Genomic DNA, 113,557 nt, shown 5'->3' with positions numbered 1-113,557 from the left:
CACGACCACCGCGACCAGCGGACCCACCAGCACCGGCACCCCGATGCGCAGACACCCCACGACAACGGCGGCGATCAGCAGCCACTGGACGACGTTGACCTGCCGGAAGCGACGCCGGCGGTCCGCGGGGAAGGAGCCCCCATCCGTCGCGGGAAGCAACCACCGGGCGGTGAGCAGCAGCCCCACCGGCACCAGACAACCGCCCACGATCAAGACCAGCCGCACGACACCGTCGAACGCACTGGTACCCAACACCCACCAGCCGAGGCCGAAACACGCAAGAAAACCCACCCCCGATTTGGACATGCCGGCACCCTATAGCGCACCTCCGTCACGGACGAGGGGTGCGGCGTCCAAAGGCTCCGCGAACGCCACCGCCCCGGCTACCCGGAGGGCGTCCGACGGACGGTCGAGGAGTTGGGCAGGGGGGATGCCGGGTCCGTACGTGCGGGCGAGCAGGCGCAATCGGGCGAGCCGGACGGGTCGGCGATGTCCCAGTCGATGATGCCGGTGACTTGGTGCGGTGCGGTGCGGTGCGGCCAGCGGGTAGTGGGCGGCTCGGCCCTTGAAGCGGGACCTTGGCGAAGGCACCCGTGATCCGTGATGCGTGACGCGTGACCCGTGGCGAGTCACGAGTCACGGGTCACGCGTCACGGGCCGTGAACCGACTCACCTTGCGTCGTCAGTCACCGCACCGGTCACGCCGCGGATCTCCGCGAGGATGGTGCGGGCCCAGTCGGCGGGGGATCGGGTGCCTAGGAGCGCGGCCAGGTCGGCGGTATGGGCTGCGCGTTGGGCGGCGGGCATGGTCAGCGCCCGGTACAGCGTGTCGACGAGGTCCTGGGGGGAGTGGGGGTCGGTGAGGAGGGCCGCGGAGGCGAGTTGTTCGGCGGCGCCGGTGTGACAGGACAGGACGAGGACGCCTGGCCGGCCGGTGGCGGCCCGGGCGGTGACGTATTCCTTGGCGGCGAGGTTCATGCCGTCTGCCACGGAGGTCACCCAGAACACGTCAGCCGCCAGGTACTGGTCGACCACCTGGGGGAACGGCAGCGCGTACGGGAGGTAGTCGACCGGCTCCCAACTTTCGGTGTGCCAGCGGTTGTTGACGGTGGCAACGGCCGTTTCGAGGGCGGTTCGGGTGGCGTCGTAGGCGCGGATGCCCGGTTCGGGGGGCGGGCACACCAGGCGGAAGCGCAACCGCTCCCGTAACTGCGGTTCCCGTGCCAGGAGTGCGTCGATGGCACGGACCTTGTGGACGGGTGCCTTGGCGTAATCCAGGCGCTCAACGGACAGGACCAGCAGGGGAGGCGCACCGGCGGTGCGGTCCGCCGCACGGGCGCGGGTTCGATCCCGGTCCCGGGCCAGGGCGGAGACGGTCTCGTGGTCGATGCCCAACGGGTGGACGCCGGTGCGCGGGGCGTGGCGCGGTCCCCCGAGCAGTTGTTGGAAGTTGTGGGCGAAGGCGGTGGTGTGGAAGCCCGCCCAGTCCAGTCCGGCGAGGGACCGGCGCAACTGCTCGGCGTCCGGGAGGCGTCGGAAGACGTCCGGGGACGGAAAAGGGGTGTGGTGGAACAGGCCGATGCGCAGGTCCGGCCGTTGCGCTTTGAGGATGCCGGGGACGAGCCAGAGGTTGTAGTCGTGCAGCCACACCGTCGCGCCGCGCTCGGCGTGCGCGCCGATGTGGTGGGCGAAGGCGGCATTGACCGCTTCGTAGTGGGACCAATGGGACGGCGAACGGCGGATGAGGTGGGGTTGGGACATCAGCGCCGGCCACAGCGTTTCCTTGCAGGCACCGTGGAAGTAGCCGGCCCACCGTTCGGACGTCACGGGAAGCAGGGCGAGCGGAAGTCCCGTGGTGGGCGCGGTGGGGCGGGCCGCGGGCTCTTCCTCCACGAGGGCGGCGGCCCACGTCGCGTCCAGGTCGGTGGTGTCGTCGCCGAGGACGGAGGTCAGCGTGGGCAGGATCCCGTTCGGGCTCACGGGCTGGCGCCACTGCCCCCGCGACCAGTGCACCGGCGGGCGGTGGTAGCCGATGACCACCGGTGTGGTGCGCCGCACCCAGCCCAGGCGTTCCAGGGCGTCCAGGATCGCCGCCGCGCCGTCCAGCGCGGGTCGGTGGACCAGATCGCTGTCGGGCACCTGCGCCGGGAGCGCGGGTTCGGCGTTGCCCATGATCACGCCGTGCGCGCCGAGGCGGAAGAGCGACAGGTCGTTGAGCGAGTCACCGGCCACCAGCAGACCGGAGACCGGCCACTGCACCTTGTCCGCCAGTCGCTGCACGGCCTGGCCCTTGCCGGCGTGGGGCGGCAGCACGTCGAAGTAGCGTCCGGCGGAGTACGACCAGGAGCAGCCCAACCGTTCCACCGCCCCGGTGATCTCGGCGGACAGGTGCTCGGGGGCCAGGAAGAAGGAGCAGCGGCCGTCCTGCGGCACTCCGTCCTGGTGGACGAGTTCGGGGAAGCGGCGGAGGGCCGCCCGGACGCGTTCCGCGCCGGGCCACCCGGCGCGGAGTTCCGCTTCCAGCACGTCGACGTGGGTCATTCCGGAGGCATCGATGATGCTGGCGCCGACGTCCGCGATGATCCAGCGTGGGGCGGGGAGCAGCGGGTCGCGGGCGAGGCGGGTCCGGACCGAGGGCAGGCCGCGGCCGGTGGCGAAGACGACGGTGATCTCCGGGTGCCGGTCCAGGGCCCGGCGCAGTCGCTGCCGCGCGGCCCGGTCGCCGCCGAGCAGCGTGCCGTCCAGATCGGTCACCAGGACCCGCACGTCCTGGCTGGGTGGTTGTGCCATCACCGTGTCGTCCCACGCTCGTTCGGGCATCTCGCTCCTTCGCCGCCGGTGCACTGCAACTGAGCCGTCTGACGTGCCGTCGGTTCAGGCCGGGAGGCGGGCGAGCCAGGTCCGTAGCCCGGCGGAGTCCAGCGCGGCGCTGGACCCGGGACCGGTGACCGCGGCCGCACCGCAGACCACACCCGCGGCCAGGCAGGCGTCGAGCGATCCGCCCGCCAGCCGCTCGTGCAGGAAGCCCACGTTGAAACAGTCACCGGCTCCGGTGGTGTCCACCACCGGTACCGGCAGCGCCGCCCGTTCGGCACGCCGACCGCCCTCGGCGGCGACCGCACCGTCGCCGCCCCGCTTGATGACCGCAACGGGCACCACGTCGGCCAGGACCTCCAGCGCCTCCACCACGCTGTTCGCCCCGGTGATCCGCAATGCCTCGACTTCATTGGGCGCGAACACCTGCACCTGGGAGAGCGCCTTGGCCACGTCGGGCATCCCGAGGTGGCCGGGATAGTCCTGACAGTCCATGAACACCTCGGCCCCGTGCCGGGCAGCCACATCGAGCGCAGCCGACACCTCCGGCCCGAACTGGAGGTACGGCAACATCACCACGGCGGGACGGTGGGTTTCGATCAGCTCTTCCAGCGGGCGCACGGCGATCGGGTCCTCGTACGCGATCATCGCCCGGTCCCGGGGGCCGGACAGCGCGACCGTCACATTCCGTACGGGCTGCGCATGATGCCGGAACCCGGCTTCGGCCATGCCTTCGGCGCGCGCCGCGGTGAGGACCTCACGGCTGAAGACATCGGAGCCGAAGTCGGCCGCCCACACCACGTCGCGGCCCAGTCGTCGCAGACCCATCGCCAGGGTGAACGCGCCGCCGGGCACCATGCCCAGTCCGCCGGCCCACACCTCGGAGCCGAACGCGACCGGTCCGGCCAGCTCCCGGAACACCAGGTCCACCGAATATGCCCCGACGACCAGCACCGAAGACCCAGTCCGGCGTGCAGTCAGATCACCCCGCGCGCCCCGCGGGTCCGCCAGTGGCGTGTCGTGTCGGGGCGCCTGCGGAACGCCCTGCGCGTGAGCCATGCGGGGAACTGTAAGCGGACGCCCGGTGCGGGAGTTCACCAATGCAACGGCAATGTCCGAAAGTCGTCGTCGACGACGGCAGATCCGGGTGTTTTTGCGGGTGGCACCCGGGGAGGCGATCTTCCGTCACGGAAACACTCCATGCAGGGAGGGGCAGACCCGCGACCGCCAACCAGAGGATGACCGCCAAGGTCGAGCGGGTCGAGGGCGCCGCCAGGAAGGCCCTCCACCGGTGATGTCGGCGCGCAGTCCCGCGCCCGGGAGCGGTCCCGTGCGCAGGGATCGGGGCGGTGGCCCAGATGCTCTTCCAGGCCACCGCCTCGTGCGGCCACCGCCCCGCGCAGACATCGCTCCATGCGGACGCAGCCCCGCGCGGACACCGCTCCATGCAGACACTGCCCCGTGCAGACATCACTTCGCGCAGCACGCTGGCCGATCCGAGGCGGTGGCCCCAGGACAGTGCCGAGGTGAGGGGAGCCCCATAGCCGTGACCCGCAACTACCGCCGGCCAACCGCGTGATGCAGGCACCGACCCACCTCTATGACGGCGAACCGGTCGGCGCCGCCGGGGCCTTGTCGGCGAGTGCGATGTGATCACGTCGCCCGGCGGCGGGCCCAGCCTCACGGCCTCTCATCGAGCCGCACGTGACGGTCACGGTGCTCCGTGCGTGACGGTCACGGTGCTCCGTGCGCGGGGGCCGAGGTGTCTGCGGGGACGGGGGCCAGTCGATAGGCATCGCCGTCGGCGATCACGCGGCCGGCGGTGGGCGGAGGGAAGTGGGTGCCCAGGAGGAGGGTTTCGCGGTCGGCGAGAGTGGAGAGCAGCGATCGGCGGGTGGCTTGGGCCTGGCCGGGGTCGATGTCGACGCAGCTGCCGAGCGCAGGGTGGGCGAGTTGGACGGGGTGGTGGAGGCAGTCGCCGGTGATCAGCGCGGTGGCGCCACGGCTGCTGACCTCGACGGCGAGGTGGCCCGGGGTGTGTCCGGGGGTCGGGACCAGCCGCAGGCCGGGGGCGATGTCGGCCCCCTGGGAGGGCACGTCCACGAGGTCGAGCAGCCCGGCGTCCTCGATCGGGTGCACCGAGTCGCGGAACATCTGCCGACGCGGCTCGTCCATGGTGTACCCGGCCCAGAACTCCCGCTCGATCCGGGAGACCGCATAACGGGCGTGAGGGAAGGTGGGGACCCAGGCGCCCTCGCGTGCCTGGGTGTTCCAGCCGACGTGGTCGGCGTGGAGGTGGGTCAGGATCACCAGGTCGACGCGGTCCGGGGCGAAGCCCGCGGCCGTGAGGCGCCGGAGGTAGTCGGTCCGTAGGTCGTGCCAGGCAGGGTTCGCCCGGGTCTTTCCGTTGCCGATCCCGGTGTCGACCAGTACGCGCAAGCCACCGACGGAGAGCGCGAAGCTCTGACTGGCGAGGCGCAGCACGCCAGCCGGGTCCGCGAAGTCGGGTCGCAGCCAGTCGTGTTGGTCGATCACGTCCGGGGTGGCGCCGGGCAGCAGCCAGGGTCCGGTCTCCGGCGGCAGGCGGACCTCGTCGATGCGGTGGACGGTGAGGTCACCCACGGTCCAGGAGGGAGTGGCGGCAGGGTCGGTTGCCTGGGTGGCTGAGGTGGACATCGGCATCGGTGATCGTTCCTTCGTCCGGCGCGGTGGTCGGGGGCGGCAGGGCTGGTGGGGGCGGGGCGCCCACCAGGACACTAAAAGCAATCTGTTTGCGTTAAGTCGACTGTAGGGGCTATCGTCGTCTAACGCAAACAATTAGCGTTTGGATGTGGATGGGGTGCCGGTGCCCCACCACCGGCACCGATCAGGAGACGACGCCCATGCCTATGCCTTTTCCCGTCACCGCACTCACTCCGCAGGAGGCGGCCCACTGGGCCGCACGCTCCGGACTCCCCCTGCCGGCCGACCGCCACGCCGCCGTGGCGGCCACCGCCCAGCACATCCAGTCCGTCGTAGCGGTCCTGCGCGAACTGGACTTCGGGGACACCCCGCCCGCCGCCGCGTACCGCGTGGGGGAGGAGAAGTCCGATGCAGCCGTATGAGCTTTCCGTGGCCGCCGCGGCCGACGAGCTGCGCGCCCGGCGACTGTCGCCCGTCGAGCTGGTGGACTCGGTGCTCGACCGCATCGCGCAGGTCGAGCCGCACCTGCGCGCCTACGTGTCGGTCACCGCGGAACGGGCCCGCCGGTCCGCCCGCGCGGCCTCTCGCGAAACCGCCGACGGTCACTTCCGCGGGCCGCTGCACGGCATCCCGATGGGCCTGAAGGACCTGATCGATGCCGCCGGCGTGGCGACCACGGCCAGTTCCCGGGTCCGCGCCGGCCACCTCGCGGACGCCGACAGCACGGTCGCCGCCCGCCTGGCGGCGGCCGGTGCGGTGCTCGTCGGCAAGACCCACACCCACGAGTTCGCCTACGGACTGACCACCCCACAGACCCGTAACGCCTGGGACGGGGGACGGGTCGCCGGCGGCTCCAGCGGCGGATCGGCCGTCGCGGTGGCCGCGGGAGCCGCCGGCTTCGCCCTGGGGACCGACACCGGTGGATCGATCCGGGTACCGGCCGCACTGAACGGAGTCGTCGGCCTGAAGCCCACGTACGGCCTCGTCCCCCGGCACGGCGTCACCTCACTGTCCTGGTCGCTGGACCACGTCGGCCCCCTCACCCGCACCGTCGAGGACGCCGCCCTGGTCCTGTCCGCCTTGGTCGGCCACGACCCGCGCGACCCCGGCTCCCTGGCCGCCCACCCCACGGACCACCGACCGCCACGCGGAACCGACCTCACGGGGCTGCGCGTCGGCGTCCCCGGCAACTACTACTTCGACCGGGTCACCCCGGACGTCGAGGCCGCGGTCCGGCACGCCATCGACCGGCTCGCGGACCTCGGCGCACGGCTCGTCGAGGTCGAGATCCCCATGACGCGCTACATCCAGGCAACGCAGTGGGGCCTGATGGTCCCCGAGGCCACCGCCTCTCACGAGCGCACCCTGCGCACGGTCCCCGACCGCTACACGGACGACGTCCGGATCCTCCTGGAAGCCGGCGAACTACTGCCCGCCGGGGACTACCTACGCGCCCAGCGTGCCCGGACGCTGATGCGCCAGGCATGGCGGCCGCTGCTCGACGAGGTGGACGTGATCGCCGCCCCGACCGTCCCCACGGTCGCCGTACCAGCCGGCGAGGAGACGATCACCTGGCCCGACGGCACGGTGGAGAGCGTCTCCGACGCCTATGTGCGCCTCTCCGCGCCCGCCAACATCACCGGAGTGCCGTCGCTGACCGTCCCGGTGGGCCACGACCGGGCAGGCATGCCGATCGGCATGCAGCTTCTCGGGCGGCCCCTCGGGGAGCCCGTGCTCCTGCGGGTGGGCCATGCCTACGAGCAGTCCGCGCCCGCCCGCGCACTCGCACCGGTGGCCTGAGGTCGAGTGCCTGCCACTCCCGGTAGAAGCAACGGCTTTGCGTTAAGGCTTTAGGATGGTGTCATGAGTCCCAGGCCGATGGCGCGTCCCGGCGGGCGCAGCGCCCGCGTCCAGGAAGCTGTGCACACCGCCGTGCGCGAGCTGGAGTCCGAGGTGGGCCGCGACGCCTTGACGGTGCCGCTGGTCGCGGCCCGCGCCGGTGTCACCCCGTCGACGATCTACCGCCGCTGGGGCGATCTGCGGGAATTGCTGTCCGATGTGGCCGTCGAGCGCCTGCGCCCGGAGGCGCCGCCGGAGAACCACGGCGATCTGACCACCGATCTGACCACCTGGGCCGAGCACTTCCTCGACGAGATGACCTCGCCCCCCGGCCGCGCGTACCTCCGTGACGCACTGCTCGGCGACCCGGACGGCACCAACGCCGGTCAGTGCTCGGCCTATGCGGCCGACCAGGTCGACGTCATCCTCGCCCGCGCCTCCGAACGCGGCGAGCGGGCACCCGACGTCGAAACCGTCATCGACCACGTCGTATCGCCCATGATGTACCGCATCCTCTTCCGGCCCAGCCCCCTCGACGCCGCCTACGCCCACGGCCTGGTGGCGGGGCTCCTCGACGGCGCACGACCGGAATCGCCCCTGGTCAACGGGCGGGACGCGGAAGAGGATCCGGCGCGAGGTGCGGGCCGACGCTGACGCGCCGGGCCCCCGAGAGGGGCGGCGGGCCGCCGGCCCGCCGTTCCGCCCCGCCTCCTCCACCGTGTCCAGCGCCAACTGGGCACAGCGGCACGGTGCGTTGGGCACGCACCGTGCCGACGGGCGTGGCGGGATCGACGGCCGTACGACCGCCTGTTCTGACGGGCAGCGGCCCGCCCCTTCAGGACTCGGGTCGGACGTGCGCCCCCAGTCGTACGAGGTCGGTGACCAGGTCCTCGTAGCCGCGCACGAGATGTTCGGTCCCGCCCACCCGAACCTGGCCGGGCACCGTGAGTGCGGCGAGCAGCAGGGCGGCGGTGGCCCGGAGGTCGTGGCCGGCCACGGACTGGTCCGGACGGTTGGGCGGGCTCCCGCCGCGTACCCGGGCCCGGGCATCGGCCACCTCGATGTCCGCCCCGAGCCGCCGGAGTTCCGGCACGTGGGTGAAGCGCCGGCGCCACACCGTTTCCCGGAGGTGCGAGACACCCGGTGCGAGCGTCGCCAGGAGCATGAAGAAGGGCTGACTGTCGCTGTAGATGCCGTGCGAGGCGACCGTGATGTCGACCGGTGCGCTCGGTGGCTCGCCGGTCAGCTCCAGTGTGTCGGCGGTGGGTTGCCAGTCCAGACCCATGTCACCGGCGACGGCGATCTCCGGTGCCAGGCCCGCCGCGAGGCGGTCCGGGGTCAGGCCGGTCAGTCGGATCGTGCTCCTGGTCAGGGCGGCGGCCGTGGCCCAGGTGACCACCGTGATCAGATCGCTGACCAGCACGTGCCCCACGGGACGGCCGTGCCCGCCGTCCGGTCGGCCCTCGATCAGCAGATCGCCCTCGGGCGTGTAGCGCGCGGGGCGGCCGGTGGCGTCGAGCAGCCGCACCAGCTCGGTGACGTCGGGTTTCGGGTAGGGGTGCCGCAGCCGGGTGGTGCCCCGCGCCGAGGCCGCGGTGAGGATCGCCATCTTGGTCGCCCCCGAATACAGCGGACCGGTGCGCAGCGCCCGGTCCGCCGTCCAGTCGCGCAGATCCAACTCGCAGGCGGTCAACCGGTCGGCGCGCACGGTCAGGGAACCGTCCTGGCCGGTGGTGACCTCCGCGCCGAACCGCTGGAGCACCTCGGCGTACTGGTGCACCGGACGCGCACCGGAGCCTTCGTCGCCGATCCGGCAGCCGCCGGCGGCCGGCAGGTGTACCCGGCCGGAGCGGGCCAGGAGGGCGGGCAGCAGGTAGACGGCACCGTGAATGCGGTCGACCAGCTGAGGGTCGAGTGACTGCCCGGTCAGGCCCGAGGAGTCGACCAGCACCGTGCGCCCGTTGCTCCGCACCTGGGCCCCGAGCGCCTGCGCCAGGGCGAGCAGCACCCGGGTCTCCTCGATGGCGGGGCAGTTGTCGATCGTCACCACCGAGCGCCCGGTGAGCGCGCCGGCCAGGACGGTGACGAACGCGTGCTTGAACCCCGGTACACGGATCTCGCCGCCGAGTTCGTGTCCGCCCTGCACCAGCAGCACGGGCGAGGAGTCGGAGGTCACCGCGTGGCCGCCTGCAACTGGTGGAAGAACTGGCTGACCGCGGTGGTGCCGTAGGAGCCGGAGCCGAGGAAGAACTTGAGCGTGCACTTCCACGCCCCCGGGACGCTTTCGTCCGCGGCGACGTCCCCGATGCGGATCTGCGTCTGCACGCCGACCGGCCGGGCCGAGGCGGACGAGGTCATCTTTCCGTCCCGCCAGCGCCAACTGTCGTAGCGCAGGCCGAGGCCGTCCTGTAGCACCGCCAGGACCCCGTCGGCCGTGGTGGGGAACAGGTACGGGATGCCGTCGCGCACCTCCTGGACCGTGGCGTCGGCGCAGCGGGCGCGCACCAGGTCGCCCACCCGACGGTTCCAGGAGGAGGAGGCGTGGGAGGAGAGGAAGAAGGCGACCCGGCGCTGGTCCAGCGAGCTGAAGAAATCGGCGGCGGGGCCGGTGAACCGCCGTGCGGCGTCCGCCTCGGGCGAGCCGGACTCGCGGACCAGGTCCAGGGCCCGGCCGTGGTCGCCGGCGAGGAGCGCCATGCCGATCAGATGGGTTTGCTTGGGGCCCGTGGGCACACCGAAGCGCTGGGTGTCGTAGTAGTTGACGAAGTACAGACTGCGTCGGCCGCGGACGTCGTTGAGCCGCTCGGCCTGTGCCTGGTCGAGATGGCGCACCACGATGTGGAAGCTGTTGCCGTCCAGCTGGCCGACCCCGAGGGGGAGCGGACCATAGCCGTGGTGCCGCAGCAACAGGAAGGGCGGGTGGCCCGGTCGGTGTTCTCCCGCGCCGTGTGCGGTGTTGAACTCCTCGATACGTTGGGATCTCAACCGGACGGTCAGAGCCAGCAGTTGGTCGGTGATCGCGTCCTCGTCCTTGAGCCCCGCGTAGCCGATGTCGCGGGCGTCCAGGCCGTAGAAGCCGGATAACGTCTCGATCGCCTCGAAGGTGGTGTAGCCGCGCTTGCGCAGCCGCACGTAGTGGTAGTGAGTGCCTTCGGCGTCGGGTGCGGTGGTGGGCAGGACCAGGCTCTCCGAGACCAGGAAGTCGGCGGGGAACTTCTTCAGTAACGTCATCGGTTCACCGCCGCCCGCAGAGCAGGGCCGGCTGGTCCGGCCTCCGCACGGGGACAGCGCCAGAACATCGCGTAGCCATTGGGGGCCTCCTCGAACCGGGCGGCGTCGAAGACCGCCCCATGGACGTGCTCGAACGTCTTGCGTGACAGGAAGCGGTCACCGGCGCGGTGCACCAGCCATGCGCCGGTCCGCAGTCGGAAGACCGCCCAGGTCCTGGCCGCGTTCCGCGGGCTGCGGGCCACTCCCACGAGCAGGCGCCGCACCTCGCGTGCGTACAGCCGGAGGCGCGAGGGCGGACGGCCCTCGCAGACGCCGTCGTGGAGCACCACCAGCCCGCCGGGAGCGACGAGGCGCCGGATGTGGGCGAGTGCGGCCGGAAGGTCGTCGAGGTGGTGCAGCGTCGATACGCTCAGGACCAGGTGGTAGACCGGGGATTCGGGTAGTTCGGCGAGGTCACCGACGCGATAGTGGATGTTGTCGCGCGGCCGGGTGGCGCTGGCGATCCGCACCATGGCGGCGGACACATCCACGGCGTCGACCCGTGCGAAGCGCTCCGCGAGGAGCGCCGCGTGGCGTCCCGTCCCGCACCCGAGGTCCAGGGCGCTGCCCCCGTGCCGGGGAAGGCGTTCGGCCAGCCACTCGCCGACCGGATCCCCGGTCAGGTCGTGCAGGCGCTCGTACTCCTCGGCGAATTCATCGAAAGACCTGGCCCGTGGCTTCACGGTCCGACCTCCTTGTTGGCGAGCATGCCGGTGGACGACTGTGCGTTGGCGTGGTCGTCCTCCGCGATGCCGGCCTTGCCCCGTACGATCCGGTCCATCCGGTGGTCGAACCAGGCGGTGAGGTCTTGGGCGTGTTGTGCCACATGGGCCTCGTCCTTGCCCGTCAGTACGGCGCGGAAGACCGCGAAGGAGACGGGTCGGCCGGTGCGCGCGCCGCGTGTCCGGCGTTCGTGTTCGGCCGTGACCACCCCGTCCCGGGAAAGGATCTCCTCGATGTCCGGGGCCTCGTCCACCACTCCGGGTGCCGCGGACAGGCGGAGGAAGCCGAACGCCTCGTCGTCGGGGTGCGCCGCCGCCGGCGGGGCCGGCAGACCGAGGAGCGCCGCCGCCCACTGCGCGTGAAGATCCACTCCGAACTTGCGCCGGACGACCTCGTCGATGCGCCCGCCGGCCACCCGGCCGGCGCACTCGCCGAACACCAGTGACCCGTCGGGCTGCTCGAACGCCTCCAGGTGGAAGACACCGTCGTCGTGCCCGAGAGCGGCCAGGGCGCGGGTGGCCAGTGACCGGCCATGCCGGTAGAGGTCGGGATCTCGTCGGGGGTCGGCGACGACGGAGCCCATCGGCGCGCCGTGGTGGGTGTCGAGCACGTTCCCGAGGTACCGGGACGCCGCGAGCGCCGTCACCACACCTCCACGCACCGCACCGTCCAGATGGATCTCGGGCCCCGGGACGAACTCCTCGACCTGCCAGGGGCCGTCGTCTCCGGGCCGGTACGTCCACGTGCGGGCGTGTGCGGGGGAGCGCAACCGCTCGGCCCCCAGGCTGCCGTGGCCGTTCAGCGCTTTGACGACGACCGGGAAGGCGAAGGGGGCCAAGGGCACTTCGACCGGCGACTCGGCCACGACGGACCGTGCGGTGGGAATGCCGGCCGTGCGGATCAGGTGCTTCTGGAGCGCTTTGTCACGCAGGGCGAGGGCGGTGGCCAGCGGCAGCGCCCTGGTGCCACCCAGTGCGCCCAGTACGGAGGCGGCGACCATCCGGAGCTCCTGGGACGGGGCCACGGCGGCATAGTCGTGCGGCCGGCGGCCCGCCCGCGCGAGTGCCGCGAGGACGGCCTCGGTGTCGGCGGAATCGGCAACGGCAACCGTCCGTTCGACCAGCCCGCTGTTCCGGGCGGCAGCCGCCTGGGACGGCTCCGTCACGCACGTCACGCGGGCGCCCAGGCCGGCCAGCGCCGCCGCGGCGCGTCCCGCGTTCCAGCCCAGGAGCAGCACCCGCCCGGCCTGCGGGTCAGCCCCGGGCGGCGCCATGCCGGGCCTCCAGTGCGGTCTCGTACCCCAGCAGCAGTTCGTCGGTGATGAAGTCCCGCACGTGGTAGTGGAAGGGGGCGCCGATACGGATCCCGTCGATCCGCAGCCGCAGCCGGTCGTCGAACCCGTGGCTGACGTAGGGACGCCACTCGCGCGCCGATTCCGGCACCCCGGGCCAGCCCTGGACGCATGCCTTCATGTGCACGAAATGCGGTGTGCCGGGGCAGGGGCCGGCGGCGATGTCTTCGAGGCCGTTGTCCCGGATGGCCAGCAGGAAGGCGGAGTCGGAGGAGAACGGCACGTGGGGGTCCCCGAAATGCCGTGCGCAGGTCCCGGCCCAGTCCTCCAGATAGCCCGACATGGTGGCGAACAACCGCTCGACCACCGGTCCGCGCCGGAAGTAGCAGAACCCGTTGTGCAGGTCGGGCAGACCGATCCGGTACAGCTCCTTGCGCAGCGGGTTGTGCGCGATCGGCTCCCCTCGGTAGGTGACCGCGGTTCCGCCGACGAGCTCCGCCGCCGCCATCACGTCCCACCAGGGGGAGACGTCGTCGAAGAAGAGGGTGTCGGCGTCCACCGTCACGGTCTCCTCGTAGGGGCTCAGGTCGTACATCCGCACGTAGTTGTCCACCCGCCAGGTCCTGGTGACGCACTCCGGGCGGACGTCCGGGATCGCGATCACGTGGTCGAAGACGTCCAGGTACCGCCTTGGCAGGTGTTGGGATTGCGGCACGATCACGCTCAGCCCGGTGACGGTGGACTGCGTCAGGCGGAGCGACAGCGCGAGGCAGTAGGCCATGCGCAGGTAGTCGGCGCCCTCGTGGTTGAAGGCATGGGTGAGATAGCCGCGCCCGGTGCGGGGTGGGGTCACGTCAGCTCCTGTCACTGTCAGGTTGGGATGGGCCGCCGTCGGCGACGGCCGTGCGGGGATCACCGAGGACGACGTGGCGGGCCCGGCGCACGGTGTCCGGCCGCAGCCCGTGGTCCATGAGGAACCGCCGGACGGAACCGTGTTCGTGCTCCAGACCGGACAGCAGCGTCCGAAGGGTGTGGCCGGGAGTGGCGGTGCGCGCGGCCAGTTCGCGCGGGGCGAGACCGCGCGCCCACGGCAGCAGCCGCGTCGCGGCCGGGTCCCTGCGGAACAGCCGGCCGGTCAGGGCGTGGTCGCGGGCCAGGTCCGCCAGACGTACGCCCACCGCACGCAGGGCGAGCGCGCACACCACGGAGGTGCGGTCCTTGCCGGCCGAGCAGCAGACCATGAGCGGCAGGTGTTCCGGCTCGGCCAGCACGCCGACCAGTTCGGCGGCGGTGGGCGCCGCCAGCCGGGCCAACTGCCGGTAATAGGCGAGGTAGTGGGAGGGTTGGGGCGTGCCACCGGCTTTGATCACCGACCGGTCCGCAACCAGCGGCCGGGACAGCACGGTGACGTCCGGGGGTGGATCCCCGCCGGCGGTCTCGCGGCCGTCCCGCAGGTCCACGACGACGCGCAGGCCGGCGTGGTCGATCAGCGGGCCGACGGCTGCCCCGGCCCCGCGGTACATCAGGCCGGGCCTGACGCACAGACCCGAACCGGCGCGCAGGCCCGCGAGGTCCCGAGTGTTCGGCGCGCCGGGGACGACCCGGGACCCCGTCGCGGGACGGGGCGGTGGACTGGACACGGTCATGCCTCCGCGTTGCCGGCGCCCGGCCGCCGGAGCCGGCGGTCGGAGGTCCGGACGGGGGTGGCGTGCGGGTTCTCCTGGCTCATCTGTGCTCCGTCTCGTGCAGTGCCCGGACCAGGTCTTCGACGTCGGGCTCGTTGATGGTGAGGTCGACGATGCGGGCCTGTTTCGTGATCTCCGCGATCAGCCGGTCCGGCGGCAGGGACCGGGTGGAGAAGGTCAGCCACTGGCGTGGTCCGTCGACCTTGCTGACCCGCGCGCCGGGTATCCGTAGTGGCGGGCGGGGGTCGGCCAGGTCGACCACGAGGGTGCGTTCGAGGCCGTGCGCCACCATCAGCCGGCTGATCGAGTCGTCGCAGATCAGCCTGCCCCGGGAGAGCAGGAGCAGCCTGGAGCACATGCGCTCCAGGTCGGCCATGTCGTGGGTGGTCAGCAGGATGGTGACCCCCTGTTCGCGGTTGAGGGTGGTGAGGAACGCGCGGATGCGCTGCTTGGCGATGACGTCGAGGCCGATGGTGGGTTCGTCGAGGAAGAGCACGTCCGGGGAGTGGAGCACGGACGCCGCCAGTTCGCCGCGGATCCGCTGGCCGAGGCTGAGCTGCCGCACCGGAACGGGCAGCAGGTCGGCGAGGCCGAGTACGTCGACGAGTTCGTCGAGGCGTGCGCGGTAGCGGGCGGCGTCGACCCGGTAGATGTAGCGGAGTTGCTCGAAGGAGTCCCGCAGCGGCAGGTCCCACCACAGCTGGATGCGCTGGGCGGACATGGTGCCCAGGCGGTGGGCGGTCTTCGACCGTTCGTCGAACGGGTCATGGCCGAGCACCCGGACCCGGCCGGCCGTCGGTGCCAGCACGCCGGTCAGCAGTTTGATCGAGGTGGACTTGCCCGCGCCGTTGGCCCCGAGGTACCCGACGAACTCCCCGGCGGCCACGGAGAAACTGAGGTCGTCCACCGCGGTCACCTCCCGCCGCGCCCTGCGGAACCGGCCGGTCTTCGTGCGCACCCTGAAGGTGCGGGTGACGCTGCGCATCTCGATGGGCTCGGTCACTCAGCCTCCCGTGCTCCGGTAGCGGCGGATGGATGTGCGCCACACGATCGCCGCGGCGCCCGCGGTCACTGCGGCGACCAGGGGCGAGGCGAGGCGGACCGCACCGGGCAGACCCGCCGCGTCCGGTTTGCCGAGCACCCAGCACACGGGCAGGTACGACACGAACCCGAGAGGGACGACGAAAAGGACGAACGACCTCAGCCAGGACGTGTAGACGTCGAGCGGGTACTGGACGAGGAAGCTCGTGCCCGCGGAGAAGACACCCACGAGACCCTCGGCGCCGTTGGCCCAGAACGAGGCGGACGCCGCCACGATCCACAGCGACCCCATGATCACGGCACCGCCCACCACCGACGCGACCAACACCAGCACCTTCCCGACGGTCCAGAGCGTCGAGGGGTAACGGGCCGTCACCACAACGAGGACGACCACCGCCTGGAGCAGGCGGCCCGCGCGGCGCAGCAGGAAATCCGCCGCCAGCAGATGGACGAAGGTCGGACCGGGCCGGAGGAGCAGGGTGTCGAACGAGCCGTCACGGACCATCGCCGGAAGCTGGTCCAGGCTTCCCAGCGTGAGCTCGCACAGCGCGTAGGACAGCGACGAGACCGCGTAGAGCAGGGCCACCTGATCGGCCGTCCAGCCGCCGAGCCGGGAGATGTCGCCGAAGAGGAGGACGATCGCGGCGAAGTCCAGTGCGGTGAAGGCGAAGTTGCCCGCCAGCGACAGGACGAAACTGGTCCGGTACTGCATCTGCGACCGCACCTGCACGCGGGCCAGCCGGAGGAGGAGTCCGAGGGCGAACACCGGTCAGCCTCCCTGGATCACGACGCGCCGGCGGGCGACGGCGAGCAGCCACCGCCCGGCCGCCAGGAGGAGTACGGCCCACAGTGCCTGGCCGGCCAGCGCCGAGACGGTTTGCGCGCCCGTGACATGTCCGGTGAAGACGTCCACGGGCACCTGGACGATCGAGGGGAAGGGGGTGGCCGCGGCCACCGTTCGCAGCCAGTGGGGGAAGAAGCCGGTCGGCAGGACGAAGCCGGACAGCAGATTGACCAGGATGACCGCGATCAGCGCCACCCCCCGGTAGTCCAGCAGCCAGAACGAGGACAGGCTGTAGAGGAAGCGGAACAGCGTGCTGACCACGACCGCGAGCCAGACGCTGGTGAGGAACGCCAGCCAGTCGAGCACGCCTGCCGGTCCGGTGAGCCCGTAGCAGACCCAGCCGACCACCATCGGCGGCACGCCGCGGAAGAGCAGGTGGTACCAGGCCCGTCCCAGGTCGGCGGCCAAGTACGCCGACTGGAGATGCACCGGCCGGACCAGGTCCGCCACGATCTGCCCGCTCCGCACACGGGTGGCCAACTCGGCGTCGCCGTAGATCCGGACCACCGTCATCAGGCCCTGCACCAGCCACACATAGGTGAGGGCCTGGGCCACGTGGTAGCCGCCGATCTGCCGGGGGCCGGCGTAGATACCGCTCATGATCGCCGAGCGGAGCACACCGAACAGCACGGTGGTGGCCAGGCCGAGCAGTGATGCCTTGGCGTAGGTGGCGTAGCGCCGGTATCCGTAGCGGGCCAGTTCGGCGTGGGCGCGCAGGCGCGCGGCAGGGCTATCCGTGCGTGCGCTCATACGCCTTGACGGTGGCCCGCCGGAAGAACTGATGGATCTCGTTCCGCGTCGCCCGGCCCGCGAGTATCGCGTCGAGTGCCTGGCCGAAGGTCCGCCTGCGCCCGTGCAGCGCCATGTCCTCGGCGGGATCGACGAGCCGCCCCGCCTGTTCGGCGAATTCCGCGTTGCCGCACAGCCAGCGCTCGATCGGCTTGTGCTCGTTGGTCGTGGGGACGCCGATCCGGTCCCGGTCGAGCCGCGGCTGCTTGCGCTCCAGGAGGCTGTCGTAGAAACGGTTGCCGACGCGCCAGGCGTTGGGCAGGTCCAGCGCGGACTCGAACACGTCGATGTCCTCGAACACCGAGTAGTGGGGGATCTTCCCGAGGGTGTGGAACAGCCCGCACTGTTTGACGGACATGCTCATGCTCTGGAAGTTGAAGCCGCGCCTGCGCTGGACGCCCGAACCGCCCAGACTGGACAGCTCCCGGGTGACGTCCGCGACGATCCGCTCGGCGGTGGCCGCGCTCGCCTCCTCCTTGGCGAGCTCGCGGAACAGGTCGGCGGCGATCCCGCGGTCGTCCTGCGGACCGTCCTCGGGCTGGTGTCCCTTGTCGCTGAAGAGGTGGTCGCCGAGCCTGCCGGACAGCAGCGCGCGGGAGCCCGCGACGAGGGCGTCCCGACCGGGCAGGTACTTGCACCACTCCAGGTCCGCCATCGGCTGGTGCCGCAACGCACCGGCGAAGTACCGGGGCAGTTCGCGGTTGCGGCCGGTGAAGTCGAGGGGGACGCCGAGGACCCGGGCGACGTGGCCGGCCGCCCGCCCCGCGGTGCTGTCCCGCTCGCCGAAGAAGTAACCGGTCAGCTCCATACCGGCGGCGACGCAGGCGGCGCCGGTCACCCGCGAGTCGTGCCCCCCGCTGATTCCCAGCAGCGCGGGCCCGCCCCGCGGTGCGCACGCCCCGATCCGCCGACCGGCCTGCCCGATCAGCTGCCAGCACCTGTCCAGGGCCTCGTCCATGTCCCGTGCCGCCGGCTCGAAGCGGTACCGCCAGCTGCGGGCCCTGCGCACCGTTCCGGCGTCGAAGGCCAGCAGCGTGCCCGGAGGTTGCCGGCGGACCCCCCGGGCGAAGGTCCGGCCGTTCACGGTGGCTCCGAGGACGCGGAAGGCGTCCGCCGCCCGCTCGTTCAGGCGTCTGGCGGAGGCGGGGATCCGGGCCAGCAGCGCGGTGAAGTCGTTGCTGACGGCGAAGCCGCGCACCGTGCGGTCCGGGCCGTCGATCCAGGAGTACAGGTCGGCGACGCCCAGGTGGTCGTTGAAGGCCAGCAACCGGGGCCCGCCCGGCCCGGCGCGCAGGTACGCCCCGGCGTACCTGCCCTTCACCGGTGCCCAGTCGGCCGCCGTGCCCGCGTCCGCGGTGCCCCGCAGCATCCGCAGGAGCCGTGCGGGCGTCATGCCACTGTCCGGGTAGAGCACTCCGTCGAAGAGCAGGAGATCGTGTCCGGTCCGGCCGAGCACCGTCACCCGGTCGTCCCGCACCACCCGCAGGCCCGGCAGGCCCTGCGCGTCGGCCGACTCGTCAGCGGCCACCAAGAACATCGCTCCCCCTGGTGTCGTCCCGGTGACCGCGGCCGCCGTGCTCTTCCCCGTGTCCGGGGCCTTCCCCGCGCACCCCGGCCAGGTACGCCGCGACCTCGGCCGGTGTGCGCAGCCGGACCACGGTGCCGTCGAACCGGGCCAGCATCCGCCTCTCCTGTTCCCGGCGGGTGCGGAAGTCGAGCAGCACCTTCATCGCCGGGGACCGGCGGCTCAGCACGCCCAGCCATGTCTCGCGGTTGCCCGCCCACAGCGTCTCGCGCGCCAGCAGCCGCCGCGCGGTACGGCGAAGTACCCGGCCCAGCACCACGCCCCGGCCCAACTCCAGCCAGATCGCGGTGTCCGCCCGCGCCCACAGCCCCGGCAGTACTTCCGGGTAGGCGGTCGAGTCGGCGACCCAGCCGTCCGTCGCGGTGAGCGCGGCGACGTCGTGCGCGAAGGACGCCCGCACGCCCCACCGCGGGCCGTGCCGCAGCGCGTCGAGTTCGATGTGGCGCAGGCCCAGCTGCCGCGCGAGCGCTTGGGCCAGGGTGGACTTGCCCGCGCCGCAGATACCCACGATCAGGATGTTCCGCATCTCACCGCTGCCCTGTGCCCGCGGCCGCGTCGGCGGGCCGGGCGAAGTGCACCAGCAGCGTCTTCCTGTCGTGCGGTCCGGCGCCGGTGACCGGTGGTACCGCGTGCCAGGCGCGCTCCGTGCGGACCATCAGCACCGAGGTCCCGGCGAGGGGGAACACCTCCTGGCTCCAGTCGTCGATGTCGGCGGAGCGCAGCACCCGCAGCGCGCCGGACCACTGCGGGTGCCACACGGAGTTGAGGTAGAACAGATGGGTCACCACCTTGTCGGGGCGGTCGACGTGGGGTTCGATCCAGCAGCTCTCCGCGTAGCGGACCAGTCGGATGTCCAGCACGGTCCCGGTGAGGTCGGCCCCCGTCGCGGCGCTGACGGCGGTGCGGTAGGCGGTCCCGGTCAGGTCGTCGAGGAGCAGCTTCCAGCGCGGGGAGAGCCGGCCGACGTTCCGCTGGTCCGGCACCCCGAATCTGACGAGTTGGTAGTTGTACGTCCGGTAGCGTTTGCGGCCCGGTTCGGCGGAGTCCCGGACGTCGTAGTGGAAGCCCTCGGTGGGGAACTCCTCGACCAGGGCGTCCTGGTGGCCGGCGAAGCTGTCGTGCAGGACGACGTGCGGGTAGGGCTCCGCCGACAGCGGTGTGGAGCCGATGGCCCTGAGGTTGAGCAAGGTCATCTCAACTCCTCGTCGGGGTCGGAAGGCCGGCCAGGACGTCCGTCACCCGGCGGACGGCGGACAGGCTCGGAGTGGCGACGCGCAGCCCTCCCGAGAAGCCGGGCACTCCGCTCAGCAGTCTGGTCCGGATACCGCCGGCGAGCAGCGCCGTATGGACCCGCGTGGCGTCGTCGTGCTCCGCGTCGAAGGCCACGAAGTTCGCCTGCGTGGAACGGGCCGACCAGCCCGGGAGCGCCCGTTGGACACCACGGGCCAGCGCCGCCCTCGCCGTCCGCACCTCAGCGCGCGCCGTGCGGAAGACCGCGGGCTCGGCCAGGGCGCGCTCCAGCAGCGCCAGACTCACGTGGGACAGCATGCCGTCGGGCGCCCATCGGGCCAGGTAGTCGATGACCGACGCCTGCGCCAGTACCGCGCCGACCCGGGCGCCGGCGAGGCCGTGGCTCTTGGAGAAGCTGTTGATCCGCAGGACGTTGTCCCACGCCTCCAGACCCCGGAGGGTGGCTTCCCTGTCGTCGGCGTAGGCCAGGTAGCAGGTGTCGATCACCACGACGCTGCCGTGGCGGTGGGCTGCCGTCACCGCCTGGGTGAGCTCCGCACGGGTGTGGAGCTGGCCGGTGATGCTGTCCGGCTGGGTGATCACCAGTACCGACGGCGGCCCGGACAACAACCGCTCGATCAGCGAGGTGACGGCCATCGGTGCCCGGTGCGGCATGTCGACGCTGTCGAGACGGAAACCCAAGCGAGCGGCGCACCGGGTCCAACTGTCGAAGTGCGGCCGGGCGATGACCAGGCGTCCGGCCGGCGCGACCAGTGCCTCGCAGACCAGGTGGATGGCGTGGTCGGAGCCCGGGGTGAGCAGGACGCGCGCCGGATCCTGTCCGAAGTGGGCGGCGACGGCGTCGCGGGACGGACCTGTCAGGGGGTACTCGACGACGGTGGCGGGCGCGAGCCGACCGAGCTGGTCGGCGTGCCACCGTGCCACCGCGGGATGCAGCAGCTCGCAGCTCTTGAGGTTGAGCTGGCCGGCCACGTGGTTCCGGCTGCGGGGTTCGAGGTCCCATACGGCGGCCGCGGTCGGGAACCAGTCCCGCAGCGAGCGTTCCGGAGTCCGCGCCGTCATGACCGGGAACTCGCCGCCGGGCCGGTGCCGCGCCGCTCCTGGACCCGCTCGTCGACGCGGGTCAGGTGGCGTTCGCGGCCGAAGACGATGTCATAGGCCCGTTGCCGCTCGGCCGGGTCGGGGAAGGCGCCGTCGGCCAGGATCTGCCGGTTGTGCAGCGAGAGGGCGTCCACCGACATCCCCGGGTGCAGCAGTTCGTGCGGGCTGTACATGGTGGGCCGCACGCGCCCGCCGAGGGCCCGGACCCGGGCGACGGCCGCCTCCGCGTCGGCGACGCTGGTGCCCGGCAGCCCGACGATGACGAAGCAGTTCAACTCGACGCCGGCGCGCGCACACCAGGCGGCGAGCGCCTCGACGGCGTCCTCGCCCTTCCGCTTCAGCCGCGGCAGGGCGGCGTGCCCGGATTCCGCCAGGGTTTCCACGCCCACGCTGATCCGCACGCACCCACTGCGGCCCATCAGGGCCACCAGTTCCTCGTCGAGGTGGTGCACCGTGGTCGCGCATTTCCACGGGTACCGGGCGCCCCGTTCCACCAGTTGCTCGCACAGCCGAGTCGTCCAGGCCCGGTTGAGGGTGAACGTCGGCGCGTAGAAGGCGACATACTCGAACGGGAGCGCGGCGAAGGACTCCTCGATGTACTCCACCACCTGCTCCACCGAGGCACGCCGGTCCGGTTTGCCGAAGACCGCGGGGACCTCGCAGTAGTCGCAGCCGACCGGACACCCCCGGGCCGCGGGGACCACCAGCTCCCGACGGCCCGGGATGCCGCAGAACTTGTTCTGGTCGTCGCGGTACAGCCAGTCGTAGGCGTGGTACGGGATCTCGGAGACGTCGGGCATCACCCAGTCCTGCGCGGAGAGCACCGCGCCGGGCGCGGCGGGCGCGCTCCATTCACCGTCCGTGCGCAGCCAGACCCCGGGCAGGGTGCCGGCCGTCAGCCGGCCCTCGCCCACGGCGTGGACGAAAGCCGCCACCCCCGGCTCGTAGTCGCCCGGGCCGACGATCGCGTCCAGGTCGAAGCGGGTGAAGATCTCCGGTCGCATACCGCTGAGCCGTCCGAACGTCACCAGCCGTGCCTGTGGCGCCAGTTGCCTGGCGTACGTGAGGAAGCGGGTCAGCCCGTCCACCCCGTCCAGGTCGTTGGTGATCGCCACCACGTCGTAGCAGCCCTGGTGCAGCCGGTCACCGACCTCCTTCCAGGTAGGGGATTCCACGGAGGCGTCGAGGGTGTCCACCCGGTCGACTTCGGGCTGGCGGCGCAGGTGGCCGGCCACGCTGTAGAGCAGGTTGTGGTGGCCGGCGTTGAAGTAGCTGAGGACCTGGGGTGGCCAGATCACGAGGACGCGCAGAGCAGGCATGGCCGTCAGTTCCTTGCTGTCGCGGTCGGTCGGTAAGGGTGGGCCGGCACGGCCCCGTCTGCTGGGCCGGCGCTTGCGGCGGCGCGTTTGCCCACGGTGCGCAGGGCCGCCCGAACGGCCCGCGCCACCGCGTCGAGGTCCTCGTCGGTGAGGCCGGGGAACAGTGGAAGGGACAGGCATTGCCGGGCCAGCGCCTCGGTTTCCGGCAGTCCCTCCGGCGCGGTCCGGAAGGCGCGGAACGGCCGCAGATCGTGCACCGCCCGCGGGTAGTGGATGCGGGTGTCGATGCCGTGCCGCGCCAACTCGGCCTGTAGCACGTCGCGTTCGGGGTGGCGGACGACGTACAGGTGGTACGCGTGGCCGGCTCCCGCGGCCACGGCCGGAAGCGTGAGGCCGGTGCCTTCGAGGAGTCGCCGGTAGCCGTCCGCGGCCCGCCGCCGCAACTCGATCCACTCGTCGAGGTGCGGCAGCTTGGCCCCGAGCACGGCGGCCTGGACGGTGTCCATCCGCCAGTTGTGACCGGCTGCCACGACCTCGCCGTCCTCCCGGCCGTGGTCGCGCAGTGCCCGGGCGCGCCGGGCGATGTCCGCGTCGTCGGTGACCAGCGCCCCCGCGTCACCGAAGGCACCGAGGTTCTTGGACGGGTAGAAGCTGAAGCAGCTCACGTCCGCGTGCACCGCGGCCGGTCCGTCGTACCAGGTGGCCCCGTGCGCGTGGGAGGCGTCGACGACGACCGGGATCCCGTGCTCCGCGCCGATCGCGGAGAGCTCCTGAGGATCGGCCGGGTGACCGTAGAGGTGGACGGGGACGATGGCCCGGGTCCGCGCCGAGATCGCCGCTCTCACCTGGTCCGGCCGGACGGTACGGGTGGCCGGGTCGATGTCCACGAACACCGGTGACGCGCCGGTGTGCACGATCGCGGCCGCGGTGGCGACGAAGGTGGCCGAAACGGTCACGACCTCGTCCTCGGGACCGCAGCCGACGGCGGCCAGCGCGCACTGGAGCGCACTGGTGCCCGAGGACGTGCCGACACAGTGGGCGGTGCCGTTGTAGGCGGCGAACTGCCGCTCGAAAGAGCCGATCGCACGGCCGTGAACGAAGTCCCCCGCGGTGACGACCTCGTCGACGGCGGCGCGGAGGGTGTCCATGAGGGCGGACCGTCCCAGGTCGTTGAAGGGGACCCGGCCGCTGGCGGGCGTGTCGGGTGTCGTCAAAGGTCGCTCCTCCGGTCGCGGGGCCTGCCGCGGGGCATTAGGGGTAGATGTAGGGGTCGGAGCGGTCGGAGCGGTCGGAGCGCCGGACGCGCGAGCGGGTGCGGTGGGACCGCACGAATCTCCCGATCCGCTCGGCGCCCTTCCTGTCGTGTCGTCTCAGCGCCCGGGCGCCTCCCAGCACGGGCAGACCGGCGGCGGTGAGCCGTGGGTGCCCGACGCTCTCGAAGCCGGCGGAGTCGATGTGAGCGGCCAGCGACGTCGCCCAGAGCCGGTGGCCGGTCTCGTTGGGATGCTGGACATGGACGGTGTTCGGCCGCCGGCGCAGGAACTCGGCCATGGTCGGTTCGGACGGATCGTGACGGACGAAGGCCGCGCCCGTGAGGGCTTCCTGCACGCACGTACCGTGCAGGTGCCGGGGAAGCCCGGGGGCCAAGATGCCGTTGAAGAACACGTGCGCGATGCCGTGCTGTTCCAGGAAGGCGTGCAGTGAGGCGACCTGCGTGGCGTAACGCTGTTCGGCCTCGTCCGGGCAGACCGCCGTCTTCCGGTACGCCGACACGAGCCGGTCCAGCGCCCTGATGTCGTACGCGTGGTGGGGGACGATCTGTCGGTAGTCGCCCGCGACGTGGAACTCGCGCCGGGCGGGGTGCGTCCACCCCACGACGACCAGCAGCGCCTGCGCCGGCAGGCCCTCCTTCAGCCAGCGTGCGACGAAGTCGATCGACGTCCGCACGATGCGGTCGTTGGATCCGCTGGGCATCGCGTCGTTGTAGCTGCCGTCGGCGTCGAGCAAGGCGTGCAGCCGCCCCGGCCAGCTGTAGCGCCAGCGGTAGTCATGGTCCTGGCACACCCTCGTGGCCGGGTGGTCGGCGAGTTCCGATCCGTAGGTCATGGAGCAGCCATTGGCGTAGACGTACACCGTCCCACCGCCCTCCCGCACACGTCAGAAAACCGGTACCTGGTATTTCCTGGCGAAGTCCTGGGCGTCCTGCCAGGTGTTGACCAGGGGCTGGCCGCGGATGTTGAGGCTCGTGTTGAGCAGCATCGGGCAGCCGGTGCGTTGGTGGAAGCGCGAAATCACGTCGTGGAGCAGGGGATTCTGGTCGCGGCGCAGGGTCTGGACGCGGCTGGTGCCGTCCACGTGGCACACCGCCGGGTACGCCTCGGGCTCCCGGCACGCCACCACGTACTGCATGTACGGGGCCTCGTCCACGGGCATCTCGAAGAGCTTGTCGGCGTACTCGGCCAGGACCACGGGTGCGAACGGCCGGTAGCGCTGCCGCTTCTTGATCGCGTTGACCCGGTCCTTGGTGGCCGGGTCCCGCGGATCCGCGAGCAGGCTGCGGTTGCCCAGGGCTCTCGGGCCGTACTCCGCACGCCCGTTGGCCAGCCCGGCGACCGATCCGCTGAGCAGGGCGTCGACGATCCGGGCCGGATCGGTCCGCCGGTGGATGTCGTGGCCGAGATAGGGCCCCTCCCACGGGAGGAACTCATGGCGGTGGGCGGCCAGCGCTCCCAGTGCCGAGCCGGCGTCCCCGGGGTTGGGCGGGATCCAGATGTCGTCGAACAGCCGCATGCCCGCGAGTTGTCCGTTGAAGAGGCAGTTCAGCGCGACGCCGCCCGTGTAGACGAGGTTCCGGGACGGAACGGTCCGCGCGACCCAGCGGAACAGGCCGGTGAGGAAGTCCTCCAGTACGGTCTGGGCGCTGCTCGCCAGGTCGGGTGCTCGGGTGAGTTCTGGATGCCATCGCGGGCCGAGCCCCCGGTGCAGGCTCTGCTTCAGTGCGAAATCCGGCGGTTTCCGGTCGGCCAGCAGCTCGCTTTCGAGGAGCGCACGGTGGCGGGGAGTTCCGTAGCCCGCCATGCCCATGAGGATGTACTCCTCCTCATTCGGCTTGAGCCCGGCCCGCTGGGTGACGGCCGAGTAGAACAGTCCGAGGCTGTGCGGGTAGCGAACCGAATGCACTTTCCGCAGGCGGCGGTTCCGTGCGTGCCAGACGGTCAGTGTGTCCCATTCCCCGATGGCATCGACCACGACCACCGCGGCATCGGTGAACGGGGAGGTGAAATACGCGCCCGCGGCGTGCGACTTATGGTGGGAGACGAAATGAACCGGCTTTCCGCGTAACGCTGGAAAGCGCTCGATATAACGCTTGGGGCTCACCGACAAGGCCGCGGACCAGTTCCGTGCCCATACCTGGCGCAGCCGTTTCGCTAAAGGGTGTTCGTAGTAGACGATGCCCTCGATCTCGTCGGCATAGCGCAAGGCGTCGTCCAGTAGAGCCCCGTTCAGTAGAGGGTCGTTCTTCTTTCGGCTGTACCGCTCGCTGTGCGACGCGAAGACGATCCGACCGTCCCTGAGGACGGCCAATCCCGCGTCGTGCGCGAGACAACTGATGCCGACGAGGGCCACCTGCAACTCCCCTCGGTGGAGGTTTGCCTCTGGTGCTCCTTCACCGAGCCCGTGTACTGGCCATTGAGTCATACACGGGCGTGGCTCCATCCAACGTAGGCGCTGCCAATGGATCAGCACAAGCGACTTTCAGTCATCGGACGGACCGGGGGTCGGCGGGCCACTTCGTGGGTTCTGGTGCCGGTTCGTCGGGGCTCAAAAGCGGGCCGGCGGAGGGCTTTCGGGGCGGTGCCGTCAGCCCTGACCGGCCGATCGGCGGGCCTCCGCGTGCGCTTCGGCGAGGGCGTTCTCGATGAACACGGACTTGCCCACGGTGTACGCGGACCGGTCGTCGCGGTGCCGGGCCGCCAGCTCCCACTTGAGCTCGCCATAGCGTCGCGCGCTCTCCGGATGCGCGCGCAGGAAGTCACGGAAGGCCAGGTGGCGGGCGAGCTCCGGACTGTCGGCGGCACAGACGTACAGATGGTGCGCCGGCGCCCCTTCGGGGGAGGTGAAAGCCTCCCGGCCGGCAATGCCCAAGTCCCCCTCGTGCGTGTAACCCAAAGGCCGCAAGGCCGCGATGGCCTCGGCCGGAGCCGCCCCAACGGGGATGACCGCGTCCATGTCCACAATGGGTTTGGCCGGCAGGCCGGGAACCGCGGTGCTCCCGACGTGCTCGATACGCAGGACCAACGGGCCGAGCCCATCACGAATAACGGCGGCCAGTCGTCCGAAAATCATCGGCCATCGCGGGTCGTATTCGACGATCTGCACCGGCTGGGACATGCTGACACCCTCCTCGATGGTGCCGCCGGCTCTCTCCTTAATGATTTCCGATGCCCGGCAAAAGCCTTGCGTCACCTAGCTCTTTGTAGTCTACTCCTGCGGAGTCGGACGTCATTCCGTCCCCGCCGGCCTTTTCGCGCCGGTGCCCCGGAAAGACGGCGTGCACCGTTTCCGGGGAACGCGACCGGGCAGAAATACTTTTGCCGCCGCGCAGACCGCTTCACGAAGGATGCGGAGGAGCATGGTGCAGGCAGAGCGCGTCGCGGTGGTGGGCGGAGGGATATTCGGGGCGACCACGGCGGTGGAGTTGGCCCGGACGGGATATTCCGTGGTGCTCTTCGAGCAGTCCCGCACGTTGTTGTCGTCGGCGAGCAGGGCCAACCAGCGTCGGCTGCACCGCGGCTACCACTACCCACGGGGGATGGACACCGTCGCCGCGGTGCTGCGGGCGTTCGGTGCCTTCAAGGCCGAGTACGGTGCGGCCATCCACAACGGGTCCGCCCACTACGTGGCCATCGCCAGAAGGAACAGCCTGGTGACCGCGGAGAGGTACCTCGCCTTCTGCGACCGCGTGGGGCTGCCGTATCGCGAGGAGTACCCGCCGTTCCTGCGGAGATCCTCGGTCGAACTGTCGGTGCGCATCGCGGAGGCCCATATCGACATCGACGAACTGCGCCGTCTGTGCGCGGCCAGACTGGCCGCCGCGGGCGTCGAGGTGCGGCTGCGGACCCGGGCGGACCGGCGCGCGCTGCGGGAGTTCGACCATGTGGTGCTGGCCACCTACTCCTCGATCAACGCCATGCACCCCGGGCCCGTTTCCGCCATGCCGGAGTACCAGTTCGAGGTCTGCGAGAAGCCGGTGGTCGCGCTTCCGCCCATGTACCTCGGCCACAGCCTGGTCGTCATGGACGGCCCCTTCATGTGCGTGGACCAGGTCGCCGGCACCCGCCACTTCCTGCTGGGCAACGTCGACCACGCCATCCACGCCACGACGGTCGGACCGTACCCGCTGATACCCGGCCCGCTCATGCGGTACGTGAACGCCGGGCTGGTGCGCCGGCCGCAGGTGACCCGCTTCCCCGACTTCCAGCGCTTCGCCCACCGGTTCGTGACCGGTTTCGCCGAAGCGGGGCACCTGGGCTCGTACTTCACGGTGCGGGCCGTGCTGCCCCATGTCGAGACCACCGACGACCGTCCGACGCTGGTGCGACGGCTCGACGAACGCACCGTCGCGCTGTTCGGCGGGAAGATCGCCACCTGTGTGGCCTCCGCCCGCCAAGTGGCCGGTCTGCTGCGTGAGGGCGGTTGGCAGCCGTTGGACCGGGTCCGGTGAACGGCTCGGCGTCCGCCGGCTCCAACCGGGATACATAGGGGAAAGTGGGGCGGGTGGAGTTGGGCGCCGTGGCGGTGCTGCAACGCCAGGTGAACTCCCGATCCGTTGCTTGACGTGGCGTGACGATGGACTCATCGCTTGGGGACACTCGGAGGGGAGCGAACCGATGAAGCCCCTGGTCCGCTACGCGGCGCTGAGCAACTACGTCGAGTTGTGCCGCTCGCTGGCATCGACCCACAGGCACTGATGCAGCAGGTGGGCCTGGACATCACCGGGCTCGCGGCGCAGGACCGACGGATCCCAGGCATCGCGGCGACCCGGCTGCTCGAACTCTCGGCGGCGGTGTCACACCACGAGGACTTCGGCCTGCGCCTGGCCGAGCGCCGGCGGCCTCGTCGTCACGGCGGAACAACTCGGCGGGGCGGGCGGACCTCGCGCGTCGAGGCCGTCCCTCGCCCCCGCGTCATGCCGGGGGCGGAGGACGGCCGGCCGAGGCCCTGGTCAGGCGTGGGTCTTGGCGAGCAGGTCGAGGATGTCTTCGGTGGTGCCGCTCTCGCCGATGCGGGGGAAGATCTTTTCGGTGCTGTGCCGGTGGGCGTCCGCGTCCAGGTCCGCCATGGCGTCGGTGACCAGGGTGAGGTGGTAACCGTGCTCGTACGCGGCGCGGGCGGTGGACTCCACTCCGATACTGGTGGCGACCCCCGTGAGCACGATCTGCGTGACGCCCCGGCGACGTAGGTGCAGATCGAGGTCGGTGCCGTAGAAGGCCGACCAGTTGCGCTTGGTGACGGTGATGTCCCCAGGATGGCCGGCGAGTTCGGGGACGATCTCGTCCCAGCCGACGGGCGGGGTGTGGCTGTGACGGGGCGTCTCGGTCCGTCCCGGGGCGGCGTCGGAGCCGTCGGGGGAGAAGGTGACGCGGACCAGGACGACGGGCAGTTCACGGGCGCGGAAGGCGTCGGCGAGCCGGGCGGTCCGCGTGATGACGTCATCGATGGTGTGCGGGGTGCCGGGCAGGGCCCGGAGGCCGTTCTGCAGGTCGATGACGACCAGGGCGGCTTTGGGGTCGAGGGCGGTGAGGGTCATGTTGTCCGGATCTCCTTCGTCTCGTGTGCCGCTGTTTCGTGCGGCGGGATCGAATCGGGGTCGGGGTGCGGGTGGGGGAGGGGTCCTGATGGTCTGTCGGGGTGGCGTGGGAGCGGGGCAGGCGGGCGCTCCGTGGCCCGGGTCGCGGGTCAGCGTCCGGCCTGCTGCGGCCGGGGTGTGTCCGAGGCATCGTCCTCGGTGTCACGGGCATGGCCGATGCGGTGCAGCGAGCGGTCGGCGACGCTGACCACCAGGAACGCGGCGGCGACTGCGAGCAACAGCCAGCTGAGGTGGTGCAGTCCGCCGGTGGTGGCGCCGTGCCGGAAGAACGCGGCGTTGGCGGCGGAGGCGGCGAGCGCGCCGAGGTACATGAAGGTCCGCAGCAGCCCGGCCGACGACCCCATCCGGGCCGGATCGGCCTGGGCGTACAGGGCGTTCTGGTTGGCCAGGCCGTTGAGGCCCTGGGGAATGCCGATGACGGCACCGATGGCCGCCAGCAGCCAGAGGGGACTGGCCGCGTCGGCGAACAGCAGCGCCGCACAGCCGACGAGCTGGACCAGCGATCCGACGACGAGTTTGCCCCGGACCGCGGCGCGCCGCCCGGTGATCGCGGTGACGGCCACGGCCGTCGCCGACATCGGCAGCAGCACCAGCCCGGCCGCCTCGGCGCTGAGCGAGCGGCCCTCCTCCAGCCACTGGGTGAAGCCGTAGAGGAAGGCGTAGGTCGTGGTGTAGGCGAGCAGTTGGCGGCCGTAAGTGGCCAGCAGCGGGGCATTGCCGCGCAGCACCCTGAGGTCGATGAAGGGCTCGGACGTGCGCAGTTCCCGGGTGGCGAACGCGACACCCGCGAGCAGGCCGATCAGCGGCAGGTACCAGGTGGTGGCCCGCGGGTTCATCAGGAACAGCATGAAGCTGGTCAGCGTGATGGCGAACAGTGCCATCCCGGGCACGTCCGTGCGCTGCGCGGGGCGCACACCACTGGTCTCCTTGAGGGCGGACAGCCGCGGCAGGTGCAGTGCACCCAGGACCAGACAGGCCACGGACAGCGGCACGTTGATGCCGAAGATCAGGTGCCAACCACCCGCGGAGATCAGCAGTCCGCCCAGGGTCGGGCCGATCACCGCGATGACCTGGCCGCAGACCGACAGGGCGGCCAGGATGCCGCTCGGGCTGCGCAGGCCCGTGCGGTCGGACTCGGCGCGCAGCAGGAACATCGACGCCGGATACGCCGCCGACGTCCCGAACCCCAGCATCACCCGGGAGAGGACCAGCACCCCCAGGTTCGGGGCGAGCACGCCCAACAGCCCGGCGAGACCCACCAGCGCGGTGCCCGTCAGGTACAGCAGACGCGGACCGTAGGAGTCCACCAGGCGACCGATCACCGGTTGCCCGACCGCGGTGGCCAGGTACAACGCGGAGACCAGCCAGGCGGTTTGCGAGGGCGGGGCGCCGAATGCCTGCCCGATCGGGATCAGGGCCACGGCGAGCATCGAGGAGTTGATCGGGTTGAGGATCGAACCCAGGATCATCGGCGCGACCAGCTTCCGGTCGAACCCGCCGCGGTCCGCGGTGCGGCGCGTCGCCCGTATGCGCGAGGCGAGTCCCGTCACGGCTGGGCCACCCCCGAAGCCTGCGCCGGGGTGAGGCCCCCGTCGGCGGGCCGCTCCTTCACCCGCCGTTTCAGACCGCTGAACGTGACCCGCGCATCGGCGGCCGCAGGGACCGCCGACTCGGGAAGGAGGCCATCGATGCTCTCGCTCTCGCTCATGCTCCGACGCTAAATATATTCAACCTGGACTGTCAATATCGCCTTGATCAATTGAGCTTGTTGATTGACCGAGTGTGAAAGTGAATCGGTTGCACTTTTTGAGTTGTTGCACTTATGGTGAGAGGGCGGGCGGATCGACGCGACCGACCTCAGGCGCGCTCCGGCAGTGCTTCGGAAGCGTTCCGGAAGCGCTCCCTCGAAGGTCCTCGGCATTCGAAGGCCCGCGGCATCCAAGGGAAAGGACCCCACCATGAAGACCAAACCCCGTATCGCGATCATCGGCGGCGGGCCGGCCGGTTTGCTGTGCGCGCGGATCCTGCAGGGGCACGGCATCGATCCGACCGTCTACGACGCGGACGCCGCCGTGGACTCCCGTGACTCGGGCGGTACGCTCGACCTGCACGCCGACTCCGGTCAGATCGCCCTGGAAGACGCCGGACTGATGGACGCCTTCACCGCGTTGGCCCGCGCCGAAGGCCAGGCCAAGAGCCGCCGCGACCAGCACGGCGCCGTCCTCGCAGAGTTCGTCCCGGCCGCGGAGGACGCGGCCGCCCCCGAGATCGACCGCGGCCAACTGCGCGTCATGGTCCACGACAGCCTGCGGCCGGGCACCGTCCGATGGGGACACAAGCTCCTGGGGGTGACCCCGGTCGGCGGCGGCGTGCACCGCCTCGCCTTCGCCGACGGCGCCACCGCCGAAGCGGACCTCGTCATCGGCGCCGACGGCGCATGGTCCACGGTGCGGCCCCTGCTCACCGACGCCGCGCCGCAATACCTGGGCGTCGCCTTCCTCGACGCCCGCTACGACGACGTCGACACCCGACACCCCGTCATCGCCGCGATGGTCGGCGACGGGCACCTGTTCGCCACCGACGGCGACGGCCGTGCAGTGATCGTCCAACGCAACAGCAACGGCGTGGTCCGCGGCTACGTGGCGTTCCGCGCCGAGCCCGACTGGCACGTCGGGGCCGACTTGGACCTCACGGACCGGGCCGCCGTCCGAGCCCACCTCCTGCGGGAGTTCAGCGGCTGGTCCACGGACCTGCACCCGCTGCTCACCGACAACGACGGCGACTACGTACCCCGCTCCTTCTGGGCCCTGCCGGCTCCGCTGACCTGGGACCACGTCCCCGGCGTCACCCTGATCGGCGACGCCGCCCACCTCATGGCGCCGTTCGGCGGCCACGGCGCCAACCTCGCCCTGCTCGACGGCGCGGAACTCGCGCACGCCCTCGCCGAGGAAGCCACCGTCGACGACGCGATCGCGCGCTACGAGGCGACGATGTTCCCCCGCTCCGGAGAGCTCGCCGCGGGGGCGAACGAAGGACTCAGGGGGTTCTTCGCCACCACCTCACCGGATGCGCCGCACCTCCCCCCGGACCACGCACAGGAGCACGAGAACTACCTGGCCAGGGCGGCGGAGTACCGACGCCGACGGGCCGGAGAAGAGCGGATCGAGCGCTGAGCGACCGCGGCGAAGTACCGCACGCGCGGGCAACTGCCGGACGGAACCGGCGAATTGGGTGGATCACCGCTCGGGCCGGAGCCGGCCCGGATCACTTCCCGGCGGGCTCGTCGCGGTGCGCCGACCATCCGTGTTCGAGCAGGTCGAAGGCCCGCTTGACGGCGGCGTCGGGGTCGGGGCTGCCGTGGCCGAGGTCGCGGGCCTCCAGGGCGAAGCGGGCGAGTGCCCGGCAGGTCGGGTCGTCGGCGGGCGCACCGCTCTCGTCGGCGATCGCCGCCGCCAAGTCGACCTCGTGCTGCAACCACATGCGGCGGGCGTAGTCGCGCAGCGCCGGGGTGTGGTCGACGAGCTCCAGGAACCGGGTGAAGCACGGATCGGCATCCGCCCCCTTGGGGAGCCGGGCGCGCAGGACGTGGTCGCGCAGGGCGCCCGGAATGGACTGCCCGGCCGGGCGGTGCCGCACCGCGGCGAGCAGGGCGGCCTTGATCTCGTCGCCCTCGTCGAAGACGAGCGCCTCCTTGCTCGGGAAGTGCTTGAACAGCGTGGTGGTGGACACGTCGGCGGCCTCGGCGATGTCCCGGATGCCCACCTGGTCGTAACCGTGCTCCACGAAGAGCCGAAGGGCGGCGTCGGCCAGCGCCTTCCGCGTGGCGGCCTTCTTGCGCTCACGCCGACCCAGCGGCGCGCGCTCACTCGTGGCATCGGTCATGGCGCCATCATACGGTCGGGGTGACCGACACAAAAAGTTGCACGAATGAACCCACTGGCCGGCCGTCCGGGTCACGTCATGGTCCCGGACCATGACGTGACCCGGCACCGGGACAGGCGATTCCCTCGCCGGGCTCTTCACACCCCGAGAACCAGCGGCTCACGGGGGACCCCCGAGCTGAGCAGGGCCCGCAACGGCGTGGCGAGATCACGGGGAGAGAACAGCTCGGGACCGCGATAGGCGGAGATCTCGGCCGGACGCCACCACTGCGGACCGACGATGTGCTCCGCCGCGAGTTCCGCATCGGTCAGCGCACCGCGCGGCGCGAACCAGGCGGTCCGCACGAGGAGGTAGTCGTTGACCACGCCGTCGTGGCCCACCGCGTAACCAGGGCCGCCGACTTCCTGGTGCCACACGTGCGGCGGGTCGTGCTCCACCGCGAGGCCCACTTCCTCGCGCTGTCCGCGGCGCAGGGCGGCCAGCGGCCGTTCGTGCTGCTCGATCCCTCCGCCGGGGGCCGCCCAGACCGTCGTTCCCGTCTCCGGTACCACTTGTCTGCACAGCAGGATGCGCTCGGTTTCGTCGAGCACGAGCGCGCGGACCGAGCGGCGCAGCCGCAACGGAGGCATCGGGTCGGGCCGGGCGCGGTCAGTGGCGCCCGGTGCCTCCGCCGCCACGACCGCTGCTTACGGCACAGTGGCGATATGACCACCGAAGACAACGGCCGGTTGGCCCGGGCCCGCGTGGCGACCAGGCTGCCGGCGCAGGACCTGGACCGGGCACGGCGTTTCTACTCCGAACGGCTCGGGCTGGAGCCCGTCGACGAACGACCCGGCGGGCTGTTGTACCGCTGCGGGGGTGCGGAGTTCCAACTGTTCCGGTCCGCGGGTGCCTCGTCCGGAACCTTCACCCAGATGTCGTGGCAGGTCGACGACATCGAGGTGGTCGTGGCCGAACTCAAACGGCGCGGTGTGGTGTTCGAGGACGTCGAGCTGCCCGCGGTGTACGGCGGCGGCCGGACCCGGGACGGGATCGTCGAGGTCCAAGGGCACTACGCGAGTTCGGGTGCCCGGGCGGACCGTGGTGCCTGGTTCCGCGACAGCGAGGGCAACATGCTGGCCATCGGCCAGCCGGTGTTCTGAAGCGGGGCACCGGCTGGCCGGAGCGGCCAAGGCCCCCTTCGGTACGGGGTGCCGAAGGGGGCCGGTTGCGGTGTCGACTGTCCGGGCTCGTTCGGCTAACGGTTCTGCGCCCACCACACCGCGAAGCCGATGACTGCGGTGCCGCACGCATAGGACGCGCCGCGCAAGAAGTTGGTGGCAACGAGCCGACCGTAGCGGCGCCATGGGTTCGGGAAACGGTGGGGTGTCGGCGGACGGCCCTCCATAGTTTGCATCGGGAGCCCCTCTCGTGAACGCGGAGGACAGCGGCGGTTCCACGTGGGGAGCCCGATCGGGCAGCGTCGGCCGTCGTACTGCCTGGCGCCGGGCTCCCTTGCGTTGAGTAAAAGCTTACGAGGTTGTGCGCTTGTGAACCTGTCGTTCTCTCGGCGCGTCCCGACGGGATTTGCCGAACAGGCCGCGAAACGGCCTGGATCCTGCGCACGGCGCTCGACGTGACAGACGGAGTGGGGGACCCCCGGCTGGCGCGCGCCGCATCCGCGGGCGCGCGCCGGTGCCGCGGTCACAACTGGAAGCTGGGCCAACAACTCCCCTCATTCCAGACCGACTTGATGCCGCAAGCCCGCCCCGCCGGCCGTGCTCGCCCTGGGTCTCGATCGGGCTGTGGCGTGCGATGACTGTGGGGTGAGGGAAGGGTGGCGGGGGAGGAGCGGCCCCGTCCCCGGCCTTCACGTCGGGGACGGGGTCAATCCCGCGCCTCACCGCCTGTGGGTTCTGCCTGCTCATCGGATGTCGCGGTCGCGGTCGCGTGCGCGGGAGTGGTGAGGGCGTGGATCAGATGCGGGATCAGGTCTTGGGTGTGGTGGGCGGCGCCGTGGATGAGCCGCCGGGCCGTCAACCCCTCGAACAGGGCGACCAGCAGCCGGGTCAGGTCGTCGGCGGGGACCACCGGCCGGGAGCCGGTCCGGGCGAGTGCCGCCGTCAGTACCTCGGTCAGGCCCTGGGTGAGACGTTCCTCGTGGGCCGCGAGCTGCTGGGCGACGACCGGGTTGCGCGCCGCATGCAGGGTGAACTCCATGGACACCAGGAACCATTGCCGCTCCTCCCGAGTACGACCGGCAATCCGCTCCTGGAGCTGGACGAGGGCGTGCTTGCCCGGCTCCGGGCGGGCCGTCGCGTCTTCGAGCTCCGCCAGCAGGCGGCCGGTGTGGGTGTCGTAGAGGGTGAGGAAGAGCTCTTCCTTGTCGCGGTAGTTGGAGTAGAAGGCGCCGCGGGTCAGACCTGCGCGCTCGACGATGTCGCTGATCGAGGTGGCGTGGAAGCCCCTCTCGGTGAACAGCGCCCAGGCGCTCTCGGTGAGGGCGGCGCGGGTGAGCGGGCGGCGCCTGGTCGGTGACTTGGGCACGACGGGGTCCTTCGGCGCTGCCTGGGGCGGCGATCGATCGCGGTCAGTCCTGTTCAGCGTAGTCGTCGTAGAAGCCGCGTCCGGTCTTCACGCCCAGGTGCCCGGCGTCGATGTAGCGCTTGAGCAGCTCGCGCGGTCCGGCGGGCAGTGCGGGGTTCTCCGCGGCGTAGTGGTTCTCGATGTTCAGGACGACGTCCAGGCCGACGATGTCCATCGCCCGGAAGGGCCCGGCGGGCAGGCCGGTGTTGATCCGCCACATCGCGTCGATGTCCTGGGGAGTGGACACGCCCTCGGAGACGACGCTCAGGGACTCGCGCTTGATGGCGGCCCAGACGCGGTTGAATATGAAGCCGGTGCTCTCGCGGTGGGCCTCGAAGGGGAAGACCCCGTAGTGCGGCAGTTCCGCCAGGAGCAGGTCCAGGACCGCCCGATCGGTACGGCCGCTCGACATCAGGTCGACCGCCGACTGCCGGGGCGGCATGTAGAAGTGCATGTTGAGCACGCGTTCGGGGCGGGTCACCCGGTCGATGAAGCGGCTGGTCGGGTACGACGAGGAGTTGCTGGCCAGGATCGCGTCGGCGTCCGCGGCCGCGTCCAGCTCGGCGAAGACGCGCTTCTTCAGTTCCAGGCGCTCGGGCACCGCCTCGATCACCAGCCAGGCACCGGCCAACGCCTCGACCAGGTCGGTGGTGGCGGTCGCCGTGCCGGGCTTGCCACCCTCGATGCGCGCGGCGGTGTCGGTCGCGTTCTGCTCGACGTACGCCTGGGCGGCCCGCCCCGCCGCCGGCACCGGGTCGTAGATGCGGACCGTGCCGCCGCGGGTGGTGAACATCAGGGCGATGCGCCGGCCCAGGGTGCCCGCGCCGACGATGGCGACCGGCCGGGTGTGGAGGTCGGTGGGGAGGGTGAACGTCATGGCGGTCCTCTTCCTGTTCTGTGGGGTGGGGTGGTGTCGGTCCCAGGTGGGGTTCGACCCGGAATGGAGTAATCACTCGCCAGGTGCACAATGTGTCCGATATGTGGTGTGTGCAAATTGATCAGCAGCACCCACACCACCTCGCCCGGGAGAAATTCCGTGCGCCCCGAAGACGTCCTCCGTCATGGGCGACGTCGAGGGCTTCGGCCGCTAGCTGGAGTGTGGGCAGGTCATCGCCGTCCGTCACGGCGCCGAGCTCGGCGAATACCTGCACGCCATGCATCTGGATCACTTCGGGGCCACCGCCGCCGGCCGTGAGCTGAGCGCACGATCAAGGGGCCTGGCCCGGCCCGGCTACAGCTCTTCGGCCATGCCATGGCGCCCCTGGCCGGCCTCACCGCCCTGGAGGTCGTCTCGGCGAGCCACATTTTGCTGTCGCTGTCGCTGTCGCTGTCGCTGTCGCTGTTGCTGTCGAGGTCGCCGTCGCGCTGGGCCAGGAGTGAGGGGAGAAGTCCGGGGAAGACCCGGTCGAACTCCTCCAGGCGCAGGGCGTTCATGCGGGAGGTGCCGGCGTCCCGATGAGGTGGCCCTGTGCGTCGAGGCGATCGGCTTCAATCGCGCCGAGGTGCTGTTCCGCAGCGGCCACTCATCGAAGCCGTCAAGCAGTTCCCCGCCCGGCTCGGAACGGAGGCCGCGGGCGTAGTGGAGGCCGTCGGCGCCCGCGTGACGGGGGGCGAGATCGGCCAGGCGGTCAGTGTGGCCGCCGGCGTTCTCGATGAACGACTACGGCGTGTACGGCGAACGGGTGATCGTGCCCGCGGCCGCGGTCGTGTACCGCCCCGAAGGACTCGACGCGGTCGCCGGCGCCGCGGTCTGGATGCCCTACCCGACGGCGTACGGCGCCCTGGTGGAGGTCGGCGGCATGCGTGTAGGGGACACGGTTGTGGTGACCGCGGCCTTCAGCAGCGTCTTCGAGACGGTCACCGACCCGGAACGGCTGCACCGGGCCGAGGCGTTCGTCGCCTCCGGTCTGCGGACGGGGGCGTTCAAGTCCGTCGTGGACCGGGTCTTCGGCCTGGACGAGATCGCCGAAGCGCACCGCTACATGGAGGCGGGCGCCCAGGTCGGCAAGATCGTCGTTACGGCTGACCAACTGAGGGGGACGTTGGGCGGTGCGGCCGTGCGGTGCGGCGGCCCTGGGCGTCGTGTGCGCCGCGCCGCTGGAGTGCTCGCCCGGTTGGCGGGACGGATTGTTGGGCCGGGGCCGGCCGGGGTACCTCGCCAGGGTCACCGACCGCGCACCCGACCAGCCCGGGATCGAAGGAGCCGCCGTGAAGTTCGGTGTATCGGCCTTCCTCGCCGACCGAGGCATCGCACCGACCGCCCTGGGCGCGCCGTGGAGCAGCGGGGCCTCGACTCCATGTTCATCGCCGAGCACACCCACATCCCGGTGGACCGTCGTCCGCCGTACCCGGGCGGCGGGGAACTACCCGAGATCTACCACCGCACCCTCGACCCGTTCATCCGCCCTCGGCGAAGCCTGGCTGGCCAGCAGCGTCCCGCCCGACGAACTGGGACCGCAGATCGAGCGGATGCGGAACATCGCGGGCCGGGAGGTGCCGGTCACCGTCCACGGGGTGCCGCACGACCCGGAGGTCATCGAGCGGTACGCACAGCTCGACGTGGAACGGCTGCTGTTCCCCCTGCCGACGGTGCCGGAGGCCGAGACGCTGACGTACCTCGACCGGTTCGCAGACGTCGCGGGGCGTTTCCGATGAGCCGGACGGAGGAACGGTGCCGGCGATGACGAGCGAGCGGGCCCGGCAGTGCTTCGCGGCCTCGCGGGTCGCCTGCCTCGCCACCGTCGATGCCGACGGCCACCCGCACCTGGTGCCGGTCGTGTTCGCCTTGACGGGCGACACCCTTGCCTTCGCCGTGGACCACAAACCCAAGCGGACCACTGAACTGAAGCGGCTGGCCAACATCCGGGTCCGCCCCGCGGTCTGTCTCCTCGTCGACGACTACGACGAGGACTGGGACCGGCTGTGGTGGGCACGGGCGGACGGTACGGCGACGGTGCTGCCGCCCGCGGACGGGGCCGAGGCGCCTGAGGCGTCCGCGGAGTACGTGCGGCTGTTGGCCGCGAAGTACCGCTCGCAGTACGCCGACCGCCTACCGGAAGGGCCCGTGGTGGAAGTGGCGGTGGCTCGGTGGTCCGGCTGGCACGCCACATGAGGGCCGGCCCCCGGGACGCAGACGGCCCGGGGCCAGGCACCGAGCAGGTCAGCGCCTGGCCGGACAGGCAGGCACGAAGAAAGGCGCCAAGGGCAAGAAGACCGCGGCCGCAACCACCCCCCGTACCGACCGCCGCACCCGCCGACAAGCTGACCGGATTCCTCCGGCAACCGCCCGTCCTGGACCGGCTCGACGAGGCCGAACTCCTCGGCTGGTCGGTGGAGATCGTGCGCGCGGCGCGCCGCAACGGCTACCTCGCCTCCACCGCCGACGCCATCGCGGTGTTCGAGACCTCGATCCTGCTGGCCGACCCTGATAGCCACCCTGCGAGCGGGCGGCGCCGAACTGGCCCCGCTGCTGATCCGCGAGGCCGGACGGATCTTCCCAGGCCGGCTCGCTGCGCTCGACGACTGGGTCCCCCCCGTGGCGAGCACAGCCGGAACCGCAACCCGCCCACCCGGCACCGCGTGCGGACACCGGCCGCGGCGCCACGCTCCTCGCCGCCCACCCCGCGACCTGCGACGCACTGGCGGGCCTGGTCGGCTACGACGGCACCTGGGACACCGCGGAGCCTGCCCCGCACGGCACGGCACTGACCGCACACCATCCGGACACGGCCATCGCACTGGAGGCACTGTTGGCCGACTGACGACACCGCCGCGGTGGAAGCCCGCCCCCCTCCCACCGCCTGGCGACATCCCGTTGAAGACTGTCACTCCAGCCACTGGGGAGCACTGCATCACCCCCTCTAACGTCGGGACGTACTCGCCCCACTACGAGGCGCCGTGCCTGAAGGCGACCCACCGGGGCCCCTGCCCCACTCCCGAAAGGCACCACCGATGCAGTACCTCATGCCGATCGGCATCGGCCTCCTCTACGCGCTGCTGATGTCCCTCATCCGCGAACCGCACCGGCGTCGCTTCAACGCGGTCATGGTCGCCGGTGCGGGTGCCGCCTATCTCAGCAGTGGCGCCTTGGGCGGCTGGGAGTTCGCCTTCACCGCGCTCGCCACCTACGTCGCCTACCGCGGTCTGGATTCCTGGACCTTCATCGGCATCGGCTGGCTGCTGCACACCGCATGGGACGTCGTCCACCACCTCAAGGGCAGCCCCTTGATCCCCTTCGCGCACGACTCGTCCCTGGGCTGCGCGATCTGCGACCCGGTCATCGCGCTGTGGTGCCTGCGCGGCGGACCGAGCCTGCCCGAACTGCTCCGCAGAATGCGACGACGTGCGATGGCCTGAGGCCGCACGGACCTCCTGACCCGGCAGGCGTGCCTCACCCGGCGGCGGCTTCCTGGGGGTAGTCGGCGCCGAGTGTGACCTCGCGCCAGGTGTCCATGGTGGCCCTGAGCGAGTCGAGCCGTGCCTGGACGACGTCGAGTGCGACCTTGCCCAACAGCAGTCGCAAGGGGGGCTCTTCGGCCTCGACGGCACGGATGATCGCGGCAGCCGCGCGGGTGGGGTCGCCGGGCTGGCGCCCGTACGTGGCCAGGGTGCTGGTGCGCCGTGCCCCGGCGGTCGCCGCGTAGTCGTCGATGGTGAGCGCGGACTGCCGCATGGAGGGGCCGGACCAGTTGGTGCGGAAGGCGGCGGGTTCCACGAGCGTGACCTTGATGCCCAGCGGAGCGACCTCGGCGGCGAGGGATTCGGAGAGCCCCTCCACGGCGAACTTGGTGGCGTGGTAGTAGCCGGTGGCGCCGAAGGCGGCCAGGCCGCCGAGCGAGGAGACGTTGACGATGCGGCCGGCACGGCGGGCGCGCATGCCGGGCAGTACGGCACGGGTGACATCGAGCAGGCCGAAGACGTTGGTGTCGAAGAGGGCGCGGACCTGGTCGTCCTCGCCCTCTTCGATGGCGGCGAGGTAGCCGTAGCCGGCGTTGTTGACCAGGACGTCGATGCGCCCGAGCGTCGCTTCGGCCTGGCCGACCGCCGCCCTGACCTGCTGCGGGTCGGTGACGTCGAGGGCCAGTGGAAGGGCCCGGCCCGCATGGTCCGCGACGATGTCGGCGACCTGCTCGGGGTCACGGGCGGTGACGACCGCGTGGTGGCCGTGTTCGAGGACGGCGGTTGCCAGTGCCCGGCCCAGACCGGTGGAGCAGCCGGTGATGAACCAGGCGGGGGGCTGACGGTCAGACATGGGAAAGGGACTCCTTGGTTGTGCGGACAAAGGGAACGAGAGGGTGGAGGTGAGGGTGAGGGAGCGGGGACTGCTGCCGCCATGGCCTGACGGAGGCTCACTTCTTAACCGGAAGTGGACTGTTCGGACGGCGTCGGATCCTGATGGGGCACTTCCGCGGCCAGACTTCCCAGGAGGGCGAGTGCCTGTTCCGACGGGCTGCCCGAGGCCGCCTGGTAGACGACCAGTTGCTGACCGGGGGCACTGTTGACGGTCAGTGACTCGTAGTCGAGGGTCAGCTCGCCCACCAGGGGGTGTCGGAAACGTTTGGTCTCGTGGGTCTTCTGGCGGATGTCATGGCGGGCCCACAGTCGACCGAACTCCTCGCTCTTGAGCGACAACTCGCCGACCGTACAGACGAGTTGGGGGTCATCGGTGTCGGTTCCCGCGGCCGATCGCAACCCGCCCACGGTATTGGCCGCCACCCGTTCCCAGTCCGGATAGAACGCTCGCGCATCCGGGTCGAGGAACACCAACCGCACCAGGTCATCGCTGTAGGTGTGGCCGGCGAACAGGGCCCGTCCCAGGGAGTTGTGCGCCAGTACGGTCAGGCAGTGCCCCAGGACCACGGCCGGAGTGCGGTGCCAGCCCGCCATCATCCGCAACAAGGCCGGGCTGACGTGCTCCGGATGCGCCCGGGCACGAGGCCGCGAACGACCGGTCTCCGGAACGGGTCGTGCCAGTCGGTGCAGATGATCCGCCGCGTCCCCGTCCAAGTGCAGCGCCCGGGCCAGGGCCTCGACGACCTGCACCGAGGGGTGCCGTTCACGGCCCTGCTCCAGCCGTACGTAGTAGTCGGTGCTGACCCCGGCCAGCATGGCGACTTCTTCCCGGCGCAGGCCCGTCACCCGGCGCCGACGGGAGACCGGCAGTCCCGAGTCCTCGGGCCTGACCAGTGCACGGCGGGCACGCAGATACTCCCCGAGCGGGTTCGCACTGTTCATGACCGCAACCCTAGGCACGGGGGAGCAGGTTGCGGGACCCCGGAAGGTGGCCGTGGCACTCCTACGATGACGCCTCCTGCGAGCAGCTCTGCCTGGTCACGGGAGCGCTCCCGCCGCATCGTCGAGCCATGACTGATTTCTTCCCCACCGGCAACACCAGTGGCGGCCTGCCCGCCCCGACCCTGGCCGGCCGGGTCGCGGTCGTGACCGGCGCCTCCAGTGGCATCGGCGCGGCCACCGCCCGCCGCCTGGCCACCAGCGGGGCCGCCGTCGCCCTCCTCGGCCGCCGCACGGACCGCCTGGAAGCCCTGGCCGACCAACTCCGCCGCACCACCACCGGACCCGTCCTCCCGGTGACCGCCGACCTGGCCGACCCCGAAGCCATCGACACCGCCGCCCGTACCGTGACCGCGACCCTCGGCCGCGTCGACCTTGTGGTGGCCAACGCCGGGGTGATGCTCGGCGCCCCCTTCGAGACCGCCGGAACCGACGAGTGGGACCGCATGATCGACGTCAATCTGCGCGGCCTGCTGCACACCGCCCGCGCCTTCACCGCCGATCTCCTCGCCGCCGCGGCCGAAGGCCGTCCCGCGGATCTGGTGCACGTCGGATCGGTGGCCGGCCACACCCGCTTCCCCGGCTGGTCGGTCTACTGCGCCACCAAGTCCGCGGTGGCCCACCTGACCCGGAACCTGCGCGCCGAACTGGGCCCCCGCGGCGTCCGGGTGAAGAACATCGAACCCGGCGTCACCGCCACGGAACTCGGACGCGACATGCAGGACGCCACCATGCAGACATCCCTGGCCCGCATGCGGACCGACCTGCACCCACTGACCGCTGAGGACATCGCCGATGCCCTCGCCTTCGCGGTCTCCGCGCCACCGCACGTCAACGTCGCCGAACTGGTCGTCGTCCCTGTCCAACAAGGCTGACCCCCGCCCCCGTCCCGCAGCTGACCTCGACCGGGTCGGCTGCGGGTCACCGACGGCACCGTGATGGGCCTCCTCTACAGGCCCGCTCGCCACCGGGATGGACGGATCCTTCCTGGTCACTTAGCGTTCGGCGCATGACAGAGCGACGCGCCATCCTCAGCGGCTCGACCTTCGAGGAACAGATCGGCTACGCCCGTGCCGTGGTCGACGGTGACTGGGTGCACGTGTCCGGGACGACCGGATTCGACTACGCCACCATGACCATCGCCGACGACGTGGTGGTGCAGGCCGAGCAGTGCCTGCGCAACATCGAGGCCGCGCTGAGCGAGGCGAAGTGCACCTTCGCCGACGTGGTCCGGGTGCGCTATCTGCTGCCCGACCGCGCTGACTTCGAGCCCTGCTGGCCGGTGCTGCGCCGCTACTTCGGCGAGGTGCGGCCGGCCGCCACGATGATGGTGTGCGGCCTCGCCGACCACCGTATGAAGATCGAGATCGAGGTGTACGCCCGGCGGGCCACCGTCTGACGGACCGTGAGATCGGGGCCGGCGCGACGGGGCTGCCGCACGCCGACCGCCCGAGGACTCATCACGGCCACCAGCCTGGCCCTCGGAGACGGCGCGGCCGCAGGCGGGCGGCATCCGGGGGCCTGGACGGACGGTCGACTCGGTGGTGTTCAAAGTTGGGGCAATGGACAGGCAAAGTTCTTGTCATGTCCATTCAACGCGCGTAGCGACGGGCGCGGCAAGTGCGGTTTCCTCGAAAGGAGTCTCTCCAACCCCCCACATTTCAGGAGACCTTGATGCCTCGCGCTGCCCTCGGCCTGTCCGCCGCCGCCGTGATAGTCGTCGGCCTGGCCGCCGCTCCGGCGCTCGCCGAACCGCCGGCCCCGCCGTCAACCTCGACCACCCGCACCGAACTCGCGGCCCTGACGGTGGCCACCCCGCATTCCATGGACGGCTACGCCCGCGACAAGTTCTCCATATGGGCCAAGCAGCCCGACGGCTGCACCACCCGCCAGGAGGTCCTCGCCCGCGACGGCAAGGACGTCCAGGACAAGCCGGGAAGCTGTCAGCCGGCCAGCGGTTCGTGGTATTCCGCGTACGACGACGCCACCGTCACCGAAGTCGCCCAGGCCACCATCGACCACATGGTCCCCCTCGCCGAAGCCTGGCGGTCCGGTGCCGACAGCTGGACCCCCGACCAGCGCAAGGCATTCGGGAACGACCTGAAGGACCCTCAGCTGCTCATCGCCTCGGAATCCTCCAACAGCTCCAAGAGCGACAGCGGGCCCGCCGACTGGAAGCCGACCAACCACGCCTTCTGGTGCAGCTATGCCAAGGACTACACCCACGTCAAGTCCGTCTGGAAGCTGACCACGACCGACGGCGAGAAGAAGGCACTGGCCTCGATGCTCGACAGCTGCACCAGCTGACCCGACAGTGACGCGCCTCCCACGCATGCCCTGGGGCTCGGCCTGTGTGGGAGGCGTCGCGCGGTGCAACTGCCAGGGTAAACCGCCCGGTGGGCCAACCGGCCCACCCTGTGGGGCGACGGCGGCCATGCGCCGTTCTGGGCGCGGCGCCCCTGAACGGCCGGCCTGAACGCGCTCGGCCCGCCGATCCGGGCGGCCGCGCCCGGCCCGCCAAGGTAACCGCTGATCGGCTGGTGCGCCTGCCGCCCCGCCAAGGCCGGGGTCACGGCCGGGCGCCCGGGCACCGCCCCCTCGCGCAACCAGACCCTCCGCACGCAACGGGCTCCGGTAACAGTGTTTCCGTTGCCCTACAGTGTTACCCATGAGCACGCTCTATCAAGACGCGCTACGCGCCGGCCAGGACGCCGTGCGCACCACGATCCTCGATTGCGCCATCAACCTGCTGGTGACGGACGGACCCGCCGCGTTGACCATGCGGCGGATCGCCACCGACATCGGCTCCTCGACCAAGGTCCTCTACACCATGTTCGGTGGCAAGGAAGGGCTGATCGATGCGCTGTACCAGGAGGGCTTCGCGCGACTGCGCCGGGTTCAGGAACAAGTACCGCGTACGGAAGACCCGTTGACACACCTCACCCATATCGGGGTGGCCTATCGGGAGCACGCGCTCACCGAACCGGCTTACTACCGGGTCATGTTCGAGCAGACCGTACCGGGCTTCCGACCGAGCGCGGAGGCCCTCGCCGTCGCCGAGACCGCCTTCGACGCCTCGGCCGCCGCCGTGGCCGCCTGTATGGAGGCCGGGATCTTCCAGCCGGGCGATGCCCGTGAGGTATCGAAGATCTTCTGGGCGGCATCGCACGGCGCGGTGAGTTTGGAGATCGCCGGACACTTCCCGCCGGAGGACGGCGGGCGGCGCTATGACGCTCTGATGGCGGCGGTGGCGCGGGCGTTCAGCACCCCACGCGAGTCGACGAACGAGGGACAGGCGACATGACCACCACGGTCAACCGCTACCTGTCGGGGAACTTCGCCCCGGTCGCCGAGGAAGTCACCGCCTACGACCTGCCCGTGACCGGGCGGATTCCGACCCATCTCAACGGCCGCTATCTCCGCAACGGCCCCAACCCGCTGGGCATCGAGGACGCCGCCGCACACATCTGGACCCTCGGCGCAGGCATGGTCCATGGGGTGCGTATACGGGACGGGCGCGCCGAGTGGTACCGCAACCGCTGGGTCCGTTCCGGCATCGTCGCCGACCACCTTGGCGAGCCGCGCCGCGGCACACCGGTCGACGAACAGTTGGACATCTCGCCGAACGTGCAGGTCGTGGGCTTCGCGGGCAGCACCTTCGCCCTCATCGAGGGCGGCATCCGCCCGTACGAACTCACCTACGAGTTGGAGACCGTGGGGCCCTGCGACTTAGGGGCGACCCCGGAGGGGTACAGCGCCAACGCCCACTCCCTCTTCGACCCGCGCACCCGCGAACTGCACTCGCTCGCCTTCCGCTACGGCTCCGACAACGTCCAGCACATCGTCATGGACGACTCCGGCACGGTGCGGCGGACCACCACCATCGAGGTCCCCGGAAACCCGTACATGCACGACTTCGCGCTGACCGACCACTACGTGCTGCTCTTCGACTCACCGGTGGTGTTCAGCCCCGCGCATCTGTCCACCGGGGTGCCGTTCACCTGGGACGACCGCCGCGGCGCGCGCGTGGGGGTACTGCCGCGCGAGGGCGGTGAGGTGCGCTGGTTCGCGCTCACGCCGAGCCTGGTGGGGCACACCCTCAACGCCTACGAGAGGCCGCACGGGGACCTGAGCGGGCCGGGCACGGCCGGTTGTGACATCGTCATCGACGTGATCCGGCATCCCGAAGGGTTCGACATCAGGGACGTCGGGTCCAGCCGGCCCACATTGGACCGGTGGACGCTCGACCTGACGGCGGGAACGGTCCGGGAAGAATGCCTCGACGACCGGGCCCAAGAATTCCCCCGCCTCAACTCCCGCTATACGGGCCGCCCTTACCGGTACGGCTATGCCGCAGCGGTCGAGCTCTACGCCCCGCCCGCCGGCCCGGACGACGACCGGCCGGACGAGGGGTTCAGCAGTGCGCTGCTCAAACATGATCTGAGCCGGGGCACGACGGAGGCGCATGAGTTCGGGCGGGACGAGGCCGTGGGGGAGGGGGTGTTCGTCGCGGCGGAGTCGCCGGCGGCGGAGGACGACGGGTACGTGATGGCGTACGTCTTCAACCCGGAACGGTCCGCATCCGACCTGGTGATCCTCTCGGCACAGGACTTCGGCGGCGAACCCATCGCCCGGATCCACCTGCCGGTGCGGGTGCCGTTGGGCCTGCACGGAAGCTGGGCTCCCGAGGACGAGCGGTGAACGGGTGCCGTCGTCCCGGCTGCGTGGTGCGGCGGTAGCGTCCCGGAGCCCACGAGGCGCGGACTATGGGTCGTGGGTCGTGGGCCGCGGGCTGTGGATCGCCCGGGAGCCGTTGCCGGATGAGGCCGCGCCGCCGCCCGGGGAGTCCCGTCCGGGTCGGTGGTTACAGGGCAGGATGCTTCCGGCTGGGGCCTACAGCTCGGGTCTACGGCTCGCTCGGGCCTACCGCTCCGATCCGGGCATCGTCTCGGTGATGAGGCCGGCGAGCTGGTGCAGTTGCGCCGCGAGCGCGCGGCGCTCCCGGGGGGGTGAACCGGGACAGTGCACGTGACTGGCGGGCGCGCAGTTCGGTGCGCATGGCGGCGAGTCGACGGGCGCCGTCTTCGGTGAGGTGGTTGAGGACCTGGCGTTTGTCCTGGTCGGAGCGTCGCCGGGTGACCACGCCGTTGGCTTCGAGCTGTTTGAGCATGCGGGTCGCGGTCGGGACGCTGACGTCGGCGTAGGCGGCGAGCTGGCCGACTGGCAGCCCGTCGCCCCGGACGTCGTCGGCCAGCGGGTCGAGGAGGGCCAGCTGCGCCATGGACAGTCCGGCCGACGACCGCCCGACGGTGGCCGACCGCGAGCGGCGCATGGCATAAACAGCTGGTCAGCGGCGTGCGCCAGCTCCCCGCCTGGAGCGCGAGCAACGCGATCGCGATGATGGACCAGGAGGGCATCGCCACCGGCGTGCTCTCCGTCACCTCGCCAGGCGTCCACCTCGACCGCGACGCCGACGCCCGCGCCCTCGCCGTCAACGAGTACGCGGCCGAAGTCGTCAAGGACCACCCCAACCGCTTCGGCCACTTCGCCAGCGTCCCCCTGCCCGACGTCGACGCCTCCATCGCCGAGGCCACCTACGCGCTCGACACCCTCGCCGCCGACGGAGTGGTGCTGATGTCCAACGCCCACGGCCGCTACCTGGGCGACCCCGACTTCGAGCCGCTCTGGGTCGAACTCGACCGACGCCGAGCCACCGTCTTCGTCCACCCCGCCCAGCCCCCGATGCCACTGCTGCCAGGCACCCCCGCCCCGCTGGCCGACTACGTCTTCGACGCCACCCGCACCGCCCTCAACCTGGTGCTCAACGGCGTCATGAACCGCTACCCGCACGTGCGCGTGATCCTCTTCCACGGCGGCGGCTTCCTGCCCTATGCCGCCTACCGCTTCTCCGGCCTGGCTCCCCTCGCCGTGGACCCGGACCGCAACACCGAGGACGTCCTGCGCGACCTGAAGCGCTTCTACTTCGACACCGCCTTGCCCGCCAGCCCCAGCGCCCTGCCGGCCCTGCTCGCCTTCGCCGAACCCGGCCACGTCCTCTACGGCAGCGACTGGCCCTTCGCACCCCAGGACGCCGGCAGCTACTACAACCACTACCTGGAGACCTACCCCGACTACACCCCCGGCCAGGCAGACGCCATCAACCGGACAAACGCCGAAGCGCTCTTCCCGCGCCTCGCGGACTGATCCCCACCCCGCTCGCACGGACGGCCCGCCGCGAGCCACGGCCCCCATCGGATCGCCGGGCGATCGGCACAGCCACCAGACTCCTGCGCACTCCTGCGCACTCCTGCACACTCCTGCGCACTTCTGCAGACGCCTGGAAGTCGACTCACAGCCAACCGACTTGTGGACTCTGTGCCCGCGACTGCCCCGCGAGTTTCCGGGATCCTCAAGTCATACGGGTTCGGCGTTCACCGGTCGACAGAAGCTGGTCGACCAGCACGGCACGGCACCGCGCAACCGACCGTGTAGTCGGGCGAAGGCGGCCGGGCCCGGGGAGTGTCCCGGGCCCGGCCACCGGCAGGCGACCGCGAGAGGCGTTCGTAGACGGTCTGCTGCGGCCCGCACCACTCGTGCAACGCGCCACCAGAACGATCCGGTTGGCGGTCCCGACACGAGCCTGCCTGATCGGAGACCCGTCTGATCAGAGGCCCGCCTGATCAGAGGAACTGTGACGACGCGCCTTGACCTGGCCCACGTTGCCACCACCTCGCGGGCATGTCCTAGCTCGGGTTGAACATGACGCTGGAGAAACGCGCGCCGGACGGTGCGGACTGTCCCGGGGCGAGGCGCGTCAGGTGTCCCCGGCAGCTCTTGCCGGCGTACACGGCGAGGGGCCGCTTCGTCGAGTTGCGTGCGCCGCGGGCCTCTTGGCTCATGTTGAAGCACTTCCTGTCCGGCGGGTTCTGGAGGGAGTACGACTTGCCCTTGGGCCCGACCCACCCGAACGTTCCGTTCGTGGCGACCGCCGTACCGGCGGGGAGGACGAGGCTCAGAGCAATGCTGCTGAGGCCGATGGTAATCCGGTGGAACGGACGCATCATGTGCCTTTCTTGGGCAGGAGCGACAATTGACACCCGGACCAACGGTTGAGCCGATCAGAAGAAACGGTCTGGACGGCCGACGCGGCAGCCCGGCACCATCCGGCCGGGCACGGGCCGATGCCGTGCCCGGCGACGCCACCTCTCCGGTAGCAGCGGGGACCAGGGACGTGGGTTCACCGGTGACAGTGGCCCTGACAAGGGAAGTTGACTGCCCATCAGGCATTGCCGGCTCGTCATCCTCTCTTGAGCTCCTCATGCAACGTTGGTTGCAGTCGGCGCCAGCAGATGAGCGAGCATGCGCGGGTGAGGAATGCTCGATCCTCGACCACAACTCATCGCCAGTCAGCCAGGTTTGAGGGTTCCGTTTGCTCACACCCCAGCAACGGACCAACAGACACGCCCACCCGAAGGATCTGGCTACTCACGTTGTGTTGGAAGCTCCTATCGGGCCCGTTAGGTTTCTTGCCAGGGCCAGGGCCAGGGCCAGGGCCGGCTGGATGGTGAGCCTGTTCGGCGAACGGGCTGGTCGGTCAGCGGAAGGTGAGGGTTTGGCCGGGGTGAATCAGGTGGGGGTTGCGTTCCAGGACGACCTTTTTCTGGCGGTACAGCTCCTGCCGTGACTCACCGTGGGCGCCGCCGATGCCGGCCAGGGTGTCACCGGGTTGCACGATGTAGCGGTTGCTGCTGGGGTCCGGCTGGCGGCCGGGCGGGCCAGCCGGAGTGGGCTGGTCGGGGCAGGCGTTCGGGCCGGCGGAAGAGGGCTGTACCGGCAGGGGGGTGAGGGGCATGCAGACGGGCGTGGCGAGGCCGACGAGTTCCACCAACCCCACGCCGCCAGTGGCGGGATGGTCTTCGACCAGTTGTTGGCCAGCCAGGCGTTGCCCGAGGCGTCAATCTGTACCGCGGTGAGGTCCTGGATCGCGTTGTTGCGGAAGCCCTGCGCGGGGGACAGCACGGTGCCGGTGGAGGCGCCGGGCGGGCAGGCCGCGATGCTCGTGCCGCACAGCAGCGACACCGACGCGCTGCCGAAGCCGGCGACCCACACGCGGTCCTGCCCGTCGATGGCGATCCACCAGTGTGAGCCCCCACCGACCCTTGGAACGATCTGCTATGGACGGACCTCATCGGCTTGAAGTCCCGGCCCAAGATGGTGACGCTGCCACCGACCTTGCCGAGCGAACTGCTCTGCCGCGTCCCCATCAGTTGGTCGAAGTCGATGTGGCTGTTGGTGACCCAGGTTCGGTCGTCCTGGGGTGTGACTGCCTGGCTCACCGGTTCGGAAACGCCGCCGACAACGGGGGCCGTGAGCGCCATTACCCGACGGACATGGCGGACGTAGCGGATGTGGAGTGGGCATCGGTTCGGTCGCTGCCGCCGATGCCGGGCTGGATGCGCGGCCGGGGGCCAGCCGGAGGCGTACTGCCACCGACAGATGCTGGATGCGATCCGTTCCCTGGTGGACAAACGGCATCAAGTGGCGGTCGATGACCGGGGACTTCCCGCCGTGGGACCGGGTGTACGCGTTCTTCCGCCGCTGGCGCGACAACGCCCCGGCCAAGGAGTTCCATGATCGGCTGCGCGCGACCCAACAGACCACCACTCCCACGGAACCACCGCTCCCATCCCCGACCAGCGGATACGCGTCGATCACGTCCGGAAGGACAGCAGCTTCTTACGCTGCCGCAGGTGCGAGTGATAGTCGTCGTTGACGTAGTTGGCGACATTGAAATTGGAGGCGCAACCGTCCGGCTTGGTGTCGGTGATCGTCACCGTGTCACCGTTCGCCTTCCAGTCCACCTTGCCGCCCTTGAAGCCTGACGTCCCCGGCGGCACCGCCGGCGATGCCTGTGCGGTCCCCGCCCCGGCAAGCCCGAACGCGAGCCCGGCGGCAGCCACGCCCGCCACGACCGACATCCGTGCCGTGCGCATCTTGAGGCGCTTGATGTGAAGTTCTCCCATTTCTCATACCGGTCTGCATTCCGTTTACGCGTTGCCGATCGGTAAACGTCCCTCCAAAATGCCGGAACGCGGAGGGTGGGTCGTGAGCGCTACGTGCACAACTGCGTTGGCAATGAGTCCACTCGTGGCTGTGGCGGGCCTGATGCCGGTGGTCTTCGGGCGTGGTGCCGTAGGCGGCGCGGTTGGCGCGGCTGAAGTCGGTTGCGAGGGGGACCCCCAGCGGATGGCATGGCGATGGCGATGGCGTGGATGGGGATGGCGCGGAGCGCCGGGCCGGAGAGGTTGCGACGCACAGCCATCGTCGCGCGTGCGTCGCCCTGTACGGCGGTTACCTGCTCCGCGCCGCCCTGACCCCGGCCGTCCGTGACCTCAACTGTCCGTGGCCTCAACCGTCCCCGGCCGTGCCCGCCCCGGGCCGCCCCGCCGCTGGTCGGGTCCGGCCGCCTTCGCTGCTGGTAGGTCCGGGCTGCCTCGTTCCTGGTGGATCTAGGTTGTTTTGTCGCCGGTGTGGTTGTGGGTGCGGGGAGGGTGTGGGTGTTGGTAATTGGCTGAGGGAGGTGTTTGTCGGGTGGGGATGGTGGTGTTGAGGGGTCTGGGAGAGTCCGGGGTGGAGGGGAGTGTGTTGCTTGTGTCTGTTGTTGCGTCGTCCGGTTCGGCTGTTCTGTCTTCGCGTGGTTTGTGGTTGTTGCGGTCGGCTGGTTTTGTGAGTAATTTCGATCGTTTTTGTATTACGCCGATGTTGGTGGTTATTGCTGATCAGCTTGGGGCTGATATGGCTGTGGTGGTGTTTGCGGCCAGTGTTTATTTTTTGTGTTATGGATTGATGCAGCCGGTGTGGGGGTTGGCTAGTGATCGGTTGGGTCGGGTGGCGGTGATGCGGTTGTCATTGTTGGCTGGTGCGTTGTCGTCGGTGTTGTCTACTGTGGCGCCTAATTTGACGGTGTTGATTGTGGCTCGTGCTGTGGCGGGGGCTTGTTTTGCCGCGTGTGTGCCGGCTTCGCTGAGTTATGTGGGTGATGTGGTGCCTGCTGCGGTTCGTCAGCGTCCGTTGAGTGATTTGATGACTGCGTTTTCTTTGGGGACGGCGCTGGGTACGGTCGTGGCGGGAACGCTGGCGTACTACGTCAGTTGGCGTGTGGTGTTTGTGTTGCCGGGTCTGATCGCGGCCTATCTCACTTGGGCGCTGCGGAATTTGGCTGAGCCGCAGCGCGTGCCCAGCGGTTCTCTTTTGGCGCCGTTTCGTCTTGTGTTGGGCTCGCGGTGGATGTGGTGTGTGATGGTGCTGGCTGTGGTGGAAGGTGCGGTGCTGTTGGGTTTCTTGACGTATCTGGCGCCTGCGCTTGAGGCGCGTGGTGTGCCGACGGCGGTGGCGGGGGCGGCGTCGGCGTTGTATGGCGCGGGGGCGATGGGGTGCGCACAGTTGGTCAAGAAGTTGGTGGGGCGTTGGAGCCCGGCGATGTTGATCCTGGCTGGTGGGGTGCAGGCAGCAGCGGCCTACGCGGTGGCGGCCTTGAGCCAGTCTTTGCCGGCGTTGGCGCTCACCGCGTTGTTGCTGGGGGGTAGTTGGTCGTTCATGCACACCACGTTGCAGTCGTGGGCGACGGTGGTGGTTCCGGCGGCCCGGGCCACCAGCGTGGCGATGTTCGGCGTCAGCCTCTACGGCGGGAGTGCGCTGGCCAGCGGCCTGACAGCCACCGCAGCCGCCACCCATCACTACACCCAACTCTTCCTGATTGCTGCGGTATTGGCCATCCCCCTGACCTGCGCAGCCGTAGCCGGCCGAGCCCGCTATCACTGACAGACCCATCTTCGCTGGTGGGCCCTCTACCGCTGACGGGTCCGGTCGCGCACAGATCCGCTACCGCTCACGGGCCTACTACCACCTTGCCGCTGATGGGGCCGACCCCGCAGGCGGGCCCGCAACCATTGACGGGCCCACTGCCGCTGGCGGCCCTGCAGCCACTGATGGGTTTGCCCCGTAGGCGGGCTCGCCTTCGTTGGTGGTCCCCGTTGCTACTGGCTGGCTGGTTGCTGTTGGTGGCCTCTGCTAGTGGTGGGTTGAGGTTTGTTGTTGGGCTGGGTTTGGTTGTGGTGTGTGGTTGGTTTCGGGGTGGTTGGTGGGTGTGGTTGGTGTTAGGTGGTGGTGTTGTGGGTGTTGTGGGTGTTTTGGCCGGCGGTGATGTGCCATTGGTTGTTTTGTTTGGTGAGGATCCAGGTGCCGAGGTTTTCTTGTTGGTGGTGTGGGGTGGTGATGGGTTGGCGGAGGAAGACGATGGCGATGTGGGGGCTGGGGTAGGTGATGTGTTCGATTTCGTATCGGGTTTGGATGTCTTGTGCGTGTTGTTCTAGGCGTTCGCGGTGGTAGGTGTGGAGGGCTTTCCATCCGATGAGTCGCATGCCGTTGACGGCGGTGAAGATGACGTCGTGGGTGAAGTGTTGGTCGAATTGTGTTGCGTCGTGTGCGGCGAAGGCTGTCTCTAATTGGTTGAAGAGGTTGGTGATGGCGCGTGTGTCGTCGTTGTGGGGGGTGGGGGTGTAGGGGTGGTCGGCCATGCCTGTCTCCTTCGACGGGGGGCGTGGGCGGATGGCTTCGTCCTGGTCACGCTAATTCGAGTGGTCCCGGCGTGCGCAAGTCATTCCCGGGTTCCCGTCAACTGTCAGCCACCCCCGCCCCGTTACCCCCGTAACCCCTCCCGTGAGCCTGGTTGCCCTCACCTTCTGCGCCGCCTCGGCCGCTTTTGCCGCGCCCGCTGGCGTGTCGTGGCCCGGGTCTGGCCGTGCGCGGCACCGAACCCGCGCCACCGGCCCTGCCGACTACTCCATGTGCCCTTCACCGGCCGGGTCGCATGCGGGCACTGTCTTGTTTCGTGTTAATGGAGTGGGTTTGTGTGGTGGTGGTGTTGGCGCAAGCTGATCGGTGCATCGTGCACGGTTATGGGCGTACGGTGGCTGGAATCCTTACCCGGTGTCAGAAGTGAGCCGTGTCCGGCATGGGGCGCCTTGCTATGTGAAGTGAGTGGTGTCTGGCATGGGGCGCCTTGGTATGTGAAGTGGGCGGTGTCCGGCATGGGCACGTCGGTGTGTGAAGGGATGGGTATGAAGGTTTTGGTGACTGGTGCATCGGGCAGTGTCGGCCGTGCCGTGGTCGAAGGGCTCCTTGCGGCGGGTGTTGGGGTGCGGGCGTTGACCCGTGACGTGGCTCGTGCGGATCTGCCTGCCGGTGTTGAGGTGGTTGCTGGCGATCTGACTGAACTGGCAAGTGTTGACGCCGCGTTGGAGGGTGTTGAGCGGATGTATCTCTTCCCCGTTCCTGCTACTGCCCGTCAGGTGGTTGCGGCCGCCGAGCGTGCGGGGGTGCGGCGCATCGTGACTCTGTCTTCGGGGGCGGTGAGCGCTGGCTATGACACTGTCCATCATCTGCCGGTGGAGCAGGCCGTCGAAGCTGCCGGGGTGGAGTGGACTCATGTGCGCCCGGGTGAGTTCGCGATGAACAAAGTCGCGTTGTGGGGGCCCGATATCCGCGCCGCGCGGGTGGTGCGTCATCCCGCGCCTGAGGCGGTCTGGTGCCCCGTGCATGAGCAGGACATCGCCGATGTGGCCGTGACGGCCCTGCTGGAAGGCGGCCATCACGGTGTGGCTCACACGTTGAACGGGCCGCCGATCAGCCTACGTGACCAGGCACGCGCGCTGGCTTCGGCGTTGGGTCAGGAGATCCGCTTCGAGAAGGTCACCCCCCAACAGGCCCGCCGACGCTATCGCGAGCAAGGCGGGTTCGCCGCAGCCGCCGCCGACTTCCTCCTCGGCTTTGTCGACTACGCCGGCAACCCCACCGACCCCCACGCGATGGCCCACTTCGACCTCACCGCCTTCGGCCCCCAACCCACCGTGCACGACATCACCGGCGCCACGCCCCGCACCTTCGCCCAATGGGCCCGCGACCACGCCGCCGACTTCCACTGACCCAAGAACGCGTTGCCCCAAGAACGATCGCCCCAAGAACGATCGCCCCAAGGACGTATTGTCTCAAGGGCGATTGACCTAAGAACGATTGACCCAAGGGTGATTGACGCAAGGGCACCGGCCCGCGCGGGTACCAGCATCCCGTGCCAGGTCCCCGTGCCTGTCCTCGGGGCATGGCTCCGCACCAGTACCAGCACCCCACGTCGGCATCCGCGCCCGCATCCGCGCCCGCGCCTCGCATCCGCGCCTCGCACCGGCGCCTCGCACCGGCGCCTCGTACCCGCGCCTCGCACCGGCGCCTCGCACCGGCGCCTCGTACCCGCGCCTCGTACCCGCGCCTCGCGCCGGCGCCCTGTGCTGGCGCCCGCACTCGCACTCCGTGTCAGCGCCTCGCGCCAGCCCCTTGTGCCGCAGTCCGCTCTTGTCCTGGCGTCGTCGCATCGGACCTTGATAGGGCTTGCTGAAATAATCCCCGCCTCGTGCTCACGGACTCCTTAAGACCTGCTTGCCTTGTTTCCTGACTCGGGGCAGGGCGGGTGAGGCCAGCGGTCCGGAACGGCTACCGCCTGTGGATCCCCGGCCCAGCACATGAGCCAAGGGGCCGGGGCTCTGTGTCAGAAGACGACGGTGATCTTTCCTGTCAGGCTGCCTTGGAGAAAGCGCGTGTGTGCGGCCTGGATCTCTTGGAGGCTGAAGGTGGAGTGCACGCGCAGTTGCAGGGAGCCGTCGTCGACGAGTTTGGTCAGCTTGTTCAGTCCTGGACCGTCTTCGCGTACCTGGTTGACGGTTGTACGCACGCCGCGGGAGGAGAGGTCGGGTACCGGACCGGCTTGGGTGGCGATCGACGCGTATCGGCCGCCATCGGCCACTGCCTCGGTCACGAATGCCCCGAAGGTGTCGAAGACCGCGTCATAGTGATGGTCCCGCAGAGCGTTGCGGCCAGTGGTGACAAGATCGGCACCGTGGTCACGGGCGAAGGCGACCTGCGCATCGCCGGAGACCAGTGCATCGACCTTGGCGCCGCGCGCACGGGCGATCTGCAACGCCAGCCCGCCAACTGCCCCCGCGGCACCGGCGATCAGCAGTCGCTCGCCGGCCTTGAGAGCCAGCCAGTCCAGCGTCTGCAAGGCCGTCAGCCCGGGCAGCGGCAATGTGGCGGCCTCGGCCAGACTGACTGACCGGGGCGCGACGGCGACTGCCTGTGCGGGAAGCGCGACCAGGTCGGCCCAGGTCCCTCGGCCGGCGCTGAGCTGGTGCGACATGGCGATGACGCGTTCACCGGCGCGCAGCCCGGTGGTGGTGCCGTTGACCACGATGCCGGCCACGTCCCAGCCGAGCGTCATCGGCAGTGGCGGCGTTCCTTCCCCGATGGCTCCCTCCCGCGTCTTGTCGTCGACGGGATTGATGCTGGTCGCAACGGTCCGGATCAGCACCTCTCCAGGGCCAGGTTCGGGCTCGGGGACTTCAACGATGTCGAGGACGTCAGGGGTGCCGAAGCGATCGATCTGTATGGCGCGCACGAAAAGCCCTTCACATAACGGTCTGACAGCAGGTCCCAACACCGGGGATGATCAAGGGATTCCCGACTCAGTGCAGGCACGCACGCCGAACCAGCAAGCGGCTACCTTCATTGTTGCCCACGGCAACCAAGTGTGGGCCCAAGAGCGCCCTGGCTGTTTCAAGGATCCTCATCAACCAACAGTCGTAGCCCGTGCCGGCAGCCCGTGCCGGTACCCGCACTCCATGTCAGGGCCTCGGGCCAGGACCCGGTACTGGCAGCCCGCCTTTGTCCTCGCGTCGTCGCACCCGACCATCAACCAACAGCCGCATCTCGCGCCGGTAGCTCGCGCCGGCACCCGCACCGCGTGTCAGCGCCTCGCGCCGGCAGCCCGCGCTTGTCTTTGCGTCGTCGCCCTGCACCAGTACCCCATGTCGGCACCCTGCGCCTTGCGTCGACACCTGCGCCCGTGCCCGCACCAGCACCCCGCACCAGCACCCCGCACCCGCGCCTCGCGTCGGCACCCGTACGTTGCGTCGGCATCCCGTGGCTGTCCTCGCGTCGTCGTCTTGTACCAACACCCGCGCCCCGCACTGGAATCCCGCGTCGGCACCCGCGCCCCGTGCTGGCACTCGCACTCCATGTCAGCATCTGGGGCCGGCACCCGGTGCTGGCAGCTCGTGGCTGTCTTGGCGTTGTCGCCCCGTACCTGAACCCTGCGCTAGCTGTGCCCGGCCATCATGTTGGTAGCAGTGGGCTGATCGGGGCGTGGTCTGGGAGCGCGGTGTGGTGGCGCGTGGTGTTGTAGTGCTCGATCCAGGGTGCGAGCGCGGCGGTGCGTGCGTCGTTCGTGGTGAAGACCTGGGTGATGGCCACTCGGTTTGCAGGGTGCGATTGAAGCGTTCGCCTTTGCCGTTGTGCCATGGGCAGTGCGGCTTGATGAACTTGTGCCGGATACGGTGAGTTGCGCAGAGTTGCCGGAGTGAGAACTGGTAGGCCCAGGCGTTGTCGGTGATGAGCCGCTCGATGCGGGGGATTCCTCGTTTGTCCCTCCCTCGTAGGGTGAAGACCATGACTGCAGGGGAAGTGGGGAGTCATGGCGTAGAAGCGGCGGAAGTTCGAGCCGGAGTTCGGTGAGGGAGCTGTACGGATCGTGGCGGAGACCGGCAAGCCGATCGTGGAGGTTGTGAGGGGCCTGGGTATCGACGTGACCTCCCTGGCCGGTTGGGTGTCCCGGGCCTGCCGGGCCGGGTCGGCATCTTCGGGTGATGGTGCCGAGCTGGAGCGGCTGCGGTGGGAGAACGCCCAGGTCAAGTCGGACAGCAAGGAACTGGTCATGGAGCGTGATGTGCTCAGACGCTGCATGGTCGTGTGGGTGAAGTAGCTGGAGCGACCCGGCACAAGTGGGCGGGGTGATCAGCGATTTGAGGACCGTGCACAACATTGCGCACCGTGTCTCGTGCCGTGCCGTGCCGTGCCCTGGGCGTGGGCGTGGGCGAGTGGTGGTTCTACAGCACCGTACCCGCAAGCCCACCGGGCGGCAGGTTCGCCGCCTGCGGCTGATGGAGGCGGTCCAGGAGGAGTTCACCGACTCCGGTGGCACCTACGGCTCGCCGAAGATCTGGATCACGCTGGTCCGCAAGGGCTGGCGCGTCTGGGTGAACACCATTGCGAAGATCATGGCCGAGCTCGGCCTGGCAGGCCGAGCAGTCCGCAGGCGTCGGGGGCTGACCCGGCCCGGCAAGCGGCCGGCGAGCCCGGACTTCGTGCGCCGCGACTTCACCGCGCAGGCTCCTGACCTGGTGTGGTGCAGGGACATGACGAAGATCGACACCAGCGAAGGCAAGCTGTATCTGGCCACGGTCATCGACCTGTTCTCCCGCCGCCTGCCGGGCTATGCGATGGGTGCCCGACAGACGCCGACCTGGTCGCCGCCGCCTGCACATGGCCGTCGCGACCCGCGGCGGGGACGTCCGCGGTGTGATCTTCCATAGCGACCGCGGAAGCGAATACGCGTCGCGGAAGTTCCACCGGGCCTGCCGGACGCTGGACGTCATCCAGCCCATGGGGCGGGTCGGCTCACGCTTCGACAACGCCGTCGGCGAGGCGTTCAACAGCGTGCTCAAGGTCGAGTACGTCCATCGAGGCACCTTCGCCACGCGCACCGAGGCCCGGATCCGGAGCGCGACCTGGAGCACCGACTTCGACAACGCTCGGCGGCTGCACAGCGTGTGTGGCTTCAAAAGCCCGATCGACTACGAACACGCTACTGGGCCGACCTCGGCAAGGGGCTGGCTGCAGAGGAAGGTCTCCACGATTCGAGGGGATGGACAGCTACTACTGCCAGGTCGCGGTGTCGGGGTCGATTCCGTGAGCGCGAGCGGCCTGGTCGATGATCTGCCGGAACCAGGAGGCCAGCCCGGCACGAATGCCGTCGTAGTGGGCCGCGAAGCCCGGGTCGGACTCGTACATTCGCCCCAGACACACCTGCATCTGCCGCGTGAGCGGGAAGAAGTTCGAGAAGACCTTGCGGTGGCGCTCGACGAGTACGTTCGCCTCCGGACTGCCCGGAGCGACGCCCTGGTCCAGCGCATCGCCCAGATCACGCTGGAGCGTGGACATCGCCTCGGAGAGAGACCGCCACTGCTCGCGCGTGCGGGAAGCGGAGCGTTCGGCGAACTGCGCCCACTGCGGGGAGTCTCCCCAGACAACGCGGGCCTGCCCCGATCCGCGCGGGTCCCAGCCCGGGCCGAACGTCGCCGACTGCTCTTCGTCGCTCAAAAGGATTCCGCGTTGGTGTGCCTTGGCCATCCGTTCCAGGCGTTCGTCGAGCTGTTGCAGGTCGTGGATCCGCTCGGCGAGCTGGGAGCGTTGCTCACGCAAGGTGGCGCCGATCTCGGTGGTCGCGTCGTCGAGAACCCCGCGGATCGCCTCCAATCCGAGGCCGATCTCTCGATAGGCGACGATCCGATGCAGTCGCTGCAGGTCCGCGTCGGTGTAGCGGCGGTACCCGGCCGTGGTGCGGACAGACGGCGACGCCAGGCCGATCTCGTCCCAGTGGTGCAACGCGCGGACGGTCACCCCCAGGAGCTCGGCAGCCGCACCCACCGTGAGACCGCCGTCGAGCTCGGGATCAGTCATGAACGCCATTGTCGCCTTCACCCGTTGATTTCGGGGCGACGATCCCGACCGATACGAGATCGCGCGCCTCCGAACTGCCGGGAACCAGGCGCTTCGCCGCGGTGAACACGACCCGCGCCCGCTCGGGCGTGATCACTTCAACGTCGCGAGTGTTCCACGGAGTATCACGCGGGCCGGTAACGCTGTCGGCAACGAGTCCACGACACGCCTCGACGAGCTGATCGACCTCGCTCAGGACGCACGAGAAACTCACGCTCATCGCCGGCACCTGTGTCTGCGCAGAACCACCCTCTGCAGGGACGAGCAACACGTCCTGGAACGCCCACCGGCGCAGGTGTACCACCTGGCCCGGAATGCTGAACAACTCAAAGAATCCGAGCCCTCGCACCCAGAAGTCCGTGGACGCGGCCAGATCGGACGTCGGAATCGTCACGAACGCCGGCATCCCATAGATGCCACGAAACGGCTCCGGCGCAACCGCATCCGGCCCCGGGGTGGGCACGGGACTCATCTCAAACGCGTTGAAGAAGTCACTCATGCACCGCATCGTCCACTCTCACGCAACGTGAGGGTCAACCCCAACAGCAGATGCACCAACCTCTTGGCCGGGTACAGCCAGCACCTGGCGCGGCGCCTGCGCCAGCACCCCGCACCCGCACCTTGCGTCAGAGCCTTGCATCAGCACGCCATGTCGGCACCCGCGTCCTGCGCCCGCGCCAGCACCCCGCGCCCGCGCCCGCGTCAGTACCCGCGCCAGCACCCCTACACCCGCACCCGCGCCAGCACCCTGCGCCGGCACCAGCACCAGCACCAGCACCGGCGCCGTGCGTCAGTGCCCTGTGCCCGCACCCATGTCGGCGGCTCGCATCCACGTCTCGCGTCATCGTTGGGGTGTCAACCCGGGGGTGTTCGCGGGTTGTTGATGTGGTTGTTTCTTGACGGTGCTTTGCGTGCGGTCCTATGGTCGACCTGTAACTGACCTGTCGGAAAGTAAGTTGGTGGGGTGGGTCATCCCGCCACCTGTACGCCGCCTTGCCAAGGAGAGGACGACCGTGTCACAAGGCCAGCCCGCGAGCGGAGAATTACTGCGGGGCCCCCGGCTGTACATGGTGATGGCCGCCGCGGTACTCGCCATGCTGCTCGGTTCCCTGGACAGCATGATCCTGGGGGCCGCGATGCCGCGGATCGTCGGCGAACTCGGTGGCTTGGACCGATTGTCCTGGCTGGTCACCGCCTACATGCTGACCATCGCCGTGTCCACTCCGGTGTGGGGCAAGCTCGGCGACATGTACGGCCACAAAGGCGCGTTCATCTGGGCGATCGTGCTGTTCCTGGCCGGCTCGGTGCTCTCCGGTATGGCTCAGAGCATGAGTCAACTCATTGGTTTTCGTGCGCTGCAAGGGCTGGGTGGGGGTGGGTTGATGGTCGGCGCACTGGCCATCATCGGCACTCTGGTTCCACCTCGCCAGCAAGGCAAGTACCAGGGCGTGATCTCCGCGGTCATGGGGTTGGCCATGGTCGGCGGGCCCCTGGTCGGCGGTGTGATCGCCGACCAACTGGGCTGGCGCTGGTGCTTCTACGTCAACGTTCCCGTCGGCGTAGCGGCCCTGATCATGATTGCGTGGCTTCGCCTGCCCCGCCGGCGCACCCAGGCCCGCATCGACGTCGCCGGCGTGATCTGGCTCACCATCGCCATCAGTGCCGTGGTGCTGGTCACCACCTGGGGCGGCAAGGACTATGCCTGGACGTCGCCGCCCCTGCTGGCGTTGCTCGCCCTGGCCCTGGCCGCCCTGCTGGCCTTGGTCCACGTCGAGCGGCGCGCCGCCGCACCCCTCTTGCCGTTGGCCTTGTTCAAAAACGCCAACTTTTCCCTGATCACCCTCGCCGGTCTGTTCCTGGGTTGCGTGATGACCAGTGCGGTGACCTTCCTGCCGATTTTCCAGCAGGTCGTTCAGCATGCCTCGGCCACCAATGCGGGCTTGTTGTTGTTGCCGATGTTCGCCGCGATGGTCGCTGTCAGTGCCTTCGGTGGCCAGTTCATCACCAAAAGCGGTAAGTACAAGGCGTTCGTGGTCCTGGGTGGTGCAGCGCTGGCCGTCGGTTCGTTCCTGTTGAGTTGGACCGGCCGCGGCACCAGCCCTGTGGTGTTGGGCGTGTTCATGGCCGTACTCGGCCTGGGTATGGGCCTGCTTACCCAGACCACCTTGCTGATCTCCCTGCAAAGCGCCGAACTCAAAGACCTGGGGGTGGCCTCCTCCACCGCCACCCTGGCCCGTTCCCTGGGCGGCTCCGTCGGTGTCGCGATCAGCGGTGCTCTGTTCGCCGGCTCCGTGACCGGTGCCCGCACCGCCGATGGCACACCGATAAGCGGCACCGGCGGCGCACAACCCGACCCCAACGTCCTCGCGCGCCTCCCGCACGCCCTGCGCCAGGCTTACGAAAACGCCGTTGCCGAGGGCACCAGCCGGATCTTCTTGTTCTGCGCGGTCCTGGCCGCCATCGCGCTGATAGCCGGATGCTTCGTCAAGGAAGTACCCCTGCGCACCGCGAACGTGCCCGACGCCGACGACACCACCCCCACCACCGCGTCCGACCCGGCACAGCCCGGCTCACCGGTAAACCCATAACACCCACCACCCGCCCGCCCGCGCCCACCACCGCGCCCACACTGCCGGCCACCCGCCCGCCGCGACCGCCCGCACCCCCCTGCGCTGCCGGGGCCACCCACCCGCCCACCGCGCCTGCCCGTCTGGATCCCCGCACGTCTGGCACGGCCGGCAGCGCAGGATTGCACCGCCCACCCGCCCGTACAGCCCGCCGGGCCACCACTCACCCGCACCGTTCGCACTGTCGGGGCCACCCGCACCGTTCGACCACCGGGTCCACCCGCCCGCCTAGTTCCCCGCACGTCCGGCAGTGCCCCGGTCGCACCGCCCACCACCCGCCCGCCCGCACCGTTCGCACTGCCGGGGCCACCCGCACCACCCGCCGCGCCCGCCCAGCTGCCTAGATCCCCCGAACCTCCCGCAGTACCCGGACCGCACCGCCCACCCAGCCCGGACTGCCTGCCCGCACCGCCCGCCGTGCCCGCCCACTTGCCTAGCCCCCCGCACGTCCCGCAGCGCCCGGATCACACCGCCTGCCTGCCGGATCGCATCGCCTGCCTGCCTGCACACACGTCCTGCACCGCCCGCCCGGCCTGGACTGCCAACCCGCACCGCCCGCCCGGCCTGCACCGCCCGGGCCCCACCCGCATCGCCCACCAGTCCCGCACCACCGGGACCCCCACCCACCCGCACCGCCCACCCGCACCGTCCAGCTGGCCTGGACGAGCGTCAGCCACCCCCTCCCGCCCGGTTTCGGCTAGTTGGACGCGGGAGGGGATTGGATATGTCGTGCTTGGTGTGGTGGGGGAGTTTTGGCCTGGCTATGGAGAAGTAAAGGGCTTCCCTTGTCGCAAGGGGCCGCGCCATACTGGCGCGGCGCCGTGACCGGGGCTGGGGAGAGCTCTACGGTGGCGGGCAGGCGGGTGCCGTGTATGCGGGGTGCCTGCGTAACGATGGGGTGTCACGCGGTACTTGGCCGGGCGGTGGGTGTTCCTGCTCCGGTGGCCCGGGCCGGCACACAACCTGGTGGTTTGGTGCCTGTGGTTGGGGTTGGTAGGTGCGTGGGCACGGACTTCAAGGGGGGATATGACTCGGCAACATCGGGGGATCAAGACGCGGCACCTGATCGTGCAGACGGCGGCCGAGGTCTTTTGCGAGCGGGGGTATCACGGGACGAGTACCACGGAAATCCTTACCCGTTCGCAGCTGACGCGGGGGGCGTTGTACTTCCACTTCGATTCCAAGCAGCAGCTTGCCGAGGCGGTGGCGAGTGTCCCGGCGGAGCTGTTCGCGCCTCCGGAGGGTCCGGTGGTGTTGCAGTGTCTGGTCGACTTCAGCTTGCGCCATGCCGACCGGCTTGCCACCGATGTGGTGCTGCGGGCCTCGATGCGGCTGAGCGCCGAGCACGGCACGGGGTGTGCGCGGGGCGCTGCCCCGCACGAGGCGGAGTTACGGGCCGCGGTGCTGCGGCTGCTGCAACAGGCTCGTGATGCGGGGGAGTTGATGCCGGGGGCGGATCCGTTGGAGATCACCGATGTGCTCATGGGGTTCTTCACCAACGTCCAGCCCTACTGGGCCAAGACCACAGCCGACCTCACCCACCGCCTGGCCACCTTATGGCGCTACCTTCTGCCGTCCATCGCGACGGCCGACCTGCTGCCGCGCCTGGACCTGCACCCAAGGAGTGCGCCGCAGCCCTCCCGGCCCGGCCACGGGCAGGAGACGACGGTGGCGATGAGCGGCTCGGTGAGCTGACCGGCACACCCACCGTCCCCCACCCCATCCCCATCCCGATCCCCACCCCGATCCGCATCCCGACGGTCGTACGTGCCGGGTGGGGTGGGCGGGGGAGTGGGGTGCGGGGTGTGGCGCCGTGGGGCGCGGGGCGGTGGGGTGTGGGGTGGTGGGGAGGTCGGGTGGGGGCCAACTGCCCTTGGTCACCGGTGTTTCGCCGCGGTGAACGCACGCCTTCGCCCCCTTCTCGCCCGTGGACATCTGCACAGCGGCGCGATGGCTGCCCTGGCAGATCGCACCGCTGGAAAGGATAGGTCCCCGGGCCAGGCGCGGTCATCCCTATTTGTCCTGGCCGCCTCACGCCGGCGACCACCCACCCCCGGAATCAGCACTTCCGGTTCGCTGACGGGGCAACCGCCCGACGATTCCTTACGGTTCACTCGCCAATCACCGTAAAGGGAGCCGGTGTCGGTTTAGTGCGTTTCCTGCGGGGCGGCCCCCAGGAAAGTCACGCTATTCATTGGGTGTACAGCTCCCTTTGTCGCACTCTGCGACGGGTGTATACGTGTACATGCCATCCTTGGATGATCGTTTCCTTGACAAACCGACAAGTCTGCTTGCTATTTTGCTTGCAGGGCAGGCGAGCGCCGCACAAAGAGCAGCGGTTCGGTTATGCGGTTGTTTATGTCACCGGGGACAGGGGTATATGCGTCCCTCGCGTCAGCAGGGATGGGGGCACTTGTGGACGGGGATCATACAGTGGTGTGCACTGATTCTCCCGCCGCCCCTTGGGCAATGACCACTGTCTTCGAATCCCTGGCCCATAGCGGAATTCGCGCTCGCCTCATCATTGACGTTCAGGCGCCCACGAACCGGGGGATCGATGCATGTCTTGCTGGCGGAATCAGACAGGCAATCCGGAGATATTCTGCGACAGGCCATGAGGAGACACGGCTATGAGGTCGAACTCACCGACAGCGGCGCCAACGCCCTAAAGTCCTATGAAGGATTCGACCTCATTCTCCTCGACCTCGAACTTCCCGATATCGATGGCCTGGAGGTCTGCCGCAGCATTCGCGCATCCAGCGACGTACCCATCATCGCCTTCACCGGACACGGCACCGAACTCGACCGGGTTCTCTGTCTCCAGGCCGGCTGCGACGACTGCATGGTCAAGCCCTATGGACTGCGCGAACTCCTGGCCCGCATAGAAGCCGTCATGCGCCGCGTGCGGCCACGCTCGGCAGAAGGCCGCCGCATCGCCTCTGGCCCCTTGCACATCGATCGGGACGGCCGTGAGGTCTTCCTCAACGAAGAGCCCGTCAAGCTGACCCGCAAGGAGTTCGACCTGCTCCATCTGCTCGCCTCACAACCCGCCCGGGTCTTTTCCCGCGAGCAACTCATGGACAAGGTCTGGGGCGCGCAAGGCGCCCGCGGCAACCTCGGCGCCAAGCTGACCCGCACCATCGACACCCACGTCAGTTCGTTACGCGGCAAGCTCGGATCCGCTGAATGGATCATCACCGTCCGAGGGGTCGGCTTCCGCTTCGGCGGATGACATTCCTGGCACCGTGGGGCGACGGTTCTCCGTCGCCCCACCGCCATTCCCCAAACCCCCCCTTTCCCCCGGTAACGCCCGAGGCTCCCCCCACAAGGCCCGGGGCTTCTCCCAAGGCTCCGGGGCTCCCTCACAAGGCCCGGGGCCCACAAGTCTCTGGGCTCCCTGACAAGGCCCGGGGCTTCCCACAAGGTCCGGGGCTCCCTCACCAGGCCCGGGGCCGGCCGCGCCGCTACCGGGCCGGGTGCCCCGCCAGCCGTGAGGTGAGCGTGCGCCGCACATCGGCCTCGTCGTAATACGAACGCCCACCCACCCGGCGCCGCCCCCACGCGTTCTCGCTGGCCAGCCGATACACGCTGCCCATCGACACCCGCCAGATCCGCGAGACGTCCTGCGGCGAAAGCCACTGCGTGCGCCGCCGACCCCCCGCGCCCGCCGGCGTCATCCGGCCCCGCAACTGGCCCCACTCCCACTCCGCCCACCGGTGCCCGGTATCGGCATCGCACCGGATCTCCGCCAACCCCGCCGCCGCACCGCCCGTCCGCGCCACCAACGTCCCCCCACACCCCGACTCCACACACGCCCCGACCGGCACCCGACGCGCACCCCCCGGCGACGTCACCCGATGGGCCGCGCGCACCAACCGCTGCAACTCCACCGAGAACTCCCCCCCAGCTGGATGCGCCGCCAACCACCCCACCTGCCCCACCAACCACCGCGCCAACGACGGCACCGTCCGCGCCGGCGCCGGGGTGCCGCGCTCTTGGGCCACCAACCCACTCCACGACGCCAACGTCACCACGATGTCGGAGCGGACCTCCGTTGCCGCGGTGTTGAACGGCATCCCCGGCAACGGCCCCCCACTGGTCCGCTCCCGCACCCCACCCGACCCGCTCAACAACCGCCCACATTCCTCATACAGATACGGCAGACCCCGCAACATTTCCCCCGCCAACTCCCGACACACACCACACAGCAAAAACCCATCGCCACCATCCCCCCGCACGCGTGCGTTCCCCTCCGCCCGGCACGCCACTCCCTGACACGCCGTCCCAGCGGGCACCGCACACATCGTCTCTGACACCGAAGGTCAACTCCTTTGCCGAAGTAGACACCCAGCAAAACCGACACCGCCACCACGGGGCAAGTGATCTTCGTATTCCTGGAGAAGAGTCAGCACGCAGCACGCTTAATACAGAGAAACCACAAATAACCGTGCGGCCCACGTCAGACCACAACCCCCCACCCCCACCGCACTGTGGCCGACGCCACGATCTGACACTCCTCTGACGTTCCCCTTGGCATGCGCTATGAATGCTGATCCTCTTCTGAGCAATCTTGCGAGCTTCCTGGAAAAATAGGGTTGATCTCTGAAGCCGCGACGAAGAAGCTCATTACTAGCTTCCGCCGCACTGTGTCCCGGAACCCCAAGCACCCCCATTTTTTCGGGACCCGCCAAGCGCTTAAGGACCCCTTCTAAGGGACGCGTCCACCCGCCACCGGCAGCCCTCCACACAGGGCTCCCACCCCTTCAGGCGGCCACCACCACAAGCCATTTCGCGGACCTTTTCCCATGCCCGCGAACAAGGGCGTGCAACACCTACCGCGGCACTCTCAAGTAAGCGCCGCAAGCACCCTTGTGCGGCCGGGCGCCACCTTCCGCCTTCCTTTCACACAAGGGCCACCAGCCCAAGGGAGAGACACACATGGATGCTTCCGTCATCGTCGTGGGCGCCGGCCCGGCCGGACTCATGCTCGCCGGAGAACTCCGCCTGGCAGGCGTCGACGTCATCGTCCTCGAACGCCTCGCCAAGCGCACCGGAGAATCCCGCGGCCTTGGTTTCACCGCCCGCACCATGGAGGTCTTCGACCAGCGCGGCCTCCTCCCAGCCTTCGGCCAGATCGAAACCAGCACCCTGGGCCACTTCGGCGGCCAAAGAGTCGACTTCGCCGTCCTGGACGGCGCCCACTACGGAGTCAAAGGCGTCCCGCAGTCCACCACCGAGACCGTCCTGGAACAGTGGGCCACCACCCTGGGCGCCGACATCCGCCGCGGCCACGAAGTCCTCGCCCTGACCCAGGACACCGACACCGGCACAGTCACCGTCACCGTCGCCGGCCCCCAAGGCACCCACCACCTGAGCGCCACCTACCTGGTCGGCTGCGACGGCGGCCGCAGCACCGTCCGCAAGGCCGCCGGCTTCGACTTCCCCGGCACCGCACCAACCCGGGAGATGTTCCTCGCCGACGTCCGCGGCTGCCACATCACCCCCCGCCCCATCGGCGAAACCGTCGCCGGCGGCATGGTGATGTCCGCCCCCCTGGGCGACGGCGTGGACCGCATCATCGTCTGCGAACGCGGCGCCCCACCCCGCCGCCGCACCCAGCCCCCCACCTACGAAGAAGTCGCAGCCGGCTGGCAACGCCTGACCGGCCAGGACATCTCCCACGGCACCCCCCTGTGGGTCAGCGCCTTCGGCGACCCCGCCCGCCAAGTCACCACCTACCGCCGCGGCCACATCCTCCTGGCCGGCGACTCCGCCCACGTCCACCTGCCCGCCGGCGGCCAAGGCATGAACACCAGCATCCAAGACGCCGTCAACCTCGGCTGGAAACTCGCCGCCGTCACCCAAGGCACCGCCCCCACCAGCCTGCTGGACACCTACCACAGCGAACGCCACCCCGTAGGCAGGCGCCTGCTGATGAACACCCAAGCCCAAGGCATGCTCTTCCTCTCCGGCGACGAAATGCAGCCCGTCCGCGACGTCCTGGCCGAACTCATCCGCTACGACGTCGTCAGCCGCCACCTCGCCGGCATGGTCTCCGGCCTGGAAATCCGCTACGACGTCGGCCCCGGCGACCACCCCCTCCTCGGCATGCGCATGCCCCACCAGGAACTGATCACCCCAGACGGCCACAAAACCAGCACCACCTGCCTGCTGCACCCCGCACGCGGCCTCCTGTTGGACCTGACAGACGACCAGGCCCTGCGCCACACCGCCGCACCCTGGGCCCACACCCTGACCACCCTCACCGCCACCCCCCACGCCCTACCCCCCACCAGCCCCCTGGCCGGCACCACCGCCCTCCTCCTGCGCCCCGACGGCCACATCGCATGGATCCACCCCACCACCCCCACCCCCCTCACCGACGCCCTCACCCGCTGGTTCGGCCCCGCCCGCTGACCCGGCACGAAAGCGACCACACATGCACACCACCTTGATCGTCGCCCGCATGGACCCCACCTCCGCCGCCGACGTCACCAGGCTCTTCACCGACTTCGACACCACCGACATGCCCCACCTCATGGGCACCCGCCGCCGCCAACTCTTCTCCTACCGCGGCCTGTACTTCCACCTCCAGGACTTCGACGACACCGACGGCGGCCAACGCATCGAAACCGCCAAAACCGACCCCCGCTTCATCACCATCAGCGAAGACCTCAAACCCTTCATCCAGGCATACGACCCCGCCACCTGGCGCTCCCCGGCCGACGCCATGGCCCACCGCTTCTACCACTGGCAGGCCCGCTCATGACCGCCCGCCGCGTCGTCATCACCGGCATCGGCGTCCTGGCCCCCGGCGGCATCGGCACCAAAGACTTCTGGAGCCTGCTCAGCGAAGGCCGCACCGCCACCGGGGCCATCACCCTCTTCGACCCCACCCCCTTCCGCTCCCGCGTCGCCGCCCAAGCCACCTTCGACCCCGAAGAACACGGCCTGAGCCCCCAAGAAATCCGCCGCATGGACCGCGCCGCCCAATTCGCCGTCGTCACCGCCAAAGCCGCCCTCACCGACAGCGGCCTGAACACAGAAGACCACCCCCCACACCGCATCGGCGTCACCCTCGGCAGCGCCGTCGGCGCCTCCATGACCCTGGACCAGGAATACCGCGTCGTCAGCGACGGCGGCCGCCTGGAAAACGTCAGCCACCACTACGCACCCCGCCACCTCTACAACGCCTTCATCCCCAGCTCCTTTGCCGCCGAGACCGCCTGGGCAGTAGCCGCCGAAGGCCCCACCACCGTCGTCTCCACCGGCTGCACCTCCGGCATCGACGCCGTCGGCTACGCCGTCGAACTCATCAAAGACGGCTCAGCCGACGTCATGATCGCCGGCGCCACCGACGCCCCCATCTCACCCATCACCCTGGCCTGCTTCGACGCCATCAAAGCCACCACCCCCCGCAACGACGACCCCACCCACGCCTCCCGCCCCTTCGACGGCACCCGCAACGGCTTCGTCCTGGGCGAAGGCGCCGCCCTCTTCGTCCTCGAAGAACTCCACGCAGCCCGCCGACGCGGCGCCCACATCTACGCCGAAATCGCCGGCTACGCCCAACGCTGCAACGCCTTCCACATGACCGGACTACGCCCCGACGGCGCCGAAATGGCCACCGCCATCCACGCCGCCCTCACCGAAGCCCACACCAACCCCACCGACATCGACTACGTCAGCGCCCACGGCTCCGGCACCAAACAAAACGACCGCCACGAGACCGCCGCCCTGAAAAAAAGCCTCGGCGACCACGCCTACCGCATCCCGGTCAGCTCCATCAAATCCATGATCGGCCACTCCCTGGGCGCCATCGGCTCCATCGAAATCGCCGCCTGCGCCCTGGCCATGGAAAACCACGTCGTACCCCCCACCGCCAACCTCCACACCCCCGACCCCGAATGCGACCTGGACTACGTCCCCCTCACCGCACGCGACTGGCGCACCGACACCGTCCTCACAGTCGGCAGCGGCTTCGGCGGATTCCAAAGCGCCATGGTGCTGACCCGGCCCGAAAGGAACGCCGCGTGAGCCCCTCCACCGTGATCACCGGAATCGGCATCACCGCCCCCAGCGGCCTGGGCACCACCGCCTACTGGGACGCCACCCGCACCGGCCACAACGCCATCGCCCCCGCCACCCGCTTCGACCCCACCACCTACCCCGCCCAACTCGCCGGCGAAATCACCCACTTCACCGCCGAAGACCACCTCCCGGGCCCCCTCCTCGCCCAGACCGACCGCGTCACCCGCCTGGCCCTCCTCGCCGCCGACTGGGCCCTGGCCGACGCCGGCATCACCCCCACCCACCTCGACGCCTACGACATGGGCGTCGTCACCGCCAGCTCCTCCGGCGGCTTCGAATTCGGCCAAAACGAACTACGCGCCCTATGGAGCAAAGGCAGCCGCCACGTCAGCGCCTACCAAGCCTTCGCCTGGTTCTACGCCGTCAACACCGGCCAAATCTCCATCCGCCACGGCATGAAAGGCCCCAGCGGCGTCGTCGTCAGCGACCAAGCCGGCGGCCTGGACGCCCTCGCCCAAGCCCGCCGCCACATCCGCAAAGGCACCCCCCTGATCCTCTCCGGCGGCCTGGACGCCTCCCTGTGCCCCTGGGGCTGGGTCGCCCAACTCACCAGCGAACGCCTCAGCACCTCCCACGACCCCCACCGCGCCTACCTCCCCTTCGACGCCGCCGCACACGGCCACGTACCCGGCGAAGGCGGCGCACTGCTCATCCTCGAAGACGCCCACACCGCCACCGAACGCGGCGCCCACATCTACGGCGAAATCACCGGCTACGGCGCCACCTTCGACCCCGCCCCCACCAGCGGCCGCCCACCCACCCTGCGCACCGCCATCGAAGCGGCCCTGACCGACGCCCAGATGACCCCCACAGACATCGACGTCATCTTCGCCGACGCCGCAGCCCAACCCGAACTGGACCGCATCGAAACCCAAGCCATCACCGACATCTTCGGCGCCCACACCGTCCCCGTCACCGCCCCCAAAACCATGACCGGCCGCCTGAACTCCGGCGGCGCCCCCCTCGACGTAGCCGCCGCCCTCCTGGCCCTACGCGACCAAATCATCCCCCCCACCATCAACGTCACCCCCGACCCCACCCACACCATCGACCTGGTCACCCACGCCCGCCCCGCCCACCTGCGCACCGCCTTGATCCTGGCCCGCGGCCACGGCGGCTTCAACTCCGCACTCATCGTCCACACCAACCACCCCGCCACCCCAGCCGACCCCCGAGAGGCACACACATGACCCACCCCACCTTCACCTTCGAAGACCTCAAGGACATCCTGCGCGAGGGCGCCGGCGCCGACCCCGAAACCCTCAAGCAGACCATCCTCGACGCCACCTTCACCGACCTGGGCTTCGAATCACTGGCCCTCCTGGAAACCCTCGGCCGCATCGAGCGGCAGTACGACATCGCCCTCGACGACGCCGCCTTCACCGGCGCCAGCACCCCACGAGCCCTGATCACCCTGGTCAACGAGCAGCTCAACGCCGCCGTCGCCTAAAGCCGTCGGCGCCGTGCACCGTCGATGCCCAGCACGGCGCCGACACCCCACCACCCCCCCTTTTTTGTGAAGGAGAACCATGCCCGACCAGCAGCGCGTCGCCCTCATCACCGGCGGCACCAGCGGAATCGGACTGGCCACCGCCCGCCTCCTGGCCACCACCGGCCACGCCGTCTACCTCGGCGCCCGCACCGCCGACAACGTCACCCACACCGTCAAAGAACTGCGCGCCGAAGGTCTCAACGTCGACGGCAGCAGCTGCGACGTAACCGACAGCGCACAGATCACCACCTTCGTCCAGGCCGCCGTCGACCGCTACGGAACCATCGACGTCCTGGTCAACAACGCCGGCCGCAGCGGCGGCGGCGTCACCGCCGACCTCACCGACGACCTGTGGGCCGACGTCCTGGCCACCAACCTCACCAGCGTCTTCACCATGACCCGCGAAGTCCTCAACACCGGCGGCATGCGCAACAAAAACCGCGGCCGCATCATCAACATCGCCTCCACCGCAGGCAAACAAGGCGTCGTCCTGGGCGCCCCCTACTCCGCCTCCAAACACGGCGTCGTCGGCTTCACCAAAGCCCTGGGCAACGAACTGGCCCCCACCGGCATCACCGTCAACGCCGTCTGCCCCGGCTACGTCGAAACCCCCATGGCCCAGCGCGTCCGCGCCGGCTACGCAGACGCCTACAACACCACCGAAGACGCCGTCATGAAGAAGTTCACCGCCAAAATCCCCCTCGGCCGCTACACCACCCCCCAAGAAGTCGCCGGCCTGGTCGGCTACCTCGCCTCCGACACCGCCGCCTCCATCACCTCCCAGGCACTCAACGTCTGCGGCGGCCTGGGCAACTTCTGACCACCTGCGCACCAGCTAAGGAGACCCACCATGACGCAACCGGGCCCGCGCACCGTCGAGCACGAGATCACCCTCTCCGCCCCGGCCAGCGCCGTCTACCAGCTGCTCGCCCAGGTCACCAACTGGCCAAGGATCTTCCCACCGACCCTCCACGTCGAACAGCTCCAACAAGACCAGCACAGCGAACGGATCCACATCTGGGCCACAGCCAACGGCGAACCCAAAAACTGGACCTCACGCCGCACCCTGGACCCCGAAGGACTCCGCATCGACTTCCGCCAAGAAGTCTCCGCACCACCGGTGGCCTCCATGGGCGGCGCCTGGGTCATCGAACCGCTCTGCGCCACCCGCTCCCGCATCCGACTCCTGCACCACTACCGCGCCATCGACGACGACCCCGACAAACTGCACTGGATCGACAGGGCCGTCGAGAACAACTCCCGCCAGGAACTGGCCGCACTCAAAACCAACGTCGAAGCCGACCAGGCCGCGGGGGAGTGGACCTTCTCCTTCGAAGACACCGTCCACATCGCCGGCACCCCACGCGACGCCTACGACTTCATCAACCAAGCCCACCTGTGGCCAGACCGCCTCCCACACGTCGCAGCAGTCGACCTCACCGAAACCACCCCCGGCCTCCAACACCTGACGATGCAAACCAAGGCCAAGGACGGCTCCACCCACACCACCGCCTCCTACCGCGTCTGCTTCCCCCACCGACAGATCGCCTACAAGCAGACCACCCTGCCCGCACTGATGACCCTCCACACCGGCCGGTGGACCTTCCAAGAACACGGCAGCGGCGTGCGCGCCACCTCCCAACACACCGTCGTCCTCAACCCCGCCAACATCACCGCCATCCTCGGACCGGACGCCGGCATACCCCAGGCCACCGAGTACGTCCGCACCGCCCTGAGCACCAACAGCCGCGCCACCCTCGGCCACGCCAAGGACTACGCCGAAGCCCGGCGGCCCTGACCATGAGCGCCCCCACCCTCGACACCCACGTCATCGTGGTCGGCGCCGGCCCGGTCGGACTGATGCTCGCCGGCGAACTGCGCCTGGGCGGCGCACACGTGACCGTGCTGGAGCAACGGCACACCCCCACCACCGAGTCCCGCGCCTCCACCCTGCACGCCCGCACCATGGACATCCTCCACCAACGCGGCCTGCTCGCAGCGTTGGGCACCCCACCCCAAGGCGGCCCCGGACACTTCGGCGGCATGCGCCTGGACCTGACCAGCCCCAGCCCCCACAGCGGCCAATGGAAAGTCCCCCAAGCCCGCACCGAAGCCCTCCTGGCGCAGTGGGCCACCGACCTGGGCGCCACGATCCTGCGCGGCCACCGCCTCCTGGCCCTGACCCAGACCAAGGACCACGTCCTGGCCGACATCCGCGCAGGCAACCACCGCCACACCGTCCGCGCCCGCTACCTCATCGGCTGCGACGGCCAGACCAGCACCGTCCGGGAACAGGGCGGATTCGCCTTCCCGGGCCACGACGCCACCAAAGAACTCCTCCGGGCCGACATCGCCGACATCACCATCCCCGACCGACGCTTCGAACGCCACCGGGGCGGACTGGCCATCGCCTCCCGCGGCCCAGACGGCATCACCCGCGTCATGGTCCACCGCTACGGCACCCCCGCCACCCCCCGCACCACCGGCCCCACCTTCGAGGAGGTCACCACCGCCTGGAAACACGTCACCGGCGAAGACCTCACCCACGGCCGCCCGATCTGGCTCAACGCCTTCGGCAACACCTGCCGCCAAGCCGACCGCTACCGCAACGGCCGCATCCTGCTCGCCGGAGATGCCGCCCACCACCAAATGCCCGTCGGCGGCCAAGCACTGAACCTGGGCCTGCACGACGCGGTCAACCTCGGCTGGAAACTCGCCGCCCACCTACGCGGCACCGCCCCCCACGACCTCCTCGACAGCTACCACGACGAACGCCACCCGGTCGGCACCCGCATCCTGGGCAACATCACCGCCCAAGCACTACTCCTGCTCGGCGGCCCCGAAGTAGAACCCCTACGCGCCGTCTTCGGTGAACTCCTCACCCTGCCCCCGGCCCGCACCCACCTCGCCGCCATGATCAGCGGCCTGGACCACACCTACCCACCCGGGCCCGGCCACCACCACCTGGTAGGCACCCCCGTGCCCTACCACCACCTGCACACCACCACCCAAACCACCGACACCTTCACTCCCCTCCACGCAGGCCGCGGCGTCCTGATCGACCTCACCGACACCCCGACCCTCGCCCAGCGCGCGACCCCCTGGACCGACGGCCGAGTCCAGGTCCTGCGCGCCACCGCCCAACCGGGCACCCCACCACCGCCCTTCACCACCGCACTCCTACGCCCCGACGGCCACCTCGCCTGGGTCGACGGCGACCCCACCAGCCTGGAGGCCGCCCTGCACCGCTGGTTCGGACCACCACAGGCCCCACCCCATGCCACCGGGGCCTGACCGCAACCACCAACACCCCACCCCAACACCACGGAGGACACCATGGGCAAGCTCGCAGGAAAGACCGCACTGGTCACCGGCTCCAGCCGCGGCATCGGCCGCGCCACCGCACTACGCCTGGCACGCGAAGGCGCAACCGTCGCCGTGCACTACACCGCCAACGAACAGGCCGCCACCCAGACCGTCACCGACATCGAAACCGACGGCGGGCACGCCTTCGCCGTCCGCGCGGAACTGGGCGTCCCCGGCGACGTCGAGACCCTCTTCGAAGCCCTCGAAGCCGCACTGAAGGACCGCACCGGCACCACCACACTGGACATCCTGGTCAACAACGCCGCCATCATGGGCGGCGTCGCCCCCGAAGACGTCACCCCCGAACTCTTCGACCGCCTGGTCGCCGTCAACGCCAAGGCCCCCTTCTTCCTCGTGCAGCGCGCACTACCCCTGATCCCCGACGGCGGGCGCATCATCAACCTCTCCTCCGGCCTGACCCGCTTCGCCAACCCCCAAGAAGTCGCCTACTCGATGACCAAGGGCGCCATCGAACAGCTCTCCTTGCACTTCGCCAAGCACCTGGGCCCACGCCGCATCACCGTCAACTCCGTCGCCCCCGGCATCACCAACAACGGCAGCCCCGTCTTCGACATCCCCGAAGCCGTCGAGCAGATGGCCCAGATGTCGGCCTTCGGCCGGGTCGGCGACCCCACCGACGTCGCCGACGTAGTGGCCTTCCTCGCCTCCGACGACGCCCGATGGATCACCGGCGCCTTCCTCGACGCCACCGGCGGCACCCTCCTGGGCTAACCACCCCGCCCACCCCGCCGCCCCGCGCGGCACCGGCCGCGACCCTAGAGCGTCGCGGCCGGCCACAGCCCACCCTGGCGGTGAACCATCGCGCACCCCCGCACCCCACCCACACACCCCACCGCACCCCACCACCCACCCGGCGCCCGCACCGGCTGGGCGCTGCTGCTCGTTCTGGCCGGCAACATGCTCATCGACGCCCTGGAAGTCTCCGTCGTCATCGTCGCCCTCCCCCCGATCAGCACCAGCCTGGGCCTGACCCCCCTCACCGTCCAGTGGCTCATGGGCGGCTTCGCCCTCGGCTTCGCCGCACTCCTCCTCCTGGGCACCCCCCTGGCCACCCGCTTCGGACGCCGCCCCCTCTACCTCGGCGCCCTCACCGTTTTCACCCTGGCCTCCCTGGCCGGCGGACTGACCAACGACCCCACCCTCCTGGTCATCACCCGCGTCCTCAAAGGCATCTGCGCCGCCCTGACCGCACCCACCGGCCTGGCCATCATCACCACCACCTACCGCGAAGGCCCCGAACGCCGACGCGCCATCTCCCTCTACTCCTTCTTCGGCGCCATCGGCTTCACCACCGGACTCCTCCTGTCCGGCGCCCTGACCTCCCTCAACTGGCACCTGACCTTCCTGGCCACCGCCCCCGCCGCCCTGCTCCTGCTGTGCCTGGCCGCCCGCACCATCCCCCGCGACCCCCACCACACCACCAGCCCGCCCCCCGCCCCGCCCCGCCCCCCACACCACCTCCTGACCAACGGCCCCCTGATCCGCAGCGCAACTGGCGCCGCCACCCTCAACGGCACCTACCTCTCCCTGCTTGTCCTGACCGCCTTCTACCTCCAAACCACCTGGCACTGGACCCCCTGGCACACCGCACTGGCCTTCCTGCCCGCCTGCACCCCGCTGGCCGCCGCCGCCCTCCGCACCGGCCCGATGGTCGCCCGCTTCGGCGCCCCACGCCTGATCGCCCTGGGCGCCACCGCCCCCCTGGCCGGCTACCTGCTCGCCCTCGCGGCCACCCCAGCCCACTCCTACACAGCCGACCTCCTGCCCACCATGGCCCTGGTCGGCATCGGATTCGTCCTGTCCTTCACCGCCTTGAACCTGCACGCCGGCAGCGCCCTACCCCCCACCGACCGGCCCGCCGCCACCGCCCTGTACCAAACCGCCGTACAACTGGGCGCCGTCCTCCTGCCCACAGCCACCGCCGCACTCCTGACCGCAGGACTGGCCGGACACCCACCCGGCACACCCGGTACCACAGACGCCTACCGGCCACCCCTGGTACTGATCACCACCGCCGCAACCGTCTCACTGGCCATCGCCCTATGGGGACTACACGCCTCAAAAACCGCCCACCACACGCCAGTTGAGGCACAAACCGAATAACCCACACCCCGCTGCCCCAGACCGCCGCCCCCACCCCACCCGCCCGCCACCGGCGCACCACCCCCACCACCCCCAGCGCCGCAAGCGCACAGGCACCCCACCCTTGTTCAAGGAAGGCACCCGCCCATGACGCCCCCCGCCCACACCTCCAGACTGCCCTCGCTGACCGGCATGCGCTTCCTGGCCGCAGCCCTGGTCTTCGCCGTACACGGCGCCGCCGCCGGCGCCTTCCGCGACATCGGCGCGGCCGCCGACTACTTCCGCTTCTTCGGCAACGCCGGCGCGCTCGGCGTCTCCTTCTTCTTCGTCCTCAGCGGCTTCGTCCTGACCTGGTCGGTCAGACCCACCGACACCACCACCGCTTTCTGGCGCCGACGACTGCTGAAAATCTTCCCCAACCACCTCGTCACCTTCGTCATCGCCCTGGCCCTCCTGGCCCTGACCGGCACCGCGGTCGCCACCCACCAAACAGTGATCACCCTGTTCCTGCTGCACGCCTGGATGCCCGACAGCTCCTACGTCGAAGCCGCCAACAACGTCAGCTGGTCCCTGTCGGTGGAACTGCTCTTCTACCTCTCCTTCCCCCTGCTCATCAAAGCCATCAACAAGATCCGACCCCGCCACCTGTGGTACGCCGCCGCAACCACCGCCGCCCTGGTCATCTTGGTGCCGGCCCTCGCCCAACACCTGCTCCCAGGCACCCCGCACTACTCGTTCCTGCCGGTCTCCTGGACCCAGATCTGGTTCGTCTACGTCTTCCCGGCCGTACGCCTACTGGAATTCCTGCTCGGCATGATCATGGCCCGGATCCTGCTCACCGGCCGCTGGATCAACCTCCCCATCGTCCCCGCCGCCGCCTTGACGCTCGTCGCCTACCTGGTCCCCATCTACGTCGACCACAACCCGCTGTTCAACTACGCGGCGTTCACCATCATCCCGCTGGCCCTGCTGATCACGGCCACCGCCGCAGCCGACGTCCAAGGCCGCCGCACCCTGGTCAACACCCGCCCCATGGTGTGGCTGGGGGAGATCTCCTTCGCCTTCTACCTCGTCCACTACCTGGTCCTGAAGTTCGGCCACCGCGCCTTCGGCGCACAGCCCAACATCTTCGGCCAGCCCTCCGGACCGGCCTGGAGCACCCCGGTCGCCATCGCCTTCCTCCTGGGCTGCTTCGCCCTCTCCATCGTCGCGGCCTGGGCCCTGTACGCAACCGTCGAACGCCCCGCCATGCGCCGCTGGTCCCGGCCCAAGAACAGCCGCCCACAGCGCAGCGACCCCCAACCCCACAGCGTCCCCGCCGACACCCACTGAACCGCCCCACCCCACCCCATCCACCACCCCTCCTCCTTTGGAAAGGTCTCCCATGTCCACCCAGCAGCCCCTGCGCCTGGCCGTCATCATCGGCAGCATCCGCGACGTCCGCTTCGGCCCCACCATCGCGAAGTGGTTCACCCAACTCGCCACCGCGCGCCCCGACCTGGACATCGACGTCATCGACCTGGCCGACGTCCCCCTGAGCACCACCGGCCCCACCCGCGAACCCTCACCCGAGATGACCGCGGTCCTGGCCACCACCCGCCCCCGCCTCGCCCAGGCCGACGCCTTCGTCATCGTCACCCCCGAGTACAACCACAGCTTCCCCGCCGCCCTGAAGAACGCCATCGACTGGCACCTGGTCGAATGGCAGGCCAAGCCCGTCGGCTTCGTCTCCTACGGCGGCATCGCCGGCGGCCTGCGCGCCGTCGAACAGCTCCGCCAGGTCTTCGCCGAACTGCACGCCGTCACCGTCCGCGACACCGTCAGCTTCCACGGCGGCGCCGCCACCTTCGACGACGACGGCCACCCCAAGGACCCCGAAGGCTGCGAGAGTGCCGCCAAGGCCCTACTGGACCAGCTCACCTGGTGGGCCCACGCCCTGCGCCAGGCACGCACCCAGCACCCCTACGGCGCGTGACACCACGATGCCCATGAAGTACGACATCCTGGGAAAGACCGGACTGCGCATCTCCGAACTGGCCCTGGGCGCCGGCACCTTCGGCGTCGACGACTGGGGAGCCTCCCAGGAAACCGCCGCCCAACTCATCGACACCTACGCCCAAGCCGGCGGCAACTTCCTCGACACCGGCAACGTCTACGGCGGCGGACGCTCCGAACAATGCCTGGGCGCCGTCCTGACCGGCGGCCGCCGCGACCACTTCGTCCTGGCCACCAAGTACAACGCCATGACCAAAGAGGGCGACGTCAACTCCGCCGGCAACCACCGCAAAAACCTCGTCGCCTCCCTGGAAGCCAGCCTGCGCCGCCTGCGCACCGACCGCATCGACCTGCTCTGGCTCCACGCCCGCGACGCCCTGACCCCCGTCGAAGAAGTCATGCGCGCCCTCGACGACCAGATCCGCGCCGGAAAAATCCTCTACGTCGGCGCCTCCAACTGGCCCGCCTGGGAAATCTCCCGCGCCAACATGCTCGCCGAACTCCGCGGCTGGTCCGCCTTCGCCGGCCTCCAAGCCCGCTACAACCTCCTGGACCGCACCCCCGAACGGGACCTCCTGCCCATGGCCGCGACCTGCGACGTCAGCGTCTTCGCCTGGGGCGCACTGGCCGAAGGACGCCTGACCGGCAAATACCTACGCGGCGAACGCGGACGCCTGAGCGTGGAGAACTGGGCCGGCGACAGCGACCACGACACCACCCTGGTCCGCGAAGTCGTCCGCATCGCCGACGAAGGAGGCTGGACACCCGCCCAGGTCGCCCTCGCCTGGCTCCGCACCCGCCCCCACCCCGTCCTGCCCATCCTCGGCGCCACCCGCCCCGAACAACTCCACGACACCCTCGCCAGCCTCGACGTGACCCTGGCCACCGAACACACCACACGCCTGGACACCCTCAGCACCCCCACCCTGGGCTTCCCCCGCGACCTGATGCGCCACCCCAAATACACCCGCGGCGCCTACTCGGACCGCTGGCAGGACATCGAACGACGCCGCCCCCCAGCCCGCACCGTCACCGACGTCCTCTAAACACCCCACCCACACCACCCCACCCCAGGCCACGCCACCCCAGGCCAGGCCCGAGCCACCCGCACCACACCCCCCAGCCCCGCCCGCCAAGGAGAACCACCCATGACCCCCACCCCCGCCCACCACCGCCAGCCACCACGCACCCCAGCAGGAGGCACCACCCGATGAAACTCCTGGTCACCGGCGGCGCCGGCTTCATCGGCTCGCACTTCGTCCGCATGCTCCTAGACGACCGCTTCACCGGCTGGGAAGGCGCCCACGTCACTGTCCTGGACAAACTCACCTACGCCGGCAACCGCACCAACCTGCCACCCACCCACCCCCGCCTGCACTTCGTCCAAGGCGACATCTGCGACACCAACCTGCTGCACGACCTCCTCCCCGGCCACGACGCAGTAGTCCACTTCGCCGCCGAATCCCACGTGGACCGCTCCATCACCGGCCCGGCCGACTTCTTCCGCACCAACGTCCTGGGCACCCAATCCCTGATGGAAGCCGTCCTACGATGCGGCACCGAACGCGTCGTCCACGTCTCCACCGACGAGGTCTACGGCTCCATCGAGACCGGCGCCTGGACCGAAGAATGGCCCCTGCTGCCCAACACTCCCTACGCCGCCTCCAAAGCCGGCTCCGACCTGGTCGTCCGCTCCTACTGGCGCACCCACGGCATCGACGTATCCCTCACCCGCTGCTCCAACAACTACGGCCCCTACCAACACCCCGAAAAACTCATCCCGCTCTTCGTCACCCACCTCCTCCAAGGCCAACCCGTCCCCCTCTACGGCAGCGGCCACAACGTCCGCGAATGGCTCCACGTCGAAGACCACTGCCACGCCATCGCCCTGGTCCTCAACAAAGGCGGCGCAGGCGAGATCTACAACGTCGGCGGCGGCAACGAACGCACCAACCTCGACATCACCCAGGCCCTCCTGGACCTGTGCGGCGCCGACTGGTCCCACGTACGACGGGTCCCCGACCGCAAGGGCCACGACCTGCGCTACGCCCTGGACGACCACAAGATCCGCCAGGAACTGGGCTACGCACCACGGATCGACTTCGAGGCGGGACTGGCCGACACGGTCGCCTGGTACCGGGACAACACCAACTGGTGGAACACCACCAACACCCGGGCCTCGCACTGACCTATGGAGTCGCGGTGACCAAGGAAGTGACCATCCGCGTCCGGACATCAAGGAGACCAAGTGGACACCCGCGACGCTAAGGCGCTGCTGCTGGACGACGTCCGCAAGTACCACCGACAGGCCCAGCCCGACCAGCGATTCATCCCCGGCCACACCGAAATCTGGCCCTCCGGCGCCGTCCTCGACGAAGACGACCGCGTCGCCCTCGTCGAAGCGGCACTGGACCTGCGCATCGCCGCGGGACGCAGCGCCCGCAAATTCGAATCCGCCTTCGCCCGGACCCTCAAACGCCGCAAGGCCCACCTGACCAACTCCGGCTCCTCAGCCAACCTCCTGGCCCTCTCCGCCCTGACCTCACACCTCCTGGAGGACCGTCGACTCCGGCCGGGCGACGAGGTCATCACCGTGGCCGCGGGCTTCCCCACCACCGTCAACCCCATCCTGCAAAACGGACTGGTCCCCGTCTTCGTCGACGTCGAACTGGGCACCTACAACACCACCGCCGACCGCGTCGCCCAGGCCATCGGCCCCCGGACCCGGGCCATCATCATCGCGCACGCCCTCGGCAACCCCTTCGAAGCCGCCGAAATGGCCCAACTCGCCCAAGACCACGACCTGTTCCTCATCGAGGACAACTGCGACGCGGTCGGATCCACCTACGACGGCCAACTCACCGGCACCTTCGGCGACCTGGCCACCGTCAGCTTCTACCCCGCCCACCACCTCACCATGGGCGAGGGCGGCTGCGTCCTGACCTCCAACCTCGCCCTGGCCCGCATCGTGGAATCGATGCGCGACTGGGGGAGGGACTGCTGGTGCGAGCCCGGCGAGAACGACAAGTGCCTCAAACGCTTCACATACCAGATGGGCGACCTACCGGCCGGCTACGACCACAAGTACATCTTCTCCCACGTCGGTTACAACCTCAAAGCAACCGACCTCCAAGCCGCCCTGGGCCTGACCCAACTGGCCAAACTCGAAGAATTCGGCACCGCCCGCCGCCGCAACTGGCGCCGCCTGCGCGAAGCCCTGGACGACGTACCCCACCTGCTGCTGCCCCAGGCCACCCCGCGCAGCGACCCCAGCTGGTTCGGCTTCGTGATCACCATCGACCCCGACGCCCCCTTCACCCGCGCCGAACTCGTCGACTTCCTCGAAGGCCGCAAAATCGGCACCCGCCGCCTCTTCGCCGGAAACCTCACCCGACACCCCGCCTACATCGGCCAACCCCAACGCGTCGTAGGGGAGTTGACCAACAGCGACCTCATCACCGAGCACACCTTCTGGATCGGCGTCTACCCGGCCCTGACCGACGAGATGCTCGACTACGTCATCACCTCGATCAAGGAATTCGTCAAGACCCGCACCTGATCCACCCGCCACCCCAAGGCACAACGCGCACGCCCGTCACACCCACCACCTCCCCGACCCCATACGCCCATCGGTCAGCTCCTGGCGTCACAGCGCGGCCAGAACGCTTTTCGGGGCAGGCTGCGACGCGCCGCGAACCCAAGGACGACACTCTCCCTCGGCTTTACGCCAAGGGCCCCTCTTGAGAGGTTCTGATGGACATAGTGGGAAACGGATTCCTCGCCCGGCACCTCAAACCCCTGGCCGACCGCCACCCCGACACCGTCGTACTGGCCGCCGGCGTCTCCTGGGCCAGCCACACCTCCGACGCCGACTTCGCCCGCGAAGCCACCCTCCTGCGCGAAGTCGCCGCCGACTGCCGGGCCACCGCACGCCGCCTGCTGTTCTTCTCCACCGCCTCCACCGGGATGTACGGCACCGCAAACGGCCCCGGCCACGAAGACCTCACCATCACCCCCTGCACCCCCTACGGCACCCACAAACTCGCCATGGAAAGCCACCTGCGCACCTCAGGCACCGACTTCCTGGCACTGCGCCTGGGTCACCTGGTCGGCCCCGGACAACCACCCCACCAACTCCTGCCCACCCTGCTGCGCCACCTCCAACAAGGCACCGTCGCCGTCCACAAAGGCGCCACCCGCGACCTGATCGACGTCGACGACGTCATCGCCATCGTCGACCACCTCCTGGCCCGCGGCCTGACCCGACAGATCGTCAACGTCGCCTCCGGCGCCGCCGTCCCCGTCGACCACATCATCGACCACCTCCAACAACGCACCGGCCTGCCCGCCACCCGCAGCTACATCGACGTCGGCGGCCACCACACCATCTCCATCGACAAACTCCGCACCCTGGTCCCCGAAGTCGCCGCCATGGGATTCGGCCCCGACTACTACCGAGGCGTCCTCGACGACTTCCTCACCACCGCCTTCACCCCGGCAACCCCCTAACCCCACCCACCCCGCCCGCGCCCCGACCACACGAACTCCCCGGAGCCTTCAGAAAGTTGGATCATGCCGTCCCCCACCCGCCCCACCGCACCGCCCACGGTGCGACCCCGCGCAGACACCACCACCGCCGACCGCTTCGCCCGCTCCGCAGCCACCCGCCAACCCACCACCCCCACCACCCCCGACATCCCCGACGTGACCACCTGGCTCAGCCGGCGACGCCGCGCCCACGACTTCCGCGTCGAACGGATCCCCCTGGCCGACCTGGAAGGCTGGACCTTCGAACCCACCACAGGCAACCTCGGCCACCACAGCGGCAAGTTCTTCACCATCGAGGGCCTGGACGTCACCGCCGTCGACGACGAGGGCCACCACCACTGGCAACAGCCCATCATCCGCCAACCCGAAGTCGGCATCCTCGGCATCCTCGTCAAGGAATTCAACGGCATCCTGCACTTCCTGATGCAGGCCAAAATGGAACCGGGCAACCCCAACCTGGTCCAACTCTCCCCAACCGTCCAAGCCACCCGCAGCAACTACACCCGAGCCCACCGCGGCGCCGCCGTGAAGTACATCGAATACTTCACCCGCCCCGGACGCGGCCGGGTCCTGGCCGACGTCCTACAGTCCGAACACGGCTCCTGGTTCTTCCGCAAAAGCAACCGCAACATGATCGTCGAGGCCGACGGCGACGTCCCCCTCCTCGAAGACTTCCGCTGGCTGACCCTGGGCCAAATAGCCGAACTCCTCCACCAGGACAACATCGTCAACATGGACGCCCGCACCGTCCTGTCCTGCATCCCCCTGCCCGACACCCACGGCCAGGCCCACCTGTCCGACACCGACCTCCTGTCCTGGTTCACCGAGGAACGCGCCCGCCACACCGTCAGCGCCACCCGCATCCCCCTGTCCACCGTCACCGGCTGGAAACGCGGCCCCTACGCCATCGAGCACGAAGAAGGCCGCTACTTCAAGGCCGTCGCAGTCTCCGTACGCGCCGGCAACCGCGAAGTCACCGGCTGGACCCAACCCCTGTTCGAACCCGTCGAACCAGGCATCGCCGCATTCCTGACCCGCACCATCGACGGTGTCGACCACGTCCTGGCCCACGCCCGCGTCGAAGGCGGCTTCCTGGACACCGTCGAACTCGGCCCCACCGTCCAATACACCCCCGCCAACTACGCACACCTACCCACCCGACGCTGGCCCCCCTTCCTGCACCACGTCCTTTCCGCACCCCCCCAGACCATCCGCTACCAAGCCCTCCACTCCGAAGAAGGCGGCCGCTTCCTGAACGCCGAAAGCCGCTACCTGGTCATCGAAGCCGACCAGAACACCGCCCCCCTGACCCCACCCCCCGGCTACCAATGGGTCACCCCCGGCCAACTCACCTCCCTGGTACGCCACGGCCACTACGTCAACGTCCAGGCCCGCACCCTCCTGGCCTGCCTCGGCGCGATGACACCGGCCCAATGACCCGCCCCTTGCGCATCGGCGTCCTTAGCCTGGCCTCCATCGCCCGCCGCCGCATGCTGCCGGCCATGGCCGCCTGCCCCGACATCCAGATCGCCGCCCTGGCCAGCCGGGACACCCACGCCGCAGACCAGGCCGCCGCCCAGTACGGCTGCCACGCAGCCCCCAACTACACCGCGCTGCTGGCCATGCCGGACATCGACGCCGTCTACATCCCGCTGCCCGCCGCCCTGCACGCCACCTGGACCCGGGCCGCCCTGAACGCCGGCAAACACGTCCTGGCCGAGAAACCCACCACCACCAGCGCCACCGAAACCCGCGACCTGCTCTCCCTGGCCGCCGCCCGCGACCTGGTCCTGGCCGAGAACGTCATGTTCCTCCACCACGCCCAACACGCCACCGTCCAGCGCCTCCTGAACGACGGTGCGATCGGCGAACTCCGCTCCTTCACAGCCCAGTTCAGCATCCCCAAACTCCCCGACGACGACATCCGACACCGCCCCGAACTGGGCGGCGGCGCGCTGGCCGACGTCGCCGTCTACCCCCTGCGCGCCGCCCTGCACCTCCTGGGCGAAGACCTCGACGTCGTCGGCGCCGCCCTGACCTACGGCGCCGGCCGCCATGTGGAGACCGCCGGCGCCGCCCTCCTGCACAGCGCAACGGGCATCACCGCGCACCTCACCTTCGGCCTGGACCACGCCTACCGCTCCTGGTACGAGGTATGCGGCAGCACCGGCCGCATCATCGTCGACCACGCCTTCACCCCACCGGCCGACCACGCCCCCCGCCTGCGCATCGAACGCGGCATGGACACCGAAGAACTGCACCTACCGCCAGATGACCAAGTCACCAACACCCTGACCGCCTTCGCCGCAGCCATCCGCACACCGGGTCAGCGGCCGGGACCGGGGCAGTGGCGGGAACCGGAGGCGGCGGTGCTGCGCCAGGCGGAGCTGCTGGACGCCATCCGCCACCGCGCCGCCGTACACCACACCACCCCCCACCACACCACCCCCCACCACACCACCCCCCACCACACCACCCCCCACCACACCACCCCCCACCACACCCCCGCGCACCACACCGCCCCGCACCACACCGCCCCGTACGACACCCCCGGGCACGACACCCCCGGGCACGACACCCCCGGGCACGACGCCCCCGTGCCCGACGCGGCCCACCGCCCCACCTCGGACCGCGCCCGAGCAGACCAACAACCCCACACCGACCACACCGTCAGGAGCCTGTGATGACCACGACCCCTCCCTGGGTCCCCGACGACATCGACCGCCACACCGCCAGCGCCGCCCGCGCCTACGACTACCTCCTGGGCGGCACCCACCACTTCCCCGCCGACCGCGAACTGGGCGACCAGGTCCTCTCCGTCCTGCCCGCCAACATCATGGCCCGACAAAACCGGGACTACCTCCAGCGCGTGATGCGCTTCCTCCTGACCGCCGGCATCCGCCAGTTCATCGACCTGGGCTCCGGCCTACCGGTCATGGGCAACGTCCACGAGATCGCCCACCACAGCCACCCGGACACCCGCGTCGTCTACGTCGACAACGAACCGGCCACCCTCGCCCACAGCGACCTCATCCTGCGCGACCAGGAACACACCGCCATGGTCGCCGCCGACATCCGCGACCCCAGGGCCGTCCTGGAAGCCGACGCCACCACCAAGCTCATCGACTTCTCCCAGCCCATCGGCTTCCTCATGCTCGGCGTCACCCAGTTCCTGCCCGACGACGCCCAACTGTGGGAGATCACCGCCCGCTACCGCGACGCCCTGCCCGCCGGCAGCTACCTCGCCCTGTCCTGCTTCACCTGGGACAACGACGCCGACACCATGCGCCGCACGATCGAGATGTTCGAAAACAGCGGCCGCGCCCCGATCGTGCCCCGCACCGGCGCCGAGGTCACCCGCCTTCTGGGCGACTTCGAACTCCTCGACCCCGGACTGGTCTTCACCCCCCAGTGGCGCCCCGACGCCACCTCCGGCGACGCCGACGAACGCTCCAACCTCTACGCCGCACTCGCCCGCAAACCCTGACCCGCCCGGATTCAGGCACCCTCGCCGTGGGCGGTCTCCACCATGTCCGTGGCGATCGCCAACAGCGCCGTCCGCTTGACCTCCGGATCCCCCTCGAAATGCCCCAGCGCGAACGTCCCGAAATGCAAGGTGAACAGCGCACCCATGCACCGCAACTGCTCGACCAGCGGAGTCCGCGGATCGGTGAGCATCTCCCCGATGGCCGTCATCTGCTGGTTGAACTCCTGACCCACCTTCAAGTCCCGCAGCGTCGCCTCGTTCTCCCGCATGAACCGAAACAACGGAACGGTGGCATCCATCGCCGCCCCGTACCGGCGCAGCAACTCCTTCTTCGTCTCCAACGTCCGCGGCTGCTGCCGCCCCCAGGCGATGAGATCGTCCACCGGACGCCCCAGGTCCTCGAAGATGCTCTGGAGGATGTCCTCCTTGGACCTGAAGTGGTAGTAGATCGCGGGCTTGGTGACACCCAACATCTCAGCGATCTCACGCAGTGAGGTCTTCTCGTAGCCCTGCCGGACAAACAGCTCCAGCGCCACTTCCTGGATGCGCTTGCGGGTGTCCCCCCGGTCCTTCCTGGCGCCACTGCCGGCCACGGGCCTCACTCCTTCATCTCCTCGCACCACAGGCGAAAACCGCCCACCTGGCGGCCACTTACCCCCCTTTGGCGGGCAAGTGACCAGGCCCGAGTCTACGTCCGCCCGCCGCCACCGCCACCGGCGGTGACCCCGCACGATCATGCGAAAGGAACGCGATGCGCGTTGTGTTCTCGGTGTCCAACTGGCCCGGGCACTGGTTCTCCATGGTGCCCCTGGGCTGGGCCCTGCAAGCAGCCGGCCACGAGGTCAAAGTCCTGTGCACCCCCTGCCAGAGCGAACCGATCACCCATGCCGGCCTGATGCCCGTACCCGTCCTCGAAGCGATGGACATGACCGTACGGGGCAGGCTCCACAACTACCGCAAGGCACGCGCCGGCACCTGGGCCTTCACCGGCCTGCCCCCCCCCCCCCTGACCGGCCAACCCCTCACCTCCCTCGACGAGTTCGACATGGACACCTGGTCCAAGGAGAACCACGACTGGGCCATCGGCGTCACCGCCCGCAGCTGCGACGCAGCCGTCGACTTCGCCCGCTGGTGGCAACCCCACCTGGTCCTCAACGACCTGATGAGCCTGGAAGGCCCCCTGGTAGGACGAGCCCTGAACATCCCCGCCCTGCTCCACCTATGGGGACCCATCGGCCCCCAGGACGACGTCCCCGGCGCCCCACCCGGCGCCAGCTTCGTCCCCATGGACCCCAGCAACGCCTTCGCCCGCCACCACGCAGGACAGATGGGACCAGAGGTCTACCAGCACGTCATCGACCCCTCACCCCCCACCGCCCACCCACCCCTGGACGCCCACCGCATCCCCATACGCCACATCCCCTACAACGGCCCCGGCGCCCTCCCACCGGCCCCGGCCAGCTACCACGGCACCAAGCCACGCATCTGCGTGGTGTGGGGGACCTCCGTCAGCGGCGTGTACGGACCGGCCTCCTTCGCCGTGCCGCGCATCATCGAAGCCCTCGCCGACCTCGACGTCGAGGTCCTGCTGACCCTCACCGGCGCCGACCGCGAACGCATCACCCAATCCGGCCCGCTGCCCCCCGGCGTCCGCCTGCTGGAGCGGACCCCCCTGCACCTGCTGCTGCCCGCCTGCGACGCGGTGATCCACCACGGCGGCGCCGGCTGCACCATGACCGCCCTGGCCGCCGGCATACCGCAACTGGCCATCCACGCCGGATCCGACCAGGAAGTGATCGCCGACCGCCTCGCCGGCGTCCGCGCCGCCCAGTCACTGCCCAACGCACACGCCGACCCGCACGCCATCCGGACCGCCGTCCGCCGCCTCCTGGACGACCCCGTCCACCGCCGCACCGCAACCCAACTGCGCCAGGAAATGACGACCCTGCCCACCCCGGCCGAACTCCTGGACACCCTCACCGCCCTCGCACACTGACCCCACCCCGCCCACCGGCACCGGCCCGCGCCCACCGGCACCGGTGGCCCCACCCGCCCGGGACCCGGCCCCACGGCCGAAGAAGGCCACAAGGAGAACCCGATGCGTGTCCTGGTGATGACCACCCCCGACCCCAGCCACCTGCCACCCCTGGTCCCCGCGGCCTGGGCCCTGCGCGCCGCCGGCCACGACGTCCTCGTCCTGGGCCAACCCGACAGCGCCGAATCCGCCCGCACCGCAGGACTGAACTTCGTGAGCCTGGGCAACTGGTTCCGGACCGAAGAACTGGTCCTGCGCGCCCTGACCCCCGGCAAACGCCCCCTGGAATCCCGCCCCCGCGCCGACCCCCGCATGAAGGGCGGCTTCGGCGGCGTATGGATCGAACACGCCAAGGACATGGCCGGCACCTACCTCGACTTCGCCCGCGCCTACCGCCCCGACCTGATCCTGGCCGACCCCCTCAACTACAGCGCCCTGATCGCCGGCGCCGCCCTGGGCATCCCGGCCGTCCACCACCGCTGGGGCGTCGACCCGATCGGCACCCCCCGCCTGCCCGCCGCCCGCCAAGAACTCCAGCCAACCTGCCAGGCACTTGGCATCGACACCCTGCCCGACCCCACCGCCGTCCTCGACCCCTGCCCCACCGCCCTCCAACTCCCCGACCTCACCGGCCAAACCCCCCTGCGCTACGTGCCCTTCAACGGCAGCGGCACCGCCCCCGACTGGCTCCGCGCCCAATGGGGCCAGCCCCGCACCGGCCCCCACCGCGTCGTGATCTCACTGGGCCGACGCACCCTCGCCTACAACGGCATCCCCTTCACCCGCACCCTCCTGCACGCCCTGGCCGGCCTCCCCGACATCGAACTGATCGCCACCATCGGCGCCGACCACCGCCAACAGATCGGCCCCGTGCCCACCACCGTCCGCATGGTCGACCCCTTCCCGCTCCACCTCATCCTCGACTCCTGCGACGCGATCGTCACCCACGGCGGCTCCGCCACCACCATGACCGCAACCCTGCACGGACTGCCCCAACTCGCCCTGCCCCAGATGGCCGACTGCTTCGCCCACGGCGACCGACTGGCCGCCACCGGCGCCGGCATCACCTTGGACACCGTCGCCGCCCAGGACGACCCCCACCAACTCCGCCGCTCCCTGACCGACCTGCTCACCGACCCCCACTACGCAAAGGCGGCCACCGCACTGCGCCAGGACATGGAACGCATGCCCACCCCCGCCCAGAGCGTCCGCACCCTCGAACACCTCGCCGCACACCACCGCCGATGACCCACCCCACCCACCCCTCACCCCCGAGCACCACCCCCAGCACCCCCGACCGAAAGGAACGACCGTGACGAACGCCAGCACGCAGTGGACCTTCCACGAGGACCAGTTCTGGATGCGGGGCGAACTGCCGCCGGGCAAGGTCTGCTACGACGAAAAGAAGGGACTGTGGAACGTCTACGGATACGCCGAGTGCCTCCAAGTCCTCGGCGACGCAGAGACCTTCTCCTCCGACCTGAGCATCCTGGCCCCCGAAGGCAAACGACAGATCTTTCCCGGCAACCTCACCACGATGGACCCGCCCGAACACACCAAGATGCGCAAGATCGTCAGCGGGGTGTTCACCCGCGGCGTGGTCGCCGCCCTCGAACCCCGCATCAAGGCCATCACCCACGAACTCCTCGAACAGGTCGAGCCCGGCGACCCCTTCGACCTCGTCGAGATCCTCGCCCACCCCCTGCCCGTCATCGTCATCGCCGAACTCCTGGGCATCCCCGCCAGCGACCGCCACGTGTTCCGGGAATGGGTCAGCAAGCTCCTGGAGAACAACCAGAGCTTCTCCACCGGCGAAGACACCGAAGAACTACGCAAGCAACGCGAAGAGACCTTCGTCCAGATCAACAACCTCTCCACCTACCTGCGCGAACACGTCGAACAGCGCCTGGCCGAACCCCGCGAGGACCTGCTCACCAAACTCGTCCAGGCCGAAGTCGACGGCGAACGCCTCTCCACCGCCGAGATCGTCAACTTCGCCTTCGTCCTGCTGGTGGCCGGCCACATCACCACCACCATGCTGCTGGGCAACACCATCTTGTGCCTGGACGCCCACCCCACAGCCATGGAAACCGTCCGCAAGGACCGCAGCCGCATCCCCGCCGCCATCGAGGAATCCCTACGCCTGTTCGCCCCCCTGGCAGCCCTGCGCCGAGTCACCCGCAAGCCCGCAACGATCGGCGACGTCGAGATCCCCGCCCTCCAGGTCGTCATGGTCCAAACCGCCGCCGCCAGCCGCGACCTCGGCCAGTTCCGCGACCCGAACACCTTCGACCTGGACCGCGGCAACAACCCGCACCTCTCCTTCGGCCGCGGCTCCCACTTCTGCATGGGCGCCCCCCTGGCCCGACTGGAGGGCCTCATCGCCCTGGACATCCTCTTCGACCGCTTCCCCGAACTGCGCTGCGACCCCCTCAAGGCACCCGTCTTCATGCCCGGCGCCAACGTGATGGGCGTGGAGTCCTTGCAGCTGCTCACCTAAACGGCCACCGCAGCCCACCCACACCGCGGCGCCCCGAAGGAAACCACCACCATGAAGCTGCTCTTTGTCGCCGGCCCCACCCCCTCCAACATCTTCGCCCTCGCCCCCCTGGCCACCGCCGCCCGCAACGCCGGCCACCAGGTGTTCATGTCCGCACCCAAAGAACTCACCTCGGTGATCACCGGCGTCGGCCTGCCCGCCCTCGCCGCCACCACCACCGACCTCACCGCCATCAAAGCCACCCGCCGCTCCGGCGAACCCGAACACGTCCCCGACGACGTCGACCACCCCGACTTCATCCAGTACACCGGCCGCTGGTTCGGACGCCTGGCCGCACACAGCCTCATCCGCCTACGCGAAGTAGCCACCGCCTGGCGCCCCGACGCCATCATCGGCGGCCCGCACGCCTACGCCGCAGCCCTACTGGCCCGCGAATTCGCCATCCCCTGGATACGCCACACCTGGACCGCCCTGGACACCCTCGGCATCCACACCGGCAGCGAAGACGAACTCGCCCCCGAACTTAAGCAGTTGGGCCTTGACCGACTGACCCTGCCCGACCTGCTCATCGACAACTGCCCCCCAGCCATCCGCCCCGCCGACGCCGCCCCCGCCCAACAGATCCGCTTCATCCCCCTCAACACCCAACGCCCCCTCCAACCATGGATGTACACCCGCCCCACCCGGCGCAGGGTATGCGTGACCGGCGGCAGCATGGCCACCACCAGCAACAACTTCCACCTCATCCGCAGCATGGTCCAACGCCTGAGCGCACTGGACACCGAGATCGTCATCCCCGCCCCAGCGGAAGTCGCCGACGAACTGAGCGCCCAGTTCCCCGACGTCCGCGCCGGCTGGATCCCCCTGGACGTCCTGATACCCACCTGCGACCTCATCGTCCACCACGCCGGCGGCCTGACCGGACTGACCGCCTCCCTCGCCGGCGTCCCCCAACTCCTCCTACCCCAGGAGGCCAAGGTCCGCGAGGCAGCCCGCCTGGTCGCCGACTACGGCGCCGCCCGCAGCCTCCTGCCCCACGAAGCGGACCCCGACAGCGTCGGCAAGGCCCTGGACGCACTCCTCCAAGACCCCACCTACGCCGACCGCTCCCGCGACCTGGGCCGCGAGATCGCCGCCATGCCCACCCCGGCCGACGTCGTCGCCGTACTGGAAAACCTCGCCGCCCGCTAAAACCACCCCCGGGGCCGGGGGAGTGGCCACACCACCCCCGGCCCCACCCCACCCACCCCGCACCCACCCAACGACCCGTGAAGAAGGACCGTTGAAAATCCTGTTCATCACCGGCGGCGGGCCGGCCACCGTCTTCGCCCTGGCCCCCCTGGCCACCGCCGCCCGCGGCGCCGGCCACGAAGTCTTCATGGCCGGCAACGCCGACCTCCTGCCCGCCATCAACGCCTCGGCGCTCCCGGCGATCTCCACCACCGACCTGCCCATCCAACACTTCACCACCCAAGACCGCGCAGGCCACCGGGTGGACTCGCCCCTGGGCAAACCCCTTGCCGAACAAGGCAACTTCACCGGCCGCTGGTTCGGCCGCCTGGCCGCCGCAAGCCTCGCCCCCCTGCGCCACTTCACCCAGCACTGGCGCCCCGACCTGATCGTGGGCGGCACCACCACCTACGCCGCCGCCCTCCTGGCCGCCCACCTCGACGTCCCCTACGTCCGCCAAGCCTGGGACGCCATCGACGCCCGCCACATCCACCCCGGCGCCAACGAGGAACTCCAGCCCGAACTAGCCGAGTTGGGACTGTCCCAACTCCCCGAACCGGACCTGTTCCTCGACGTGTGCCCACCGAGCCTGCGCCCCCACCAAGCCGCCCCCGCCACCCCCCTGCAGTTCATCCTCGGCAACCAACACCGCCCCCTGAAGCCGTGGATGTACACCCGCACCCACCGCCCCCGCATCTGCCTGACCGCCGGCAGCCAAGTCACCCGCGACGCCCGCCACCGCCTCTACGAATTCCTCACCCGCGCCATCGCCGAACTCACCCCACTGGACACCGACATCCTCATCGCCGCCCCCGACGCCCTCGCCCCCGACCTCCACGCCCAGCACGACAACGTCCACGCCGGCTGGGTCCCCCTGGACATCGTCGCCCCCACCTGCGACCTGCTCGTCCACCACGGCGGCGGCGTGACCAGCCTGACCGGCATGCGCGCCGGCACCCCCCAAGTCATCGTCCCCGGCGCCGAAATGCTCGCCGGCGCAGCCCGCACCCTGGCCGACTACGGCGCCGCCCTGACCCTGCCCACCGGCGACGACACCCCCGAGCGCCTCGGCCAAGCCTGCCACCAGGCCCTGACCGACGACACCTACCGCAAGCGCGCCCAAGCCCTACGCGAAGAGATCCAGGCCATGCCCACACCGGCCGACACCGTCCACGCCCTGGAAGACCTCACCCACCACTAGACCACCCCGACCAACCACCCCGACCGACCCCACTCCCGGCACCACCCGACACTCCTTTGACATTCCTCTGACACCGGCTGACATTCCCCTGACACCGGCCTGGGAATTCCCTGAAAACAACGCCGTTGACCCCGTACGCCCCCGAAGATAGATTTCCTAGCGTTCGCGGTATTCCACGCTCATCACCGAATACCGCACCGCACCGCGCAGTGCCCAGCACCGCGCCGGCCGGCCGCGACGGACGCCCACCCCGCCCCCGGCCCACCCCACGCACCCCACCACCGGCACTGCCACGCCACCGCAGCGCGCCCCGGGGCCGTACACCGCATGCATCGGGCCTCAAAGCCCCCATCCCGTAATCCGGAGGGACACATTGCAAGCGCGAAAGCTCGCCGTGCAAGGCGCATTCGAATTCACCTCGCAGACGTTCTCCGACGACCGCGGGGTCTTCGTCGCACCGTTCCAACAGCAGACCTTCCAAGCCGCCAAGGGCGGACCACTGTTCTCCGTCGCCCAAAGCAACCACAGCGTCTCCCGACGCGGCGTCGTCCGCGGCATCCACTACACCGTCGCACCCCCGGGCGCCGCCAAGTACGTCTACTGCGCCAGCGGCCGCTCCCTGGACATCGTCGTCGACATCCGCCAAGGCTCACCCACCTACGGCACCTGGGACGCGGTCCTCCTGGACCAAACAGGCTTCCGCTCGGTGTACCTGCCCGTCGGCGTCGGCCACGCCTTCATCGCCCTGACCGACCACACCGTCATGGCCTACCTGACCTCCGCCCCCTACATCGCCGAACAGGAACTGGCCATCTCCCCCCTCGACCCCGCCCTGGCCCTGCCGCTGCCCGACGACATCGACCCGATCCTCTCGACACGCGACAGCGCCGCCCTCCCCCTCGCCCAAGCCGCCGACCGCGGCCTGCTCCCCAACTACCAGCTCTGCCAGGAACTCGAAGCCCGCCTGGGCACACCCACCCAGGCACAGCACGACCTGACCGGGACCCGGGCATGAAGGGCATCTTGCTGGCCGGCGGAAGCGGAACCCGCCTGCGGCCCCTGACCACCGTGGTCTCCAAGCAGATCCTGCCCGTCTACAACAAACCGATGGTCTACTACCCCCTCTCGGTCCTCATGCTCGCCGGCATCCAAGAGATCCTGATCATCTCCTCACCCGCCCACGCGGAAGGCTTCCGCAGCCTGCTCGGCGACGGCTCCGACCTCGGCCTGAAGCTGGACTACGCCGAACAAAAAGAACCCAACGGCATCGCCGAAGCCTTCCTCATCGGCGCCGACCACATCGGCACCGACGACGTGGCCCTCATCCTGGGCGACAACATCTTCCACGGCCACGGCTTCTCCGACCTGCTGCGCACCACCGCCACCCACCTCGACGGCTGCGCCCTGTTCGGCTACCCCGTCAAGGACCCCTGGCGCTACGGCGTCGCCGAACTCGACGCCGACCGCCGCCTGACCGCCCTGGCCGAAAAGCCCCACCAACCCCGCTCCAACATCGCCGTCACCGGCCTGTACATGTACGACCACACCGTCGTCCAACTGGCCCAGGACCTCATCCCCTCCGACCGCGGCGAACTGGAGATCACCGACATCAACAAGGCATACCTGGAGCAGGGCCGCGCCCACCTGGCCGAACTGGGCCGCGGCTTCGTCTGGCTCGACATGGGCACCCACGACTCACTGCTGGAAGCCGGCCAGTACGTGCAGATGCTCGAACAGCGCCAAGGCATCCGCATCGGCTGCGTCGAAGAAGTCGCCTACCTGATGGGCTACATCACCGCCGAACAGTGCCACCACCTGGGCCGCGAGCGAGCCGGCACCGACTACGGGGACTACCTGGTCAACCTCGCCGAGGAAGGCGGAGCCCTGTCCCGCACCGTCGGCGCCACCTGCTACCCCCGCACCGCCTGACCACCACCAACACCCGCCACCACCGCCCTTGCGCCCTTCCGCTCCCACCTCGGAGGACCCATGCACGACCGCTCACCGTCCCCGCCACCGGACCCCGAAGCGCCCGGCGTCCTCGTCCTGGGCGGCAGCGGCTGCATCGGACGGCACATCTGCGCAGCCTTCGCCCACCACGGCTACCGCGTCACCGTCGTGGGCCGCACCCCCGCCCCCCACCTCGCCCCCCACGCCTTCCACCCCCTGGACCTGCTCACCGCCCCCACCGACGCCCTCACCCACCTCCTGACCAGCACCGGCGCCCACGTCGTGGTCAACGCCACCGACATGGCCGGCGCCACCGACGTCACCAGCGCAGCCGACGGCGGCGAACAACGCGCCACCGAACTCCTGGCCGCCAACGCCGGCCTGGCCCACACCCTGATCCAGGCCCTCCAGCAGTGCCCCAAACCACCCCGCCTGGTCCACATCGGCACCATCCACGAGTACGGCCCCGGCGACCCCGGCGTCCCCCTGGCCGAAGACCGCACCCCCCGCCCCACCAACGCCTACGCCCGCGCCAAACTCGCCATCTCACAAGCCGTCCTGGCCGCCGCCCACACCGGCACCCTCGACGCCGCCGTACTCCGCCTGGTCAACACCGTCGGCCCCTACCCGACACCGGCCAGCTTCCCCGGCAAACTCCTGCCCCAACTACGCGCCGCCGCCCACACCGGCGCCCCCCTCACCCTCAACGTCGCCCCCGCCATGCGTGACTGGGTCGACGTCCGCGACGTCGCCGAAGCCGCCGTCCAAGCCGCCAGACGCCCCCTGACCAAACGGGTCTTCAACATCGGCAGCGGCGTCGCCGTCCCCATGCGGGAACTGGTCACCCACCTCCTGGCCGCCGCCGAGTTGCCCCCCACCGCCATCAACGAAGACCAGGGCCCCGTCCACAGCCTGGGCGCCAACTGGGTCCAGGCCGACATCCGCCGCGCCCGCACCCTCCTGCACTGGCAACCCCGCATCCCCCTCCAACAGACCCTCCAGGACCTCTGGGACGCCGGCCAGACCAGCCGCTGACCCCACCAGCCCCCACCAGCCCCACACCAACGCCCACCACGGGAAAGGACCACCATGACCGACTCGCCCTACAAGGACCCGCGCGTCGTACCGCACGAGTCCGAGCAGGAACGCGACTCCCGACTGCGCCTGACCGAACTCCTCGCCCAAACCCCCATCCCGCCCGAGTACCTGATCGACAACCTCCCCGTCTACCTGCGCCGCCCCCAGCTCGCCGACCTCCTGGCGATGGACGCCCTCTACCGCAAGATCGTCGACGTCCCCGGCGTCATCATGGAATTCGGCGTCCTGCACGGCCGCCACCTCGCCGCCTTCACCGCCCTGCGCAGCATCTACGAGCCCTACAACTCCCTGCGCCGCGTCATCGGCTTCGACACCTTCACCGGCTTCCCCGACATCGCCGACGTCGACCGCGCCACCCCCAGCGCCGTCGAAGGCCGCTTCGCCGTCCCCGCCGACGAAGTCGACCACCTGCGCGCCGTCCTGGCCGCACACGAAGTCAACGAACCCTACGGACACACCCAGCGCAGCTTCGTCGTCCAAGGCGACGTCCGCAAAACCGTCCCCCAGTACCTGGCCGAGAACCCCGAGACGATCGTCGCCCTCGCCTACATCGACCTCGACCTCTACGAGCCCTCCCTGGAAACCCTGCACGCCATCCGCCCGCACCTGACCAAGGGCAGCATCATCGCCTTCGACGAACTCGCCCACCCCAAGTGGCCCGGCGAGACCAAGGCGCTCACCGAATTCCTGGAACTGGGCAGCGTCAAACTCCACCAACTGCCCCACCGCGAGTCCCCGATCATCTACCTGGTCTGGGGCGAGGACTGAACCCCACACCCACACCCGCACCCCGCGTCCCACACCCACCCAGCGCCCCGCCCCGGAACCCCGACCGGTCGCCCGTCGCCGGCCGAGCTCGACTTGGAGAACCCATGCCCATCGACACCTGCCGCGCCTGCGGCAACAGCGAACTGCTGCCCGTGCTGGATCTGGGCCCACAGGCCCTCACCGGCGTCTTCCCCCGCAGCCGGGAGGAACACGTTCCCCAGGTCCCCCTTGAGCTCGTCAAATGCTCACCCGCAGGCTGCGGCCTGGTCCAGCTGCGCCACACCGCCGACTTCTCCTTGATGTACGGCGAGGGCTACGGCTACCGCTCCGGCATCCGCGAGTTCATGATCAACCACCTGCACGGCAAGGTCGCCCAGCTCACCGAACTGGTCCAGCCCACCACCGGGGACCTGGTCCTGGACATCGGCAGCAACGACTCCACCCTCCTGCGCGGCTACGCAAGCGGCCCCACCCTGGTCGGCATCGACCCCACCGGCGAGAAGTTCCGCTCGTACTACCCCGCGCACATCGACCTCATCCCCGACTTCTTCTCCCGCCAGCTGTTCCAGGAACGCTTCGGCTCCCGCCGCGCCAAGATCGTCACCTCCATCGCCATGTTCTACGACCTGCCGCGGCCCCTGGAGTTCATGCAGGACGTCCACGACATCCTCGACGACGACGGCGTATGGCTGATGGAACAGAGCTACCTGCCGGCGATGCTGGAGGCCACCGCCTACGACGTGGTCTGCCACGAACACCTGGAGTACTACGCACTCCAGCAGATCGAATGGATGGCCCACCGCGTCGGCCTGAAGGTCATCCGCGCCGAACTCACCGCCGTCTACGGCGGCAGCATCAGCATCACCCTGGCCCGCCGCGACAGCCGGCACCGCGTCCAGGAGACGGCCCTGGCCCGCATCCGAGCCCGCGAAGCAGAACTGGGACTGGCCACCATGGCCCCGTTCGAGGCGTTCGCCAAGCGCTCCCACGCCGCCCGCGACCAGCTGCGGGACTTCCTCGCCCAGTCCCGCAAGGACGGCAAACTCACCCTGGGCTACGGCGCCTCCACCAAGGGCAACGTCATCCTCCAGTTCTGCGGCCTCACCGAGGAAGACCTGCCCTGCATCGGCGAAGTCAGCCCCGAGAAGGCCGGCGCCTTCACCCCCGGCACCGCCATCCCCATCGTCTCCGAAGAACAAGCCAAGTCCCACCGCCCCGACCAACTCCTGGTCCTGCCCTGGATCTACCGCGAGGGATTCCTGGAGCGCGAAGCCGACTTCATGACCGCCGGCGGCCAACTCGTCTTCCCCCTCCCGGAGTTGACCGTAGTACCCCGCCGCCGAAACTGACCCACCACCCAGGTCGGGCCCGCGGGCCGACACCTCAGCCAAGGCCAGGGTCCTTCGCGACACACCCGTCCCGGTCACCGGTGGCACCGACAAAACCCGGCACCCCACCCCACTCGCCACTGCCCGACAGCCAAGGTCGACGTCGTTCCCACCGCACGGAACGACGTCGCCTCGCCTGCCCGCAGGAGTTCGAACTGCCTCTCCCGGCAACCCCACCGGGGGCATCCACGGAGGAATCCCGATGATCATCCTGGGCTACAACGGCTTCTCACAGGTCGCCGACCTCTTCGCCCGGCTCTACGGCCACGCCCCCGACGGCGTCGACCGACACAACCTCATCGGCCACGACGCCGCCGCCGCCCTGATCATCGACGGCGAAGTGGTCGCCGCCGTCGAGGAAGAACGCCTCAACCGCAACAAGAAAACCAGCGCCTTCCCCCTCAACGCCATCCGCTGGTGCCTGGAACAGGCCGGCCTGACCTACGACGACGTCGACCACTTCGCCTTCGGCTGGAACCACGACAACACCTACGCCGACACCACCGTCACCGCCGTCGCCGGCGCCCCACTGACCGCCGAAGAAAAACTCACCGTCCTGTCCACCTTCGGCCAGCTCTACCTCGGAGCCCTGGGCCGCACCGCACTCATCGAAGACTTCACCCGCCACACCGGCTACGCCCTGCCCGACCACAAGCTGGTCACCGTCCCCCACCACCGCGCCCACCTGGCCTGCGGCCGCACCTTCTCCGGCCTGACCGACGCCGCCTTCCTCATCAACGATGGCCAGGCCGAACGCGACAGCGCCATCATGGGCGAGATCCGCAACGGGAAAGTCGAAGTCTTCGACCGCTTCACCATCGACTTCGGCAACTCCATCGCCCAACTCTTCGGCGAAATCACCCGCTACCTCGGCTTCGTCCCCAACAACGACGAATACAAGGTCATGGGCCTGGCCGGCTTCGGCACACCCCCCGCACCCGAAGACAACCCCCTCCTGGGCAACGTCGTCACCCTCGAAGAAGACGGCCGCTACTCCCTGGCCCTGGCCCACGACCGACGCGGCCCCCGCGCCTACGCCGAACTACTCGACAAGCTCTTCGACGGCCACGACGACAACCGCGAAACCTTCGACTTCCGCGTCCGCCTGGCCACCGCCGCCCAACAGATGATCGAAGTCGTCACCGCCCACCAACTGCGCGCCCTGGCCGCCGCCACCGACCTGCGCGACCTGATCTTCGAAGGCGGCCTGGCCCTCAACTGCGTCAACAACACCAAACTCCTTCAAGACCTGCCCTTCGAACGCCTCGAAGTCAGCTTCGGCGCCAGCGACCCCGGCGTCTCCATCGGCGCCGCCGCCCACGTCGCCCACGCCCACGCCGAGCCCCTGACAACCGACGGATCCCCCTACCTCGGCCCGGAATACGACACCGAACAGATCCGCACCGCGCTGGGCGCCTACACCTCCACCCTCACCTGGGAAGAACTCCCCACCGACCAGATCGTGGAGAAGACCGCCGAACTCCTGTCCGGCAAGACCGTCATCGGCTGGTTCCAAGGCCGCACCGAATACGGCCCACGGGCCCTGGGCAACCGCAGCATCCTGGCCAACCCCTCCTACCCGGACATGAAGGACACCATCAACAACCGGGTCAAGCACCGCGAACCCTTCCGCCCCTTCGCCCCCCTGGTCCTCGAAGAAGACGCCCCCACCGTCTTCGACATGGGCAAGAAGCACCGCTCGCCCTACATGACCTTCGTCTTCCCCGTCCGCCCCGCCTACCAGGACAAGATCGCCGCAGCCACCCACGTCGACGCCACCTCACGCATCCAAACCGTCACCGACCACAGCAACCCCCTCCTGGCCCGCCTGCTCCGCGCCTTCACCACCCGCACCGGCGTACCCTGCCTGGTCAACACCTCCTTCAACGTCGCCGGCGAACCCATCGTCTGCGCCCCCACCGACGCCATCGAGTGCTTCCTGGGCACCGACATCGACCACCTGGTCATTGGCAACTTCCTGGTCACCAAACGCTGACCACCCACCAACGGCCCGCCACCCGGCGGGCCGTTTTTTTCATGTCCGCACCACCCCACCAGGCCGCCCCACACCCCACAACAGCACCGCCACCGCGCCGGTCATGCGACCATGACGCATGCTCCTTGTCTTCTTCGGCCTCCCTGCGCTCATTGTGCTGATAGCGACCCTTTGCGGCCTGGGCCGGCACGCCAGAGTCCGACTCCGCGAAGGCGACCGACCCCGCCTGGCCAGCCCCAAACCCTGGGCGCTGGGATGCCTGGCAACTGCCAGCGCCGCCTTCTTGACCTTCGGCTACGCCGACGGCGCGTACTCGCCAGGACTGTTCCCCGACAAGACCTGCCTGGCCCGCATGGGATCCAGGACCTTCCCCGAGTCCTCCAGCCACTTCCCCTTCAGCACGATCTGCGACGGCGTGGAAATCGTCCCCGCCTGGATCAACCCGACCCTCATCGTCTTGAGCACCGTCGCAGCCGTAGCACTCCTCGCCTTTCCCCTCGCCTACGTGATCCGCCGCTTCCCCCTCACCGCACAGCGCACCCACGACATCTGACCGGCCACCACCCGCCCCCACGCGCACGCGATCAGACAGCGCCCCCCTTTAGGACGGCGCGCCGTCCAGCACTTCCACCGCGCCGGTGTCGAGCGAGTAGTAGGCACCGACCACGGCAAGCGCGCCCCTCTTGACCAAGGGGGCGAGGTCCTGGTTGGAACGCAACGCGGTCGCGGTCAACGTGACCTGGGCCCGGGCCATGGTGTCGACGGGGTCCGCACCGCCCTTGCGGACCGCCTGCTCGTACGCCGGCCTCAGGGCCTTGACGATCGCCTGCAGATTGCCGGGCAGCGGCGTGCCACCACGCAGGGACTTGTGGGCCGCCTCGATGGCACCGCAGCGCTGATGCCCCAGGACCACGACCAGCGGCGTACCACTGGTCATCGGCCCGTACTCCACCGAACCGGTGACCACCGGGTCGACCGCCTCACCACCGGTGCGCATCACATAGAGGTCACCCAGCCCGGTGTCGAAGAGCAGCTCGGGCGGCACACGGGAGTCGATGCACGACAGCACCGACCCGAACGGCTCCTGCTGCTGGGCCACGAGCTGACGCCGGTTCGGATCCCGGTCGGGATGGTGCAGAGCACCACTGACCCACCGCTTGTTGCCCTCCATCAGCCTGGCGAACGCCGCGGCCGGCGTGCTCGGCCGCGCCCGCGCCAAGGCCGTGGGCGCCGCCGGCACAGCGCGCGTCGAGGAGCACCCCGTCAGCGCGACCGCGGCACCGGCCAGTCCGCCGGCCAGCACAGCCCTACGATCCAGTCGTCCTGCCTGGTCCATCGGTCGTTCCCCTCGCTGACACCTCGTCACGTCCGTCGCCGTGACCGGGCAATTGTTCAGCGCAGAGCGGGCGAGGCGGCCGTAGGCGCAGGCGGGCGCGGCCTACTTTGCCACCGACGGCCCAACGCAACGGCTCGGGAACGACCCGAAACGCTCAATCACTGTGGCCCGTTGCGGCGACGATGACACCGAGACTGATCATCGACAGACCGCCCACCCCACCGACCATGGAAAGACGCTTCGGCGAGCGGGCGAACCAGGTCCGCGCGGTGGACGCGGCCAGCCCCCACACACTGTCGGAAATCACCGCGATGACGTTGAACACCAAACCCAGCAGCAGCATCTGCATCACGACGTGCCCCTGAGTACGGTCGACGAATTGCGGCAGGACCGCGGCGAAGAACACAATCGTCTTCGGATTGGCGATACCGACCGCAAATCCTTCCCACAACGTCCGCAGACCGCCGTAAGTGGGCCCCTCACCGGCGAACGAAGCCTGCAACGCCCCACGCTGACGCACCGCCTTGATACCGAGATACACCAGATATCCCGCGCCCAGGAGCTTGAGAGTGGTGAACACGATCGCGGAACGCTCCACGACGGACCCGACCCCGAGCGCGACGGCCACCACCAAAAGATAGGCCCCCAGCGTATTTCCCGCGACAGTGGTCAGCGCCGCACGACGCCCCTGCGCCAGGGCCCGCCCGATCACGAACAGCACACTGGGACCGGGGATAACGATCAAGAGAAACGACATGGCCGAGAATGCCAGGAGACGGTCTGTGGACAACATACCGATCATGTAAGCACGCAGGCCGGTTACCCCTGGAGGCTTTCTGCACACATGGCCGAAAGGCGACCGGAAGAGCGCAAGGGGACCACGATCCGACACCCACGAGCACACCGCTGGACGTCAGGGAACCTCGATCCGATAAACGATCTTCTCGTCGAACTCGACGAACCCCAGTGACCGGTAGAAGGCGCGCGCACCGGGATTGTCGCGGCCGGTCATCCACTCGATGCGGGTGCACCCAGGGCGTGCGGCGGCCAGCGCACGCAGTTCGCTCATGAGCCGGGCCCCGATGCCCTGGTGACGAAAAGCGTCGCGGACGTACAACTCCTTGAGGAACAGGGAGTGCGTGGAGCCCGCCGCGGGCCACAAGAACGCATAGGAGGCCAGTCCGACGAGGTCACCGTCCTCGTCCTCGACCAGGAGGGCACAGGCCAACGGCGGGGAGCCGAAGAGGGCTTGTGCCACCTGCGACAGTCGCTCGTCGAGCGGCTGCACCTCGGCCTCCCCGTAAAACCGGTCCATCTCCTCGACCAGTTCGGCCACCGCCCTGACGTCCCCGGTGCCGGCCGGGCGGATCGTCACGCTCATCAACATCTCCCGTCGTTGTTCCCCCTGGGGCTCACCCCCTCCAACGCGCGATCACATTGAGGCGACACGGCACCACACGAGTCGCCCAGGCTTTCCCGGCCAAATACCGCACTATCCCGGCCAACTGCCCCGATCTTCCCCGCCAATGGTTTTTGGCCGCCGGACAGATGCGCACTGCGGAGCGCAACCGATACGGACACCGGAGTAGACGGCGGGCCCGCTCACCGATCATCCCCGTGACCACGGCCGAGAATCACCGAACAACACCGTCGACCGCCCCATGATCGGTAATTGCGGTAATGCGCCGCCACGTCGACAAGATCGTGTCCGTCAACCGAGAAGGCCGACGGGCGATGAGATGTCTCATGTGGCGACATCGGCTTGCGGCACCATCGCCTCTCATGAATAGCGACCTGTCCCGGAGACTTGTTCCCGACGGGCTATGGGAAATAGTCGCCCCGCTATTACCGCCGTTCAACCACCGTCCGCAAGGCGGCGGAACAGCCCCGCGTGACGAGCGGGTTGCCTTCACCGGGGTGGTGTACGTATTAACCAGCGGATGCGCCTGGCGCCAGCTACCGAAGACGTTCGACGTCTCACCCGCGACCGCCCACCGCCGCTTCTCTTTGTGGACCGAAGTGGATCTGTGGCACCGACTCCATCGCGCCGCCTCGGAACAATGCGCCACCCGCGACGAGGTGGCGTGGACGGCCACGATCATGCACGCCGCAACGGCCCGGACCCACCGAAAACCGCCCGACCGGAACCGGCCACCCCAAGACGCTCCCCAACCCCTGGATCCGAAAGCCGCCACACCCCGACACCGATCGAACCGCGACATCGGCCCGCCACCTGCACCCCTCCCCAGGTAACGACATCCCGCCCACCCCCTTTACCGCCGCTCACCACCAGCACAAAAAGCGACGCCCCAGCAATAAAACCACCACCACATGAGACGCGCGGAATGGCTTGACGGCTCGATGTGGCGTGCGGAAGTGTGGCGCCCGGATCAAGGGCCTTCAGCATGTGCAGTAGGTAGCGGAAAAAGCGGTTCCGGTAAGACGCGTAAGCCACTTCGGATGGCGGGGATGTCATTGGAAAACCGTTCTTCGCACCCCTTCAGAAAAAACCAGGTACTCGATCAATCAGTCGGGAAAAAACCGGAACCTCCCCGTGTCCGCACGCGGGTGCGCATTCCGCTGAAAATAGCCGACGGCAAGCTCGCACTCAGCGAAGTCATCACCTTCGACGGACTCGACGACGGACGCGAACACCTCATGGTCGTGTTCGGCGACGCCCTGTCCCAACCCGTACCGATCGTCAGGCTCCACTCGGAATGCCTGACCGGCGACGTACTCGGCTCCACCCGCTGCGACTGCGGACCACAACTACGCGAGGCCATGACCCTGATGCACGAAAAAGGCGGCCTCCTGCTCTACCTCCGCCAGGAGGGCCGGGACATCGGACTGTACAACAAGATCGATGCCTACGCGCTCCAGGACACCGGCATGGACACCTTCGAAGCCAACCGCGCACTGAACTTCCTCGACGACCAACGCACCTACTTTTCAGCCGCACAGATGCTCGCCGCCATCGGCCTCAAAGAGATCGAAATCCTCTCCAACAACCCAGAAAAAACCAGACAGTTGGAAGCCGGCGGCATCACCGTCCACAGCCAGCGACGCACCGCCGTCCACGTCACCGAAGCCAACCGCAAGTACCTCCAAGCAAAAGTCATGCACGCCGGTCATTCCATCGACATCGACTGACGAGGAGCCTGAGCGTGATCGCGCACAAGAGCCCCATCAGCGGTATTGCGGCCTACCAAGACAAATACATCGCCAGCGCCGGCTACGACAACCAGGTCATCCTGTGGGACCAGGCCACCCAACGCCCCGTCAACCGCGTCCTGCACGACCACCTGGCCAACCAATGCGCCTTCAGCCCCGACGGCACCCTCCTGGTCACCTCCTCAAGCGACTACACCGCACGCCTGTGGTCCGTCCCGGACCTCAAACTGCGCGCCGTGTTCGCCGCACACTCCGACGACGTCGAGATGTCGGCCTTCCACCCCACCCGCGAACAGATCGCCACCGCCTCCCGCGACCACAACCTGCGCGTCTACGACTTCGCCGGCAACCTCGTGCACTGCTGCGCCGGCCACACCGCCGACGTCATCTCGGTGGACTGGTCCGCAGACGGCGAACAACTCCTCACCTCCAGCGACGACGGCACCGTCAAACGCTGGTCCGCCGCCACCGGCGCCCTCCTGGAAGACATCGACCTCGGCGGCGTCGAAACCGACACCATCGTCACCGCCCCCAACGGCACCCTCTACGCCGGCAACGACAGCGGCCAGATCATCGTGATCCACGGCGAACACCGCACCACCGTCCAAGGACACGACGCCGGCATCAAACGCCTGGTCCTGGGCGCCGACCGCAACCTGATGGTCAGCCTCAGCTACGACCGCAAACTCCTCCTGTGGGACACCAGCAACCAGACACCGCGCCAGATCGGACAGTCCGACATCCCCGACGACGTCTGGCCCCGCTCCTGCGCCTTCGCCGCCAAAGACACCCTGGTCTTCGGCACGTTCGGCGCCTCCTACCGCTCCTACGACTACCTCAGCGGCCAATGGAGCACCAGCAAAATCGCCACCACCCCCGGAATCAACGCGGTCTGCGCCGAGGGCGGCAGCATCTACACCGTAGGAGACGCCGGCACCGTCCTTCGCGACCGAGCAGTCCACGCCCACACCGGCAGCCTGTGCAACTTCCTCACACCGCTGAGCCCCACAGTCATGGTGACCGGCGGCCAACTCGGCACACTCATGGACGCCACCACCGGACGGGTCCTGCACCAACACCGCTCCCCACTCAACTGCGGCGTCCGCTACGAAGTCGACGGCACCCCCCACCTGCTGGTGGGCGCCTACACCGGCGAAGGACTCGTCTTCCGCCTGGGCACCGACGACCAACTCCACCACATCGCCGACATCCCCCTCCACGACAACGCCGTCAAGGGCGTCGCCGTCTCCGGCGACCGGCTGTTCTCCGTATGCGCCGACACCGGCGTCGCCTGGCACCACGCCCGGACCCGAGAAGAAATCCACCGCATCGACACCGCCCACGACCGGATCGCCAACGGCTGCGTGGGACTTGCCGACGGCCACTTCGCCAGCGTCGGACGCGACCTCAAACTACGCCTGTGGGCACCGGACTTCACCGCACGCACCATCCCCACCAGCCACCCGAACTCCATCAAATGCGTCGCCGCCAACACCTCCGGACGACTGATCGCGACCGGCTCCTACCACGGCCACATCAAGATCTACGACCGCGACAGCGACCAATGGACCACCGAGGAACGCCCCACCACCGCCGGCATCTCCTCCCTGGCCTACGACACCACCCGAGGACTGTTCCTGGCCGGCTCCTACGACAGCCAGGTCTACCAAATCGCCGGGAAGACAACGTGAACGCCCCCACCAGGCAACCCCGACCGACCATCACCGACCCCAACCGTCTCGACGACCGCTCCGCCATGGGACTCCCCGCAACCCTGGTCGAACGCCTGCCGCACGACGTCTTCACCCACCACACCGACCTGCTCACCCGCGCACCCGCCGAACTCGCCGACCTGTGCGGCAACGCCACCAAGGACTTCGCCCGCCGCTACGCCGCCGGCTCCCTCCTGGCCCTGCTCGGCGACCCCCGCATCCGGCCCGACGACCCCGACATGGTGCCGGTCCCCGCCGCACACTGCGCCATCGGCCTACCAGAAGAACACGTCCAACACGTCGTCCGGGAATGGGCCGACGTCGGCGTACAGGAATCCTGGATCAGGAAGGAATGCCCCCGCCACCAGGTCCACCTCGCCGCCTTCCGCCTCATGCGCTACCCGGTCACCAACCTCGAATACCGCGCCTTCCTCGCCGACACCGGCACCGACGCCCTCCCCACCTCCTGGGAGTTCGGCGGCTACCCCCACCACCGCGCCAACCACCCGGTCTGGACCGTCCGACCACAAGACGCCGACGCCTACGCCACCTGGCTGGCCACCCGCACCGGCCGCCCCTTCCGCCTGCCGACCGAAGCGGAGTGGGAATACGCCGCCAGCGGCGGCGACCCCCAACGCACCTTCCCCTGGGGCCCCGACTTCCACCCCGACCACGCCAACACCGTCGAACACGGCCCCCTCACCACCACCCCCGTCGGCATCTACCCCGCAGGACGCACCCCGTTCGGCGCCGACGACCTGGCCGGCAACGTCGAGGAATACGTCGCCGACGACTACCGCCCCTACCCCGGCGGCGCCACAGTGGCCGACGACCTGACCGCAAGGGGCTCCTACCGCATCGCCCGAGGCGGCAGCTTCACCCGCTTCGGCGACCTCGCCCGCTGCACCCGACGCCACGGCTGGTTCGACCGCAAGATCTACGCCATCGGCTTCCGCCTGGTCGAGGAGGTCACCCCATGACGGTCGCCAGCGGACACCCCACGCCCCTCAACACAGACATGATCGGCGACCGCCACGCCATGCGGCTCCCACCATGGTTCGAGGGACGCTCCTGCCCACAAACCCTGCACCACCACGCAGCCGACCTCCTCAAGGAAACCCCCCAGAGCCTGGCCCACCTCGCCGAAGACCCCCACACCCCCTTCGAACGCCGCTACATGGCCGGCACCCTGTGCGGCCTGGTCGGCGACCCCCGCATCCGCCCCGACGACCCACCGATGGTGGACATCCCCGGCGCCCACGTCCGCATCGGCCTCGAACACCACCGCCTGGCCGCCGTCCTGGACCAGTGGCAGCACACCGGACTCCAAGAGGAGTACCTGCGCAAGGAATGCCCGGCCCACGACGTGGAGATCGCCGCCTTCCGCCTCATGCGCTACCCGGTCACCAACCTCGAATACCGCGCCTTCCTCCAAGACACCCAAGCCCGCTGGCTCCCCACCTCCTGGCAATTCGGCTGCTACCCCGACCACCTCGGCAACCACCCGGTATGGACCCTCCCGGCCCAGGCAGCCGACGCCTACGCCGAATGGCTCGCCCACCGCACCGGCCGCGCCTTCCGCCTGCCCACCGAAGCCGAATGGGAATACGCCGCAACCGGCGGCGACACCCGCGAATTCCCCTGGGGCGACGACTTCCACCAAGACGCCGCCAACACCTTTGAAGCCGGCCCCCTCACCACCACCCCCATCGGCATCTACCCCCAAGGACGCTCCCCGTTCGGCGCCGACGACCTGGCCGGCAACGTCGAGGAATACGTCGCCGACGACTACCACCCCTACCCCGGCGGCGAACTCATCGCCGACGACCTCCTGCCCTACGCGGGCGGCCTGAACTCCACCAACCACGTCCTGCGCGCCCACAGCACGTACCGGATCGTGCGAGGCGGAAGCTTCACCCGCAAAGGAGACCTGGCCCGCTGCCGCCGCCGACACGGACTGTACGACCGCGCCTTCTACGCGGTCGGGTTCCGCCTGGCCGAGTCCTCATAAGACAGGGAATCATGCAGCGCGCTCCTCATGTCGCGGTCATCTACCACAGCAGGAACGGAACCCTCCACGCGCTCGCCCAGGCAGCAGCGAACGGCGCGGCCGCAGGCGGCGCCACCGTGCGCCTGCGCCGCATCCACGACCCGGCACGACACGAGGAACCCCCCACCACACCGCACAAGACACCACCGGCCACCCACGACGACGTGCTGTGGGCGGACGGCATCGTGCTGGGCACGCCCACCTACTTCGGCAACATCTCCTGCGCACTGAAGCAGTTCATCGAATCGACCTCCGACCTATGGCGCAACGGCGCACTCGCCGACCGCGTGGTCACCGGCATGACCAGCTCCAACAGCCCCCACGGAGGCCGCGAAACAACCCTGCTCGCCCTGTACCACAGCATGTACCACTGGGGCGCGCTGATCATGTCACCCGACCCCACCGACCCCTCCCTGACCGCCGCCGGCTCCAACCCCTACGGAGTCTCCGCCCCCGCAGCCACCGACGGCAGCCTCCACCACACCTACCTGCAAGCCGCGCAGACCCTCGGCCTCCAACTCAGCCACTACGCCGGACACCTGGCCACCACCACCCAAGGCGACACACCGCCCACCCCCCGACCCAGCAGGATCGCCGTCCTCTACCACCCGTCCTGCCACAGCACCCGCACCCTGGCCCACGCACTCGCACACGGAGCCCGCTCCCACCACGCCGAGGTCAGACTCCGCACCATCGCTCCCCCCGGCCACGACCCGGCCGCCCCCACCCACCCCGCACCACCCGGCATCGCAACGGCCACACCCGCAGACGTCGCCTGGGCAGACGCCATCGCCTTCGGAGCACCCGCCCGCACCGGCACCGTCGCCCCGCTCCTGCTGCACTTCCTCGAAACCTGCGAACCCCTACGCACCGCCGGAAAACTGACCGGGAAGACCGTCACCGGATTCGTCACCACCCCACACCCGCACAGCGGCAGCGAAACCGCCCTCCTCGCCCTCTACAACGTCCTGCACCACTGGGGAGCGGTCATCGTGCCACCCGGCTACACCGCCCCCACCCTCACCACCGCAGGCGGAAACCCCTACGGCATCTCGCACACCACCGAGCACCAGCCACACCCCCAAGACCACACCCTCAAGGCGGCCGCCTACCAAGGCAAACGACTGGCACACCTCACCACCAGGCTCCGCGGCCGATGCCCCACCAACCCCCACACGCCGCACGAACCCTCCTGCTCACCAGCCCCCACATGACCACACGCCGCCTGTAGCCGCCTGTTCTTGCCGGTGCTCCGCTCGTACGAGAGGAACCAGAAGTGACCCTTGCGCGTGACACCGACCCCGCCCAGGACCCGAGCACCGCGCACATCCGGCACCTGCGCCAACTGCTGCACCACCACAGCCAGCACCGGCCCGACGCCCCGGCCATCCTCTCGCCCCACCAGCCCACCCTGACCTATCGAGACCTGCACCGGCAGGCCGACCGCACCGCACAAGCACTGGCCGCGGCCGGCATCGGCCGCGGCGACCGGGTCGCCGTCGCACTGCCCCACGGACCCCAGGCCGCCACCGCATTGGTGACCGTGGCCTGCACCGCCGTGGTCGCCCCCCTCGACCCCACCGGCAAAGCCCGCGAATTCGACACCTTCTTCACTGACATGGACGCCCGCGCAGTCATCGTCGACCACGGCGCCGACACCATGGCGGCCGCAGTCGCCCGAGCACAAGGCCGCACCCTCCTCCACCTCGTCCCCACCCCGCACGGCGCAGCCGGCACATTCGACCTCACCCCCGACCCCGCCCCCACCGCCCCCGGCAACGACACCCGCCCCCACCCCCACCACGGCCCCGACCCCGCAGCCGACACCGCCTTCTTGATGCACACCTCAGGCACCACCGGCCGGCCCAAACTCGTCCCCCAAACCCACACCATCGTCTGCACCTCCGCCCGCAACATCGCCACCAGCCTGCGCCTGGAAGACACCGACCGCTGCCTGAACGTCCTGCCGCTCTTCCACGGACACGGCCTGATGAGCCCCCTGATGGCGACCCTGTGGGCCGGCGCCAGCGTCGTCTGCCCCCAAGGCTTCGACGCCACCGCCTTCCCCGACTGGCTGACCTCCTTCACCCCCACCTGGTACACCGCCGTTCCCGCCATCCACCAGGCAATCGTCGGCGCCCTGACAGCCCACCCCGACGCCCTACAACGCCCCCTGCGCTTCGTCCGCTCCGCCTCGGCCCCCCTACCACCCGCACTGCGCCAGGCACTCGAACGCGCCGTCCAGGCACCGGTCATCGACTCCTACGGCATGACCGAAGCGTGCTCCATCGTCACCAGCAACCCGCTGCCCCCCGCCGCACGAAAGCCCGGCTCGGTCGGGGTGTCCATCGGCAACGACATCGCCGTACGCGGCGAGAACGGCGACCTCCTGCCCCCGGGCGAAAACGGCGAAATCATGCTCCGCGGCGCCACCGTCATCGGCGGCTACGACCACAACCCCACCGCGGACGCGGCCGCCTTCACCGACGGCTGGCTCCGCACGGGGGACCGGGGCCACCTCGACGAGGACGGCTTCCTCTTCCTCACCGGCCGCATCAAGGAGATCATCAACCGCGGCGGCACGAAGATCTCCCCCATAGAGGTGGAAGAGGCCCTCCTGGCCCACCCCGCAATCGCCGAAGCCGCCGCCTTCCCCCTCCCACACGCCACCCTCGGCGAAGAAGTGGCGGCCGCCATCGTCCTCACCACCCCAACCCCCGACGACGCACTCAAGGAGTTCCTCACCACCCGCCTCGCCGAGACGAAAATCCCCCGACGCCTCATCCGCCTCCCGGCCCTACCCCGCACCACCACAGGCAAGATCCAACGCGCCGAGCTGGCCACCCACCTCGCACCACCACCAAAGACCCGCCCCAGCGCCCCCACCACGACACTGCAGACCCGCATCGCCGCCATCTGGTGCGAACTCCTCGGCCTCGAACAGGTCGGCATCCACGAGCACTTCTTCGACCTGGGAGGCAACTCCTTGCTCATCCGACAGGTCCAAGTCCGCCTACACGACACCCTCGGCACCGACGTGCCCGTCGTGGAACTCTTCGCCCACCCCACCGTCGACGCACTCAGCCACCACCTGACCCACACCCACGACCGCACCGAACCCGACCAAGCCCGCAACCTCGCCGAAGGAAACCAACGCCTCGCCCAACAACTCCACCAGCGCCGCCGGCAGGACACCGACCTGTGAACACCGGACTGGAAATCGCCATCGTCGGCATGGCCTGCCGCTACCCGGGCGCCGAGAACGCCGACCAATTCTGGAAAAACCTCCGCGACGGCGTCGAATCCCTCACCCACTTCGACCCCCACACCCTGACCGAAGCCGGCGTACCCCCAGCCCTCCTCAACGCCCCCGACTACGTCAAAACCCGGGGAATCCTGCACGACCCGGCCCTGTTCGACGCGGAGTTCTTCCAGATCACCCCCCGCGAAGCCGAACTCATCGACCCCCAACACCGCATCTTCCTGGAATGCGCCTGGGAAGCCCTGGAAGACAGCGGATACGCCTCCCACCACCGCCCCGACGCCACCGGCATCTTCGCCGGCGCCTACGAGAACACCTACCTGAGCCACCTCCAGTCCCACCCCCACCTGACCGAGACGGCCGGCTGGCTACTGACCCACCTCAGCAACCAGCCCGACTACCTGGCCACCCGCACCTCCTACAAACTGGACCTACGCGGCCCCTCCGTGAGCGTCCACACCGCCTGCTCCACCTCCCTGGTCGCCGTCCACCTCGCCGGACAGGCACTGCTCAGCGGCAACTGCGACCTCGCCCTGGCCGGCGGCAGCACCGTACGAGCCAACCAACGCGAGGGCTACCGCTACGAACCCGAAGGCATCCTCTCTCCCGACGGACACTGCCGCTCCTTCGACGCCCAAGCCCAAGGC

The 113,557-nt window shown here is 69.5% G+C and carries 103 protein-coding genes and 8 pseudogenes (2 of these 111 only partly in view); 66 read left to right on the top strand and 45 right to left on the bottom strand.

What is annotated here, in order from left to right; translation table 11 throughout:
- From ACFVT2_RS08185 to ACFVT2_RS08170, 4 genes are all read right to left on the bottom strand, one after another.
- A protein-coding gene (locus ACFVT2_RS08185; protein ID WP_390013617.1) for a hypothetical protein crosses the window boundary here: on the bottom strand, nucleotides 1-306 show its 5' portion. Its footprint begins 228 nt before the window's first position; only the first 306 of its 534 coding nucleotides appear in the window; the start codon lies at nucleotides 304-306; its stop codon lies beyond the left edge, outside the window.
- A 363-nt stretch (nucleotides 307-669) separates the two neighbouring features.
- A complete protein-coding gene (locus ACFVT2_RS08180) occupies nucleotides 670-2,820 on the bottom strand; it encodes a trehalose-6-phosphate synthase (RefSeq protein WP_390013614.1) in 2,151 nt (716 codons plus the stop codon).
- Between the two features lie 54 nt (nucleotides 2,821-2,874).
- Nucleotides 2,875-3,873 (bottom strand): carbohydrate kinase family protein, encoded by a 999-nt coding sequence (locus ACFVT2_RS08175; protein WP_390013611.1) that lies wholly within the window; start codon nucleotides 3,871-3,873, stop codon nucleotides 2,875-2,877.
- A gap of 675 nt (nucleotides 3,874-4,548) precedes the next feature.
- Nucleotides 4,549-5,496, bottom strand: a complete 948-nt coding sequence (locus ACFVT2_RS08170; protein WP_390013609.1) for an MBL fold metallo-hydrolase — start codon at nucleotides 5,494-5,496, stop codon at nucleotides 4,549-4,551.
- Nucleotides 5,497-5,702: 206 nt separating this feature from the next.
- On the opposite strand from ACFVT2_RS08170, the gene ACFVT2_RS08165 reads away from it, so the two are divergent.
- The 3 genes from ACFVT2_RS08165 to ACFVT2_RS08155 all read left to right on the top strand — a co-directional run bounded on the left by ACFVT2_RS08165 (nucleotide 5,703) and on the right by ACFVT2_RS08155 (nucleotide 7,989).
- Complete coding sequence (locus ACFVT2_RS08165; RefSeq protein ID WP_390013875.1) at nucleotides 5,703-5,918, top strand: hypothetical protein; 216 nt, start codon at nucleotides 5,703-5,705, stop codon at nucleotides 5,916-5,918.
- Nucleotides 5,905-7,296 carry an amidase gene (locus ACFVT2_RS08160; RefSeq protein ID WP_390013606.1) on the top strand — a complete coding sequence of 464 codons (1,392 nt, stop codon included), beginning with the start codon at nucleotides 5,905-5,907 and terminating at the stop codon, nucleotides 7,294-7,296. The genes ACFVT2_RS08165 and ACFVT2_RS08160 overlap by 14 nt, the downstream gene beginning before the upstream one ends.
- A 63-nt stretch (nucleotides 7,297-7,359) precedes the next feature.
- Nucleotides 7,360-7,989: a TetR/AcrR family transcriptional regulator gene (locus ACFVT2_RS08155; protein WP_390013603.1), complete on the top strand. Its 630-nt coding sequence runs from the start codon at nucleotides 7,360-7,362 to the stop codon at nucleotides 7,987-7,989.
- Nucleotides 7,990-8,170: 181 nt separating this feature from the next.
- On the opposite strand, the gene ACFVT2_RS08150 is transcribed toward ACFVT2_RS08155, so the two are convergent.
- From ACFVT2_RS08150 to ACFVT2_RS08065, 18 genes are all read right to left on the bottom strand, one after another.
- The gene (locus ACFVT2_RS08150; protein ID WP_390013600.1) at nucleotides 8,171-9,511 is read right to left on the bottom strand and encodes a hypothetical protein; all 1,341 of its coding nucleotides are present in this window, start codon (nucleotides 9,509-9,511) and stop codon (nucleotides 8,171-8,173) included.
- Nucleotides 9,508-10,566, bottom strand: coding sequence for a tRNA pseudouridine(13) synthase TruD (gene truD / locus ACFVT2_RS08145; protein WP_390013597.1), 1,059 nt, complete (start codon nucleotides 10,564-10,566; stop codon nucleotides 9,508-9,510). Before truD ends, ACFVT2_RS08150 begins: the two co-directional genes overlap by 4 nt.
- Nucleotides 10,563-11,288 (bottom strand): class I SAM-dependent methyltransferase, encoded by a 726-nt coding sequence (locus tag ACFVT2_RS08140; protein ID WP_390013594.1) that lies wholly within the window; start codon nucleotides 11,286-11,288, stop codon nucleotides 10,563-10,565. The genes truD and ACFVT2_RS08140 overlap by 4 nt, the downstream gene beginning before the upstream one ends.
- Entirely contained in the window at nucleotides 11,285-12,601 is a 1,317-nt protein-coding gene (locus tag ACFVT2_RS08135; protein ID WP_390013592.1) for an acetyl-CoA carboxylase biotin carboxylase subunit family protein, read from the bottom strand. The genes ACFVT2_RS08140 and ACFVT2_RS08135 overlap by 4 nt, the downstream gene beginning before the upstream one ends.
- Complete coding sequence (locus tag ACFVT2_RS08130) at nucleotides 12,582-13,472, bottom strand: hypothetical protein (protein WP_390013589.1); 891 nt, start codon at nucleotides 13,470-13,472, stop codon at nucleotides 12,582-12,584. The genes ACFVT2_RS08135 and ACFVT2_RS08130 overlap by 20 nt, the downstream gene beginning before the upstream one ends.
- 1 nt (nucleotide 13,473) lies before the next feature.
- Nucleotides 13,474-14,265, bottom strand: coding sequence for a tyrosine-protein phosphatase (locus ACFVT2_RS08125; protein ID WP_390013587.1), 792 nt, complete (start codon nucleotides 14,263-14,265; stop codon nucleotides 13,474-13,476).
- A gap of 79 nt (nucleotides 14,266-14,344) precedes the next feature.
- Complete coding sequence (locus tag ACFVT2_RS08120) at nucleotides 14,345-15,307, bottom strand: ATP-binding cassette domain-containing protein (protein WP_390013585.1); 963 nt, start codon at nucleotides 15,305-15,307, stop codon at nucleotides 14,345-14,347.
- Entirely contained in the window at nucleotides 15,308-16,111 is an 804-nt protein-coding gene (locus ACFVT2_RS08115; protein ID WP_390013582.1) for an ABC transporter permease, read from the bottom strand.
- A 3-nt stretch (nucleotides 16,112-16,114) separates the two neighbouring features.
- Nucleotides 16,115-16,939: an ABC transporter permease gene (locus ACFVT2_RS08110; RefSeq protein ID WP_390013580.1), complete on the bottom strand. Its 825-nt coding sequence runs from the start codon at nucleotides 16,937-16,939 to the stop codon at nucleotides 16,115-16,117.
- Nucleotides 16,920-18,506 (bottom strand): hypothetical protein, encoded by a 1,587-nt coding sequence (locus ACFVT2_RS08105; RefSeq protein WP_390013578.1) that lies wholly within the window; start codon nucleotides 18,504-18,506, stop codon nucleotides 16,920-16,922. The genes ACFVT2_RS08110 and ACFVT2_RS08105 overlap by 20 nt, the downstream gene beginning before the upstream one ends.
- Nucleotides 18,496-19,089: an adenylate kinase gene (locus ACFVT2_RS08100; RefSeq protein WP_390013575.1), complete on the bottom strand. Its 594-nt coding sequence runs from the start codon at nucleotides 19,087-19,089 to the stop codon at nucleotides 18,496-18,498. Before ACFVT2_RS08100 ends, ACFVT2_RS08105 begins: the two co-directional genes overlap by 11 nt.
- Nucleotide 19,090: 1 nt before the next feature.
- Nucleotides 19,091-19,756, bottom strand: a complete 666-nt coding sequence (locus ACFVT2_RS08095; RefSeq protein ID WP_390013573.1) for a 2OG-Fe(II) oxygenase — start codon at nucleotides 19,754-19,756, stop codon at nucleotides 19,091-19,093.
- A gap of 1 nt (nucleotide 19,757) precedes the next feature.
- Nucleotides 19,758-20,876 carry an aminotransferase class I/II-fold pyridoxal phosphate-dependent enzyme gene (locus ACFVT2_RS08090; RefSeq protein ID WP_390013571.1) on the bottom strand — a complete coding sequence of 373 codons (1,119 nt, stop codon included), beginning with the start codon at nucleotides 20,874-20,876 and terminating at the stop codon, nucleotides 19,758-19,760.
- Nucleotides 20,873-22,234: a B12-binding domain-containing radical SAM protein gene (locus tag ACFVT2_RS08085; RefSeq protein WP_390013568.1), complete on the bottom strand. Its 1,362-nt coding sequence runs from the start codon at nucleotides 22,232-22,234 to the stop codon at nucleotides 20,873-20,875. The genes ACFVT2_RS08090 and ACFVT2_RS08085 overlap by 4 nt, the downstream gene beginning before the upstream one ends.
- Before the next feature lie 5 nt (nucleotides 22,235-22,239).
- Complete coding sequence (locus tag ACFVT2_RS08080) at nucleotides 22,240-23,448, bottom strand: DegT/DnrJ/EryC1/StrS family aminotransferase (protein ID WP_390013565.1); 1,209 nt, start codon at nucleotides 23,446-23,448, stop codon at nucleotides 22,240-22,242.
- Nucleotides 23,449-23,485: 37 nt separating this feature from the next.
- The gene (locus ACFVT2_RS08075; protein ID WP_390013563.1) at nucleotides 23,486-24,340 is read right to left on the bottom strand and encodes a DUF6071 family protein; all 855 of its coding nucleotides are present in this window, start codon (nucleotides 24,338-24,340) and stop codon (nucleotides 23,486-23,488) included.
- Between the two features lie 51 nt (nucleotides 24,341-24,391).
- Nucleotides 24,392-25,861 carry a carbamoyltransferase gene (locus ACFVT2_RS08070; protein WP_390013560.1) on the bottom strand — a complete coding sequence of 490 codons (1,470 nt, stop codon included), beginning with the start codon at nucleotides 25,859-25,861 and terminating at the stop codon, nucleotides 24,392-24,394.
- A 234-nt stretch (nucleotides 25,862-26,095) separates the two neighbouring features.
- Nucleotides 26,096-26,701 (bottom strand): GrpB family protein, encoded by a 606-nt coding sequence (locus tag ACFVT2_RS08065; protein WP_390013557.1) that lies wholly within the window; start codon nucleotides 26,699-26,701, stop codon nucleotides 26,096-26,098.
- Between the two features lie 166 nt (nucleotides 26,702-26,867).
- Here ACFVT2_RS08065 and ACFVT2_RS08060 point away from each other — a divergent pair, with 166 nt between their 5' ends.
- Nucleotides 26,868-27,959 (top strand): FAD-dependent oxidoreductase, encoded by a 1,092-nt coding sequence (locus tag ACFVT2_RS08060; protein ID WP_390013554.1) that lies wholly within the window; start codon nucleotides 26,868-26,870, stop codon nucleotides 27,957-27,959.
- Between the two features lie 246 nt (nucleotides 27,960-28,205).
- Nucleotides 28,206-28,304: pseudogene (locus ACFVT2_RS08055) on the top strand (hypothetical protein); the annotation flags it as partial.
- A gap of 156 nt (nucleotides 28,305-28,460) precedes the next feature.
- On the opposite strand, the gene ACFVT2_RS08050 reads toward ACFVT2_RS08055, so the two are convergent.
- The 3 genes from ACFVT2_RS08050 to ACFVT2_RS08040 all read right to left on the bottom strand — a co-directional run bounded on the left by ACFVT2_RS08050 (nucleotide 28,461) and on the right by ACFVT2_RS08040 (nucleotide 30,813).
- A complete protein-coding gene (locus ACFVT2_RS08050; protein ID WP_390013552.1) occupies nucleotides 28,461-29,045 on the bottom strand; it encodes a hydrolase in 585 nt (194 codons plus the stop codon).
- A gap of 149 nt (nucleotides 29,046-29,194) precedes the next feature.
- Nucleotides 29,195-30,574 (bottom strand): MFS transporter, encoded by a 1,380-nt coding sequence (locus ACFVT2_RS08045; RefSeq protein WP_390013872.1) that lies wholly within the window; start codon nucleotides 30,572-30,574, stop codon nucleotides 29,195-29,197.
- Between the two features lie 77 nt (nucleotides 30,575-30,651).
- Nucleotides 30,652-30,813, bottom strand: coding sequence for a hypothetical protein (locus tag ACFVT2_RS08040; protein ID WP_390013549.1), 162 nt, complete (start codon nucleotides 30,811-30,813; stop codon nucleotides 30,652-30,654).
- A 250-nt stretch (nucleotides 30,814-31,063) separates the two neighbouring features.
- On the opposite strand from ACFVT2_RS08040, the gene ACFVT2_RS08035 reads away from it, so the two are divergent.
- On the top strand, nucleotides 31,064-32,278 hold the full coding sequence (locus tag ACFVT2_RS08035; RefSeq protein ID WP_390013547.1) for an FAD-dependent oxidoreductase: 1,215 nt from the start codon (nucleotides 31,064-31,066) through the stop codon (nucleotides 32,276-32,278).
- Between the two features lie 91 nt (nucleotides 32,279-32,369).
- Here ACFVT2_RS08035 and ACFVT2_RS08030 read toward each other — a convergent pair whose 3' ends face one another.
- Both ACFVT2_RS08030 and ACFVT2_RS08025 read right to left on the bottom strand, forming a co-directional pair.
- The gene (locus ACFVT2_RS08030; RefSeq protein WP_390013545.1) at nucleotides 32,370-32,987 is read right to left on the bottom strand and encodes a TetR/AcrR family transcriptional regulator; all 618 of its coding nucleotides are present in this window, start codon (nucleotides 32,985-32,987) and stop codon (nucleotides 32,370-32,372) included.
- A gap of 137 nt (nucleotides 32,988-33,124) precedes the next feature.
- Nucleotides 33,125-33,664: an NUDIX domain-containing protein gene (locus tag ACFVT2_RS08025; RefSeq protein WP_390013543.1), complete on the bottom strand. Its 540-nt coding sequence runs from the start codon at nucleotides 33,662-33,664 to the stop codon at nucleotides 33,125-33,127.
- A gap of 27 nt (nucleotides 33,665-33,691) precedes the next feature.
- Here ACFVT2_RS08025 and ACFVT2_RS08020 point away from each other — a divergent pair, with 27 nt between their 5' ends.
- A complete protein-coding gene (locus ACFVT2_RS08020; RefSeq protein WP_390013540.1) occupies nucleotides 33,692-34,129 on the top strand; it encodes a VOC family protein in 438 nt (145 codons plus the stop codon).
- A 724-nt stretch (nucleotides 34,130-34,853) separates the two neighbouring features.
- On the opposite strand, the gene ACFVT2_RS08015 is transcribed toward ACFVT2_RS08020, so the two are convergent.
- Together ACFVT2_RS08015 and ACFVT2_RS08010 are read right to left on the bottom strand one after the other, a co-directional pair.
- Nucleotides 34,854-35,513, bottom strand: a complete 660-nt coding sequence (locus ACFVT2_RS08015) for a TetR/AcrR family transcriptional regulator (protein ID WP_390013537.1) — start codon at nucleotides 35,511-35,513, stop codon at nucleotides 34,854-34,856.
- Between the two features lie 43 nt (nucleotides 35,514-35,556).
- Nucleotides 35,557-36,429 carry a 3-hydroxyacyl-CoA dehydrogenase family protein gene (locus ACFVT2_RS08010; protein ID WP_390013535.1) on the bottom strand — a complete coding sequence of 291 codons (873 nt, stop codon included), beginning with the start codon at nucleotides 36,427-36,429 and terminating at the stop codon, nucleotides 35,557-35,559.
- A gap of 591 nt (nucleotides 36,430-37,020) precedes the next feature.
- Here ACFVT2_RS08010 and ACFVT2_RS08005 point away from each other — a divergent pair.
- From ACFVT2_RS08005 to ACFVT2_RS07980, 6 genes and pseudogenes are all read left to right on the top strand, one after another.
- A pseudogene (locus tag ACFVT2_RS08005) lies at nucleotides 37,021-37,143 on the top strand (hypothetical protein); the annotation flags it as partial.
- A gap of 61 nt (nucleotides 37,144-37,204) precedes the next feature.
- Nucleotides 37,205-37,510: pseudogene (locus ACFVT2_RS08000) on the top strand (hypothetical protein); the annotation flags it as partial.
- Between the two features lie 250 nt (nucleotides 37,511-37,760).
- Nucleotides 37,761-38,207, top strand: a pseudogene (locus ACFVT2_RS07995) (hypothetical protein).
- A 25-nt stretch (nucleotides 38,208-38,232) separates the two neighbouring features.
- The gene (locus ACFVT2_RS07990; RefSeq protein WP_390013532.1) at nucleotides 38,233-38,664 is read left to right on the top strand and encodes a TIGR03668 family PPOX class F420-dependent oxidoreductase; all 432 of its coding nucleotides are present in this window, start codon (nucleotides 38,233-38,235) and stop codon (nucleotides 38,662-38,664) included.
- Nucleotides 38,665-38,716: 52 nt separating this feature from the next.
- Nucleotides 38,717-38,972, top strand: a pseudogene (locus ACFVT2_RS07985) (hypothetical protein); the annotation flags it as partial.
- Nucleotides 38,973-39,503: 531 nt separating this feature from the next.
- Nucleotides 39,504-39,908, top strand: coding sequence for a DUF6010 family protein (locus tag ACFVT2_RS07980; RefSeq protein WP_390013529.1), 405 nt, complete (start codon nucleotides 39,504-39,506; stop codon nucleotides 39,906-39,908).
- Nucleotides 39,909-39,942: 34 nt separating this feature from the next.
- Here the strand turns inward: ACFVT2_RS07980 and ACFVT2_RS07975 are convergent, their stop codons facing one another.
- Nucleotides 39,943-40,803: an oxidoreductase gene (locus ACFVT2_RS07975; protein ID WP_390013527.1), complete on the bottom strand. Its 861-nt coding sequence runs from the start codon at nucleotides 40,801-40,803 to the stop codon at nucleotides 39,943-39,945.
- 104 nt (nucleotides 40,804-40,907) lie between these two features.
- Complete coding sequence (locus ACFVT2_RS07970; protein WP_390013524.1) at nucleotides 40,908-41,786, bottom strand: helix-turn-helix transcriptional regulator; 879 nt, start codon at nucleotides 41,784-41,786, stop codon at nucleotides 40,908-40,910.
- Between the two features lie 128 nt (nucleotides 41,787-41,914).
- On the opposite strand from ACFVT2_RS07970, the gene ACFVT2_RS07965 reads away from it, so the two are divergent.
- From ACFVT2_RS07965 to ACFVT2_RS07945, 5 genes are all read left to right on the top strand, one after another.
- The gene (locus ACFVT2_RS07965) at nucleotides 41,915-42,718 is read left to right on the top strand and encodes an SDR family oxidoreductase (protein ID WP_390013521.1); all 804 of its coding nucleotides are present in this window, start codon (nucleotides 41,915-41,917) and stop codon (nucleotides 42,716-42,718) included.
- A 134-nt stretch (nucleotides 42,719-42,852) separates the two neighbouring features.
- Complete coding sequence (locus ACFVT2_RS07960) at nucleotides 42,853-43,242, top strand: RidA family protein (RefSeq protein WP_390013519.1); 390 nt, start codon at nucleotides 42,853-42,855, stop codon at nucleotides 43,240-43,242.
- A 275-nt stretch (nucleotides 43,243-43,517) separates the two neighbouring features.
- Complete coding sequence (locus tag ACFVT2_RS07955) at nucleotides 43,518-44,150, top strand: DUF1524 domain-containing protein (RefSeq protein ID WP_390013516.1); 633 nt, start codon at nucleotides 43,518-43,520, stop codon at nucleotides 44,148-44,150.
- A gap of 361 nt (nucleotides 44,151-44,511) precedes the next feature.
- The gene (locus tag ACFVT2_RS07950; protein ID WP_390013513.1) at nucleotides 44,512-45,147 is read left to right on the top strand and encodes a TetR/AcrR family transcriptional regulator; all 636 of its coding nucleotides are present in this window, start codon (nucleotides 44,512-44,514) and stop codon (nucleotides 45,145-45,147) included.
- A complete protein-coding gene (locus tag ACFVT2_RS07945) occupies nucleotides 45,144-46,544 on the top strand; it encodes a carotenoid oxygenase family protein (RefSeq protein WP_390013510.1) in 1,401 nt (466 codons plus the stop codon). Before ACFVT2_RS07950 ends, ACFVT2_RS07945 begins: the two co-directional genes overlap by 4 nt.
- 222 nt (nucleotides 46,545-46,766) lie before the next feature.
- Here ACFVT2_RS07945 and ACFVT2_RS07940 read toward each other — a convergent pair.
- A pseudogene (locus ACFVT2_RS07940) lies at nucleotides 46,767-47,252 on the bottom strand (MarR family transcriptional regulator).
- Between ACFVT2_RS07940 and ACFVT2_RS07935 the strand changes: the two are divergent.
- On the top strand, nucleotides 47,241-48,047 hold the full coding sequence (locus ACFVT2_RS07935) for an amidohydrolase family protein (protein ID WP_390013508.1): 807 nt from the start codon (nucleotides 47,241-47,243) through the stop codon (nucleotides 48,045-48,047). The pseudogene ACFVT2_RS07940 and the gene ACFVT2_RS07935 sit on opposite strands and share 12 nt — an antisense overlap.
- A 539-nt stretch (nucleotides 48,048-48,586) precedes the next feature.
- Here the strand turns inward: ACFVT2_RS07935 and ACFVT2_RS07930 are convergent.
- On the bottom strand, nucleotides 48,587-48,907 hold the full coding sequence (locus tag ACFVT2_RS07930) for a hypothetical protein (RefSeq protein ID WP_390013505.1): 321 nt from the start codon (nucleotides 48,905-48,907) through the stop codon (nucleotides 48,587-48,589).
- 530 nt (nucleotides 48,908-49,437) lie between these two features.
- Nucleotides 49,438-49,695, bottom strand: coding sequence for a LysM peptidoglycan-binding domain-containing protein (locus ACFVT2_RS07925; RefSeq protein ID WP_390013502.1), 258 nt, complete (start codon nucleotides 49,693-49,695; stop codon nucleotides 49,438-49,440).
- Between the two features lie 57 nt (nucleotides 49,696-49,752).
- Between ACFVT2_RS07925 and ACFVT2_RS07920 the strand changes: the two genes are divergently transcribed.
- Nucleotides 49,753-50,040: a hypothetical protein gene (locus ACFVT2_RS07920; RefSeq protein ID WP_390013500.1), complete on the top strand. Its 288-nt coding sequence runs from the start codon at nucleotides 49,753-49,755 to the stop codon at nucleotides 50,038-50,040.
- A gap of 514 nt (nucleotides 50,041-50,554) precedes the next feature.
- Here ACFVT2_RS07920 and ACFVT2_RS07915 read toward each other — a convergent pair.
- Nucleotides 50,555-50,866, bottom strand: coding sequence for a hypothetical protein (locus ACFVT2_RS07915; RefSeq protein ID WP_390013497.1), 312 nt, complete (start codon nucleotides 50,864-50,866; stop codon nucleotides 50,555-50,557).
- A gap of 619 nt (nucleotides 50,867-51,485) precedes the next feature.
- Between ACFVT2_RS07915 and ACFVT2_RS07910 the strand changes: the two genes are divergently transcribed.
- Nucleotides 51,486-52,664 carry an MFS transporter gene (locus ACFVT2_RS07910; RefSeq protein ID WP_390013494.1) on the top strand — a complete coding sequence of 393 codons (1,179 nt, stop codon included), beginning with the start codon at nucleotides 51,486-51,488 and terminating at the stop codon, nucleotides 52,662-52,664.
- 335 nt (nucleotides 52,665-52,999) lie between these two features.
- On the opposite strand, the gene ACFVT2_RS07905 is transcribed toward ACFVT2_RS07910, so the two are convergent.
- A complete protein-coding gene (locus ACFVT2_RS07905; protein ID WP_390013491.1) occupies nucleotides 53,000-53,419 on the bottom strand; it encodes an SgcJ/EcaC family oxidoreductase in 420 nt (139 codons plus the stop codon).
- 513 nt (nucleotides 53,420-53,932) lie between these two features.
- On the opposite strand from ACFVT2_RS07905, the gene ACFVT2_RS07900 reads away from it, so the two are divergent.
- On the top strand, nucleotides 53,933-54,826 hold the full coding sequence (locus ACFVT2_RS07900; RefSeq protein ID WP_390013488.1) for an SDR family oxidoreductase: 894 nt from the start codon (nucleotides 53,933-53,935) through the stop codon (nucleotides 54,824-54,826).
- Between the two features lie 614 nt (nucleotides 54,827-55,440).
- Here ACFVT2_RS07900 and ACFVT2_RS07895 read toward each other — a convergent pair.
- Both ACFVT2_RS07895 and ACFVT2_RS07890 read right to left on the bottom strand, forming a co-directional pair.
- Nucleotides 55,441-56,346, bottom strand: coding sequence for an NADP-dependent oxidoreductase (locus ACFVT2_RS07895; protein ID WP_390013485.1), 906 nt, complete (start codon nucleotides 56,344-56,346; stop codon nucleotides 55,441-55,443).
- 716 nt (nucleotides 56,347-57,062) lie between these two features.
- Nucleotides 57,063-57,370: pseudogene (locus ACFVT2_RS07890) on the bottom strand (integrase core domain-containing protein); the annotation flags it as partial.
- 71 nt (nucleotides 57,371-57,441) lie between these two features.
- On the opposite strand from ACFVT2_RS07890, the pseudogene ACFVT2_RS07885 reads away from it, so the two are divergent.
- Nucleotides 57,442-57,708 (top strand): annotated as a pseudogene (locus tag ACFVT2_RS07885) (transposase); the annotation flags it as partial.
- 178 nt (nucleotides 57,709-57,886) lie between these two features.
- Nucleotides 57,887-58,318 (top strand): IS3 family transposase, encoded by a 432-nt coding sequence (locus ACFVT2_RS07880; RefSeq protein ID WP_390013483.1) that lies wholly within the window; start codon nucleotides 57,887-57,889, stop codon nucleotides 58,316-58,318.
- 343 nt (nucleotides 58,319-58,661) lie between these two features.
- Here ACFVT2_RS07880 and ACFVT2_RS07875 read toward each other — a convergent pair whose 3' ends face one another.
- Nucleotides 58,662-59,465 (bottom strand): MerR family transcriptional regulator, encoded by an 804-nt coding sequence (locus tag ACFVT2_RS07875; RefSeq protein WP_390013481.1) that lies wholly within the window; start codon nucleotides 59,463-59,465, stop codon nucleotides 58,662-58,664.
- Complete coding sequence (locus ACFVT2_RS07870; protein ID WP_390013479.1) at nucleotides 59,458-60,003, bottom strand: VOC family protein; 546 nt, start codon at nucleotides 60,001-60,003, stop codon at nucleotides 59,458-59,460. The genes ACFVT2_RS07875 and ACFVT2_RS07870 overlap by 8 nt, the downstream gene beginning before the upstream one ends.
- Nucleotides 60,004-60,517: 514 nt before the next feature.
- Between ACFVT2_RS07870 and ACFVT2_RS07865 the strand changes: the two genes are divergently transcribed.
- From ACFVT2_RS07865 to ACFVT2_RS07855, 3 genes are all read left to right on the top strand, one after another.
- A complete protein-coding gene (locus ACFVT2_RS07865) occupies nucleotides 60,518-62,092 on the top strand; it encodes an MDR family MFS transporter (protein WP_390013476.1) in 1,575 nt (524 codons plus the stop codon).
- A gap of 1,065 nt (nucleotides 62,093-63,157) precedes the next feature.
- Nucleotides 63,158-63,826 (top strand): ScbR family autoregulator-binding transcription factor, encoded by a 669-nt coding sequence (locus ACFVT2_RS07860; RefSeq protein ID WP_390013473.1) that lies wholly within the window; start codon nucleotides 63,158-63,160, stop codon nucleotides 63,824-63,826.
- Between the two features lie 862 nt (nucleotides 63,827-64,688).
- Nucleotides 64,689-65,363 carry a response regulator transcription factor gene (locus tag ACFVT2_RS07855; RefSeq protein WP_390013471.1) on the top strand — a complete coding sequence of 225 codons (675 nt, stop codon included), beginning with the start codon at nucleotides 64,689-64,691 and terminating at the stop codon, nucleotides 65,361-65,363.
- A 232-nt stretch (nucleotides 65,364-65,595) separates the two neighbouring features.
- On the opposite strand, the gene ACFVT2_RS07850 is transcribed toward ACFVT2_RS07855, so the two are convergent.
- Nucleotides 65,596-66,207: a helix-turn-helix domain-containing protein gene (locus ACFVT2_RS07850; RefSeq protein WP_390013468.1), complete on the bottom strand. Its 612-nt coding sequence runs from the start codon at nucleotides 66,205-66,207 to the stop codon at nucleotides 65,596-65,598.
- Nucleotides 66,208-67,069: 862 nt separating this feature from the next.
- Here ACFVT2_RS07850 and ACFVT2_RS07845 point away from each other — a divergent pair.
- From ACFVT2_RS07845 to ACFVT2_RS07755, 19 genes are all read left to right on the top strand, one after another.
- The gene (locus ACFVT2_RS07845; protein ID WP_390013466.1) at nucleotides 67,070-68,548 is read left to right on the top strand and encodes an FAD-dependent monooxygenase; all 1,479 of its coding nucleotides are present in this window, start codon (nucleotides 67,070-67,072) and stop codon (nucleotides 68,546-68,548) included.
- Between the two features lie 22 nt (nucleotides 68,549-68,570).
- The gene (locus tag ACFVT2_RS07840; RefSeq protein ID WP_390013464.1) at nucleotides 68,571-68,900 is read left to right on the top strand and encodes a TcmI family type II polyketide cyclase; all 330 of its coding nucleotides are present in this window, start codon (nucleotides 68,571-68,573) and stop codon (nucleotides 68,898-68,900) included.
- The gene (locus ACFVT2_RS07835) at nucleotides 68,897-70,168 is read left to right on the top strand and encodes a beta-ketoacyl-[acyl-carrier-protein] synthase family protein (RefSeq protein ID WP_390013461.1); all 1,272 of its coding nucleotides are present in this window, start codon (nucleotides 68,897-68,899) and stop codon (nucleotides 70,166-70,168) included. The genes ACFVT2_RS07840 and ACFVT2_RS07835 overlap by 4 nt, the downstream gene beginning before the upstream one ends.
- Nucleotides 70,165-71,412 (top strand): ketosynthase chain-length factor, encoded by a 1,248-nt coding sequence (locus tag ACFVT2_RS07830; RefSeq protein ID WP_390013458.1) that lies wholly within the window; start codon nucleotides 70,165-70,167, stop codon nucleotides 71,410-71,412. Before ACFVT2_RS07835 ends, ACFVT2_RS07830 begins: the two co-directional genes overlap by 4 nt.
- Nucleotides 71,409-71,672, top strand: a complete 264-nt coding sequence (locus ACFVT2_RS07825; RefSeq protein ID WP_390013455.1) for an acyl carrier protein — start codon at nucleotides 71,409-71,411, stop codon at nucleotides 71,670-71,672. Before ACFVT2_RS07830 ends, ACFVT2_RS07825 begins: the two co-directional genes overlap by 4 nt.
- Before the next feature lie 79 nt (nucleotides 71,673-71,751).
- The gene (gene fabG, locus ACFVT2_RS07820) at nucleotides 71,752-72,534 is read left to right on the top strand and encodes a 3-oxoacyl-ACP reductase FabG (RefSeq protein ID WP_390013452.1); all 783 of its coding nucleotides are present in this window, start codon (nucleotides 71,752-71,754) and stop codon (nucleotides 72,532-72,534) included.
- A gap of 30 nt (nucleotides 72,535-72,564) precedes the next feature.
- Nucleotides 72,565-73,512: an aromatase/cyclase gene (locus ACFVT2_RS07815; RefSeq protein WP_390013449.1), complete on the top strand. Its 948-nt coding sequence runs from the start codon at nucleotides 72,565-72,567 to the stop codon at nucleotides 73,510-73,512.
- Between the two features lie 2 nt (nucleotides 73,513-73,514).
- Entirely contained in the window at nucleotides 73,515-75,008 is a 1,494-nt protein-coding gene (locus ACFVT2_RS07810; protein WP_390013447.1) for an FAD-dependent monooxygenase, read from the top strand.
- Nucleotides 75,009-75,050: 42 nt separating this feature from the next.
- Nucleotides 75,051-75,812, top strand: coding sequence for an SDR family oxidoreductase (locus ACFVT2_RS07805; protein WP_390013444.1), 762 nt, complete (start codon nucleotides 75,051-75,053; stop codon nucleotides 75,810-75,812).
- Nucleotides 75,813-75,998: 186 nt separating this feature from the next.
- Entirely contained in the window at nucleotides 75,999-77,204 is a 1,206-nt protein-coding gene (locus ACFVT2_RS07800; protein WP_390013441.1) for an MFS transporter, read from the top strand.
- Nucleotides 77,205-77,330: 126 nt separating this feature from the next.
- Nucleotides 77,331-78,515: an acyltransferase family protein gene (locus tag ACFVT2_RS07795; RefSeq protein WP_390013437.1), complete on the top strand. Its 1,185-nt coding sequence runs from the start codon at nucleotides 77,331-77,333 to the stop codon at nucleotides 78,513-78,515.
- Between the two features lie 52 nt (nucleotides 78,516-78,567).
- Entirely contained in the window at nucleotides 78,568-79,158 is a 591-nt protein-coding gene (locus tag ACFVT2_RS07790) for an NADPH-dependent FMN reductase (protein WP_390013434.1), read from the top strand.
- Nucleotides 79,159-79,171: 13 nt separating this feature from the next.
- Nucleotides 79,172-80,224: an aldo/keto reductase gene (locus ACFVT2_RS07785; RefSeq protein WP_390013431.1), complete on the top strand. Its 1,053-nt coding sequence runs from the start codon at nucleotides 79,172-79,174 to the stop codon at nucleotides 80,222-80,224.
- A gap of 164 nt (nucleotides 80,225-80,388) precedes the next feature.
- Entirely contained in the window at nucleotides 80,389-81,366 is a 978-nt protein-coding gene (gene rfbB, locus ACFVT2_RS07780) for a dTDP-glucose 4,6-dehydratase (protein WP_390013429.1), read from the top strand.
- Between the two features lie 60 nt (nucleotides 81,367-81,426).
- On the top strand, nucleotides 81,427-82,737 hold the full coding sequence (gene rfbH / locus ACFVT2_RS07775) for a lipopolysaccharide biosynthesis protein RfbH (protein WP_390013426.1): 1,311 nt from the start codon (nucleotides 81,427-81,429) through the stop codon (nucleotides 82,735-82,737).
- Between the two features lie 194 nt (nucleotides 82,738-82,931).
- Nucleotides 82,932-83,687 (top strand): NAD-dependent epimerase/dehydratase family protein, encoded by a 756-nt coding sequence (locus ACFVT2_RS07770; protein WP_390013424.1) that lies wholly within the window; start codon nucleotides 82,932-82,934, stop codon nucleotides 83,685-83,687.
- Between the two features lie 63 nt (nucleotides 83,688-83,750).
- A complete protein-coding gene (locus ACFVT2_RS07765) occupies nucleotides 83,751-85,163 on the top strand; it encodes an NDP-hexose 2,3-dehydratase family protein (protein WP_390013421.1) in 1,413 nt (470 codons plus the stop codon).
- Entirely contained in the window at nucleotides 85,160-86,410 is a 1,251-nt protein-coding gene (locus ACFVT2_RS07760) for a Gfo/Idh/MocA family protein (RefSeq protein ID WP_390013419.1), read from the top strand. Before ACFVT2_RS07765 ends, ACFVT2_RS07760 begins: the two co-directional genes overlap by 4 nt.
- Nucleotides 86,410-87,213, top strand: coding sequence for an SAM-dependent methyltransferase (locus tag ACFVT2_RS07755; protein ID WP_390013417.1), 804 nt, complete (start codon nucleotides 86,410-86,412; stop codon nucleotides 87,211-87,213). The genes ACFVT2_RS07760 and ACFVT2_RS07755 overlap by 1 nt, the downstream gene beginning before the upstream one ends.
- Before the next feature lie 11 nt (nucleotides 87,214-87,224).
- Here the strand turns inward: ACFVT2_RS07755 and ACFVT2_RS07750 are convergent, their stop codons facing one another.
- Nucleotides 87,225-87,806: a TetR/AcrR family transcriptional regulator gene (locus ACFVT2_RS07750; RefSeq protein ID WP_390013415.1), complete on the bottom strand. Its 582-nt coding sequence runs from the start codon at nucleotides 87,804-87,806 to the stop codon at nucleotides 87,225-87,227.
- 158 nt (nucleotides 87,807-87,964) lie between these two features.
- Here ACFVT2_RS07750 and ACFVT2_RS07745 point away from each other — a divergent pair, with 158 nt between their 5' ends.
- From ACFVT2_RS07745 to ACFVT2_RS07690, 12 genes are all read left to right on the top strand, one after another.
- Entirely contained in the window at nucleotides 87,965-89,209 is a 1,245-nt protein-coding gene (locus tag ACFVT2_RS07745) for a nucleotide disphospho-sugar-binding domain-containing protein (protein ID WP_390013413.1), read from the top strand.
- A gap of 102 nt (nucleotides 89,210-89,311) precedes the next feature.
- Entirely contained in the window at nucleotides 89,312-90,496 is a 1,185-nt protein-coding gene (locus ACFVT2_RS07740; protein WP_390013410.1) for a nucleotide disphospho-sugar-binding domain-containing protein, read from the top strand.
- A 64-nt stretch (nucleotides 90,497-90,560) separates the two neighbouring features.
- Nucleotides 90,561-91,748 carry a cytochrome P450 gene (locus ACFVT2_RS07735; protein WP_390013408.1) on the top strand — a complete coding sequence of 396 codons (1,188 nt, stop codon included), beginning with the start codon at nucleotides 90,561-90,563 and terminating at the stop codon, nucleotides 91,746-91,748.
- 51 nt (nucleotides 91,749-91,799) lie between these two features.
- Nucleotides 91,800-92,939 (top strand): nucleotide disphospho-sugar-binding domain-containing protein, encoded by a 1,140-nt coding sequence (locus ACFVT2_RS07730; protein ID WP_390013405.1) that lies wholly within the window; start codon nucleotides 91,800-91,802, stop codon nucleotides 92,937-92,939.
- Between the two features lie 91 nt (nucleotides 92,940-93,030).
- A complete protein-coding gene (locus ACFVT2_RS07725) occupies nucleotides 93,031-94,179 on the top strand; it encodes a nucleotide disphospho-sugar-binding domain-containing protein (RefSeq protein WP_390013403.1) in 1,149 nt (382 codons plus the stop codon).
- A gap of 373 nt (nucleotides 94,180-94,552) precedes the next feature.
- The gene (locus ACFVT2_RS07720) at nucleotides 94,553-95,194 is read left to right on the top strand and encodes a dTDP-4-dehydrorhamnose 3,5-epimerase family protein (protein ID WP_390013400.1); all 642 of its coding nucleotides are present in this window, start codon (nucleotides 94,553-94,555) and stop codon (nucleotides 95,192-95,194) included.
- Nucleotides 95,191-96,108, top strand: a complete 918-nt coding sequence (rfbA, locus tag ACFVT2_RS07715; protein ID WP_390013398.1) for a glucose-1-phosphate thymidylyltransferase RfbA — start codon at nucleotides 95,191-95,193, stop codon at nucleotides 96,106-96,108. The genes ACFVT2_RS07720 and rfbA overlap by 4 nt, the downstream gene beginning before the upstream one ends.
- A 60-nt stretch (nucleotides 96,109-96,168) precedes the next feature.
- Nucleotides 96,169-97,164 (top strand): NAD-dependent epimerase/dehydratase family protein, encoded by a 996-nt coding sequence (locus tag ACFVT2_RS07710; RefSeq protein WP_390013395.1) that lies wholly within the window; start codon nucleotides 96,169-96,171, stop codon nucleotides 97,162-97,164.
- 54 nt (nucleotides 97,165-97,218) lie between these two features.
- The gene (locus ACFVT2_RS07705) at nucleotides 97,219-97,995 is read left to right on the top strand and encodes a class I SAM-dependent methyltransferase (RefSeq protein ID WP_390013392.1); all 777 of its coding nucleotides are present in this window, start codon (nucleotides 97,219-97,221) and stop codon (nucleotides 97,993-97,995) included.
- A 104-nt stretch (nucleotides 97,996-98,099) separates the two neighbouring features.
- Complete coding sequence (locus ACFVT2_RS07700) at nucleotides 98,100-99,344, top strand: class I SAM-dependent methyltransferase (RefSeq protein WP_390013390.1); 1,245 nt, start codon at nucleotides 98,100-98,102, stop codon at nucleotides 99,342-99,344.
- A 241-nt stretch (nucleotides 99,345-99,585) separates the two neighbouring features.
- On the top strand, nucleotides 99,586-101,379 hold the full coding sequence (locus ACFVT2_RS07695) for a carbamoyltransferase (protein ID WP_390013387.1): 1,794 nt from the start codon (nucleotides 99,586-99,588) through the stop codon (nucleotides 101,377-101,379).
- Nucleotides 101,380-101,662: 283 nt separating this feature from the next.
- On the top strand, nucleotides 101,663-101,932 hold the full coding sequence (locus ACFVT2_RS07690; protein ID WP_390013384.1) for a hypothetical protein: 270 nt from the start codon (nucleotides 101,663-101,665) through the stop codon (nucleotides 101,930-101,932).
- 48 nt (nucleotides 101,933-101,980) lie between these two features.
- Here ACFVT2_RS07690 and ACFVT2_RS07685 read toward each other — a convergent pair whose 3' ends face one another.
- From ACFVT2_RS07685 to haaN, 3 genes are all read right to left on the bottom strand, one after another.
- Entirely contained in the window at nucleotides 101,981-102,715 is a 735-nt protein-coding gene (locus ACFVT2_RS07685; RefSeq protein WP_390013381.1) for a carbonic anhydrase, read from the bottom strand.
- 154 nt (nucleotides 102,716-102,869) lie between these two features.
- On the bottom strand, nucleotides 102,870-103,508 hold the full coding sequence (locus tag ACFVT2_RS07680; RefSeq protein WP_390013378.1) for a LysE family translocator: 639 nt from the start codon (nucleotides 103,506-103,508) through the stop codon (nucleotides 102,870-102,872).
- A 120-nt stretch (nucleotides 103,509-103,628) separates the two neighbouring features.
- On the bottom strand, nucleotides 103,629-104,096 hold the full coding sequence (haaN, locus tag ACFVT2_RS07675) for a cyclophane-containing RiPP N-acetyltransferase HaaN (RefSeq protein WP_390013377.1): 468 nt from the start codon (nucleotides 104,094-104,096) through the stop codon (nucleotides 103,629-103,631).
- A gap of 299 nt (nucleotides 104,097-104,395) precedes the next feature.
- Here haaN and ACFVT2_RS07670 point away from each other — a divergent pair, with 299 nt between their 5' ends.
- The 8 genes from ACFVT2_RS07670 to ACFVT2_RS07635 form a co-directional block, all read left to right on the top strand.
- Complete coding sequence (locus ACFVT2_RS07670) at nucleotides 104,396-104,968, top strand: transposase (RefSeq protein ID WP_390013374.1); 573 nt, start codon at nucleotides 104,396-104,398, stop codon at nucleotides 104,966-104,968.
- Between the two features lie 327 nt (nucleotides 104,969-105,295).
- A complete protein-coding gene (ribA, locus tag ACFVT2_RS07665; protein WP_390013869.1) occupies nucleotides 105,296-105,865 on the top strand; it encodes a GTP cyclohydrolase II RibA in 570 nt (189 codons plus the stop codon).
- A gap of 14 nt (nucleotides 105,866-105,879) precedes the next feature.
- Nucleotides 105,880-107,577, top strand: coding sequence for a WD40 repeat domain-containing protein (locus ACFVT2_RS07660; RefSeq protein ID WP_390013371.1), 1,698 nt, complete (start codon nucleotides 105,880-105,882; stop codon nucleotides 107,575-107,577).
- A gap of 65 nt (nucleotides 107,578-107,642) precedes the next feature.
- Nucleotides 107,643-108,578: a formylglycine-generating enzyme family protein gene (locus ACFVT2_RS07655; protein WP_390013867.1), complete on the top strand. Its 936-nt coding sequence runs from the start codon at nucleotides 107,643-107,645 to the stop codon at nucleotides 108,576-108,578.
- Nucleotides 108,575-109,609 carry a formylglycine-generating enzyme family protein gene (locus ACFVT2_RS07650; RefSeq protein ID WP_390013368.1) on the top strand — a complete coding sequence of 345 codons (1,035 nt, stop codon included), beginning with the start codon at nucleotides 108,575-108,577 and terminating at the stop codon, nucleotides 109,607-109,609. Before ACFVT2_RS07655 ends, ACFVT2_RS07650 begins: the two co-directional genes overlap by 4 nt.
- An 11-nt stretch (nucleotides 109,610-109,620) precedes the next feature.
- Nucleotides 109,621-110,862, top strand: a complete 1,242-nt coding sequence (locus ACFVT2_RS07645) for a flavodoxin family protein (RefSeq protein WP_390013366.1) — start codon at nucleotides 109,621-109,623, stop codon at nucleotides 110,860-110,862.
- A 62-nt stretch (nucleotides 110,863-110,924) separates the two neighbouring features.
- Entirely contained in the window at nucleotides 110,925-112,853 is a 1,929-nt protein-coding gene (locus ACFVT2_RS07640) for an AMP-binding protein (RefSeq protein ID WP_390013363.1), read from the top strand.
- Nucleotides 112,850-113,557, top strand: partial view of an SDR family NAD(P)-dependent oxidoreductase gene (locus ACFVT2_RS07635; RefSeq protein WP_390013360.1) — the 5' portion only. It continues 4,887 nt past the right edge of the window; 708 of the gene's 5,595 nt are visible here — the first part of the coding sequence; its start codon is at nucleotides 112,850-112,852; its stop codon lies beyond the right edge, outside the window. Before ACFVT2_RS07640 ends, ACFVT2_RS07635 begins: the two co-directional genes overlap by 4 nt.

The sequence above is a fragment of the Streptomyces sp. NPDC058000 genome (assembly GCF_042886435.1).
Lineage (GTDB): Bacteria > Actinomycetota > Actinomycetes > Streptomycetales > Streptomycetaceae > Streptomyces.
This window is presented reverse-complemented; position numbering and strand designations above follow the sequence as displayed.

Excerpts from the sequence above, each read along its gene's own strand:
- ACFVT2_RS08180 (WP_390013614.1), bottom strand. The coding sequence starts at position 2,820 with ATGCCCGAACGAGCGTGGGACGACACGGTGATGGCACAACCACCCAGC.
- ACFVT2_RS08175 (WP_390013611.1), bottom strand. The coding sequence starts at position 3,873 with ATGGCTCACGCGCAGGGCGTTCCGCAGGCGCCCCGACACGACACGCCA.
- ACFVT2_RS08170 (WP_390013609.1), bottom strand. The coding sequence starts at position 5,496 with ATGCCGATGTCCACCTCAGCCACCCAGGCAACCGACCCTGCCGCCACT.
- ACFVT2_RS08165 (WP_390013875.1), top strand. The coding sequence starts at position 5,703 with ATGCCTTTTCCCGTCACCGCACTCACTCCGCAGGAGGCGGCCCACTGG.
- ACFVT2_RS08160 (WP_390013606.1), top strand. The coding sequence starts at position 5,905 with ATGCAGCCGTATGAGCTTTCCGTGGCCGCCGCGGCCGACGAGCTGCGC.
- ACFVT2_RS08155 (WP_390013603.1), top strand. The coding sequence starts at position 7,360 with ATGAGTCCCAGGCCGATGGCGCGTCCCGGCGGGCGCAGCGCCCGCGTC.
- truD (WP_390013597.1), bottom strand. The coding sequence starts at position 10,566 with ATGACGTTACTGAAGAAGTTCCCCGCCGACTTCCTGGTCTCGGAGAGC.
- ACFVT2_RS08135 (WP_390013592.1), bottom strand. The coding sequence starts at position 12,601 with ATGGCGCCGCCCGGGGCTGACCCGCAGGCCGGGCGGGTGCTGCTCCTG.
- ACFVT2_RS08125 (WP_390013587.1), bottom strand. The coding sequence starts at position 14,265 with ATGACCGTGTCCAGTCCACCGCCCCGTCCCGCGACGGGGTCCCGGGTC.
- ACFVT2_RS08110 (WP_390013580.1), bottom strand. The coding sequence starts at position 16,939 with ATGAGCGCACGCACGGATAGCCCTGCCGCGCGCCTGCGCGCCCACGCC.
- ACFVT2_RS08100 (WP_390013575.1), bottom strand. The coding sequence starts at position 19,089 with ATGCGGAACATCCTGATCGTGGGTATCTGCGGCGCGGGCAAGTCCACC.
- ACFVT2_RS08095 (WP_390013573.1), bottom strand. The coding sequence starts at position 19,756 with ATGACCTTGCTCAACCTCAGGGCCATCGGCTCCACACCGCTGTCGGCG.
- ACFVT2_RS08090 (WP_390013571.1), bottom strand. The coding sequence starts at position 20,876 with ATGACGGCGCGGACTCCGGAACGCTCGCTGCGGGACTGGTTCCCGACC.
- ACFVT2_RS08085 (WP_390013568.1), bottom strand. The coding sequence starts at position 22,234 with ATGCCTGCTCTGCGCGTCCTCGTGATCTGGCCACCCCAGGTCCTCAGC.
- ACFVT2_RS08075 (WP_390013563.1), bottom strand. The coding sequence starts at position 24,340 with ATGACCTACGGATCGGAACTCGCCGACCACCCGGCCACGAGGGTGTGC.
- ACFVT2_RS08060 (WP_390013554.1), top strand. The coding sequence starts at position 26,868 with ATGGTGCAGGCAGAGCGCGTCGCGGTGGTGGGCGGAGGGATATTCGGG.
- ACFVT2_RS08050 (WP_390013552.1), bottom strand. The coding sequence starts at position 29,045 with ATGACCCTCACCGCCCTCGACCCCAAAGCCGCCCTGGTCGTCATCGAC.
- ACFVT2_RS08045 (WP_390013872.1), bottom strand. The coding sequence starts at position 30,574 with ATGATCCTGGGTTCGATCCTCAACCCGATCAACTCCTCGATGCTCGCC.
- ACFVT2_RS08040 (WP_390013549.1), bottom strand. The coding sequence starts at position 30,813 with ATGAGCGAGAGCGAGAGCATCGATGGCCTCCTTCCCGAGTCGGCGGTC.
- ACFVT2_RS08035 (WP_390013547.1), top strand. The coding sequence starts at position 31,064 with ATGAAGACCAAACCCCGTATCGCGATCATCGGCGGCGGGCCGGCCGGT.
- ACFVT2_RS08030 (WP_390013545.1), bottom strand. The coding sequence starts at position 32,987 with ATGACCGATGCCACGAGTGAGCGCGCGCCGCTGGGTCGGCGTGAGCGC.
- ACFVT2_RS08020 (WP_390013540.1), top strand. The coding sequence starts at position 33,692 with ATGACCACCGAAGACAACGGCCGGTTGGCCCGGGCCCGCGTGGCGACC.
- ACFVT2_RS08010 (WP_390013535.1), bottom strand. The coding sequence starts at position 36,429 with ATGACGTTCACCCTCCCCACCGACCTCCACACCCGGCCGGTCGCCATC.
- ACFVT2_RS07990 (WP_390013532.1), top strand. The coding sequence starts at position 38,233 with ATGACGAGCGAGCGGGCCCGGCAGTGCTTCGCGGCCTCGCGGGTCGCC.
- ACFVT2_RS07980 (WP_390013529.1), top strand. The coding sequence starts at position 39,504 with ATGCAGTACCTCATGCCGATCGGCATCGGCCTCCTCTACGCGCTGCTG.
- ACFVT2_RS07975 (WP_390013527.1), bottom strand. The coding sequence starts at position 40,803 with ATGTCTGACCGTCAGCCCCCCGCCTGGTTCATCACCGGCTGCTCCACC.
- ACFVT2_RS07970 (WP_390013524.1), bottom strand. The coding sequence starts at position 41,786 with ATGAACAGTGCGAACCCGCTCGGGGAGTATCTGCGTGCCCGCCGTGCA.
- ACFVT2_RS07965 (WP_390013521.1), top strand. The coding sequence starts at position 41,915 with ATGACTGATTTCTTCCCCACCGGCAACACCAGTGGCGGCCTGCCCGCC.
- ACFVT2_RS07960 (WP_390013519.1), top strand. The coding sequence starts at position 42,853 with ATGACAGAGCGACGCGCCATCCTCAGCGGCTCGACCTTCGAGGAACAG.
- ACFVT2_RS07955 (WP_390013516.1), top strand. The coding sequence starts at position 43,518 with ATGCCTCGCGCTGCCCTCGGCCTGTCCGCCGCCGCCGTGATAGTCGTC.
- ACFVT2_RS07950 (WP_390013513.1), top strand. The coding sequence starts at position 44,512 with ATGAGCACGCTCTATCAAGACGCGCTACGCGCCGGCCAGGACGCCGTG.
- ACFVT2_RS07945 (WP_390013510.1), top strand. The coding sequence starts at position 45,144 with ATGACCACCACGGTCAACCGCTACCTGTCGGGGAACTTCGCCCCGGTC.
- ACFVT2_RS07935 (WP_390013508.1), top strand. The coding sequence starts at position 47,241 with ATGATGGACCAGGAGGGCATCGCCACCGGCGTGCTCTCCGTCACCTCG.
- ACFVT2_RS07930 (WP_390013505.1), bottom strand. The coding sequence starts at position 48,907 with ATGATGCGTCCGTTCCACCGGATTACCATCGGCCTCAGCAGCATTGCT.
- ACFVT2_RS07925 (WP_390013502.1), bottom strand. The coding sequence starts at position 49,695 with ATGCCCCTCACCCCCCTGCCGGTACAGCCCTCTTCCGCCGGCCCGAAC.
- ACFVT2_RS07920 (WP_390013500.1), top strand. The coding sequence starts at position 49,753 with ATGGTCTTCGACCAGTTGTTGGCCAGCCAGGCGTTGCCCGAGGCGTCA.
- ACFVT2_RS07915 (WP_390013497.1), bottom strand. The coding sequence starts at position 50,866 with ATGGGAGAACTTCACATCAAGCGCCTCAAGATGCGCACGGCACGGATG.
- ACFVT2_RS07905 (WP_390013491.1), bottom strand. The coding sequence starts at position 53,419 with ATGGCCGACCACCCCTACACCCCCACCCCCCACAACGACGACACACGC.
- ACFVT2_RS07900 (WP_390013488.1), top strand. The coding sequence starts at position 53,933 with ATGGGCACGTCGGTGTGTGAAGGGATGGGTATGAAGGTTTTGGTGACT.
- ACFVT2_RS07880 (WP_390013483.1), top strand. The coding sequence starts at position 57,887 with ATGGAGGCGGTCCAGGAGGAGTTCACCGACTCCGGTGGCACCTACGGC.
- ACFVT2_RS07875 (WP_390013481.1), bottom strand. The coding sequence starts at position 59,465 with ATGACTGATCCCGAGCTCGACGGCGGTCTCACGGTGGGTGCGGCTGCC.
- ACFVT2_RS07870 (WP_390013479.1), bottom strand. The coding sequence starts at position 60,003 with ATGAGTGACTTCTTCAACGCGTTTGAGATGAGTCCCGTGCCCACCCCG.
- ACFVT2_RS07860 (WP_390013473.1), top strand. The coding sequence starts at position 63,158 with ATGACTCGGCAACATCGGGGGATCAAGACGCGGCACCTGATCGTGCAG.
- ACFVT2_RS07855 (WP_390013471.1), top strand. The coding sequence starts at position 64,689 with ATGCATGTCTTGCTGGCGGAATCAGACAGGCAATCCGGAGATATTCTG.
- ACFVT2_RS07850 (WP_390013468.1), bottom strand. The coding sequence starts at position 66,207 with ATGCCGTTCAACACCGCGGCAACGGAGGTCCGCTCCGACATCGTGGTG.
- ACFVT2_RS07845 (WP_390013466.1), top strand. The coding sequence starts at position 67,070 with ATGGATGCTTCCGTCATCGTCGTGGGCGCCGGCCCGGCCGGACTCATG.
- ACFVT2_RS07840 (WP_390013464.1), top strand. The coding sequence starts at position 68,571 with ATGCACACCACCTTGATCGTCGCCCGCATGGACCCCACCTCCGCCGCC.
- ACFVT2_RS07835 (WP_390013461.1), top strand. The coding sequence starts at position 68,897 with ATGACCGCCCGCCGCGTCGTCATCACCGGCATCGGCGTCCTGGCCCCC.
- ACFVT2_RS07825 (WP_390013455.1), top strand. The coding sequence starts at position 71,409 with ATGACCCACCCCACCTTCACCTTCGAAGACCTCAAGGACATCCTGCGC.
- fabG (WP_390013452.1), top strand. The coding sequence starts at position 71,752 with ATGCCCGACCAGCAGCGCGTCGCCCTCATCACCGGCGGCACCAGCGGA.
- ACFVT2_RS07815 (WP_390013449.1), top strand. The coding sequence starts at position 72,565 with ATGACGCAACCGGGCCCGCGCACCGTCGAGCACGAGATCACCCTCTCC.
- ACFVT2_RS07810 (WP_390013447.1), top strand. The coding sequence starts at position 73,515 with ATGAGCGCCCCCACCCTCGACACCCACGTCATCGTGGTCGGCGCCGGC.
- ACFVT2_RS07805 (WP_390013444.1), top strand. The coding sequence starts at position 75,051 with ATGGGCAAGCTCGCAGGAAAGACCGCACTGGTCACCGGCTCCAGCCGC.
- ACFVT2_RS07800 (WP_390013441.1), top strand. The coding sequence starts at position 75,999 with ATGCTCATCGACGCCCTGGAAGTCTCCGTCGTCATCGTCGCCCTCCCC.
- ACFVT2_RS07795 (WP_390013437.1), top strand. The coding sequence starts at position 77,331 with ATGACGCCCCCCGCCCACACCTCCAGACTGCCCTCGCTGACCGGCATG.
- ACFVT2_RS07790 (WP_390013434.1), top strand. The coding sequence starts at position 78,568 with ATGTCCACCCAGCAGCCCCTGCGCCTGGCCGTCATCATCGGCAGCATC.
- ACFVT2_RS07785 (WP_390013431.1), top strand. The coding sequence starts at position 79,172 with ATGAAGTACGACATCCTGGGAAAGACCGGACTGCGCATCTCCGAACTG.
- rfbB (WP_390013429.1), top strand. The coding sequence starts at position 80,389 with ATGAAACTCCTGGTCACCGGCGGCGCCGGCTTCATCGGCTCGCACTTC.
- ACFVT2_RS07770 (WP_390013424.1), top strand. The coding sequence starts at position 82,932 with ATGGACATAGTGGGAAACGGATTCCTCGCCCGGCACCTCAAACCCCTG.
- ACFVT2_RS07765 (WP_390013421.1), top strand. The coding sequence starts at position 83,751 with ATGCCGTCCCCCACCCGCCCCACCGCACCGCCCACGGTGCGACCCCGC.
- ACFVT2_RS07760 (WP_390013419.1), top strand. The coding sequence starts at position 85,160 with ATGACCCGCCCCTTGCGCATCGGCGTCCTTAGCCTGGCCTCCATCGCC.
- ACFVT2_RS07755 (WP_390013417.1), top strand. The coding sequence starts at position 86,410 with ATGACCACGACCCCTCCCTGGGTCCCCGACGACATCGACCGCCACACC.
- ACFVT2_RS07745 (WP_390013413.1), top strand. The coding sequence starts at position 87,965 with ATGCGCGTTGTGTTCTCGGTGTCCAACTGGCCCGGGCACTGGTTCTCC.
- ACFVT2_RS07740 (WP_390013410.1), top strand. The coding sequence starts at position 89,312 with ATGCGTGTCCTGGTGATGACCACCCCCGACCCCAGCCACCTGCCACCC.
- ACFVT2_RS07730 (WP_390013405.1), top strand. The coding sequence starts at position 91,800 with ATGAAGCTGCTCTTTGTCGCCGGCCCCACCCCCTCCAACATCTTCGCC.
- rfbA (WP_390013398.1), top strand. The coding sequence starts at position 95,191 with ATGAAGGGCATCTTGCTGGCCGGCGGAAGCGGAACCCGCCTGCGGCCC.
- ACFVT2_RS07710 (WP_390013395.1), top strand. The coding sequence starts at position 96,169 with ATGCACGACCGCTCACCGTCCCCGCCACCGGACCCCGAAGCGCCCGGC.
- ACFVT2_RS07705 (WP_390013392.1), top strand. The coding sequence starts at position 97,219 with ATGACCGACTCGCCCTACAAGGACCCGCGCGTCGTACCGCACGAGTCC.
- ACFVT2_RS07700 (WP_390013390.1), top strand. The coding sequence starts at position 98,100 with ATGCCCATCGACACCTGCCGCGCCTGCGGCAACAGCGAACTGCTGCCC.
- ACFVT2_RS07695 (WP_390013387.1), top strand. The coding sequence starts at position 99,586 with ATGATCATCCTGGGCTACAACGGCTTCTCACAGGTCGCCGACCTCTTC.
- ACFVT2_RS07685 (WP_390013381.1), bottom strand. The coding sequence starts at position 102,715 with ATGGACCAGGCAGGACGACTGGATCGTAGGGCTGTGCTGGCCGGCGGA.
- ACFVT2_RS07680 (WP_390013378.1), bottom strand. The coding sequence starts at position 103,508 with ATGTTGTCCACAGACCGTCTCCTGGCATTCTCGGCCATGTCGTTTCTC.
- haaN (WP_390013377.1), bottom strand. The coding sequence starts at position 104,096 with ATGAGCGTGACGATCCGCCCGGCCGGCACCGGGGACGTCAGGGCGGTG.
- ACFVT2_RS07670 (WP_390013374.1), top strand. The coding sequence starts at position 104,396 with ATGCGCCGCCACGTCGACAAGATCGTGTCCGTCAACCGAGAAGGCCGA.
- ACFVT2_RS07655 (WP_390013867.1), top strand. The coding sequence starts at position 107,643 with ATGGGACTCCCCGCAACCCTGGTCGAACGCCTGCCGCACGACGTCTTC.
- ACFVT2_RS07650 (WP_390013368.1), top strand. The coding sequence starts at position 108,575 with ATGACGGTCGCCAGCGGACACCCCACGCCCCTCAACACAGACATGATC.
- ACFVT2_RS07645 (WP_390013366.1), top strand. The coding sequence starts at position 109,621 with ATGCAGCGCGCTCCTCATGTCGCGGTCATCTACCACAGCAGGAACGGA.